At 56.2% G+C, this 115343-nt stretch carries 100 protein-coding genes and 1 other annotated feature (2 of these 101 only partly in view); of the genes, 45 read left to right on the forward strand and 55 right to left on the reverse strand.

What is annotated here, in order from left to right:
- Positions 1-660, reverse strand: partial view of a 4-hydroxythreonine-4-phosphate dehydrogenase PdxA gene (gene pdxA, locus BHU62_RS01400; protein ID WP_073528789.1) — the 5' portion only. It extends 342 nt beyond the left edge of the window; the window shows 660 of its 1002 coding nt (coding positions 1-660); the start codon lies at positions 658-660; its stop codon lies off the left edge, out of view.
- Positions 657-1772: a four-carbon acid sugar kinase family protein gene (locus BHU62_RS01405; RefSeq protein ID WP_073528790.1), complete on the reverse strand. Its 1116-nt coding sequence runs from the start codon at positions 1770-1772 to the stop codon at positions 657-659. The genes pdxA and BHU62_RS01405 overlap by 4 nt, the downstream gene beginning before the upstream one ends.
- A gap of 112 nt (positions 1773-1884) precedes the next feature.
- Between BHU62_RS01405 and BHU62_RS01410 the strand changes: the two genes are divergently transcribed.
- The gene (locus BHU62_RS01410; protein WP_201788360.1) at positions 1885-2790 is read left to right on the forward strand and encodes a LysR family transcriptional regulator; all 906 of its coding nucleotides are present in this window, start codon (positions 1885-1887) and stop codon (positions 2788-2790) included.
- A 55-nt stretch (positions 2791-2845) separates the two neighbouring features.
- On the opposite strand, the gene eco is transcribed toward BHU62_RS01410, so the two are convergent.
- Both eco and BHU62_RS01420 read right to left on the reverse strand, forming a co-directional pair.
- A complete protein-coding gene (gene eco, locus BHU62_RS01415) occupies positions 2846-3358 on the reverse strand; it encodes a serine protease inhibitor ecotin (protein WP_073528792.1) in 513 nt (170 codons plus the stop codon).
- A gap of 141 nt (positions 3359-3499) precedes the next feature.
- Positions 3500-4345, reverse strand: coding sequence for a 5'-methylthioadenosine/S-adenosylhomocysteine nucleosidase (locus tag BHU62_RS01420; protein ID WP_073528793.1), 846 nt, complete (start codon positions 4343-4345; stop codon positions 3500-3502).
- 147 nt (positions 4346-4492) lie between these two features.
- Here BHU62_RS01420 and BHU62_RS01425 point away from each other — a divergent pair, with 147 nt between their 5' ends.
- Together BHU62_RS01425 and ybjG are read left to right on the forward strand one after the other, a co-directional pair.
- Complete coding sequence (locus BHU62_RS01425) at positions 4493-5227, forward strand: phosphatase PAP2 family protein (RefSeq protein WP_073528794.1); 735 nt, start codon at positions 4493-4495, stop codon at positions 5225-5227.
- A gap of 5 nt (positions 5228-5232) precedes the next feature.
- On the forward strand, positions 5233-5838 hold the full coding sequence (ybjG, locus tag BHU62_RS01430) for an undecaprenyl-diphosphate phosphatase (RefSeq protein ID WP_073528795.1): 606 nt from the start codon (positions 5233-5235) through the stop codon (positions 5836-5838).
- A 36-nt stretch (positions 5839-5874) separates the two neighbouring features.
- On the opposite strand, the gene BHU62_RS01435 is transcribed toward ybjG, so the two are convergent.
- Positions 5875-6720 (reverse strand): hypothetical protein, encoded by an 846-nt coding sequence (locus BHU62_RS01435; protein ID WP_073528796.1) that lies wholly within the window; start codon positions 6718-6720, stop codon positions 5875-5877.
- Between the two features lie 216 nt (positions 6721-6936).
- Here BHU62_RS01435 and deoC point away from each other — a divergent pair, with 216 nt between their 5' ends.
- The 4 genes from deoC (at position 6937) to BHU62_RS01455 (ending at position 12277) form a co-directional block, all read left to right on the forward strand.
- A complete protein-coding gene (gene deoC, locus BHU62_RS01440; protein WP_073528797.1) occupies positions 6937-7617 on the forward strand; it encodes a deoxyribose-phosphate aldolase in 681 nt (226 codons plus the stop codon).
- Positions 7618-7770: 153 nt separating this feature from the next.
- Positions 7771-8535 carry a DNA-binding transcriptional repressor DeoR gene (gene deoR, locus BHU62_RS01445; protein ID WP_073528798.1) on the forward strand — a complete coding sequence of 255 codons (765 nt, stop codon included), beginning with the start codon at positions 7771-7773 and terminating at the stop codon, positions 8533-8535.
- 983 nt (positions 8536-9518) lie between these two features.
- Positions 9519-10817 carry an HAAAP family serine/threonine permease gene (locus BHU62_RS01450; RefSeq protein WP_073528799.1) on the forward strand — a complete coding sequence of 433 codons (1299 nt, stop codon included), beginning with the start codon at positions 9519-9521 and terminating at the stop codon, positions 10815-10817.
- Between the two features lie 92 nt (positions 10818-10909).
- The gene (locus tag BHU62_RS01455; protein WP_073528800.1) at positions 10910-12277 is read left to right on the forward strand and encodes an L-serine ammonia-lyase; all 1368 of its coding nucleotides are present in this window, start codon (positions 10910-10912) and stop codon (positions 12275-12277) included.
- A 217-nt stretch (positions 12278-12494) separates the two neighbouring features.
- On the opposite strand, the gene BHU62_RS01460 is transcribed toward BHU62_RS01455, so the two are convergent.
- Positions 12495-13700 carry a serine hydrolase gene (locus BHU62_RS01460; RefSeq protein ID WP_073528801.1) on the reverse strand — a complete coding sequence of 402 codons (1206 nt, stop codon included), beginning with the start codon at positions 13698-13700 and terminating at the stop codon, positions 12495-12497.
- A gap of 465 nt (positions 13701-14165) precedes the next feature.
- Between BHU62_RS01460 and BHU62_RS01465 the strand changes: the two genes are divergently transcribed.
- Positions 14166-15533 (forward strand): pyridoxal-phosphate dependent enzyme, encoded by a 1368-nt coding sequence (locus tag BHU62_RS01465; protein ID WP_073528802.1) that lies wholly within the window; start codon positions 14166-14168, stop codon positions 15531-15533.
- A gap of 12 nt (positions 15534-15545) precedes the next feature.
- Positions 15546-16691 carry a trans-sulfuration enzyme family protein gene (locus BHU62_RS01470; protein ID WP_073528803.1) on the forward strand — a complete coding sequence of 382 codons (1146 nt, stop codon included), beginning with the start codon at positions 15546-15548 and terminating at the stop codon, positions 16689-16691.
- Positions 16692-16751: 60 nt separating this feature from the next.
- On the opposite strand, the gene BHU62_RS01475 is transcribed toward BHU62_RS01470, so the two are convergent.
- Positions 16752-17774, reverse strand: coding sequence for an isopenicillin N synthase family dioxygenase (locus tag BHU62_RS01475; protein ID WP_073528804.1), 1023 nt, complete (start codon positions 17772-17774; stop codon positions 16752-16754).
- Positions 17719-17955: a hypothetical protein gene (locus BHU62_RS25345; RefSeq protein ID WP_139282240.1), complete on the reverse strand. Its 237-nt coding sequence runs from the start codon at positions 17953-17955 to the stop codon at positions 17719-17721. Before BHU62_RS25345 ends, BHU62_RS01475 begins: the two co-directional genes overlap by 56 nt.
- 107 nt (positions 17956-18062) lie before the next feature.
- Between BHU62_RS25345 and BHU62_RS01480 the strand changes: the two genes are divergently transcribed.
- Positions 18063-18719 carry an HAD family hydrolase gene (locus tag BHU62_RS01480; RefSeq protein WP_073528805.1) on the forward strand — a complete coding sequence of 219 codons (657 nt, stop codon included), beginning with the start codon at positions 18063-18065 and terminating at the stop codon, positions 18717-18719.
- Positions 18720-18808: 89 nt separating this feature from the next.
- Complete coding sequence (locus BHU62_RS01485) at positions 18809-19429, forward strand: glutathione S-transferase family protein (RefSeq protein WP_073528806.1); 621 nt, start codon at positions 18809-18811, stop codon at positions 19427-19429.
- Positions 19430-19442: 13 nt separating this feature from the next.
- Here BHU62_RS01485 and BHU62_RS01490 read toward each other — a convergent pair whose 3' ends face one another.
- Positions 19443-20543 carry a PQQ-dependent sugar dehydrogenase gene (locus BHU62_RS01490; protein ID WP_073528807.1) on the reverse strand — a complete coding sequence of 367 codons (1101 nt, stop codon included), beginning with the start codon at positions 20541-20543 and terminating at the stop codon, positions 19443-19445.
- 131 nt (positions 20544-20674) lie between these two features.
- Between BHU62_RS01490 and BHU62_RS01495 the strand changes: the two genes are divergently transcribed.
- Both BHU62_RS01495 and corA read left to right on the forward strand, forming a co-directional pair.
- The gene (locus tag BHU62_RS01495) at positions 20675-21094 is read left to right on the forward strand and encodes a GNAT family N-acetyltransferase (RefSeq protein WP_073528808.1); all 420 of its coding nucleotides are present in this window, start codon (positions 20675-20677) and stop codon (positions 21092-21094) included.
- Between the two features lie 11 nt (positions 21095-21105).
- Positions 21106-22089: a magnesium/cobalt transporter CorA gene (gene corA, locus BHU62_RS01500; RefSeq protein WP_073528809.1), complete on the forward strand. Its 984-nt coding sequence runs from the start codon at positions 21106-21108 to the stop codon at positions 22087-22089.
- 75 nt (positions 22090-22164) lie between these two features.
- Here corA and BHU62_RS01505 read toward each other — a convergent pair whose 3' ends face one another.
- From BHU62_RS01505 to speB, 4 genes are all read right to left on the reverse strand, one after another.
- Positions 22165-22977, reverse strand: a complete 813-nt coding sequence (locus BHU62_RS01505; protein ID WP_073528810.1) for a nitrilase-related carbon-nitrogen hydrolase — start codon at positions 22975-22977, stop codon at positions 22165-22167.
- Positions 22974-24401, reverse strand: a complete 1428-nt coding sequence (locus tag BHU62_RS01510) for a purine-cytosine permease family protein (RefSeq protein WP_073528811.1) — start codon at positions 24399-24401, stop codon at positions 22974-22976. The genes BHU62_RS01505 and BHU62_RS01510 overlap by 4 nt, the downstream gene beginning before the upstream one ends.
- 34 nt (positions 24402-24435) lie before the next feature.
- Positions 24436-25821, reverse strand: a complete 1386-nt coding sequence (locus BHU62_RS01515) for a sodium:solute symporter (protein ID WP_073528812.1) — start codon at positions 25819-25821, stop codon at positions 24436-24438.
- Positions 25822-25898: 77 nt separating this feature from the next.
- Positions 25899-26831: an agmatinase gene (speB, locus tag BHU62_RS01520; protein WP_073528813.1), complete on the reverse strand. Its 933-nt coding sequence runs from the start codon at positions 26829-26831 to the stop codon at positions 25899-25901.
- Positions 26832-27080: 249 nt separating this feature from the next.
- On the opposite strand from speB, the gene BHU62_RS01525 reads away from it, so the two are divergent.
- Complete coding sequence (locus BHU62_RS01525) at positions 27081-27974, forward strand: LysR family transcriptional regulator (protein WP_073528814.1); 894 nt, start codon at positions 27081-27083, stop codon at positions 27972-27974.
- A 2-nt stretch (positions 27975-27976) separates the two neighbouring features.
- Here the strand turns inward: BHU62_RS01525 and BHU62_RS01530 are convergent, their stop codons facing one another.
- Positions 27977-29167 carry an MFS transporter gene (locus BHU62_RS01530; protein ID WP_073528815.1) on the reverse strand — a complete coding sequence of 397 codons (1191 nt, stop codon included), beginning with the start codon at positions 29165-29167 and terminating at the stop codon, positions 27977-27979.
- A 137-nt stretch (positions 29168-29304) separates the two neighbouring features.
- Between BHU62_RS01530 and BHU62_RS01535 the strand changes: the two genes are divergently transcribed.
- Positions 29305-30189 carry a LysR family transcriptional regulator gene (locus BHU62_RS01535; RefSeq protein WP_073528816.1) on the forward strand — a complete coding sequence of 295 codons (885 nt, stop codon included), beginning with the start codon at positions 29305-29307 and terminating at the stop codon, positions 30187-30189.
- A gap of 15 nt (positions 30190-30204) precedes the next feature.
- Here the strand turns inward: BHU62_RS01535 and BHU62_RS01540 are convergent, their stop codons facing one another.
- The gene (locus BHU62_RS01540) at positions 30205-31029 is read right to left on the reverse strand and encodes an SDR family oxidoreductase (RefSeq protein WP_073528817.1); all 825 of its coding nucleotides are present in this window, start codon (positions 31027-31029) and stop codon (positions 30205-30207) included.
- A 230-nt stretch (positions 31030-31259) separates the two neighbouring features.
- Here BHU62_RS01540 and hisL point away from each other — a divergent pair, with 230 nt between their 5' ends.
- From hisL to hisIE, 9 genes are all read left to right on the forward strand, one after another.
- Complete coding sequence (gene hisL / locus BHU62_RS24770) at positions 31260-31307, forward strand: his operon leader peptide (RefSeq protein ID WP_100396937.1); 48 nt, start codon at positions 31260-31262, stop codon at positions 31305-31307.
- Positions 31283-31409 (forward strand) — a sequence feature (His leader region). (Overlaps the previous gene by 25 nt.)
- 71 nt (positions 31410-31480) lie before the next feature.
- Positions 31481-32380, forward strand: a complete 900-nt coding sequence (gene hisG / locus BHU62_RS01545; RefSeq protein WP_004938793.1) for an ATP phosphoribosyltransferase — start codon at positions 31481-31483, stop codon at positions 32378-32380.
- A 4-nt stretch (positions 32381-32384) separates the two neighbouring features.
- Positions 32385-33692: a histidinol dehydrogenase gene (hisD, locus tag BHU62_RS01550; protein ID WP_073528818.1), complete on the forward strand. Its 1308-nt coding sequence runs from the start codon at positions 32385-32387 to the stop codon at positions 33690-33692.
- Entirely contained in the window at positions 33689-34777 is a 1089-nt protein-coding gene (gene hisC / locus BHU62_RS01555; protein ID WP_073528819.1) for a histidinol-phosphate transaminase, read from the forward strand. Before hisD ends, hisC begins: the two co-directional genes overlap by 4 nt.
- On the forward strand, positions 34774-35841 hold the full coding sequence (gene hisB, locus BHU62_RS01560; protein ID WP_073528820.1) for a bifunctional histidinol-phosphatase/imidazoleglycerol-phosphate dehydratase HisB: 1068 nt from the start codon (positions 34774-34776) through the stop codon (positions 35839-35841). Before hisC ends, hisB begins: the two co-directional genes overlap by 4 nt.
- Positions 35841-36431 (forward strand): imidazole glycerol phosphate synthase subunit HisH, encoded by a 591-nt coding sequence (gene hisH / locus BHU62_RS01565; RefSeq protein ID WP_073528821.1) that lies wholly within the window; start codon positions 35841-35843, stop codon positions 36429-36431. Before hisB ends, hisH begins: the two co-directional genes overlap by 1 nt.
- A gap of 5 nt (positions 36432-36436) precedes the next feature.
- Complete coding sequence (gene hisA / locus BHU62_RS01570; protein ID WP_073528822.1) at positions 36437-37174, forward strand: 1-(5-phosphoribosyl)-5-[(5-phosphoribosylamino)methylideneamino]imidazole-4-carboxamide isomerase; 738 nt, start codon at positions 36437-36439, stop codon at positions 37172-37174.
- Positions 37156-37932 (forward strand): imidazole glycerol phosphate synthase subunit HisF, encoded by a 777-nt coding sequence (hisF, locus tag BHU62_RS01575; protein ID WP_073528823.1) that lies wholly within the window; start codon positions 37156-37158, stop codon positions 37930-37932. Before hisA ends, hisF begins: the two co-directional genes overlap by 19 nt.
- Positions 37926-38546 carry a bifunctional phosphoribosyl-AMP cyclohydrolase/phosphoribosyl-ATP diphosphatase HisIE gene (gene hisIE / locus BHU62_RS01580; RefSeq protein ID WP_073528824.1) on the forward strand — a complete coding sequence of 207 codons (621 nt, stop codon included), beginning with the start codon at positions 37926-37928 and terminating at the stop codon, positions 38544-38546. The genes hisF and hisIE overlap by 7 nt, the downstream gene beginning before the upstream one ends.
- A 74-nt stretch (positions 38547-38620) precedes the next feature.
- Here hisIE and gndA read toward each other — a convergent pair whose 3' ends face one another.
- A complete protein-coding gene (gene gndA, locus BHU62_RS01585) occupies positions 38621-40027 on the reverse strand; it encodes an NADP-dependent phosphogluconate dehydrogenase (RefSeq protein ID WP_004938815.1) in 1407 nt (468 codons plus the stop codon).
- A 1030-nt stretch (positions 40028-41057) separates the two neighbouring features.
- Here gndA and BHU62_RS01590 point away from each other — a divergent pair.
- From BHU62_RS01590 to BHU62_RS01620, 7 genes are all read left to right on the forward strand, one after another.
- Positions 41058-41885: an ABC transporter permease gene (locus BHU62_RS01590; protein ID WP_073528825.1), complete on the forward strand. Its 828-nt coding sequence runs from the start codon at positions 41058-41060 to the stop codon at positions 41883-41885.
- On the forward strand, positions 41875-43209 hold the full coding sequence (locus BHU62_RS01595; protein WP_073528826.1) for an ABC transporter ATP-binding protein: 1335 nt from the start codon (positions 41875-41877) through the stop codon (positions 43207-43209). Before BHU62_RS01590 ends, BHU62_RS01595 begins: the two co-directional genes overlap by 11 nt.
- Positions 43202-45961: a glycosyltransferase gene (locus tag BHU62_RS01600; RefSeq protein WP_073528827.1), complete on the forward strand. Its 2760-nt coding sequence runs from the start codon at positions 43202-43204 to the stop codon at positions 45959-45961. The genes BHU62_RS01595 and BHU62_RS01600 overlap by 8 nt, the downstream gene beginning before the upstream one ends.
- Positions 45951-47003, forward strand: a complete 1053-nt coding sequence (locus BHU62_RS01605; RefSeq protein WP_073528828.1) for a glycosyltransferase family 4 protein — start codon at positions 45951-45953, stop codon at positions 47001-47003. Before BHU62_RS01600 ends, BHU62_RS01605 begins: the two co-directional genes overlap by 11 nt.
- Positions 47004-47072: 69 nt before the next feature.
- Positions 47073-48185 (forward strand): non-hydrolyzing UDP-N-acetylglucosamine 2-epimerase, encoded by a 1113-nt coding sequence (gene wecB, locus BHU62_RS01610; RefSeq protein ID WP_073528829.1) that lies wholly within the window; start codon positions 47073-47075, stop codon positions 48183-48185.
- The gene (locus BHU62_RS01615; protein WP_073528830.1) at positions 48182-49267 is read left to right on the forward strand and encodes a glycosyltransferase; all 1086 of its coding nucleotides are present in this window, start codon (positions 48182-48184) and stop codon (positions 49265-49267) included. The genes wecB and BHU62_RS01615 overlap by 4 nt, the downstream gene beginning before the upstream one ends.
- Positions 49248-50072, forward strand: coding sequence for a glycosyltransferase (locus tag BHU62_RS01620; protein WP_073528831.1), 825 nt, complete (start codon positions 49248-49250; stop codon positions 50070-50072). The genes BHU62_RS01615 and BHU62_RS01620 overlap by 20 nt, the downstream gene beginning before the upstream one ends.
- 87 nt (positions 50073-50159) lie before the next feature.
- On the opposite strand, the gene rfbD is transcribed toward BHU62_RS01620, so the two are convergent.
- From rfbD to BHU62_RS01655, 7 genes are all read right to left on the reverse strand, one after another.
- Positions 50160-51041: a dTDP-4-dehydrorhamnose reductase gene (rfbD, locus tag BHU62_RS01625; protein WP_073528832.1), complete on the reverse strand. Its 882-nt coding sequence runs from the start codon at positions 51039-51041 to the stop codon at positions 50160-50162.
- Entirely contained in the window at positions 51041-51574 is a 534-nt protein-coding gene (rfbC, locus tag BHU62_RS01630; protein ID WP_073528833.1) for a dTDP-4-dehydrorhamnose 3,5-epimerase, read from the reverse strand. Before rfbC ends, rfbD begins: the two co-directional genes overlap by 1 nt.
- Before the next feature lie 686 nt (positions 51575-52260).
- Positions 52261-53274 (reverse strand): UDP-glucose 4-epimerase GalE, encoded by a 1014-nt coding sequence (gene galE, locus BHU62_RS01635; protein ID WP_073528834.1) that lies wholly within the window; start codon positions 53272-53274, stop codon positions 52261-52263.
- A 406-nt stretch (positions 53275-53680) separates the two neighbouring features.
- The gene (locus BHU62_RS01640; protein WP_073528835.1) at positions 53681-55057 is read right to left on the reverse strand and encodes a TolC family outer membrane protein; all 1377 of its coding nucleotides are present in this window, start codon (positions 55055-55057) and stop codon (positions 53681-53683) included.
- Positions 55058-55059: 2 nt separating this feature from the next.
- Complete coding sequence (locus BHU62_RS01645) at positions 55060-56391, reverse strand: HlyD family type I secretion periplasmic adaptor subunit (RefSeq protein ID WP_073528836.1); 1332 nt, start codon at positions 56389-56391, stop codon at positions 55060-55062.
- Between the two features lie 54 nt (positions 56392-56445).
- Positions 56446-58212, reverse strand: a complete 1767-nt coding sequence (locus BHU62_RS01650) for a type I secretion system permease/ATPase (RefSeq protein ID WP_073528837.1) — start codon at positions 58210-58212, stop codon at positions 56446-56448.
- Between the two features lie 375 nt (positions 58213-58587).
- Complete coding sequence (locus tag BHU62_RS01655) at positions 58588-61227, reverse strand: beta strand repeat-containing protein (protein ID WP_073528897.1); 2640 nt, start codon at positions 61225-61227, stop codon at positions 58588-58590.
- 365 nt (positions 61228-61592) lie between these two features.
- On the opposite strand from BHU62_RS01655, the gene BHU62_RS01660 reads away from it, so the two are divergent.
- Positions 61593-62651 (forward strand): glycosyltransferase family 4 protein, encoded by a 1059-nt coding sequence (locus tag BHU62_RS01660; RefSeq protein ID WP_073528838.1) that lies wholly within the window; start codon positions 61593-61595, stop codon positions 62649-62651.
- Between the two features lie 112 nt (positions 62652-62763).
- Here BHU62_RS01660 and BHU62_RS24775 read toward each other — a convergent pair whose 3' ends face one another.
- From BHU62_RS24775 to galU, 17 genes are all read right to left on the reverse strand, one after another.
- On the reverse strand, positions 62764-64266 hold the full coding sequence (locus tag BHU62_RS24775; RefSeq protein WP_139282241.1) for a hypothetical protein: 1503 nt from the start codon (positions 64264-64266) through the stop codon (positions 62764-62766).
- The gene (locus BHU62_RS01670) at positions 64266-65426 is read right to left on the reverse strand and encodes an O-antigen ligase family protein (RefSeq protein ID WP_201788361.1); all 1161 of its coding nucleotides are present in this window, start codon (positions 65424-65426) and stop codon (positions 64266-64268) included. Before BHU62_RS01670 ends, BHU62_RS24775 begins: the two co-directional genes overlap by 1 nt.
- 141 nt (positions 65427-65567) lie before the next feature.
- The gene (locus BHU62_RS01675) at positions 65568-66569 is read right to left on the reverse strand and encodes an acyltransferase family protein (protein WP_171971278.1); all 1002 of its coding nucleotides are present in this window, start codon (positions 66567-66569) and stop codon (positions 65568-65570) included.
- A 103-nt stretch (positions 66570-66672) separates the two neighbouring features.
- Positions 66673-67827, reverse strand: a complete 1155-nt coding sequence (locus BHU62_RS01680) for a glycosyltransferase family 4 protein (protein WP_073528842.1) — start codon at positions 67825-67827, stop codon at positions 66673-66675.
- A 95-nt stretch (positions 67828-67922) separates the two neighbouring features.
- The gene (cpsG, locus tag BHU62_RS01685) at positions 67923-69302 is read right to left on the reverse strand and encodes a phosphomannomutase CpsG (protein ID WP_073528843.1); all 1380 of its coding nucleotides are present in this window, start codon (positions 69300-69302) and stop codon (positions 67923-67925) included.
- A gap of 13 nt (positions 69303-69315) precedes the next feature.
- The gene (locus BHU62_RS01690; protein ID WP_073528844.1) at positions 69316-70734 is read right to left on the reverse strand and encodes a mannose-1-phosphate guanylyltransferase/mannose-6-phosphate isomerase; all 1419 of its coding nucleotides are present in this window, start codon (positions 70732-70734) and stop codon (positions 69316-69318) included.
- A gap of 138 nt (positions 70735-70872) precedes the next feature.
- A complete protein-coding gene (locus BHU62_RS01695) occupies positions 70873-71850 on the reverse strand; it encodes a polysaccharide pyruvyl transferase family protein (RefSeq protein ID WP_073528845.1) in 978 nt (325 codons plus the stop codon).
- Between the two features lie 34 nt (positions 71851-71884).
- The gene (locus BHU62_RS25350) at positions 71885-72130 is read right to left on the reverse strand and encodes a hypothetical protein (protein WP_236720559.1); all 246 of its coding nucleotides are present in this window, start codon (positions 72128-72130) and stop codon (positions 71885-71887) included.
- A 10-nt stretch (positions 72131-72140) separates the two neighbouring features.
- On the reverse strand, positions 72141-73403 hold the full coding sequence (locus BHU62_RS01700) for a hypothetical protein (RefSeq protein ID WP_236720560.1): 1263 nt from the start codon (positions 73401-73403) through the stop codon (positions 72141-72143).
- 22 nt (positions 73404-73425) lie between these two features.
- Complete coding sequence (locus BHU62_RS01705) at positions 73426-74412, reverse strand: glycosyltransferase family 4 protein (protein ID WP_073528846.1); 987 nt, start codon at positions 74410-74412, stop codon at positions 73426-73428.
- 10 nt (positions 74413-74422) lie between these two features.
- Entirely contained in the window at positions 74423-75511 is a 1089-nt protein-coding gene (locus BHU62_RS01710) for a glycosyltransferase (RefSeq protein ID WP_073528847.1), read from the reverse strand.
- A gap of 147 nt (positions 75512-75658) precedes the next feature.
- Positions 75659-77092: an undecaprenyl-phosphate galactose phosphotransferase WbaP gene (gene wbaP, locus BHU62_RS01715; protein WP_073528848.1), complete on the reverse strand. Its 1434-nt coding sequence runs from the start codon at positions 77090-77092 to the stop codon at positions 75659-75661.
- Between the two features lie 307 nt (positions 77093-77399).
- On the reverse strand, positions 77400-79577 hold the full coding sequence (gene wzc, locus BHU62_RS01720) for a tyrosine-protein kinase Wzc (protein WP_073528849.1): 2178 nt from the start codon (positions 79575-79577) through the stop codon (positions 77400-77402).
- Positions 79578-79593: 16 nt separating this feature from the next.
- The gene (locus tag BHU62_RS01725) at positions 79594-80028 is read right to left on the reverse strand and encodes a protein tyrosine phosphatase (RefSeq protein ID WP_073528850.1); all 435 of its coding nucleotides are present in this window, start codon (positions 80026-80028) and stop codon (positions 79594-79596) included.
- A gap of 16 nt (positions 80029-80044) precedes the next feature.
- Positions 80045-81181 (reverse strand): polysaccharide export protein, encoded by a 1137-nt coding sequence (locus tag BHU62_RS01730; protein WP_073528851.1) that lies wholly within the window; start codon positions 81179-81181, stop codon positions 80045-80047.
- Positions 81182-81470: 289 nt separating this feature from the next.
- On the reverse strand, positions 81471-82361 hold the full coding sequence (locus tag BHU62_RS01735) for a UTP--glucose-1-phosphate uridylyltransferase (RefSeq protein WP_073528852.1): 891 nt from the start codon (positions 82359-82361) through the stop codon (positions 81471-81473).
- 45 nt (positions 82362-82406) lie between these two features.
- Positions 82407-83303, reverse strand: coding sequence for a UTP--glucose-1-phosphate uridylyltransferase GalU (gene galU, locus BHU62_RS01740; protein ID WP_073528853.1), 897 nt, complete (start codon positions 83301-83303; stop codon positions 82407-82409).
- A gap of 611 nt (positions 83304-83914) precedes the next feature.
- On the opposite strand from galU, the gene BHU62_RS01745 reads away from it, so the two are divergent.
- The gene (locus tag BHU62_RS01745; RefSeq protein WP_073528854.1) at positions 83915-85498 is read left to right on the forward strand and encodes a TerC family protein; all 1584 of its coding nucleotides are present in this window, start codon (positions 83915-83917) and stop codon (positions 85496-85498) included.
- A 30-nt stretch (positions 85499-85528) separates the two neighbouring features.
- On the opposite strand, the gene dcuC is transcribed toward BHU62_RS01745, so the two are convergent.
- The 4 genes from dcuC to udk form a co-directional block, all read right to left on the reverse strand.
- The gene (gene dcuC, locus BHU62_RS01750; RefSeq protein ID WP_073528855.1) at positions 85529-86881 is read right to left on the reverse strand and encodes an anaerobic C4-dicarboxylate transporter DcuC; all 1353 of its coding nucleotides are present in this window, start codon (positions 86879-86881) and stop codon (positions 85529-85531) included.
- 174 nt (positions 86882-87055) lie between these two features.
- Positions 87056-88888, reverse strand: a complete 1833-nt coding sequence (gene asmA, locus BHU62_RS01755) for an outer membrane assembly protein AsmA (protein WP_073528856.1) — start codon at positions 88886-88888, stop codon at positions 87056-87058.
- A 44-nt stretch (positions 88889-88932) separates the two neighbouring features.
- Positions 88933-89514 (reverse strand): dCTP deaminase, encoded by a 582-nt coding sequence (gene dcd, locus BHU62_RS01760; RefSeq protein ID WP_004938917.1) that lies wholly within the window; start codon positions 89512-89514, stop codon positions 88933-88935.
- 125 nt (positions 89515-89639) lie between these two features.
- Complete coding sequence (udk, locus tag BHU62_RS01765) at positions 89640-90281, reverse strand: uridine kinase (protein ID WP_073528857.1); 642 nt, start codon at positions 90279-90281, stop codon at positions 89640-89642.
- A 232-nt stretch (positions 90282-90513) separates the two neighbouring features.
- Here udk and BHU62_RS01770 point away from each other — a divergent pair, with 232 nt between their 5' ends.
- Positions 90514-91143: a phosphatase PAP2 family protein gene (locus BHU62_RS01770; RefSeq protein WP_073528858.1), complete on the forward strand. Its 630-nt coding sequence runs from the start codon at positions 90514-90516 to the stop codon at positions 91141-91143.
- Between the two features lie 370 nt (positions 91144-91513).
- On the opposite strand, the gene apbC is transcribed toward BHU62_RS01770, so the two are convergent.
- The gene (gene apbC / locus BHU62_RS01775) at positions 91514-92626 is read right to left on the reverse strand and encodes an iron-sulfur cluster carrier protein ApbC (RefSeq protein ID WP_073528859.1); all 1113 of its coding nucleotides are present in this window, start codon (positions 92624-92626) and stop codon (positions 91514-91516) included.
- A gap of 159 nt (positions 92627-92785) precedes the next feature.
- On the opposite strand from apbC, the gene metG reads away from it, so the two are divergent.
- The 8 genes from metG to sanA all read left to right on the forward strand — a co-directional run bounded on the left by metG (position 92786) and on the right by sanA (position 102538).
- The gene (gene metG / locus BHU62_RS01780) at positions 92786-94813 is read left to right on the forward strand and encodes a methionine--tRNA ligase (RefSeq protein ID WP_073528860.1); all 2028 of its coding nucleotides are present in this window, start codon (positions 92786-92788) and stop codon (positions 94811-94813) included.
- A 222-nt stretch (positions 94814-95035) separates the two neighbouring features.
- Positions 95036-96103, forward strand: a complete 1068-nt coding sequence (locus BHU62_RS01785) for a sugar ABC transporter substrate-binding protein (protein WP_073528861.1) — start codon at positions 95036-95038, stop codon at positions 96101-96103.
- 131 nt (positions 96104-96234) lie between these two features.
- Positions 96235-97446, forward strand: a complete 1212-nt coding sequence (locus BHU62_RS01790; protein ID WP_073528862.1) for an MFS transporter — start codon at positions 96235-96237, stop codon at positions 97444-97446.
- A gap of 138 nt (positions 97447-97584) precedes the next feature.
- A complete protein-coding gene (locus tag BHU62_RS01795) occupies positions 97585-97992 on the forward strand; it encodes a CidA/LrgA family protein (RefSeq protein WP_073528863.1) in 408 nt (135 codons plus the stop codon).
- A complete protein-coding gene (locus tag BHU62_RS01800) occupies positions 97989-98684 on the forward strand; it encodes a CidB/LrgB family autolysis modulator (protein WP_073528864.1) in 696 nt (231 codons plus the stop codon). Before BHU62_RS01795 ends, BHU62_RS01800 begins: the two co-directional genes overlap by 4 nt.
- Positions 98685-98821: 137 nt before the next feature.
- Positions 98822-99706 carry a cytidine deaminase gene (cdd, locus tag BHU62_RS01805; RefSeq protein WP_073528865.1) on the forward strand — a complete coding sequence of 295 codons (885 nt, stop codon included), beginning with the start codon at positions 98822-98824 and terminating at the stop codon, positions 99704-99706.
- Between the two features lie 221 nt (positions 99707-99927).
- Positions 99928-101625: an NAD-dependent malic enzyme gene (locus BHU62_RS01810; protein ID WP_073528866.1), complete on the forward strand. Its 1698-nt coding sequence runs from the start codon at positions 99928-99930 to the stop codon at positions 101623-101625.
- Between the two features lie 169 nt (positions 101626-101794).
- Complete coding sequence (gene sanA / locus BHU62_RS01815; protein ID WP_073528867.1) at positions 101795-102538, forward strand: outer membrane permeability protein SanA; 744 nt, start codon at positions 101795-101797, stop codon at positions 102536-102538.
- A gap of 513 nt (positions 102539-103051) precedes the next feature.
- Here the strand turns inward: sanA and mglC are convergent.
- From mglC to BHU62_RS01850, 7 genes are all read right to left on the reverse strand, one after another.
- Positions 103052-104062: a galactose/methyl galactoside ABC transporter permease MglC gene (gene mglC / locus BHU62_RS01820; RefSeq protein WP_073528868.1), complete on the reverse strand. Its 1011-nt coding sequence runs from the start codon at positions 104060-104062 to the stop codon at positions 103052-103054.
- Positions 104063-104073: 11 nt separating this feature from the next.
- Positions 104074-105582 (reverse strand): galactose/methyl galactoside ABC transporter ATP-binding protein MglA, encoded by a 1509-nt coding sequence (gene mglA, locus BHU62_RS01825; RefSeq protein ID WP_073528869.1) that lies wholly within the window; start codon positions 105580-105582, stop codon positions 104074-104076.
- Between the two features lie 99 nt (positions 105583-105681).
- A complete protein-coding gene (gene mglB, locus BHU62_RS01830; RefSeq protein ID WP_073528870.1) occupies positions 105682-106674 on the reverse strand; it encodes a galactose/glucose ABC transporter substrate-binding protein MglB in 993 nt (330 codons plus the stop codon).
- A 264-nt stretch (positions 106675-106938) separates the two neighbouring features.
- Positions 106939-107976, reverse strand: a complete 1038-nt coding sequence (gene galS, locus BHU62_RS01835) for an HTH-type transcriptional regulator GalS (protein ID WP_073528871.1) — start codon at positions 107974-107976, stop codon at positions 106939-106941.
- Positions 107977-108102: 126 nt separating this feature from the next.
- Entirely contained in the window at positions 108103-109275 is a 1173-nt protein-coding gene (gene yeiB / locus BHU62_RS01840; RefSeq protein ID WP_073528872.1) for a DUF418 domain-containing protein YeiB, read from the reverse strand.
- A 79-nt stretch (positions 109276-109354) separates the two neighbouring features.
- Positions 109355-110020: a GTP cyclohydrolase I FolE gene (gene folE, locus BHU62_RS01845; RefSeq protein WP_004938969.1), complete on the reverse strand. Its 666-nt coding sequence runs from the start codon at positions 110018-110020 to the stop codon at positions 109355-109357.
- Positions 110021-110264: 244 nt separating this feature from the next.
- Complete coding sequence (locus BHU62_RS01850) at positions 110265-111422, reverse strand: YbfB/YjiJ family MFS transporter (protein ID WP_073528873.1); 1158 nt, start codon at positions 111420-111422, stop codon at positions 110265-110267.
- A gap of 105 nt (positions 111423-111527) precedes the next feature.
- On the opposite strand from BHU62_RS01850, the gene ptrR reads away from it, so the two are divergent.
- The 3 genes from ptrR to fghA are packed head-to-tail and all read left to right on the forward strand — an operon-like array spanning position 111528 to position 114459.
- Entirely contained in the window at positions 111528-112448 is a 921-nt protein-coding gene (gene ptrR / locus BHU62_RS01855; protein ID WP_073528874.1) for a putrescine utilization regulator PtrR, read from the forward strand.
- 29 nt (positions 112449-112477) lie between these two features.
- Positions 112478-113602 (forward strand): S-(hydroxymethyl)glutathione dehydrogenase/class III alcohol dehydrogenase, encoded by a 1125-nt coding sequence (locus BHU62_RS01860; RefSeq protein ID WP_073528875.1) that lies wholly within the window; start codon positions 112478-112480, stop codon positions 113600-113602.
- Between the two features lie 14 nt (positions 113603-113616).
- Complete coding sequence (fghA, locus tag BHU62_RS01865; protein WP_048322602.1) at positions 113617-114459, forward strand: S-formylglutathione hydrolase; 843 nt, start codon at positions 113617-113619, stop codon at positions 114457-114459.
- 39 nt (positions 114460-114498) lie between these two features.
- Here fghA and BHU62_RS01870 read toward each other — a convergent pair whose 3' ends face one another.
- From BHU62_RS01870 to gsiD, 3 genes are all read right to left on the reverse strand, one after another.
- Positions 114499-114807 carry a CcdB family protein gene (locus tag BHU62_RS01870; protein WP_073528876.1) on the reverse strand — a complete coding sequence of 103 codons (309 nt, stop codon included), beginning with the start codon at positions 114805-114807 and terminating at the stop codon, positions 114499-114501.
- A 2-nt stretch (positions 114808-114809) separates the two neighbouring features.
- Positions 114810-115052, reverse strand: a complete 243-nt coding sequence (locus BHU62_RS01875; protein ID WP_078061989.1) for a type II toxin-antitoxin system CcdA family antitoxin — start codon at positions 115050-115052, stop codon at positions 114810-114812.
- Positions 115053-115133: 81 nt separating this feature from the next.
- On the reverse strand, positions 115134-115343 hold the 3' portion of the coding sequence (gene gsiD / locus BHU62_RS01880) for a glutathione ABC transporter permease GsiD (RefSeq protein ID WP_171971279.1). 699 nt of this gene lie beyond the right edge of the window; only the last 210 of its 909 coding nucleotides appear in the window; its start codon lies beyond the right edge, outside the window; its stop codon occupies positions 115134-115136.

Below are 115343 nucleotides of genomic sequence, written 5' to 3' on the forward strand. Positions count from 1 at the left end.
GTTCTCGCCGGCGTGCGGGTTCAACCCGGCCACCGCGATGCGTGGTTTCGCTATTCCCAGCGCCCGGCAGGCCGTTTGTGCCAGGTGAAACGCACGCAGTTCGTTTTCCACGGTCGCCGCGCCGATGGCGTCCCGCAGCGAAACGTGAATGGAAACCAGGATCACCCGCAGCTCGTCATTGGCCAGCATCATGGCGAAGTCCTGGGTGCCTGAGCGCGCCGCCAGGATCTCGGTGTGCCCCGGATAATCGATCCCCGCCAGGCGCATCGCTTCCTTGTTCAGCGGTGCGGTGACGATACCGGCGATACGCCCCGCCAACGCCAGATCGATGGCGGCCACCACCCAGGCGTAAGACGCCGCCCCCGCGCGCTTATCGAGCCTGCCGAGGGGCAAGTCCGCAGGCAGCGCAACGCCGGCGGAATAGACGGCGGTTTCACCCCGTGCCCAGGCTTCATCCCATCCCGTCAGCGAGGCGGGCAGTTCGCGGATGGGCAGCGTCAGCCCAAGACTGGCCGCCGCGCGCGCCAGGGCGCCGGCATCGCCAATCACCACATAAGGCGTGTTCAACCGCTCTTTGGCTGCCAGTTTGGCGATGATTTCCGGCCCGATACCGGCGGGATCGCCCATGGTTATCGCCAGCGGCAAGGTGGAAAGGGTCATTGATCGTCTCCTTCTCGGTCAGCGCGCAACCGGGTTACGCAGTTCAACAATGTAGCCGCCTGGCCGAAACCACCCGCCTTGGTGGCGAACGGCAGGCTGCGCGCGGGCAAGTTCAACAAGCCGAAAGGCACGCCGGGTTCCACCTCGCCGAACAGCGTCAGTGAACCGGCCGCCATCGCGTCGACGATGCGCCGCGCGGTATCCCCGCCGGTCACCACCAGCCCGTCGAAGACCGCCATACAGCGGCTGACGACCGCACCCAACGTAGCGGCATGATCCGGCACGCCCGCTCGCGCCCGGGGCGACATCAGGCAAACCACATCGGCGTGCGTAAACGCCGCCCGCACCGCGTGCGCCACCGTCTCGGGATCGGCCGCTTCAGGCAGCGTGATAAGCGCAGCACCCGCCTGTCGCAGGCTTGCCAGTTGGGCGTCATTCGCCGGATGCAGGCTGCCGATTGCCACCAGCACCTTGCGGGCTTTCAGCGGCGGCCGTGGCGGCGGTGCGTTATCACCGAGGGACAACGCACGCGACAGCGCCGCCGCCATACCCGGCGACCCGACCCACACCACCGGTTCGGCAATGCCGATCCGACCAACGATCCCATCCAACTCGCCGTTGTCTACAGCGTCGAACACCTGAAAACGCGTCGGTTCCAGCCCTGCCATACGTTCCATGACATAGCCGGTGACGATCGGGGTCTTCGGATCCTGTGCAAAGGCGGTCTGCTCCAACGCCACACCATCGACGTATTGGCGCCCTTCTACCGTGGTGCGGCCGGCGTCCGGGAAGGCCGGCGCGACGATGGCGAGTCGGCGCCCGCTGCCCGCCAGCGCCCCGCGCGTTTCCGGCCCCAGGTTGCCGCGCAGCGTGGAATCCACCGTTTTGTATATGAGGCGCGCCGGCTTCACGCAGGCGGCGGCATGACGAAAACGCTGCTCCGCCTGTTCCGGCGAAACGAAACGAGAATCTAAATCGAAGGCGACGATCTCACTGTCATGCAGCGCGGCGTCGGGCAGGCGCAGCATGACGCTGGCGGTCAGTCCGCGCGCGGCGAACGGGGCCGCACCGTCGAGCGCGCTGGTAAGATCATCGGCGAGAATGGCAATCATCGCAGTTACCCGTAAGTGGAAAGAGATGCACACTTTGGCGGATTTGACTGGCAATAAAAAACGATTTGCGTAGTATCGATGATTGACAAAAACTCAATCAAAGGGGGATGCAGTGCGTCAAAGAAGGTTGCCTAATCTGGCGGTATTGCGGGCTTTCGAAGCCACGGTGCGATACGGCAGCGTGTCGAAAGCCGCCAAATCCCTCAACGTCACCGACGGCGCCGTCAGCCGGGCGGTGCGCGAATTCGAGCAGAACCTGGGGTTCGCGTTGTTTCAGCGCACCAGTCGCATGGTGCACCCAACGCCGCAGGCGCAAGAGCTGGCGAGCGAGATCGGCCGAGGATTGGACAACCTGCAATCGGCGCTCGACCGCGCCTGTCGGCATCATCAGAATCGCCCGCTGGTGATCTCCTGCGAGCCGACCTTTCTAATCCGCTGGCTGATCCCGCGCCTGGCCGGCTTGCAGCAGGCGGTGGGGAAAGAGCGCGATCTGCAGCTGGTATCCGCCGGCGGCGCCGTCGCCTTCTCGCGGGAAGGCATCGACCTGGCGATTCGCCGCAACGATTTCCCGATCGCCGACGACGTCGTCGCCCGTCCGTTCCTCAAAGAACGCGTCGGCCCGGTATGCCGCCGGGAGCATGCCGCGGCGGGGCGTGAACTGCGCGGCACCCTGCTCCATACCGAGACGCGCCCGCACGCTTGGCGCGACTGGTGCGCCCATAGCGGCATGGCGATCCGGCCGGACAACGAGCTGCGTTTCGAACATTTCTATCTCAGCCTGCAGGCGGCGGTCGCCGGCGCCGGTATCGGCATCGGCCCGTTGGCGCTGGTGGCGGATGATATCGTCAACGGCGCGCTGGTGGCGCCTTACGGCTTTGCGCAGGACGGGACGGATTACGTGCTGATGACCCAGGCCGACGGCCAGGAGGATGCGATATTCTCAACGGTATTGGATTGGCTGATCGCCATGGGGGAAGAAACCGAACGGGCGGTATTGGCAGGCGAGGCGAAGGCGTAACGGGGAGAGGTCTCCGCCTGCCACACAGGGCAAGCGGAGTGGCATCAAGCAGTGATTACTTCTGCTCAGCCTGGCTTACGGTGTCTTCGGCTTTCCAGATGCGGTACTTCACTTCCGCGTCTTTCGGCGCATACACCACGATCGGCAGGCGGCTGTTGTAGCGCTGCATCGCGGCGTCGCCCAGGTTGGCGGCGATGAATTTCTTGGTCTTGGTGTTGTCCGGGCAAGCCATCATGGTCGAGGCCGGTTCAGACAGCTTCTCCAGCACCAGGTAGTCGTAACCCCACCCGGACAGGGTTTTGCTCTCCAGCGTACCGCCGATCATATGGCGATTGCAGTCCACTTCCAGCGTTTTGCCGATCAGCAGCTCCACCTTGTAGTTCTCTTCGTGCTCTTGCTTCGGCAGGTAGATCACCTGGCGGTTCATGCCTTTCTCGGCTTTCGGGTAAGGCGCAACCTTTTCCAGCGGCTGTTTGCTGATATCCGCGTCGTCGCCAGAGGTAGCCGCCATGGCGCTGGCGGAAACGGCCATCAGCAGGCCGGAAAATACAACGGATGCCTTGTTCATGTTATATCCTTACGCTTTGTCAAATAATCCGCCTATAAACTAATACACTACTGCCAAGCTCGCCACAGGTTTAATCTTCTTTACAATAGGAAATAGTCAGTGACAATCACCTGATATTGTCGATTACTCAGGAGCAATGGCTCAGTGCGCCTGCATATTGGCGATATAGGCCTTCACCACCTGATAGACGTAATCCTGGCACGCCAGCCCGGTTTGCGGATCGTATTTGCCCTGATTAGTGATGTTGTTGGACAACACGCGAATGCCGACGAACGGCACCTTGAACTCGGCGGCGATCTGCGCGGCGGAGGCGGTTTCCATCTCTTCGACCGAAGTCCGGTAGCTGTCGTGGAAATGGCGAATGCGGTCCAGTTCGCTGTTCCACACGTCGGCCGAGCCGATCACCCCTTCCACGACCTTGCCCTGTCGGTAATCGTTCTTAACGCTTTGCGCAATCGCCAGCAGCTTGGGGTCGGCGGGAAACTGGCGCAGGCTGTGCGCCTTGTTGTCCTCGCCGGCGCTGCCCTTGGAAGCCAACAGATCCATCGGCTGCCACTGCCGCGAGTCGCTACCTTCCCCCAACGCCTTGGCCGGCGTTTTGAACGCCCCAAGATTGACCGAATATTTTCCGAGCACGATGTCATACACCTTGAGCGCCGGATCGTGGCCGCCGGCGGTGCCTTGGTTGATGATCGCCACCGGGTGGAACTGCGTGGCGGCGATCGCCGTGGCCGCCGCCGCGTTGGACATGCCCTTCAACGTCTCCGACACTACCACCGGATAGCCGTCTACGGTGCCGTGCCAAAAGCGCCAACCGCCGATCTGCTCCTCGCGCGGGTTCTCCAGCCGCTGGGCGAAGCGCTCCGCTTCCACCGGCATCGCGCCCTGTACCACGATCGGCCCGGCGGCCACAGGCTGACCAAAGCTCAGCGGAGAAAATGCCGCGCCGGCGGCGGCCAACAGTAAAACAAGCGCCTTATTCTTCATCACCACACCATCATCCCGATAAAAAGCAAACGATTACCTTAGCCGAAGGCGCTAGCGGCGGATAGGTTTTTCTTACCGGCGGACTAAGGTTTTCTTAAGACAGAATTATTACAGTGGCATCATTCAATCCTGTCACCGAGCCTGCGCGTGAATCCAGAATCGTCATTAAATCAATCCTCAACGGCACCGCAAATTAAGACAACCTCCCTTTACTCCCTGCCGACATCCTTTTACCGTTGGCAGGCTTTTGGTCTGCTGATCAGCGGGTTGCTGTTCTTATGGCTCTCCCGCAACGAACAGTTGGACTGGGCGATCAGCAACTATTGGTACGATGCCGCCAGCGGGCATTTCCCGTGGCAAAACAATGTCTGGCTGGACCTGATCAACCACCGCCTGCTGAAGCAAGTGGTGATCGTTGGCGCGGTGCTGGCGCTGTTTTGGGGCATCTATCGCCGCAGCGCGCGCCTGATCGTCACCATGCTGTTGATCGGCATCGGCCCGTTGGTGGTGGGTATTCTCAAGGCCACCAGCGCGCACTCCTGCCCGTGGGATCTGATCGAGTACGGCGGCAAGGCGATGTCCTTCCCGCTGTTCGGCGCGGTACCGGCATTGCCGGGCCCCGGCCGCTGTTTCCCCGGCGGTCACGCCTCAAGCGGTTTCGCGGTTATGGCGTTGTTCTTCCTGTTTTATCCGCAGCGCCCGCGCCTGGCCTGGTGGTGCTGGTGCGGCGGCATTGCGCTCGGCATGTTGATGGGCTTTGGTCAGATCATGCGCGGCGCACATTTTCTTACCCATAACCTGTGGGCAGGTTGGTGGGTTTGGTTGAGCCAGTTGGCTATTTATTGGACGGTTAGCGGCTATTGGCGCCGCAAGACGAGGTAACGGTTATGGAACAGTTGAACCATTTTCTTTTCGCCTGGATCAATGCGACCCCGGCGTCCCCCGAGTGGATGATCGATGTCGCCACCTTTTTGGCGCGCGATCTGATCATCATCGTGCCGCTGTTGATCGTCGGCCTGTGGCTGTGGGGGCCACAAAGCCAGCTGGTTTCACAGCGCCAGGTGGTGGCGAAAACCACTATCGCACTGCTGTTCGCCATGCTCGCCGCCGCCGCCATCGGCGCGCTGCTGCCGCATGAGCGCCCGTTCGTCGCCGGCGTCGGCTATACCTTCCTGCCACACGCGCCGGACAGCTCGTTCCCCAGCGATCACGGCACCGCTATCTTCACCTTCGCGCTGGCGTTCCTGTTCTGGCACCGGGTCTGGTCCGGCGTGCTGCTGATGATCGTCGCCGTCGGCATCGCCTGGTCACGCGTCTACCTCGGCGTGCACTGGCCGCTGGATATGGTCGGCGGCTTCCTGCTCGGCATGGTCGGCTGCCTGTTCGCCCAGCTGGTGTGGAATCTGTTTGGCGATGTCATCGCCGACAAGCTGTCGCGCCTGTATCGTTTCCTGTTCGCCTTCGCCATTCGCCGCGGCTGGGTAAAAGAGTAACCGAGCAATATGACAGGGGCGTTACCGCCCCTGTTTTCACACCACGCCGGTGGTCACGCAAAATTCCCGCGTTTTTCCCGCCCCCAGCATGACTCCCGCTTCGTCCTCTTGCGCATTCGGGCGACAGTTCGCCGGTTGAACGAAGGACAACGAGCGCCGGCTGCCCTGCACGGCGATGCGCCGATGGCCATAGTTGAATTGCCCGGTAGCGAACCGGGTTACGTATCGCCGCCCCTGAGAGGCCAACATAAAGAACTCGGCCTGATCCACATAACGCGACAGATCGTCTGAACACAGCAGTTCCTGCCCGAGCGTGTCGCCCAGCAGAGCCGGCGTCGGCAGGTTCTGGCGGAACACCGCCTCAGGAATGCGACCGTAGTTGAGGCCGCACACGTAGCGCAGCGGCTGCGGCTCCTCGGCAAGATTGGTGATCTTCATCTCAATGATGAATTGTGCGCTCTGCGCCGCCAAACGCAGCGCCGGGCTGATACGCCAACGTCCGCCGCGCCGGCCCAGCCGCTCACCTTCGCCGCACAGCGCCAGTTCGTCACCCGCCAACTGCAGCCATACGCGCCGCATCTGCAACGGCGCGCCATCCTGATTCGGCCAGGCGGGATAGAACGCGGTGTCGTCATCGTGCTTTTTTCGGGAACGCCGCGCGCTGCGACGCCCCGATTTCAGGGAGTGGCCATCGAACTCGGCATCCCAGATCGCCAGGCCGCGATGCGGCAATACCGCCAGTGCGCCGCGGCGGTTCGCCAGCGTCAGCATCGGCCCCCGCTCTGTACAACAATGCGCGCTCACCGCGAAGTCCGCATTGCGGAAGAGTTCCTGTCGATGCACCCCGAAAGTTTCAGGAGCCAGATCGATGTTGATCTTCATCTTTTTCCCCTCAACGTTTCGCCCGCCTACGCCGCGAGCACACCCCAAAATGTTATTTAAATAACAAAACCCACCTTTAAGTTATACGGACAACCGCCTGATAACCATGATCACACCGACATTTTTTAAACATCGCTAGGTTTATTGGCAGCTGAATGTTATTATTTTCACATTCATCACATGCCCGTTTTATTTAAACCTCACTAAGGAATCGCGATGACTACCGAAAACATCGATTACGCCAGCTATGTCGACCACACCCTGCTGGCGATGGACGCCACCGAACTGCAGATCGCCAAACTGTGTGAAGAAGCGCAGCAGCACAACTTCTATGCGGTGTGCGTCAACTCGGGTTACGTACCGTTGGCGGCCCAGCTGCTGCAGGAAAGCGCCGTGAAAGTCTGCTCGGTGATCGGCTTCCCGCTGGGTGCCGGCCTGACCGTCGCCAAAGCGTTTGAAGCCAAAGCGGCGATCGCCGCCGGCGCGCAAGAGATCGATATGGTGATCAACGTCGGCTGGCTGAAAAGCGGCCTGCTGGACGAAGTGAAAGCCGACATCGCCGCCGTGCGCGAGGTTTGCGCGGCGATCCCGTTGAAGGTAATATTGGAAACCTGCCTGCTCAGCGATGCGCAGATCGTTCAGGTTTGTGAAATGTGTCGCGAACTCGATGTGGCCTTCGTTAAAACCTCCACCGGCTTCAGCACCGGCGGCGCTCGGGAAGAGCACGTCAAACTGATGCGCGAGACCGTGGGCAGCGAAATGGGCGTGAAGGCCTCCGGCGCCGTGCGCGATCGCGCTACCGCCGAGAAGATGATCAAAGCAGGCGCCACGCGTATCGGCACCAGCTCCGGCGTCGCCATTGTTTCCGGCGCGCAGGCGGCAGCAGGCAGCTACTGATAGTCGGCGCGCTCTGAAGAGCGCAGCCAACACAATCCGATGCGGGACAATACGGGCGGCCGATGCGGCCCGATATTGCCCCGCATTGTTGTGTTCAACGCCGGAACTGGCGGCACGCCCTTTTACCTCTAACACCTGTGGGAAGACGGACCTATGGAAACGCGGCGCGAAGAACGTATCAACCGGTTAGTTCAGGCGTTAAAACGCGCTGACAAGATCCACCTGAAAGAAGCCGCCATGCTGCTGGGGGTCTCGGAGATGACCATTCGCCGCGATCTGAGCGCCGAGCCGGCGGCGGTGGTGCTGCTCGGCGGCTACGTGGTGACCGATCCGCGCAGCAACGGCGTGACCAACTACTTCGTGTCCGATCAAAAAGCCAAACAGGTGACGGAGAAACGTCGCATCGGCATGCTGGCGGCACCGTTGATCAATGAAAACGACACGGTATTTTTCGACTGCGGCACCACCACGCCGGCGATCATCGACGCCATTGCCGACGAACTGGCCTTCACCGCCGTGTGCCATTCGCTCAACACCTTCCTGGCGCTGCAGGACAAGCCACACTGTAAGGTGATCCTGTGCGGCGGTGAATTCAAGCCGAACAACTACATCTTTTCCGGCGTTGGCGGCCGCAACGAACTCGATCACATCTGCCCGAACATCGCCTTTATCTCTGCAGCCGGCCTCAGCCTGCAGCACGGCGCCACCTGCTTCAACTTCGACGAGCTGGAGATGAAACATCGCGCCCTCGCGATGGCGCAACAAAAGATCCTGGTCGCGGATCACAGCAAGTTCGGTAAAACCAAGCCGGCCTGCATCGGCCCGCTGACGCAGTTTGATCGCGTCATTACCGATCGCCAGCCGGACACCGACTTCATGGCGTTCTTCAACGACAACGCCATCGCCATCCGCTTTTAATACGCCTTCAACGCCGCCGGTTTCGGCGGCGTGCCGCTGAAATTCCCTCTTTCCCCTGCGCAATATTGAACAAATGATGCGCAATCGATTCGCGTTTTTCGCTTATCCACACGCAACATCAGGTTAATGAAATGCAACAGCTCACCTGCGTGATTATTTTCTCGCAGGCTAAACCGACGATCGGCTGGGTGAATTAACGACTATTTATGGCTTTTATATGATAAATGGCGCAAGAAGCCTGGTTGATTAAATAAACGGCGGTTTAAGCAATTGCGGTAAATATCGACAATAACTGTTAGTTATCTGTTATTTATATGATGAATGGTTACGCATTTTTATCTGCTAAACACTTAATTAATTTCCCTTCGTTATTAGCGGTGTTTTTCATAGAAAATTCATTAAAAACAAATACATAGACACTATTTGACTTAAAAATACAATGTGATCCACGTCACTAAAACTGCTTAATCCGGGTTTTTCGCTAGATCCAAAACCACGCATAAAATATATTGCTCGGCTTGTTGCTGAGCACCGCGCTTTATTCGGCCAATTATTATACAAACCGCATAATCGCAGAAATTTTTATGAGAGCGTTCTCAGCACAAAATCTTACACAAATGTGCAACAAATGCGCGAAAAATCGATAAAAAAGCGGATAACTGCACATATTGCGCATTTGAGAGCAGGATCACGGTTGTTTCTACTGTAAATCGTTATCTTGCCGCCAACAAAAATCGACAGGCAAAGACCTGTCGGCAGCAGTAACGACTTTTATCATCGTGTGACGATGAAAGGTCTTTAGTGAATTACCCGGCGCTGTGCCTGCGGTAATGAACACAATAAACAACCAGGGGGACGCCAAAACATCCCCGCAAGCAACACCTGATTCTTACCGCAAGCGTTGCCTGATCGCGGCGTTTGACGGTTTAACCTTAAGTTTTGCCTTTTAATTTTAAATTAACGTGTTCACTTCGGAGATATTTATGGACACTACACAGACCGGCACAATTGCCTCTGCGGCCTCGGGCTCCAGCAGTACCTGGCGTAAAACGGATACCATGTGGATGTTGGGCCTGTACGGCACCGCCATCGGCGCAGGCGTCCTGTTCTTGCCCATCAACGCCGGCATCGGCGGTTTGATTCCTTTGATCATCATGGCCATCATCGCTTTCCCGATGACCTTCTTCGCCCACCGCGGCCTGTGCCGCTTCGTCCTGTCCGGCAAAAATCCCGGTGAAGACATCACCGCCGTGGTAGAAGAACACTTCGGCATCACCGCCGGTAAACTGATTACCCTGTTGTACTTCTTCGCCATCTACCCGATTCTGCTGGTTTACAGCGTGGCGATCACCAACACCGTCGACAGCTTCATCACCCACCAGCTGGGCATGACGGCTCCACCGCGCGCCATCCTGTCGCTGATCCTGATCGTCGGCCTGATGACCATCGTGCGCTTCGGTGAGCAAGCCATCGTCAAAACCATGAGCATCCTGGTGTTCCCGTTCGTTGCGGTGCTGATGCTGCTGGCGGTGTATCTGATCCCTAACTGGACCGGCGCCATCTTCGAAAACGTCTCGCTGTCCGGCAGCGGCGCCGGTATGGGCCACGGTCTGATCATGACCCTGTGGCTGGCGATCCCGGTGATGGTGTTCTCCTTCAACCACTCGCCTATCATCTCCGCCTTCGCCGTGGCCAAACGCGAAGAATACGGCGCTGACGCCGAGAAGAAATGCTCGCGCATTCTGGCTTATGCACACATCATGATGGTGCTGACCGTGATGTTCTTCGTGTTCAGCTGCGTGCTGAGCCTGACGCCGGAAAACCTGGCGGAAGCGAAAGCGCAGAACATCTCGATTCTGTCTTACCTGGCTAACCACTTTAACAACCCGATGATCGCGTACATCGCGCCGGTTATCGCCTTCGTCGCCATCACCAAATCGTTCCTGGGCCACTACCTGGGTGCCCGTGAAGGCTTCAACGGCCTGGTCGCCAAGTCAATGAAGAGCCGCGGCAAAACCGTCAGCACCGCTAAGCTGAACCGCATCACCGCTATCTTCATGCTGGTCACCACCTGGATCGTCGCTACGCTGAACCCAAGCATCCTGGGCATGATCGAAACCCTGGGCGGCCCGGTCATCGCGATGCTGCTGTTCCTGATGCCGATGTATGCCATCCGTAAAGTGCCTGCCATGCGCAAGTACAGCGGCCACATCAGCAACGTGTTCGTGGTTGTGATGGGTCTGATTGCCATCTCTGCTATCGTGTTCAGCCTGCTCGGCTAATCACGCCCGGCCGGCGCCGCTGCGCGCCGGCCTTCCCGCACTCCCCCATTTCCCGTATTAACCGCCTGAAACCTGAAGAAGGAGGCGAGACCATGGTCAGCGTTTTCGATATTTTCAAAATTGGCATTGGCCCATCCAGCTCCCACACCGTCGGCCCGATGAAAGCCGGCAAACAGTTCGTCGACGATCTGATCGCCCACCAGCAGTTGCAGGACGCCACGCGCGTGGTGGTGGACGTATACGGTTCGCTGTCGTTGACCGGTAAAGGCCACCACACCGATATCGCCATCATCATGGGCCTGGCCGGCAACCTGCCGCACGACGTGGACATCGACAGCATTCCGGGCTTTATCCGCGACGTTGAGCAACGCGGCCGACTGCCGCTGGCCAACGGCCACCACGAGGTGGATTTCCCGCAGCACGGCGGCATGAATTTCCACGGCGACAACCTGCCGCTGCACGAAAACGGCATGCGCATCCGCGCCTTCGCCGGTGAACGCCTGCTGCACAGCAAAACCTATTACTCAATCGGCGGCGGATTTATCGTCGACGAAGAACACTTCGGCCAATCCGCCGAGGGCGCAACGCCGGTGCCCTACCCGTTCAAATCGGCACAGGATCTGCAGCAGCATTGCAAGGACACCGGGCTGTCGTTGTCCGGCCTGGTGATGCAGAACGAGCTGGCGCTGCGCAGCAAGGCGGACATCGACGCGCACTTCGCCGATGTCTGGCAAGTGATGAGCGCCGGTATCGAGCGCGGCATCAACACCGAAGGTCTGCTGCCCGGCCCGATGAAAGTGCCGCGCCGCGCCGCCGCGCTGCGCCGCATTCTGGTGACCGGAGACAAGAACAACACCGACCCGATGAACGTAGTCGATTGGATCAACATGTTCGCACTGGCGGTGAATGAAGAAAACGCCGCCGGCGGCCGCGTAGTGACCGCACCGACCAACGGCGCTTGCGGCATCATTCCGGCGGTGTTGGCCTACTACGACAAGTTCATCCGTCCGGTGAACGCCAACTCGTATACCCGCTACTTCCTGGCATCCGGCGTGATTGGCGCACTGTACAAGATGAACGCTTCGATCTCCGGCGCCGAAGTGGGTTGCCAGGGGGAAGTGGGCGTGGCCTGTTCGATGGCGGCAGCCGGGTTGACCGAGCTGCTGGGCGGCAGCCCGGCGCAGGTGTGCATCGCGGCGGAGATCGCCATGGAGCACCATCTGGGGCTGACCTGCGATCCGCTCGCCGGCCAGGTTCAGGTGCCTTGCATCGAGCGCAACGCCATTTCCGCCGTCAAGGCGGTCAACGCCGCGCGCATGGCGATGCGCCGCACCAGCGAACCGCGGGTTTGTCTGGATAAGGTGATAGAAACCATGTACGAAACCGGCAAGGACATGAACGCCAAATACCGCGAGACCTCACAGGGCGGGCTGGCTATCAAGGTCGTGGCCTGCAACTGATAAACCAAGGGCGCCGAATGGCGCCCTTGAATTGCTGACCGAGGAGAAAAAAACGTGGTTTTTCCTCCTCGGTGGTCATCAGCCGAAAATCAATAAATTGATTTTCCTTATTTTTTAAACATTGCCTTCGGTAAGGCCAGCAACAGCATCAGGTTTATCATTCACTACAAGGGCGCCGAATGGCGCCCTTGTCATTTCACGAGGCTGAATGCCGCATTCAACCGAAGATGCCGCCGAACCACTGGCTCAGCTTCATCATCACCATATCCCAGATGCGGCTGAAGAAGTTGCCCTCTTTCACCTCTTGCATCACCACCAGCGGGTGCTGTTCGATGGTTTTGCCGTCCAGTTGGAAATCGATGGTGCCGACCACCTGATTTTTAGCCAGCGGCGCCTCCAGTGTCGGTTGGTTCAGCTTGTAGCTGGCCTTCAGGTTTTTCATCTGCCCTTTCGGAATGGTGACAGAAGCGTCTTTCGCCACGCCGAGCGGCACTTCGCTGACGTCGCCGAACCACACTTTCTGGGTGACGAACGGTTTATCGGCCTTGATCGGCGTCGCGGTTTCATAGAAGCGGAAGCCCCAGGTCAACAGCTTTTCGCTTTCGCTAAAGCGCACGCGATCGCTCGGTGCGCCCAGCACCACCGAGATCAGGCGCATCGGGCCGTCGCTGGCGGACGCCACCAGGTTGTGGCCGGCGCCGCTGGTGTAACCGGTTTTGATGCCGTCGACGTTCAGGTTGCTGCTCCACAGCAGACGGTTGCGGTTAATCTGGCGGATCTTGTTGAAGGTGAATTCTTTCTCTTTATGCAGCGCGTATTCGTCCGGCACGTCGCGGATCAGCGCCTGGCTCAGCAGCGCCATGTCGCGCGCGGTGCTGTACTGCCCTTCTGCGTCCAGGCCGTGCACCGTCAGGAAGTGGGTGTTCTGCAGGCCCAGGGATTTGGCGTAGTTGTTCATCAGGCCGACGAACGAATCCTGGCTGCCTGCCACATAGTCCGCCAGTGCGATGCTGGCGTCGTTGCCCGACTGGATCACGATGCCCTTATTCAGTTCCAGCACCGGCACCTGATCGCCCGGCTTGATGAACATCAGCGAAGAACCGCGCAGCGCCGGGTTACCGGGCGCCCAGGCGTCTTTGCCGACGGTGACCATGTCTTCAGGCTTGATCTTGCCGGCCTTGATCGCCTGGCCAATGACATAGCTGGACATGATCTTGGTCAGGCTGGCGGGATCGAGACGGGTGTCGGAGTTGCCTTCGGTCAGCACCTTGCCGCTGTTGTAATCCATCAGAATGAAGGCCTTGGCGTCGATCTGCGGCGGCGCCGGCGGCTCAGCCGCGTGCACGGCCGGTGCGGCCAGCAACAGGATGCCTACGCTGAAGGTCAGTTTTTTCAGGGAAGTGGATAAGTTTTTTTTCATCATGACGTCGCCAGAGTGTCCATTCAAACCATTGAAATAGCGTTAACTTTCAAACATGTTCACGTTTTAAGCCAACCAGCGAGAGTGGCCCGGTGCGCGCGTGCCGGCCGCAACCCCCTGCGGCCCCGTAGCGGGTAACGCAACGCACCGAAAATGCCCTTGCTGTGAGTTTATGTGATTTATCTTATTTTTGCAGGGTTTAGCGTGAATTTTCAGCATTTTTACATAACTGTACGCAGGCCCCCGCTTATCGCGCAAAAAAGCGCCGCAATGCGCGCTTTTTTACCCACCCACGGCTATACGGCCAAGCATCTGCACCGCTAAACATCTGCGCATCCATACGTCCAAAATGGATTAATATATTCCATAATGGCATATAGAACCGTTATTTGTTCTTTTTAAAGCGCTTATCCTCAGCGCTATCATCCACATAACGACTTTTATACCGAATAATCCTGGAGATGAGTCATGGCGATCCCCCATTCCGTCATCGAGATGATTGGCAACACCCCGATGCTGGAACTGACCCAGTTCGATACCGGCCCGTGCCGGCTGTTCGTTAAACTGGAGAACCAAAACCCCGGCGGTTCGATCAAAGACCGCGTGGCGCTGTCGATGATCGAGCAGGCCGAGCGCGACGGCACGCTGCAGCCGGGCGGCACCATCATCGAAGCCACCGCCGGCAATACCGGCCTGGGATTGGCGCTGGTAGCGGCGCTGAAAGGCTATAAGCTGCTGCTGGTGGTGCCGGATAAGATGAGCCGCGAGAAGATCTTCCACCTGCGCGCGCTGGGCGTGGAAGTGCTGCTGACCCGTTCGGACGTCGGCAAGGGGCATCCGGATTACTATCAGGATTACGCCAAACGCCTGGCCGGGGAGATCCCCGGCGCTTTTTATATCGACCAGTTCAATAACCCGGCCAACCCGGCGGCCCATACCACCACCACCGCCCCCGAACTGTGGCAGCAGATGGAGCATGACGTGGACGCTATCGTGGTCGGCGTCGGCTCCGGCGGCACGCTGGGTGGGCTGAGCCGTTATTTCGCCGACGTTTCGCCGCAGACGGAATTCGTGCTGGCCGATCCTGCCGGTTCAATACTGGCGGACTATCTCGACAACGGCCACATCGGCGAAGCGGGCAGCTGGCTGGTAGAAGGCATCGGCGAAGACTTCGTCCCGCCGCTCAGCGACTTTGATCAGGTTCGCCACGCTTACCGCATCAGCGACGCAGAAGCCTTCACCACCGCGCGCGATCTGCTGCGCAAGGAAGGCGTGCTGGCGGGATCGTCCACCGGCACCCTGCTGGCCGCCGCATTGCGTTACTGCCGCGCACAGACCGAACCCAAGCGGGTGGTGACCTTCGTCTGCGACAGCGGCAACAAATACCTGTCTAAAATGTATAACGACCACTGGATGCTGGAGCAGGGTCTGCTGAGCAAGCCACAGCACGGCGATCTGCGCGATCTGATCGCCTACCGCCACGACGAAGGCGCCGCCGTCTCCGCCGCGCCGGACGACACGCTGGCGATCGTGCACGCCCGCATGCGGCTGTACGACATCTCGCAGCTGCCGGTGTTGGAAGGCGATCGGGTGGTCGGTTTGATCGACGAGTGGGATCTGCTGAACGCCGTGCAGGCCGACGCCACCCACTTCAGCCTGCCGGCCAGCAGCGCCATGACCACGCGGGTCAACACGCTGCAAAAAGAAGCCGGCTACGAAGAATTACAGGCCACCTTCAACCATGGCCACGTCGCGGTAGTGCTCGACGGCGAGCGTTTCCTCGGCCTGATTACCCGCACAGACGTGCTTAACGCCTGGCGCCAAAAATTACGTTAATAAGGACCCATTATGGCCAAGTTTGATACGTTGACCGTTCACGCCGGTTACACCCCGGACGCCACCGGCGCAGTGATGCCGGCGATTTACGCCACCTCCACCTATGCCCAGCCGGCGCCGGGCGAGCATACCGGCTACGAATACTCCCGCAGCGCCAACCCGACGCGCACCGCGCTGGAAAGCGCCATCGCCGAACTGGAGGGCGGCAGCCGCGGCTACGCCTTCGCCTCCGGTCTGGCGGCCTGCTCCACGGTGCTGGAGCTGCTCGATAAGGACAGCCACCTGGTGGCGGTGGACGACCTGTACGGCGGCACCTATCGCCTGCTGGAAAAGGTGCGCAGCCGTACCGCCGGCCTGCGCGTCACCTACGTGTCGCCGGCGGATCTCGCCGGGCTGGAACAGGCGATCGAGCCGGACACCAAAATGATCTGGGTGGAAACCCCGACCAACCCGTTGCTGAAGCTGGCGGATCTGGGCGCCATCGCCGCGATCGCCAAAAAGCATCAGCTTATCAGCGTGGCGGACAATACCTTCGCTTCGCCGTATCTGCAGCGTCCGCTGGATCTGGGCTTTGACGTGGTAGTGCACTCCGCCACCAAATACCTCAACGGCCACTCCGACGTGGTAGCCGGCGTCGCGGCGGTGGGGGATAACCCGGCGCTGGCGGAACAGCTCGGTTTCCTGCAAAACGCGGTCGGCGGCATTCTCGATCCGTTCAGCAGCTTCCTGACGCTGCGCGGCATCCGCACCCTGGCCCTGCGCATGCAGCGCCACAGCGACAGCGCGCTGCGCATCGCCCAGTGGCTGGAGAGCCAACCGCAGGTAGAAAACGTCTACTATCCCGGCCTGCCGAGCCATCCGCAGCACGCGCTGGCGGCGCGCCAGATGACGCGCTTCGGCGGCATGATCTCGGTGCGGCTGAAAGGCGACGACGCCTATGCGCGCCGGGTCATCAAGCGCTCACGCCTGTTCACCCTGGCGGAAAGCCTGGGCGGCGTAGAAAGCCTGATCAGCCAACCGTTCAGCATGACGCACGCCTCCATTCCGCTGGAACAGCGCCTGGCAACCGGCATCACGCCGCAGTTGGTGCGCCTGTCGGTGGGGATTGAAGATGTGGAAGATCTGATCGCCGATCTGCAACAGGCGCTGGCGGAATAATCGGCCGCATAAATGCACTATCGGCCCGGCCATTGCGCCGGGCTTTTTTACGCCCGCCAGTCAAACGCCGATGACGTCCTGATAAAAACGGTGCGCCACATCGGGATGGGAACGGATGCGGCCTTTCAGGTAGTTGTCACCCACGTCGCGCAGCAGCGGGTTGAGCGGATCGCTGGCCAGGCCGCGCGCCTGCGCCGCCAGCGGCGGCGGCAGTCGATACAGCGGCACCACCGCGTCCAATCGCGCGCCGAGGAAGAAAGCGATCGACAGTCTGTCGCGCCCCGCCGGCGGCGTTTCTACCCGGTGCACCGTAGCGCGCAGATAGCCGTCGGTCGCCAGCTCCAGCAGCTCGCCGATGTTCACCACGAAGGTGTCTTCGCGCGGCTGGGCGTCGATCCACCGCCCTTCGCTCACCTCCACCTGCAACCCTTTTTGCGCGTCCTGCAGCAGGAAGCTGAGAAAGCCGGAGTCCTTGTGCGCACCGACGCCCTGCTCACTGGCGGTGGCGTCCCGCCCCGGGTAGCGGATCAGTTTGATGTGCTCGTTGGGTTTGTCGCCGTACAAGCGATCAAAAGCCTGCTCCGGCAGCGACAGCGTCAGCGCGAAAGCGCGCAGCAGCCGCAGCGACATGGCGGTCATCGCCTGCTGCCACTGCAGCAGCAGCGGCTTCAGCGTCGGCAGCGCCGCCGGCCACTGGTTTGGCCCCTGCAGGCGCGCCCAGCGCGGGGTGTCGTCAGACAGCGTCAGCGCCGGGCGTTCGGCGCCGATATCGAACTGCTCGCGCCAGTCCGCTTGGCCGCGCGTGAGTTCCGCCGCCGCCCGGTTGTAACCGCGAAAATGCGGCGAGTGCACCATCTGCACCGCCAGCTTGTCGGCCTCCGGCAGCGCGAAAAATTGCCGCGCGCACTGCTGCAGCCGCGCATTCAACGCGCCGTCCACACCGTGCCCACGCAGATAGAAAAAGCCGACATCGCGGGCCGCCGCGCGCAAATCGTCGAGAAAGGCGCGCCGCTGGCGCGCATCGCCGTCAAGCTGCGAAAGATCCAGCAGCGGCAGCGTCTTCAACGTCGTCAGGTGCGTCATCATGCGGTTCCTCTTCTTCTCCAATCACGATCGGGCTGCCGTACAGGCGAATAATCAACATTGTCACTCCCCAGCGAGTGGCTGCGTGTGCCCCATAGTTATCACCGCGCCCGCCGGGGCGGCCAATATTGTTGCGTTCTAAGTTATGCAAACGTTCAACAAACTGTCGCAAAACCGTCATCAATGTTTCTTATGCTCTGCGCAATTTCGCCGACGCCGCTGGCTGGCGACGTGCGCTATCCGCTATCCTGTAAACGACCTCATACCCTGCCTGCCGGAGAAATACTGATGGATTTAGCCTTATTCGACCTGGATGAAACCCTGATTGACGATGACAGCGCCAGCCTGTGGATCCGCTGGCTGGTCGGCCAGGGATTCGCGCCGGCGGAGCTGGAACTGCAGGAGCAGCAGCTGATGCAGCTCTATTATCAGGGCAAGCTGTCGATGGAAGACTACATGCAGGCCACGCTGGCACCGCTGACCGGCCTGAGCGTGCAAACCGTGGCCGGCTGGGTGCAGCGCTACATTCGCCGCGACATCTTGCCGCGCGTCTATCCTGCCGCCCGTGAACGCCTGCAGTGGCACCGCGAACGCGGTGACTGCATCCTGGTGATCTCCGCCACCGGCGAGCACCTGGTGGCGCCGATCGCCGAACAGCTCGGTGCCGACGATGCGCTGGCGATCGGCGTGGAGATCAGCGACGGCCGCTTCACCGGCAACACTTACGGCACCATGACCTACCAACAGGGTAAGGTGATCCGCCTGCAACACTGGCTGGCGCAGCACCCGCACCTGAAATTCGAACACAGCCACGGTTACAGCGACTCCCTCAACGACAAGGCGATGCTGCAGTTCGTCGACAGCGCCACGGTGATTAATCCCGACAGCGAACTGAGCACGCTGGCGGCGGAGCACGGCTGGGAAGTGTGCCGCTGGGAGCGCTGAGCGGCAGGCAAAAAGTGCCCTGCGGTGTGACAAAAAGCGCGTTGTGGCGTAGGTATAGAGGGTCCTTAATCCACTAACGGAGTTACGCAATGCTGACCATTTGGGGCCGTGAGAATTCGAACAACGTCAGGAAGGTGCTGTGGTGCGCCGCCGAACTGGGGCTGAGCTACACCCACATCAACGCCGGCGGCGCGTTCGGCAAGGTAAACGAAGAGAGCTACCGCGCGCTGAATCCGAACGGCCTGGTGCCGCTGCTGCAGGACGATGACTTCGTGCTGTGGGAGTCCAACACTATCGTGCGCTACCTGGCGGCGAAATTCGGCGACGCGACGTTCTATCCGCCAGATCTGCAGGCGCGCGCCGCCGCCGAGAAATGGATGGACTGGACCACCTCAACCATCGTCCCGGCCTTCACCATCGTCTTTTGGGGCCTGGTGCGCACCGCGCCGGAGTTGCGCGATATGGCGAAAATCGAAGCGGCGATCGCCACGCTGGAAAAACACTTTGACGTCATCGAACAGACGCTGGCGCACCAACCTTACCTCTCCGGTGAGGCGTGCGGTTTCGGTGATATCCCGCTCGGCAGTTTCGCCTACGCTTGGTTCGAAATGCCGATCGCCCGCCGCTCGCGGCCGAACATGGAGCGCTGGTATCAGCAGCTGCGCGCTCGCCCGGCCTATCAGCGCGGCGTAATGAGCGCCCTCACCTGACCCGTACGGGGCGTTACGACGCCCCGACTTTCAGCAGCTTGCCGTCCCGCTCGTCCGTCAGCAGATACAGGTAGCCATCCGGGCCGCTGCGCACCTCGCGAATGCGCTCGCCGCGATCGCCCAGCAGCCGCTCTTCCGCCACCACCTTGTCACCTTCCAATGTCAGGCGAATCAGCTCCTTTTGCGCCAGCGCGCCGATGAACAGCGAGTGCCGCCAGGCGGGGAAGCGCTGCCCGTCATAGAACGCCATGCCGCTGAGGCCGGGCGAGACCCGCCAATAGTGCAGCGGCTGTTCGGTGCCGGGCACCCGTTCCCCTTTGGCCTCCGGGATCGGCTGGCCGGAATAGTTGATGCCATAGGTGGCCAGCGGCCAACCGTAGTTTTTACCCGGCAGCGGGATGTTGAGCTCATCGCCGCCGCGCGGGCCGTGCTCGTGTTCCCAGATCGCGCCGCTCCACGGGTTCAGCGCCAACCCTTGCGGATTGCGGTGGCCGTAGGACCAGACTTCCGGCCGTTTACCGGCCTGGCCAACCCAGGGGTTGTCCGGCGGCACTGCGCCTTCGGCGTTCAGCCGCACCAGCTTGCCCTGCAGCTTGTCGGTCTCCTGCGCCGTCGGCCGCTGGTTGTTTTCGCCCAGCGCGATAAACAGATAACCCTGCCGATCGAACGCCAGCTTGCCGCCGAAGTGATTGCCGACCGACAGCTTGGGCAGTTGGCGGAAGATCACCTTAAAGTTTTCCAGCCGCCCGCCGTCGTCACTCAGACGGCCGTAGCCGACCGCGGTACCGGCTTTGCCGCCCTCGCCCGGCTCGGCGAAGCTCAGGTACACCCGGCGGCTGGTGGCGAAGTCGGGCGCCGGCAGCACCTCCAGCAGGCCACCCTGCCCCTCGGCGTAAACCGGCGGCACGCCGGCGATCGGCGGCGACAGGCCTTTGTCCTGCTGCCATAGCCGCAGCCGGCCGGGCCGTTCGGTGATAAGCAAGCCTTGTTCCGCCGGCAAAAAGGCCAGCGACCACGGGTGTTCCAGGCCGTCCTGCAGTTGGCTGACCGTCGGCGCGGCCTGCAACAGGCCGCTGCACAGCAACAAACCGGCCAGTAGCGTCAATCGGGGCATGGCGTCCTCCTGAGGATGAAATGACCCGTTTAGTGTAGCCCACGCATTCGGAACGGTCGTTTACATTACATTTCAACAGGTTGCCTTTTGGCCGCAGTATGCTTAAGTTAACGCATAACCCAGGAGGAAAAATGGACATTACCGTTACCGACGCGATTGACGAACCCACCCTCGATGCGATCAGGCAAGGCCTGCGCGCTTATAACCTGCCGCATATCGACGCCCGTCACCGCCGGCCGCTCAGCGTCTATGCGCGCGACGAGGCCGGCACGGTGATCGGCGGGCTGACCGCCGAAACCTGGGGCAACTGGCTGAGCGTCGAGTGGCTGTGGGTGGCGGATTCCCAACGCGGCAGCGGCCTCGGCGGCCGGCTGATGCGCGCCGCCGAACACGAGGCGCAGGCGCGCGGCTGCCGCTACGCTCGCCTGGATACCTTCAGCTTCCAGGCGCGGCCGTTCTACGAAAAGCTCGGCTATCAGCTGCAAATGACGCTGAAAGATTATCCGGTGGAGCATGAGTGCTATTTTCTCACCAAAACTCTGACTGATTAATGGATGGACGGATGGACAGCAAAAGCATGGTGGTGAACTGTGTGGCGTACAAGGCCGGTCAACGGCTGGGCGAAGTGACCATCGACGACATCAGCGAGGTGGTCAAACAGCCGGACACCTTCGTCTGGCTGGGGCTCCGGCAGCCGGAGCCGGCGTTTATGCGCAAGGTGCAGGAGGAGTTCGGCCTGCACGATCTGGCGATAGAAGACGCGCTGTGTGCGCACCAGCGGCCGAAGCTGGAGACCTACGGCGACTCGCTGTTCATCGTGGTGAAAACCGCGCAGTGGGGCGAGCACGACGAAATCGAATACGGCGAGACCCATTTCTTCGTCGGCAAAAATTTCCTGGTGACGGTGCGCCACGGCGCTTCGCCCAGCTATGCGCCGATCCGCGCCAAGGCGGAAGAGAACCACAAGCAGATGTGCCGCGGGCCGGGATTTGCCCTCTATTCGGTATTGGACTTCGTGGTGGACAACTACCGTAGCGTGGTGGCGCGATTCGAGAGCACCATCGAGAACCTCGAGGCCAACATGTTCCAATCGGAGTTCGATCAGGCGGCGATTGAAAACGTCTATACCCTGCGCCGCCACCTGCTGGCGCTGCGCAACGCGGCGCTGCCGATGGATGAAATCTGCAATCAGCTGATCCGCCTGCACGAAGAGGTGATCCCGAAAGAGCTGCGCGCCTATGTGCGCGACGTGCAGGATCACGCGCATCAGGTGGTCAGCAACATCGACGACATGCGCGAAATGCTGACCAACGCCATGCACGTCAACCTGGCGCTGGTGACGGTCAAGCAGAACGAAGTGGTGAAACGGCTGGCGGGCTGGGGGGCGATTTTAGCCATCCCGACGGTGGTCTTCAGCCTGTACGGCATGAACTTCGCCGACATGCCGGAACTGAAGTTCCCGTGGGCCTACCACGCCACGCTGGGGGTAACCGCCGTCGGCTGCATTCTCCTGTATCAGAAGCTGAAGAAATCGGGCTGGCTGTAAGCGCCGAAACGCCGGCTGTTCCCGCCGTCAAAAAACCTCTGCGGGGCAGCCGGGTCCATCGACCGCCCCGCCGCTTCAATACAGCATCGGCCGCCGATCGCGATGCACGTGATTGTGGCGGCCGATGTGCTTGTCATCGGCCGCGCCGATATCCATCGATGCCAGCACCATGCCTTCGCCAGCCAAACTCTGCGTCAACGGATAACCGTCGGCGTCGACAATCACCGATCCGCCGATCCACGCAACGCCGCGCTCCGTTTCGCAACGATCGCACACCGCGATGAACAGCCGATTGACGGCGGCGTTGGCCTGCGCCTTCACCATCTCCGCCGGCCGTTCGCCCTGCGGGCGCGGCGCCAGCGGCCAGTTGACCGGCGCGCACAGCAACTGAGCGCCGGCCAGCGCCGGTAGCCGTACCCACTCCGGGAATTCGAGATCGTAACAGATCATCACCGCCAACCGGCCGAAGCGGGTTTCGACGACCGGCGGCGGCCGATCGCCGGCGGTAAAAATGGTGCTCTCTTCGTGCCACAGGTGCACTTTGCGATAAATCGCCCTCATCCCCTGTGCATCGATCAATGCCGCGCTGTTGGCCACCTCACCATCGGGCAGCCGCTCGCAGAAACCGGCGACGATCGCCACATCCCACTCGCGCGCCAGGGCTCCCCACAGGCTGAGGCTCGGCCCGTCTTCGGCCTCAGCCAACGCCCGCGCCTCCGCCTTATCGCGCAACACGTAGCCGCTGTTCACCAGCTCCGGCAACACGATGACGTTGGCACCGCACTGCGCCGCCCGGCGGATCGCCTGGGCGGACAGCGCCCGATTATGCTCTGCTTCCCCGACCCGCAGCGCTAACTGGCAGCATGCGACGCTGACTTTTTCCTTCACTCCTGTTCTCCTTCCAATAAACGATCGCAGCGCAACGCCACCTGCCGTTCGGCCTCAAGATCGAGCTTCCGGCACATCACGACATAAACGCTCCCGGCCACCATCAGGCCGATCAGAAAAGCGATATCCGCGCCTCCCAGTAAAACAGCAAAGGGGCCGTTGTAAAAGCCCAACGTCATGAACGGCACCATCGCCAGCAGGCCGATCGCGTAGGCCGTCAGGCCAGGGCGCCCCCAGCGGCCGTAGATCCCCGCCGGGTTGAAGATTTCACCGATCGCGTAATGCCCGCCGCGCACCACGTAAAAGTCCATCAGATTCACCGCCGTCCAGGGCACCAGGAAATACAGCATCAGCAGCACGAAGGTATTGAAGCTGGCGAGATAGCTTGCCGGGATAGCCAGCGCAACCGCGAACACCGTCAGGGCGACGACGCCAATGCCGATCATGCGTAATCTCAACGTCGGCGTCACTTTGCGAAACGCGTCAATCGCGCTGAGGCTGGTCAGCATTGCGCCATAACAGTTGACCGCCATGATGCCGACCAGCGAGGGCACGGCGATCAGCACAGCCAGCGTGCCAAACCTCGGATAGACGGCATTACCCACCGCCTGTACGCTGCCGATCGCATCGGGGGCCGGTAGCGCTGAAGCCAGAAACGCGCCCAGCGACATCAGCCAAAGCGCCGATCCGGCCGCCCCCAGATAAGTCCAAACGATCACTTTGGCAGACGGCGTTTCATGCGGCAAATAGCGCGAGTAATCGGAAACATACACCGCGTAACTGATCTGGTAGCCGGCAGCCGCCGACAGCTGAATCAAAAAGGCCGCCCACGAGAAATGCCCGACGCCGACGACGGCGTCCATGCGCAGCGATAGAACGGCGCCGATCGTCAACACGCCGAACACCGCCATCATCACATAGGTCAGCCAGCGCTGCACCGCATGCAGCATATCGTGGCCGACGATCGCCAACAGCACGGCCACCGCGATCAGCAGCGCATACCAGGGAAGACGGTGGCCCGGCAACACCGTGTTGATCGCATCGGTCGCGAGAATGACGTTGAACACGTTGAAGCCGATGTAAACAAATACCACGGCGGCAAAGGGAACGATGGCGCCACGCAGGCCGAATTGGGCCCGCGACTGGATCATTTGCGGCAGCCCCATGCGCGGCCCCTGGTTGGCATGACACGCCATGAAGAACGTGCCGAACCCCACACCGACGGCAATCGCCAACATCGAATAAAGCGCACCCAGCCCCAGCGCCGGGCCGGTGAAACCCACCACCATCGTCGTCAAAACGAAATTACCGGTGAACCAAAACGGCGCCTGATGCCAAACCTTGCCATGCCGCTCGTGGCGGGGCACATAGTCTATCGAGCGCACTTCAATTTTTGGGCGTGACGCCACATTTCGATTGTTCATGTTCCACCTCGTCGCGGTCATTAGCCTCGTCGTTTCAACGCTCGGTTTGGGGCTGCAGCTGCGGCGCCGGGCGGCTCAACAGGCTACCCAACACGAAGGCAATGCCGCCGCCCAGCAGGCCGCCGTAGATCGGGCTGTTGGCGTCGATGCCGTGCCAGGCCATCAACCCCACCACGCACAGGCTGCCGGTCAGCATGCTGGCAATGGCGCCGGCGCTGGTGGCACGCGGCCAGAAGATCGCGCCCACCAGCGGGATCAACATGCCCCCCACCAGCAGGTTATAGGCCAGCGTCAGCGCCGCCAGCACGTCGCGTACCACAAATGCCAGCCCCAGCATGGCCACGCCCATGAGAAGCGTGGTGACGCGCCCGGCGGCCAATCCGCCGGACGGTTTGCGCCGGATGGCCGGCAATACGTCCTCCAGCGCGATGGTGGAAGAGGCCAGCAGGCAGGCGCTGGCGGTGGACATCAGCGCCGCCAACGCCGCGGCGGCCACCAACCCGCTGACGCCGACCGGCAACACCGCCTGCGCGATGGCGGCAAAGGCGCCGTCGGTGTTGCTGAGCGACGGCAGCACGATCTTGCCGGCCATGCCGATCAGCGCGCCGGTTACGCCGTACAGCACGCAATAGACACCCGCCCCCAACCCGGCGAAGCGCGCCACGTTGGCGCTGCGGGCGGTGAACACCCGCTGCCAGATGTCCTGGCCGATCAGAATGCCGAAGAAGTAGATCAGGAAGAACACCAGGATGGTATCCAGCCCGATCGACGACAACTGGTAGTATCCGGCAGGCAACAAGCGGGTGAATGCTTCCCAGCCGCCGGCCTTGACGATGCTCATCGGCATCAGCACCAGCATCATGCCGACGGTCATGATGATGAACTGAATGATGTCGGTCAGCGTCAGCGACCACATGCCCCCCAGCGTCGAATACAGCACCACCAGCCCGCCGCCGAGCAGGATAGACGCGCTGAACGACAGGCCGAACATCACCTGCATCACGCTGCCGATGGCGATGATCGAGGTCACCGCCACCATCAGGTCATACGCCAGCATGATCGCGCCGCTGGTCACCCGCGCGGCCGGGTGATAGCGCCGCGACAGCACCTGGCTGACGGTATACAGCTTCAGCTTGAGCAGCGGCTTGGCCAGCACCAGGCTCAGCACCACGATGCCCAGCCCGAGCGCGCCGCACAGCCAGACGCCGGAAATGCCGTAGGTGTAGCCGAGCTTGACGCTGCCGATGGTCGACGCGCCGCCGAGCACCACCGCCGACAGCGTGCCCAGATACAGCCCCGGCCCCAGATTGCGCCCGGCGACCAGGTACGCCTCTTTGGAATTGGCGCGGCGAATGCCCATCCACCCCACCGCGCCTATCACCAGAAAGTAAATCACCACGACCAGCAGATCGAGATTCATGGGTACCTCCACTCCGTTGTTATTGTTATCAGGGGGCCCGACGCAACCGCTCCGCCGGTAGGGTCAGTGCGCCGGCCTCAGCGGGCCGGCAGCACGCACAACATTTCAAACAGCAGGTTGGCGGCCAGCAGCGCCGTGTTGCCGGAACGATCGTAAGGCGGCGACACTTCCACCACGTCGCCGCCGACCAGGTTCAGCCCACGGCAGCCGCGCACGATCTCCAGCCCCTGCCAGACCGACAGCCCACCGACCTCCGGCGTGCCGGTACCCGGTGCGAAGGCCGGATCCAACCCGTCGATATCGAAGCTGAGGTAAACCGGCGCATCGCCTATCTGTTCGCGGATCTCCGCCATCAGCGGCGTCAGCGACCGGTGCCAGCAGGCCTCGGCCGGCACCACGCGAAAGCCCTGGCGGCGTGACCAGTCGAAGTCGTCCGCCGCATAACCGCTGCCGCGCAGGCCGATCTGCACCACCTTTTCCGGCGCCAGCAGCCCCTCCTCAAACGCCCGGCGGAAAGTGGTGCCATGCGCCAGCTGTTCGCCGAACATCTCCTCGTTGGTATCGGAATGCGCATCGACGTGGATCAGCCCGACCGGACCATGCCGACGGGCGACGGCGCGCAGTACCGGCAGCGTCAGCGTGTGGTCGCCGCCGAGCGTCAACGGCATGCAGCCGTGCGCCAGGATCTCGTGGTAAGCCGCTTCGATACGCTGCACGCTGTCCGCCAGGCTGTAAGGGTTGATGGCGACATCCCCCAGATCGGCCACCTGCAGCCGTTCGAACGGGGCGGAGCCGGTGCCCATGTTGTAGGGGCGGATCATCACCGACTCCTGGCGGATCTGGCGCGGGCCATAGCGGGTGCCGCTGCGGTTGGAAGTACCGATATCCAGCGGAATGCCGATAAACGCGGCGTCCAGACCGTGCGCCTGCTCGGCGGCGGGCAGGCGCATCATGGTGGGGATGCCGGCAAAGCGCGGCATATCGTTGCCGCTTTGGGGTTGGTTCAGCATGGTGTGTCCTTGTCTTGGCCTACGATAAAATGAAACATTTAAGCAACATTCGCAGACTACCCCGTTGGCCGCCCCGGCTACCATTCCCGCTTTTGCATGTAAACATCGGAAAATGCGATGCAAGTAACTCATTGAAGTATTGATTTTTATTTCAAACTCATGCCATAAGGAAGGCCATATATTCAGCGCCGCTCCTATCTCTTCGATGTTAAAAATGGGTTAACCGGCCAACGTTCTGCGGAGAGGAAGATGCTCACCAACCTCAGTGATATCGATCTGAAACTGCTGCGGGTGTTCGTCGCGGTGGCGGAAGCCCAGGGCGTCAGCGCCGCGCAGGAAGCGCTGCTGATGAACCAGTCCACCATCAGCACCCACCTGGCCTCGCTGGAAACCCGGCTGGGTTTTCGCCTGTGCCAACGCGGCCGCTCCGGCTTCCGGCTGACGCCCAAGGGCGAACGCATGCTGATCGCTTGCCGTTCGTTGTTCAACGCCGCCCGCGACTTCACTCGGGTCAGCCAGTCGCTGAACGGCCTGCTGACCGGCGATCTGCAGATCGGCCTGGTGGATAATCTGGTTTCGCTGCCGGGCAATCCGTTCAGTCAGGCCATCAAACACTTCCAACGCCGACATCAGGACGTGCAATTGCAGTGCCGTATCTGTTCGCCAAACGAGATTGAACAAGGGCTGCTGAACCGGCAGCTCGATCTGGGCATCGGTTACTTCGGCCAACGGTTGGAGGCGTTGCATTATCAGCCGTGGCTGGAAGAGACGCAGGCGATCTATTGCAGTGCGGATCACCCGCTGTTCACGGTGGGGAACCCCGACCGCGAGCAAATTGAAAACGCCCGCTGGGTCAAGCGCGGCTACCTGCTGGCGCATGAACTGTGCCCGATCGCGCCGCCTCACCTGGCCGCAGTGGCTCACCATATGGAGAGCGTCGCCCATCTGGTGCTGAGCGGCGCCTGCCTCGGCTATCTCCCCACCCACTACGCGGCACGCTGGGTGGAACAGGGGCTACTGCGGCAGCTGGGTGGCGCGGCGCTCTCTTATCGCGCCACGCTCAGCCTGGTCAGCCGCCCCGTCCAACCCGACGAGGCGTTGAATGCGCTGCTGGAAGATTTGGCGCGCGCCGCACGCCAATAACCTCATCGCGGAAAGGCCAGCGCCCGGTTCATGGCAAGCAGCGTCCCGGCTAAAGACAGAATGAGGATCCCAATGACGGCCCAGGCGAAAGAGGCGGCGCCCCCTGTGTCGAGCAATACGCCGCCGGCCACGCCACCGGCCGCCACGGCGGTATTCCAGCCCGTCGTATACATGGATTGCGCGACGTCGGCCGCGCTGCCGGAAAGTCGCGACAACGCCGTCTGCGTGATGGTGGCGAAACCGCCGAAAGCCACGCCCCAAAACGCGACGGAGGGATAGACAATCGGGGCTATCCCTCTCCCACTCCCCAGCAGCGCGGCGGCAAAGACGAAGACGACAATGCTCGTCACTGCCAGCACGCGCAATTTCCGATCGACCAAGGTTCCGGCAACCCCTAAGCCGACAATCGCCCCCAGCCCGAAGGTAAACAAAACGACATCGACGTGCCCGGACAAGCCCGACGGCTTGAGGAAAGGTTCGATGTAGATATACAGGATGTTGTGGGCGACAACGAAGGTGAACACCACGAACAGCACGGCGCGGATCCCGTGTTTCAAGAACACGTCGACCAAAGATTGACGATGCGCCTTAGTTTGGCCGGGGAAATCCGGCACGACGGCGATGATCCAGACGATGAGAGCCAGCGCCAGGAACGTCATCAACCCAAAGGCACCTTGCCAGCCGATGGCTCGGCCAAGCTGTGCGCCGAGCGGTACGCCGAGCACCAGCGCCAGGGTAGCGCCGGCGCCGGAGATCGCGATGGCACGGCCACCGAGGTGAGGCGGCGACATACGCACCGCGTAACCGGCCAGCAGAGACCAGACAATACCGCCGAAAACGCCGGCGAAAAAACGTGTCACCAATGAGATGTGGTAATCATTCGACAACGCAGTCACGAGATTGACGACCGCAAAACCGAGGATCGCGCTCAAGAGCAAGGGGCGGCGTCGCATGCCCTGGGTCAATGCGGTCAACGGAATGGCGGCGATCAACGCGCCCACCGCATAGGCGGTGATGAACTGCCCCGCCAGACTTTCAGACACGTTCAAATCGTCCGCGATCGAAGAAAGCACGCCTGCCGGCATGATTTCGGTCAACAGCGTGATGAAAGCGGCCATTGCCAAGGCCAACAGCCCCCCCATTGGCAACCGCGCAATGCTCCCGGCAGGTGCGGATATCGTCGTTTGATTCATCAGTCACTCCCCAATCCCAAAATATTGCCGCCCATTGCGGCTTACCGGGCATAATGCTGCCCGCTCGCGGATAAAAGAAAAATGGGCTACAGTGCACAATACTCATGACAAAAATGTCATCAATAGGATGGAAGCCTATGGAAAGCCTGGGTTCTCTCGACGTTTTCGTCCGGGTCAGTGAAGCCCGCAGTTTCACGGTGGCCGGGCAACAACTGGGCATCTCCGCGTCGGCGGTCAGCAAAACCATCGCCCGGCTGGAGGAGCGGCTCAGCGTGCGCCTGTTTCACCGCTCCACCCGCACGGTCAACCTGACGCCGGAAGGGGCCCTGTTCCTGGAAAGGTGTCGACGCATTTTGGGTGAAGTGAAAGAGGCCGAAGCCGAGCTCTTGCAGACGCGGGGAACGCCTCAGGGCAAGTTGCGCATCAGTCTTCCGTCGCTTGGCACCCTTTTCATGCCCAAACTGGGGGACTTCAAGCGTCTCTACCCCGATATCGAGCTCGATATTGACTATTCGGATCGGTTGGTTGACGTGATTGAGGAAGGCTTCGATGCCGTTATCCGCAGCGGAACCCCGAGCGACTCGCGGCTGGTAGCACGCAGGCTGGGCGCCTGCCGCAAGGTTTTCGTTGGCGCGCCGGGCTATTTCAGCAAAGCGGGTATGCCGCGCAAGCCAGAGGATCTGGCAAGTCATGCCCGTTTGCACTATCGCTTTCCCAGCACCGGCAAACTGGATGTCTGGCCGCTGGGAGACAAGGCGGAGATGATCCCCGAACGGCCGGCCAGCATGGTGACGAATACCCTTGATCCGCAGGTGTGTTTCGCGGAACAAGGGTTAGGCATCGCTTACTTGCCGGAAATCGCCGTGCGCAGGCAGCTGGAACAGGGCAGCCTGGTGACGGTTCTGGATGAGTACAACCGTGAGAACATGGTTTTTCACGTCCTTTGGCCGTCGGGCCGCCACCTGTCAGTCAAAATCAGGCTGTTCGTCGACTTTGTGACGAGCCGTCTTTTCCCGCTGTGAGCGGCGCATGCAGACTTAACTGACCGGCATGCGCGCCGGATCGGGATACTGGTACTCGAAGCCCAGCTCGTTGCAGATGCGGTTGCCGTCCACCAGCCGCTCATCCTGCTCCGCTTCGTCGGCGAACTGCGGCGGCTCCAGGTGCAGCTGCTCGGCCAGCGCCGGATAAAACTCGCGTTTGGCCGGGTGGTGCGGCGCGCACAGGTTATAGACGTGGCCGCCTTTCGGCAGCTTCAGCAGCAGTTGGATGGCGGCGATCACATCATCCTGATGCACCAGATTCACCCCCTGCGAGCCGCCCTTCACGTCGAGTTTACCCGCCAGGAAACGGCCGGGATGGCGATCGGCGCCCACCAGCCCCGCCAACCGCAGAATGTCCACCGAGGTATTCGGCAATTCATGCAGCCAGCGCTCCAGCTCGGCCAACACCCGGCCCGACGGCGAGACTGGCCGCAGCGGCGACTCTTCGCGCAGCGTGCCGGCAGTTTCGCCGTACACCGAGGTGGAACTGGTAAAGATCACCCGCGGCACGCCGAAGGCCATCGCGCTGTCCACCAGCATGCGCACCGCATTGAAATAGTTTTCACTGCCCTCGACGGTGCGGCGGGCGGGCAACGTCACCACCAGCGCATCCACTCGCAGCAGCGATTCCAGATCGTCGGGATCGCAGATCAGCTCCGGCGTCAGCTCCAACCGATAGCATTCGATGCCGCTCATGCGTGCGGCCTCGACGCCGTCCGGCGTGGTTTTGCTGCCGAGCACGTCGTAACCTCGGCCCATCAGCGACAACGCCAACGGCATGCCCAACCAACCCAGACCAATAATGGCTACCTTTTTCATCCTCTTCCTCTCCTGAAGATCGCAGCGCCCTGCCTGTAAGGCTACGCCACTCCACACAGCGATACAATCCGCCCCGCTTAAGGTTAGGTAAAGTCGTCTGTAGCTAATAACTCAACCCGTTTCAATAAATTAAATTTATGACGATAAAAAAGGGTTGCGCGGCGGACAGCGGATAGTTTAGCTTAATCGGCATACGGTTTTTACCGGCTTTTGATTAGAGAAAAAACACCATGACACGCGTTCAGTTCAACCACCATCATCACCATCACCCTGACTAGTCTTTCAGGCGATGTGTGCTGGAAGACGGTTTGTTAATCTTCCAGTGGCGCGCAGAACGCAAGAGAGAGCCCTCGGAAGATTTCTTCCGAGGGTTTTTTTTTGGCTCCGGACAGACAGAAAAGAATAGTTTTTACAATAAATTCATAAAATTACAGATTAAACAGAGGTTACCATGCTGGACAAGACACGTTTACGGATCGCAATGCAGAAATCGGGCCGTCTGAGCGATGAATCCCAGGAACTGCTGGCGCGCTGCGGCATCAAGATCAACCTGCAACAACAGCGTCTGATCGCCTTCGCGGAGAACATGCCCATCGATATCCTGCGCGTGCGCGACGACGATATTCCGGGCCTGGTGATGGACGGCGTGGTCGATTTGGGCATCATCGGCGAGAATGTGCTGGAGGAAGAGCTGCTCAGCCGCCGCGCCCAGGGCGAAGATCCGCGTTACTTCACCCTGCGCCGCCTCGATTTCGGCGGTTGCCGCCTGTCGCTGGCCACCCCGCTCGACGCCGAATACACCGGCCCGCAAAGCCTGCAGGACGCCCGCATCGCCACCTCTTACCCGCACTTGCTGAAGCAATACCTCGACAAGCAGGGCGTGCGCTTCAAGTCTTGCCTACTGAACGGCTCGGTGGAAGTGGCGCCGCGCGCCGGCCTGGCCGACGCCATCTGCGATCTGGTCTCCACCGGCGCTACGCTGGAGGCCAACGGCCTGCGCGAAGTGGAAGTGATCTACCGTTCCAAGGCCTGCCTGATCCAGCGCGACGGCGAGATGCCGGAAGCCAAACAGCAGCTGATCGACCGCCTGATGACCCGCATTCAGGGCGTGATCCAGGCGCGTGAATCCAAATACATCATGCTGCACGCGCCGAGCGAGAAGCTGGACGAAATCGTCGCGCTGCTGCCGGGCGCCGAACGTCCGACCATTCTGCCACTGGCAGGTGCGCAGAACCGTGTGGCGATGCACATGGTCAGCAGCGAAACCCTGTTCTGGGAAACCATGGAAAAACTGAAAGCGCTCGGCGCCAGCTCGATTCTGGTGCTGCCGATTGAAAAGATGATGGAGTAACGCCATGTCGACCTTCAACACGCCGATCGATTGGGCAACGTGCAGCGCCGAACGCCAGACCGAGCTGCTGATGCGCCCGGCAATGGCCGCCTCCGACAGCATCACCCGCACGGTGAGCGAGATCCTCGACAACGTGAAGGCCAACGGCGATCGGGCGCTGCGCGACTACAGCGCCCGCTTCGACAAGGCGGAAGTCGCCGCGCTGCGCGTCAGCACCGAGCAGATCGCCGCCGCCTGCGCGCGGCTGGGCGATGACATCAAACAGGCGATGGCAGTAGCCGTCGCCAACGTGGAAACCTTCCACAACGCACAACGGCTGCCGCCGGTGGACGTCGAAACGCAACCGGGCGTGCGCTGCCAGCAGGTGACCCGCCCGATCGAGTCGGTCGGCCTGTATATTCCCGGCGGTTCGGCGCCGCTGTTCTCCACCGTGCTGATGCTGGCGACGCCGGCGCGCATCGCCGGCTGCCGCCGGGTAGTGCTGTGCTCGCCGCCACCGATCGCCGATGAGATCCTGTATGCAGCGCAGCTGTGCGGCGTGCAGGAAGTGTTTCAGGTCGGCGGCGCGCAGGCGATCGCCGCCCTGGCGTTCGGCACCGAGAGCGTGCCGCGCGTGGCGAAAATCTTCGGGCCGGGCAACGCCTTCGTGACCGAAGCCAAGCGGCAGGTCAGCCAGCGCCTCGACGGCGCGGCCATCGACATGCCGGCCGGCCCTTCGGAAGTGCTGGTGATCGCCGACGCCGGCGCCACCCCGGCGTTCGTGGCTTCCGATTTGCTGTCGCAGGCCGAACACGGCCCGGATTCGCAGGTGATCCTGCTGACGCCGGACGCGGCGATGGCACAGGCGGTGGCCGAAGCGGTGGAAAACCAGCTGGCCGAGCTGCCGCGCGCCGACACCGCCCGCCAGGCGCTGGCCGGCAGCCGCCTGATCGTGGCGCGCGATCTGCCAGAGTGCGTGGCGATCAGCAACCGTTACGGCCCGGAGCACCTGATTATTCAGACCCGCAATGCGCGCGAGCTGGTGGACGGCATCACCAGCGCTGGCTCGGTGTTCCTCGGCGACTGGTCGCCGGAGTCCGCCGGCGATTACGCCTCCGGCACCAACCACGTGCTGCCGACCTATGGCTACACCGCCACCTGCTCCAGCCTGGGGCTGGCCGATTTCCAAAAACGCATGACGGTGCAAGAGCTGACGCCGCAGGGCTTCAGCAACCTGGCCGCCACCATCGAGACGCTGGCTGCCGCCGAGCAGCTGATCGCCCACAAGAACGCCGTGACCCTGCGCGTCGCCGCCTTGAAGGAGCAAGCATGAGCATCGAAAAACTGGCGCGCGTCAACATTCGCGAGCTGACCCCCTATCAATCGGCTCGCCGCCTCGGCGGTAAGGGCGACGTGTGGCTGAACGCCAACGAATACCCGATCGCGCCGGAATTCCAGCTGACCGCGCAAACCTTCAACCGCTATCCGGAATGCCAGCCGGCGTCGGTGATCGAACGCTACGCCGCCTACGCCGGGGTAAAGAAAGAGCAGGTGCTGGTCAGCCGCGGCGCCGATGAAGGCATCGAACTGCTGATCCGCGCCTTCTGCGAGCCGGGTAAAGACGCCATTCTGTTCTGCCCGCCAACCTACGGCATGTACGCCGTCAGCGCCGAAACCTTCGGCGTGGAACGCCGCACCGTGGCCGCCAAAGAAGACTGGCAGCTGGACCTGCCGGCTATCGCAGACAGCCTGGACAACGTGAAACTGATCTACGTCTGCAGCCCGAACAACCCAACCGGCAACCTGATCGACCCGGACGATCTGCGCAGCTTGCTGGAACTGGCCAAGGACAAGGCAATCGTCGCGGTGGACGAAGCCTATATCGAGTTTTGCCCGCAGGCCACGGTGGCCGGCTGGCTGAGCGACTATCCGCACCTGGCGATCCTGCGCACGCTGTCGAAGGCCTTTGCGCTGGCCGGGCTGCGCTGCGGTTTTACGCTCGCCAACGAAGATCTGATCGCCCTACTGCTGAAGGTGATCGCACCTTATCCGCTCTCGACGCCGGTGGCGGATATCGCCGCGCAGGCGCTGAGCGCCGACGGCATCCGCGTCATGCGCCGGCGCGTTGCCGAGATCGCCGCCACCCGCAGCTGGCTGCAGCAACAGCTGGAAAAATGCGCCTGCGTTGAGCACGTTTTCGCCAGCGACAGCAATTACCTGCTGGCACGTTTCACCGCTTCAAGTAATGTATTTAAAAGCTTGTGGGATCAGGGCATTATCTTACGAGACCAAAACAAACAGCCCGGGCTGTCCGGTTGCCTGCGCATCACCATAGGCACCCGTGACGAATGCCAACGCGTGGTGGACGCACTATCCCCCCTGCCCGGCGCCAACCAGACTCGCCAGGAGCCAATGTGAGCCAAAAAATCCTCTTTATCGATCGTGACGGCACGCTGATTGCCGAGCCACCGGAAGATTTCCAGGTCGACCGCCTGGACAAGCTGGCGCTTGAGCCGGATGTGATCCCTTCCCTGCTGGCACTGCAACAGGCGGGCTATCAGCTGGTAATGATCACCAATCAGGATGGGCTCGGCACCGCCAGTTTCCCGCAGGAGACCTTCGATCCGCCGCACAACCTGATGATGCAGATCCTCAGCTCGCAAGGCATTCAGTTCGCCGATGTGTTGATCTGCCCGCACCTGCCGGCGGACAACTGCGACTGCCGCAAACCGAAAACCGCGTTGGTGAAGGACTACCTCGAACCCGACGCGCTGGATAACACCCACAGCTACGTGATCGGCGATCGGCAGACCGATGTGCAGTTGGCGGAAAACATGGGTATTCAGGGGCTGCGTTACCAGCGCGGCGTGCTGGGCTGGAAAGAGATCGTGCGCCAGCTGACCCAGCGCGACCGTCACGCGCGGGTTAACCGCGTGACCAAAGAGACGCAGATCGACGTCAACGTCTGGCTGGATCGCGAAGGCGGCAGCAAGATCAAAACCGGCGTCGGCTTCTTCGACCACATGCTGGATCAGATCGCCACCCACGGCGGCTTCCGCATGGAGATCGACGTCAAAGGCGACCTGTACATCGACGATCACCACACGGTGGAGGACACCGGCCTGGCGCTGGGCGAGGCGCTGAATAAAGCGCTGGGCGACAAGCGCGGCATCGCCCGCTTCGGCTTCGTACTGCCGATGGACGAGTGTCTGGCCCGCTGCGCGCTGGACATCTCCGGCCGCCCGCACCTGGAGTACAAGGCCGAGTTCAACTATCAGCGCGTCGGCGATCTCAGCACCGAAATGGTCGAGCACTTCTTCCGCTCGCTCTCCTACACTATGGGCTGCACGCTGCACCTGAAGACCAAGGGCAAAAACGACCACCACCGGGTCGAGAGCCTGTTCAAAGTGTTTGGCCGCACGCTGCGCCAGGCGATCCGCGTCGAGGGCAATACTCTGCCGAGCTCGAAAGGAGTGCTGTGATGAACGTGGTGATTTTGGATACCGGCTGCGCCAACCTGGCCTCCGTCACCTATGCGGTGCGGCGCCTGGGTTACCAGCCGGAGGTAAGCCGCGATCCGGAGATCGTGCTGCGCGCCGACAAGCTGTTCCTGCCGGGCGTCGGCACCGCGCAGGCGGCGATGGCTCAGCTGCGGGAGCGCGATCTGATCGAGCTGATCAAGGCCTGCACTCAGCCGGTGCTGGGCATCTGTCTCGGCATGCAGCTGTTGGCGACCGGCAGCGAAGAGAACGGCGGCGTGAAGACGCTGGGCATCATTGATACGCCGGTCAAGCAGATGACCGATTTCGGCCTGCCGTTGCCGCACATGGGCTGGAACCAGGTGTCGGCGCAGGCGGGCCACCATCTGTTCCGCGGCATCGATGACGGCGCCTACTTCTATTTCGTTCACAGCTATGCGATGCCGATATGCCCCAGCACCATCGCCCAGGCGAACTACGGCGAGCCCTTCACCGCCGCCGTGCAAAAAGACAACTTCTTCGGCGTGCAGTTTCACCCAGAACGTTCTGGAGCGGCCGGCGCGCAACTGTTGAAAAACTTTCTGGAGATGTAGGCAGCATGATTATTCCGGCTTTGGATTTGATCGACGGCAACGTGGTGCGTTTGCATCAGGGCGATTACGGCCAACAGCGCGACTACGGCAACGATCCGCTGCCGCGCCTGCAGGACTATCAACAACAGGGCGCGCAGGTGCTGCACCTGGTCGATCTGACCGGCGCCAAGGATCCGGCCGCACGCCAGATCCCGCTGCTGCGCAAACTGTTGGCGGGGGTTAACGTGCCGGTGCAGGTCGGCGGCGGCATCCGCAACGAACACGACGTCAGCGCCCTGTTGGAAGCCGGCGCCACGCGCGTGGTGATCGGCTCTACTGCGGTGAAACAGCCGCAGTTGGTGCAGAGCTGGTTCGAACGCTACGGCGCCGATGCCCTGGTACTGGCGCTGGACGTGCGCATCGACGCGCAGGGCGTGAAACGCGTGGCCATCAGCGGCTGGCAGGAAGACTCCGACGCCACACTTGAACAGGTGGTCGAACAGTTCCTGCCCTACGGCCTGAAGCACGTGTTGTGCACCGACATTTCGCGCGACGGCACGCTGGCCGGCTCCAACGTGGCGCTGTATCAGGAGATCAGCCGCCGCTATCCACAGGTGGCCTTCCAGGCCTCGGGCGGCATCGGCAATCTGGATGACATCGCCCAGCTGCGCGGCAGCGGCGTTGCCGGCGTGATCGTAGGGCGCGCCCTGCTGGAAGGTAAATTTAGCGTTGAGGAGGCGATCGCATGCTGGCAAAACGGATAATCCCGTGCCTGGATGTTAAAGACGGGCAAGTGGTGAAAGGCGTGCAGTTCCGCAACCACGAAATCATCGGCGACATCGTGCCGCTGGCGCAGCGCTATGCGCAAGAAGGCGCGGACGAGCTGGTGTTTTACGATATCACCGCCTCGAGCGACGGCCGAGTGGTGGACAAAAGCTGGGTGTCACGCGTGGCGGAGGTGATCGATATTCCGTTCTGCGTCGCCGGCGGCATCAAAAGCCCCGAGGACGCCAGCCAGATCCTGTCTTTTGGCGCCGACAAGATCTCCATCAACTCGCCGGCGCTGGCCGACCCTGAGCTGATCAGCCGCCTGGCGGATCGCTTCGGCGTACAGTGCATCGTGGTGGGCATCGATACCTGGTTCGACAGCGATACCGGCAAGTATCACGTCAACCAATATACCGGCGACGAGAGCCGCACCCGCGTTACTCAGTGGGAAACCCTCGATTGGGTGCAGGAAGTGCAGCGCCGCGGCGCCGGTGAGATCGTGCTGAACATGATGAACCAGGACGGCGTGCGCAACGGTTACGATCTGCAGCAGCTGCGCCTGGTGCGCGAGATCTGCAAGGTACCGCTGATCGCCTCCGGCGGCGCGGGCACGATGGAGCATTTCCTGGAAGCGTTCCGCGATGCGGACGTCGACGGCGCGCTGGCGGCGTCGGTGTTCCACAAACAAATCATCAATATCGGCGAACTGAAAAGGTTCCTGGTTGAACAAGGCGTGGAGATTCGCGTGTGCTGACAGAACAACAGAGAAACCAGCTGGACTGGGAAAAAACCGACGGCCTGATGCCGGCCATCGTGCAACACGCCGTTTCCGGCGAAGTGCTGATGCTAGGTTACATGACGCCGGAAGCGCTGGCGACCACAGAACAAAGCGGCAACGTCACCTTCTTCTCGCGCACCAAGCAACGCCTGTGGACCAAGGGCGAAAGCTCCGGCCACTTCCTCAAGGTGGTCAGCATCACGCCGGACTGCGATAACGACACGCTGCTGCTGCTGGCCAACCCAATCGGGCCAACCTGCCACCTGGGCAACAGCAGCTGCTTCCACCCGGCCGCCAGCGACTGGACGTTCCTCTATCAGTTGGAGCAGCTGTTGGCGGAGCGCAAACATGCCAGCCCGGACAGCTCGTACACCGCCAGCCTGTACGCCAGCGGCACCAAACGCATCGCGCAGAAGGTCGGGGAGGAAGGCGTGGAAACCGCGCTGGCCGCTACGGTCAACGATCGCGAAGAGCTGACTAACGAAGCCTCGGATCTGATCTATCACCTGCTGGTACTGCTGCAGGATCAGGATCTGGATCTGAGCGCGGTGATCGGTCGGCTGCGCGAGCGGCATCAGAAAAAAGCGTGAAGCTAACTCGCGCGCAATAAAAAAGCCGCCGGGCGTGAACCTCGGCGGCTTTTTTTATCGCTCAACGGGCGGGCTTATTCCATCCATTCGGTATGGAACACGCCTTCCTTGTCGATGCGTTTGTAGGTGTGCGCGCCGAAGTAGTCGCGCTGCGCCTGGATCAGGTTAGCCGGCAGCACTGCGGAGCGGTAGCTGTCGTAGTAGGCGATCGCGGCGGAGAAGGTCGGTGTAGGGATACCGTTCTGCACGGCATAGGCCACCACGTCACGCAGCGCCTGCTGGTACTCGTCGGCGATTTGCTTGAAGTATGGCGCCAGCAGCAGGTTGGCGATATCGGCGTCCGCCGCATAAGCGTCGGTGATCTTCTGCAGGAACTGGGCGCGGATGATGCAGCCGGCGCGGAAGATCTTGGCGATTTCACCGTAGTGCAGATCCCAGTTGTTTTCTTTAGACGCGGCTTTCAGCTGAGAGAAGCCCTGCGCGTAAGACACGATCTTGCCCAGATACAGCGCGCGACGCACTTTCTCGATGAACTCGGCTTTGTCGCCGGTGAACGGTGCCACTTTCGGGCCGGTCAGCACTTTAGACGCGGCAACGCGCTGGTCTTTCAGCGAGGACAGGTAGCGTGCGAACACCGACTCGGTGATCAGCGACAGCGGCTCGCCCAGATCCAAAGAGCTCTGGCTGGTCCACTTGCCGGTGCCTTTGTTGGCGGCTTCGTCCAGGATCACATCGACCAGGTATTTACCCTCTTCGTCTTTCTTGGTGAAGATGTCCTTGGTGATGTCGATCAGGTAGCTGTTCAGTTCGCCCTTGTTCCACTCGGCGAAGGTTTCGGCCAGCTGTTCGTTGCTCAGGTTCAGCGCCTGCTTCAGCAGAGAGTAGGCTTCGGCAATCAGCTGCATGTCGCCGTATTCGATGCCGTTGTGCACCATTTTCACATAGTGGCCGGCACCGTCTGCGCCGATGTAGGTCACGCAAGGCTCGCCTTCCGCAACCGCAGCGATTTTCTCAAGGATTGGTGCCACCAGCTCGTAAGCTTCTTTCTGGCCGCCAGGCATGATGGAAGGCCCTTTCAGCGCGCCCTCTTCACCGCCGGAAACGCCGGTGCCGATGAAGTTGAAGCCCTGGTCGGACAGCTCGCGGTTACGACGGATGGTGTCCTGATAGTAGGTGTTGCCGCCGTCGATCAGGATATCGCCCTTGTCCAGATGCGGAGTCAGCGAGGCAATGGTTTTATCCGTCGCTTCGCCCGCTTTCACCATCAGCAGGATGCGGCGCGGTTTTTCCAGCGATTCAACAAACTCTTCAACGGTGTAATACGGCGCCAGGTTTTTGCCCGGGTTCTCAGCGATCACTTCGTCAGTTTTGTCGCCAGAACGGTTGAAAATGGAAACGGTGTAACCACGGCTCTCGATGTTCAGCGCGAGGTTGCGGCCCATTACCGCCATGCCGACAACGCCGATTTGTTGCTTGGACATTTAGGAACTCCTGTCTGAGATAATTACTATATTGTAATCAAATGGTTATACAACATAGTAGGGATGCATTGCTTTATTGTACATGATTATTCCTAAGCATGTACCTATCGCAGCCATAACAATCTTTACAAAATCACGCGCAGTTGACGGTTCTGTATACGCCCTGAGCTCGCTGCTACATTACCGGTAACATTACAGAAAAGAAAAGGTTCGGATGTGCGGTTTGCCGCACTCGCCATCAACGGCTAAAAATGCAACAAAGCATGTTTGCCACGATAGGCGGAATGTCGCTGGCAAGAACATTCCACACCCTCAAAACAGGTCATCCCGTTACGTAGCATGCTTGCATTTCAGCCTGTTCCCCTACAATTCCTAGCAATTGCACATATCTCATTTGAATATGTCATCAATGGTTACTAGGAACAAACTGAAACCCTGAAAATCCAGAGGCATTACAAGTGATTTGGTGGTAGCATAATAAAGGTTTTCTAGCCTATTTTTGCTGAAAATAGTTTCAACATCTAAATGAAAACGGATAACAACGATCCCTCTATTGGTTCTCGCTTACCAAGGGCGGTAGCGTGCTTTTTTAGGCCACAATCCCTTGCGCAGAGCAGTGTTTAGCCTAAAAATTAGGCGACCGATACGCAGGAAATTCAGTGTTCGCTTCCGTTTCATCGAGAAATGCGATGCCTTTTTGCTGAAGTGATTGCATCGAAAATAAAAGAAAACCTTATGTATCATTGGGTGTTCCGCGACACCACAGTAAGACAGAAACACGTTTGACAATAACCGGTAGGAATGCCGTGCAAACTGCGCAGGGATAAAACAGATTCAGTTTACGATATGAAAATCTCCGAGAGAAAGTTTGACGTATTTTCCTTGGAAAGCCATCTGGGATAGATTTTTAGCGCTATAGCTATTTTCACATTCTCCCTTCATATCGATAACGCATCAGTTCCACGTGATTATATTGCGAAGAAAGTTAAACCATGACGTCAAAAAAGTTAATCAATAGCCTAGGTGTTAAATGAATATTTTCTCTATTCTTGTTAAGACTTTTTATCGGTGTCTTCATACACTTGCCACCAATAAGAATCTTGTTATTTCACTTTCAAAACGGGAAATTGGCAGTAAATACAAAGGGTCCTTTATTGGGCTGCTTTGGTCGTTTATCAACCCAGTATTGATGATGGTGATTTATACCTTCGTTTTCAGCGTAGTATTTAAAATACGCTGGAGCGCCGGGGTCGATTCCAAAGGAGAATTCGCGTTAGCATTATTCATTGGTTTGATTTTCTTCGGGCTTTTTTCTGAATGTATTAACCGAGCGCCCTATTTGATCGTCAGTAACGTTAACTACGTCAAGAAGGTTGTATTCCCGGTTGAAACGCTCCCCATTGTTTCACTCTGCACCGCCTTATTCCAAATGGTGATTAACTTCGTCGTTTGGTTGCTTTTCTATGTCGCAATCGTAGGGATCCCTACGTGGCACATTCTATGGCTACCCGTCATCATCGCACCGTTCCTCATGATGGTTCTGGGTGTATCCTGGTTCCTCTCTTCGCTTGGCGTTTATTTGAAAGATATCGCTCAGGTCATTGGTGTGCTCACCATGATTCTGATGTACCTTTCGCCGATCTTTTATCCGATTTCCATGTTGCCTGACGCGTATCACATCTTCATGCAACTCAGTCCATTGACTTATGTCATTGAGCAAGCGAGGGATTGCATGATGCTAGGCAAAAATATCGCCTGGGGCAACTGGGGGATTTACACCCTCACATCTTTTGTCATCATGCTGTTAGGTTATGGTTGGTTCATGTTCACGCGTAAAGGGTTTGCAGATGTCATCTGAATTCGCAATTTCAGTCAAAAATATTTCGAAACGCTTTGAAATGTATGCAAACCCAAAGCATCGTTTGTATCAAATGCTTTCTCTCGGCCGCCGTACGTTTTTCAAAGAGTTCTGGGCGCTAAACGGCGTTTCTTTTGACGTTAAGCGCGGTGAAACGCTCGGCATCTTAGGCCGTAACGGCGAAGGCAAGAGCACCCTGCTGCAAATTATTGCCGGCACGTTGACGGCCACGTCGGGCAGCGTTGAGGTCAATGGCAAACTGGCTGCGCTGCTGGAACTCGGCGCCGGTTTCAATCCTGAATTTACCGGCCGTGAAAATGTTTATCTGAGTGGCATCATTCTCGGTATGACGCACAGTGAGATGGAGCAGAAATTCCCTGAGATCGAAGCCTTTGCCGACATCGGCGAACATATCGACCAGCCGGTCAAAACTTACTCCAGCGGGATGTATGTGCGTTTGGCCTTCGCCGTTCAGGCCTGCATAAAGCCTGAAGTGCTAATCGTAGACGAAGCCTTGTCGGTCGGTGATGAGAAATTCCAACGTAAATGTTTCGATTATATTGAATCGCTGCGCGCGCAGGGATGTTCGATCATTCTGGTGACGCATTCCACCTCAACCGTGGAGAAGTTTTGCCAGCGAGCCATTTTGTTGCGAAAAGGTCGGGTAGAAGCCATCGGCAGCGCCAAGGAAATCATTGATCAATACCATGCCCTGCTTTACTCGGATGAAAAGACTTACCTGCGCTATCTGAACAACGTTGCTAAACACGCCAATAAATCCGCCGACGCGGCCGTGAAAGCAAACCAGGACGGCATCGCCGCCAATGGGGACCTAATCGCGGAGCAAGCCGAGACGCAAGCACAAAACGAATTGACCAGCGGTGCGCTCATTGAGAGTTGGATCATCAAAGATGTCCACGATCAGCCTTGCGATCTATTCCGCGTACGTGAAAAGGCCATCATCAGCTTTGATATCAGCGTATTTGGGCCGATAGAAGAGCTGCAAGCCGGCCTCGTCATTAAGACCGTTGAAGGCATAACGGTATTTGGCACCAGCACCTTATACCATAAGAAAAATATCCATAATGCCAAAGGCGGGGATGTTCTCAGGGCGACGTTTGAGCTTGACCTGGCGCTGTGTGAGGGCAGCTATTTTGTCTCACTAGCTATCGCCAACGCCATCAGCCACGCCGACATGGCCTACCTTGATAAAAAAACCGACGTGATCGTCCTAAAGGTCATCGAACCTCGCACGACAATGTCAGGTATTGCCGCCTTACCTGTTTCTTTATCACTCGAAAAGTGGTCAGGAGAGCATGAATAAATCAATACTTATCATCACCCAGTATTACTCAATCGGTGGGTTGGAAACCTACATCAGCACCCAAGTAAAGGATCTGGTTGCCCACGGCTACCAAGTTCATCTCATGTACGCCGTTGTCGCAGACCCGTCACTGCTGCCTGACGGGCTGAGCTCATGCCATGAAAATATTCATCTAAGCAACGGCTCTATCGAGCAACTCGTTCAGGGCGTAGACCTGATACGGCAGGTTATCAAAGAAAAGGGCATCGATGTCGTTCATGTCCATCCTTTTGACTGTATTTTCCCTGCCGTTATCGCCGCAGACTGCGAAAAAATACCGGCGCTATTAACGTTGCACGGCCCTTTGTCGCTGCAGCATTTTACCCGGAACATTTACAACCAGGCGTTAGCCATTTATTTCCTCAAAACACTGCACACCATATTCTGTGTTTCGCAGGAAACGGCGGATCAATTGGCGGAGATCATAGACCACCCATCGGTCATGATCGTCCCTAACCTGATAGACACCGCACAGACGCATCTCGCTGTCACAGATGATACCGTTGAGAAAAGATGGCTTATCGCCAGCAGGCTGGATGAGGATAAATCCGCAGGGATTATGAAGTTCATTGACTTCGCCAGCCGCTGCCAAATGATTCATGGTATTGATATTTACGGCACCGGTAGTGATGAAGACACTATCAAGAGCTACGTTAGCGATAATAACTTCAACGAGTGGGTTGGTTTCAAAGGCGTTGTCAGTAACATCCCCCCCGTCATGCCGCATTACGCAGGGTTCGCCGGCATGGGGCGCGGAGTGCTTGAAGCGGGCATTAGCCGGCTTCCGGTGTGCCTGGTTGGCTACGACGGCATTAAGGGCATTCTGAACGATGAAACCTTTAAATACGCCGCTTACTGCAATTTCTCGGGCAGAAATCTGGCCAATGTCGAAGAAGATGTACTGCAGGAACAATTTGCCGCCGCCCGTCCCCTGCCCTCCGACTTGCTCAGTGGATACCAAAGCGCTGGCCGCTGGAGCCAGATCATCGAGAGCATCGAGTTCCCGAACAAAGAACAATACGACAATAGTGACTCGTTGCAACTCTACCAGCAGCTATGTGAAGCCCCGCCATCACAAGAAAACGAAAGTTTTTTGATTGCGGATGCCTTTACTGTCGCTATATTTAAAACGCTAGCAAACCAGCTGATTGCCAACAGTATCAAACTCAACGCTCATGATGATAGCGCGAAAGAGACCGTCAAAATGGAAGATAAAGTGAGTCAGGTTCCCCAGGACAGCCCGAACAACACAGCGAGTTCAGGAAACGATGTCATCGCAAAATTAACTGCGTTGGAAGAACAGAATCTCTCTTTGCAGAATGACGTTAAATCGTTAGTGCAGCTCCTGACGTCGGTAGCGGAGAAGCAAGAAAACTATTTCAGAGCGTTGCCTCAAGCAGCCGCACCAAGCACAGGGAAGAAGCTGCGATATTTGGTTCAGGTCGCCGTTCAATCGCTGATCCGATCGGACAAACGCTATGAACTGGCTAAAACCATTTATTGGAGACTGCCCGAGTCGCTGAGGGTAAAACTGCAAACCCAGCGGCACCGTTATGTTCAAAAACACTTCGAGCACGCTTGCAACAGCGCGATGGCGGATACCTCAACGCCTGAAGACCTACCTGCCTGGGTCGAATCAGTGAACCAATCAGAGAAAGTCGTCTTCATTCCATGCAGCTTCGAATTCGATGAGTTGGTGAACCAGCGGCCAATCAATGCGGCGAAATATTTCTCTGAGAAAGGTTATCAGGTTATCTTTGTCGCCTGGCAATGGACGCCGCAGGAAACACTGTCGAAAGGTTGTTCACAAGTGTGGAACAATGTCTATCAGGTACCACTGTATGATTTTGTGAAATATACCCGTAAATGTAACCTGCATGACAAAAACGCGTTCTTTGTCATCACGATGCCGGCGAAAGTCTTCCTCACTCCGCTCTATGAGTTTAGAGCGCAAGGCTGCAACATCATCTATGACATTATGGATGAATGGGAATGTTTCAATAAGGTTGGACAGGCACCTTGGTACCAGAAAGATATTGAAGAAACCATCATTCTGCAAAGCGATTACGTCTGTGGCGTTGCGCCATCGCTGCGTGACAAGTTTGCTTCTCTCCGCAGTGATATTGAAGTGGTCGGTAACGGCTATTCCGAAAAAGTCTTGGGCGACACACGTAATATAGCGAAAGACTCCGGTAATAAAGTGGGCTACTTCGGCCACCTAACGGACTCGTGGTTCGACTGGGATATCGTATTTAAATTAGCTGAAAAATTCCCGCAGTATTGCTTCGAGATCATCGGTTACGGTGAGCCGGAGTGGGTGGTCGAGAAAGCTAAAGGCATTGCTAACATCACGCTGGTTGGTAAAGTGATGCCAAAAGACCTTCACCAATACGTCAAAGAATGGTCGATCGGCCTCATTCCATTCAAAAGCGGCGATCTGGCTCAAGCGGTAGATCCGATCAAAATTTATGAATATCTCTACTTTGGCTTGCCAACGTTGGTGACTGGCATTGAGCATATTAAACGCTATCCGATGACCTATTTCTCTGACGGCAGCGATGTCGTCGAACTGTTTGAGAAAACAATCAAAAGCGAGCGCCACTCTGCTGAGCTGGAAGCCTTCTTGCAAGAAACCACTTGGGCGGCCCGGTTTGAAGTGATGGAGTTGAATACCCTGAATAAAAAGGGGATTAGGGAATTATATGCTTCGTAAAATAGCATTCATCTATCCTTGGGCGACGCATGGCGGTGTTGAAAAGGTCATGCTCACCCGCGCCCGCCTGTTAAACGATGCAAGCACTTATCAGGTTGACCTTCTTTTTACTCATGACTCCGGTGCGGCGAAAGCGATCACCACCGCGCTCTCGGATTGTAAAAATGTAAACGTCAAAATCATCAACTTCGATTATTTATTGACGCAAGATTACAGCCTCATTTTTTGCATTGATTTCCCTGCGGCGCTGACATTTTGCCATACGCACAAATTAAAGTACGTTGCGGAATGCCATACGGCCTATAAAGAAAACAGGGCTTACTTGAATAAGATTCCAGACAGTTGTTCGGCAATACTGTGTCCATCCACGTTCTTTATGAAGCAGCTTGAGCCTGAATTGCACAAAGACGCCTGTCCACTGTTGTTACTGCGCAATTTTGTTCCCTGGGATCATGTCACCCTCGAGCCACATACGATCCCGTCTCTGCCAAAATGGTCGAGAAGGCCCGTTCTCTTCTTGGGACGGATGGATAAGCTAAAGAACCTGACCGAATTGCTGGACGCTTTCGTTATGTTAAAAGAGCGTTATGCGGAAAAATACATGCTCGTTCTGTGCGGCCCGCAGTCTTCTGAAATCAACCTCAGCGCCGAGCTGGAGAGCAGGAATCTGGTAGGCGACACCGTATCTTTACCGCCAGTGCCATTCTTGAATGTGGACAAACTGCTGTTGGCAATCTCTCATGCCAACGGGATTTTTGTGTCGCCATCAACCGGAGAATCATTTGGCTTATCTGCTTCAGAAGCGATTTGTGCAGACGTTCCCGTTATTTTGTCCAATATCGAAGCACATAACTATTTGGTTGCCACGCGTGAAAACGAGTTTACTTACTCTTTGCATGATGCTCGCCAATTGTCAGAAAAAATAGCGTCTATTGCCGACAATTATGCACAGTCCAAAGCGTCACTTTCCGCTCTAAAAGAAAAATTTTCCGCCCATGCTTTTATGAACGACTGGGATGAATTGCTCCGCAGAACCGAATAGCCATTCGATTTCTACCTCCCCATACTGATTTTTACCGCCAGTATGGGGATATCAATTATTGAGACAGCCATGTTAAAGAAAATTATGTGCGTTGTGGGCACTCGGCCGGAAGCGATAAAAATGGCGCCGGTGATCAAGGCGCTTCAGGCATCTGGCGAATTCGCTGTTTGCGTATTGGCGACGGCCCAGCACAGAGACCTTTTGGATCAGGCTTTCCAACTTTTTGAAATTGAAGCCGATTATGACCTTAATGTCATGACGCCTGGGCAAACATTGCCGGAGTTAACCGCGCGTCTGATGACCAGCATCGATCGCACTCTCGAGGAAGCTGCGCCGGATTTGGTTATCGCGCAAGGTGATACGACAACCGTCTTCGTGACGTCCCTGGCCTGTTTCTACAAGAAAGTGCCTTTCGCTCATCTTGAAGCGGGGCTACGCACGCACGACCTGTATTCACCTTTCCCTGAAGAAGCAAACCGCATTCTTGCCGGGCATTTAGCACGTTTGCACTTTGCTCCGACTGAAGTATCTAAAGGCAATCTATTGCGAGAAGGCATTCCGACGGAGCATATTCACGTTACAGGAAACACCGTGATTGATGCCTTACTGGCGACCGCACAAAAGGCGTTCAATATCGGCGTCGACATTCCCAAAGACGCCCGGATGCTTCTTATCACTTCTCATCGCAGAGAGAACTTCGGCCAACCTATTGTCAATATCTGCAACGCAGTTCTTGAACTGATTGAAAAATATAGCGATATCTATATTCTTTTCCCCGTTCACCCCAACCCGAACGTGCGCGAAGTCACGGACCGCCTGTTGAAAGGCCACGAAAGAATCAAACTGGTCAGCCCATTTGACTATGGCCCCTTCGTTGCAGCCATGAAAAATGCCTACCTGATTCTTTCCGACTCTGGCGGCGTGCAGGAAGAGGCGCCAGCCCTGGGAAAACCCGTATTGGTCTTACGCCGCGATACCGAACGACCAGAAGCCGCTTCGGAAGGCGTGGTGAAATTAATCGGTACGGAACAAGCGGATATCGTGAGAGAGGCGTCTTTGCTGCTTGATAGCCCTCAGGCCTATCATAAGATGGCGAAAGGCAGTTCTCCTTATGGCGATGGTAAGTCCAGTCAACGTATTGTCCATATCGTCCGCAATTTCTTTACTGAACAATGCCAATGAAAATCGTATATCTTTCAGCGGTTCCATGGTTGAGCATCAGCCAGCGCCCTCATTTTTTCGCCAAATATGCGCTGACACATGCCACCAAGGAACTCTTGTGGATCGAGCCCTACCCCAGCCGTTTTCCCGGCCTTTCTGATCTGACCCCCGGCCGCCATGCGCCTGAACCCGCCGGATTGGATTTGATCGAAGGCCTGCAACTGACTCGTCTGGGTTTTGTTGCGCCCGTAGAGCCGATACCTTCTCTGTTTAAGCTGCTAAATCAGAGCAAAATCAAGAAAATAATTGACGATATAACCCAGTTTATATCGGAAGATACCATCTTGGTTATCGGTAAGCCCTGCCTACTGGCCACAATGCTTATCAAGCAATTTAAATGGCGACAGGTGTGGTATGACGCCATGGACGACTTCCCCTCTTTTTACTCCGGCGTATCTAAGAGAAACACCGCCAATCTTGAAAAAGAAATAGCTCAGCTCGTCGACCGAATATTTTGCTCCAGCCACGAGTTGATCAAGAAATTTTCATCTATAGCGCCTGATAAAACCATGCTGGTATTGAATGCCTGCTCGGATGATATGCAAAAACCTCATCTTCCAGCGCCATCGAATGAAAAAATCAAGTTTGGTTATATTGGCACAATCGCAAGCTGGTTTGATTGGAATTGGGTGATCGAGCTGGCAACTAAAAACCCGGAAGCGATCATAAACCTGGTCGGGCCAAGAAAAACCAGGATCCCAGAGAACTTACCCAAAAATATCATTCTGGAACCCCCTATTCCACACCCCCGGGTTATGGAAAAGATATCCACGTTTGACTATGTAATTATTCCGTTTTTACAGAATGACATTACTAAGTATGTCGACCCAGTTAAGTTCTACGAATACAGATTGGCAGGAAAAACCATTCTGTCTACGCCATTTGGCGAAATGCTATGGCATCATAAGGATGAAACCTGCTGTCCTGACGAAATGGTAGAAATAACCATACCTGACAATACGCTAGTTTTTCCTTCACCTAAAAAATCAAACGACATCCCAAGATGGAGTGGACGATTCTCTCATGTCTTTACCGGCTATTGAAGATGAAAAATTTCTTACAATCTCATTGGTAATATTCAAACCAAACCTTGTAGATTTAAGAAAGACCCTTGCCGCACTTGTTGAGACAAACGTTTTTAAAGCACACGACTGTTATTTGTTTGTAGTTGACAACTCACCAACCACTGAACCAGCAGTCACTTCGCTAATTAAAGAGTTCCTTGACGTTATTCCCGGAAGTTACACATCGCGACCAGACAACCCTGGTTTTGGAGTATCACATAATTTAAGCCTAGCTATAAAATCAAAGTACACCCTTATATTAAACCCAGATTTAGAAATGGATAAGAGTGCATTAGAAAATGCATTTTCTTTTATGGATGCACATCCTGAATGCGGTTTAATTACGCCTTATGCAACTTGGGGAAACGGCGAAACACAATATTTGTGTAAGCGATACCCTTCTGTATTTGTATATTTATTACGTTTCTTTGCATCGGTTAAGGGGAAGCGATTTTTCAAAAGCTATCTCCGAAGCTATGAAATGGCTGATACGCTGACGCCACACGATGTTTATTTCGACCCACCGATTGTGAGTGGTTGCTTTATGTTTTTCCGTCACTCTGTGCTGAAAGAATTATCCGGATTCAATCCTAAATTCTTTCTCTATTTCGAAGATTTCGATCTCAGCATCCGTACGGGGAAAATCACCAGAATCGCCTATGTCCCTGATGTCAAAGTGGTGCACTATGGTGGCCATGCCGCACGTAAAGGCTGGGCTCATATCAAACTATTTTCACGCTCAATGATTACTTTCTTTAATATTCACGGCTGGAAAATTTGGTAAGCCCCTAGCAAATAAACTTAATATCGATCGCTGCTGGGTGAACATGAGATTAATTAAAGATACCATGCTCACCCTCGCGCGATATTATCACTCTCCCCGTGCGTATCCCGCCTCCCGCAACCGATAAATCACGTATTCCAGAGCAAGCTGCCAATGTGAAGCCGGAATACCGATCTCATTAATTTTATTGCAATTCAAGGTCGAATACTTAGGCCGTTTAGCTAAGGTCATATATTGTTCTGATGTTATTTTATTGACCTTTGGCATGCGAGAAATCGCCCCCAATTTCACGGCTACTTTAAATATGTGCTCGGCAAACTCACTCCAACAGACCTCTTCATTCCCGCAGAAGTGGTAAACCCCCCCCTGAGCATCGCAAAGCAGCATTTTTATCATCGCATCCGCGATATCCCCTGCGTATGTCGGGCAACCGCGTTGATCGGCTACGATGCCAAGAGATTCACGTTGCTTAGCCAGCCTGAGCATGGTTTTAACGAAATTTTCGCCATACTCACTGAAGACCCAAGAAGTGCGAATGATTATCGCATCCTGCATTTCTGCGACAATCGCCACTTCGCCGTCACGCTTCGTTTTCCCGTAAATACACAACGGGTTGGTTCCATCCAACTCATTGTAGGGGAGCTTGCCCAGACCATCGAAAACATAATCTGTCGAGATATGGAGCAACCGGCATCCCATTGTCTTTGCCACCTGAGCCAAATTGGCCGGGCCGACAACGTTGGCTAACAATGCTGCATCGCAGTCCTGTTCCGCTTTATCGACGGCGGTATAGGCTGCAGCATTTATGATCGCCGTCGGTTGAAACTCCCGAGCAGCGGCCTTGACCTGCTCCAGGTTGGTAATGTCCAACATGTTGCGATCGGTCGCTAGAATGATCCACTCGGCTGGTGCCCGATCGATAAAACAGCGCCCGACCTGCCCTTTGGCTCCGGTCAAAAGAACTCTCATCAAATCAGTTCCCTGAGAAACTTGCCCTGCTTGTCCTTTTCCGACAAGACAGGGTGGTGAACGGGCCATGTCACGCCGACATCAGGATCATTCCACATCAAGCATCTTTCATGTTCGGGCGAATAGTAATCCGTGCACTTATATTCAAAATCCGCGACCTCAGAGAGTACGACAAAACCATGAGCCAAACCTGGTGGGATCCAAAGCTGGGTTTTGTTCTCTTCCGATAGCACAATGCCTTCCCACTTGCCAAATGTGGGTGAGTCTGGACGAATATCTACTGCAACATCATAGACTTCGCCTCGCACCACGCGAACCAGCTTGCCCTGCGGCTTGATATCTTGATAATGCAGTCCGCGCAAAACCCCACGAGAAGAGCGCGAATAGTTGTCTTGAACGAAGTCCAAATCAATATCCAGCATGTCTTGAAAGCGACGCTTCTCGAACGTTTCCATAAAAAAACCGCGAGTATCACTAAATACCGTTGGTTGGATGACTTTGACTCCATCGATTTTAGTATCGATAACCTGCATTCTGCGTACCTCATAAGACGCGAGAATCTATGCTCAGAAAATTCTCGCAAAATACAGTCACTTAAAACATCTTAGCTTTTTTGTCGTGATGATGAACAACGTAAACAAAGCCTAATCCTCCTCGTAGCCACCTGTTAGCAACACAAAAACAGAGGCAAACAAGAGAGCCAAGAAGCATCATTTTGCGGTAAGCGATTGATAAAATCCGTGACCAACCACAGCGTCTTTCCCTCAACGGTTTGATACTCACCACCATTAGCGCAAATCTTCAGCGCACCTTACTGATGCAAAGCAAGAAAAATGGTGGAATTTATAGCTTCACAAGCTTGATAGGCTAACATAACCGCTGCTCTTGTCTCTCTCAACAAACCTTCAACAAGGCATTTCCAGGAGGGAACATCTCATATTCACACACCAAACACCGTGACCAGCAATACCCTGCGGTTACATACCATAACGGCATATCATCCCAACAAAGTAACTTCTATGGCACCAGTATAATCCGATAGCGCGAATTTTTCATAAGGAAGTGCTGATTATTATCAGATAAAGGCCATCGATAAAACGAGGTAAAGGCCGCTTCCTGATAGGCCGTCTTTTTAATTTGCCCCGATAACATTATGGTTATCGGGGCCCGTCTCAGAACGCCGGCAATGATGTCTGATAGCTCACATCATCAACAACGCTTAACGGTAACCCTGAGGGTTTTTCTTCTGCCAATTCCAGGTGTCACGCATCATGTCGTCCAGACCCCGCCGTACTTTCCAGCCTAGCTCGCGCTCAGCCAAGCTGGCATCCGCCCAAAACGCCGGCAGATCGCCATCACGGCGCGGCAATATTTGATAAGGGATCGTGACGTTCGAGGCTTTCTCAAACGCCTGGACCATAGCCAACACCGAGTGCCCTACGCCCGCACCCAGGTTATAAGCCTTGAAACCGTTGATCTTCGCCAGATGATCCATCGCCTTCAAGTGACCTTCGGCCAGGTCCATGACATGGATGTAATCGCGCTCTCCCGTCCCATCTTTGGTCGGATAATCCCCGCCAAAAATACCCAGCTTCTCCAATTTGCCGATCGCCACCTGAGAGATGTACGGCAGCAGGTTGTTGGGGATTCCGTTGGGATCTTCGCCAATCAGGCCGGACTCGTGAGCCCCCACAGGATTGAAATAACGCAAAGCGATAATCGAAAACTGCGGCTCAGCCTTGGCGAAATCCTGCAGGATCTGCTCCACCATCAGCTTAGACGTTCCATAAGGGCTGGTTGTGCCGCCGATCGGCGTGGTCTCGACATACGGCACCGGCGAGTTGGCGCCATAAACGGTGGCGGACGAACTGAAGATGAACGCATGCACGCCGGCACGACGCATAGCATCCAGCAACACCAGTGTACCGGTGACGTTATTCTGGTAGTACTCCAGCGGTTTACGCGTAGATTCCCCTACCGCCTTCAGACCGGCGAAGTGGATCACTGAGGTAATCGTATGCGCCTCAAAAATACGATGCAGGCATTGCGCATCCTGAACGTCACCCTGATAGAACACGGCGGCTTTGCCTGCCAATTTTTCCACACGGTGTAAAGACTCCGCGGATGCGTTCGACAGATTGTCTAACACCACCACGTCTTCGCCACGTTCCAACAGAGATAAAACGGTGTGAGATCCGATGTAACCGGCGCCTCCGGTAACTAAAATTGCCATTTCCACCCCTTCCGCTTCGATTGCATCGAAGCATAGTTGCTCGTTCTAAAAGAAGGCCATTTGTTTAATGGGACGTTTAAGCAGGCCATCCATTGGTTTCAAAATGCATAATACAGCTCAATGGTTCACGCATGAAGAGAAAACGACAAGCGCGCTTCCTTGACCGATTGAGTTAAATGCAACCTCCCAGGACGCAACATCGCCGCGTACGATGTGATACTCGGGTGGTACAACCCGTTCCATACGGAGTTCGGTTGCCCTCTCCGGGCCGCATCCTCAGGTAAAGTGGGAATATTGAGCAGCCAACTAAAAACAGAGGGGCGTTGCGTAATGGAAGCACGTATAGAATTGAAAAAGAGCAGCTAAACGCTGCTCTTTCAGATTAATGCCCATAGTGAAAAGGCCACTAACGGCTACGGGTAAAATACTGCGCCACGCGCAGCACATCTTTTTCGTCCAACGTGCCGGAATCGCTCAACAAGGTAATCCAGGATTTGATGTAAGTGTACTTGGCGGAGGCCAGATCGCGCTGGGCGCTGTAGAGCTGCTGTTCGGCGTTGAGCACGTCGACGTTGACGCGCTGCCCCGCCAACACGCTCTGCCGGGTCGCCGTCACCTGCGTCGTCGCCGACGTCACCGCCAGTTCGTAGGCCGCCAGTTTGGCGCGGCTGCTGATGCACAGATTGAACTGCTTGCGCAGATCGTTCAGCGTCGTGCCGACTTGCGTGTCCATTTCCGCCATCGCTTGGCCATAGCGCGCCGCCGCCTGCCGGGTTGATGCCGCAACGCCACCGCCGGAGTAAATCGGCAGGCTCACCTGCACCCCGATGCTGTCGGTGCGGTATTTCTGGTTAACCGTGTTGTCGCTGCTGGAATCATTTTCCGAATGCGAAGCATAGAGCTGCACGTTCGGCATAAAGCCGGCGCGGTTTCTCTCCACCTCGTATTTCGCCGCATCGACGCCGTGACGCGACGCGGCCAGCAGTGGGTTATTCTCCAGGGCGATCTTTTGCCATTCGTCGAATTTGGACGGGATCAGCGGCGCTACCTGGAACTTGCCCGGCCGCAGGACCTGCAGCTCATCCAGTTGGTTCAACGGCACACCGATGATCACCTCAAGCTCGCGCTGCGCGGCGTCCAGCGCGTCACGCGCCTCGATGACCTGCGCTTCAGCCAGGCTGTAACGCGCCTGCGTTTCCGAAACGTCGGTCAAGGTGCCTTCGCCCGCACTCATCAGGCGATCGTTCAACGCCAGTTGCTCTTTATAGGCCGTCTTTTGCGCCTCGGCCAAAGCGATTTGATCTTTGGAATAGGCCACTTCGACATAGGCACTGATCACCCTCACCGCCAGATCGAGCAGTTTGCCGCGGTAGCGTTCATCCGACATCATCGTCTGCGCCACGCCGCCTTTATAACGCGCGTAAGCCTCGTAATCGAACAGCGGCTGCGTCAACGTGACCGAGCTGGAGTAGCTACGGTACTGTTGGCGCCGCGTCACCTCCGAAATATTGCCAAAGAAGTCGCTTTGCGGGTACTTCTGCGTTTGCCAGTTGCGCGGCGAATTCTGGTAGTTCAGCGATACCTTCGGCAGCAGCCCCGCTCTGCCGATATTTTCGTTCTCGTCTCCCGCTTCTTTCTCTTTTATAGCCGCCCGGAAGGTCGGGTCCTTTTCTAATGCCAGCGAATATGCGTCTAAAATCCCTATCGAATAAACCGGCGCAGACATCGCAAACAAAAGGGTGCCGATAACCAGACCGGCAGCCTGTCGTTTTGATTGAATCAAAATTATTCCTCGGTTAATGAAGTATGAGCGCGATCCAAAATAGGTTTAAACAGATAGCTCAGCAGCGAGCGTGACCCCGTTTTCACGAACACTTCCACCGGCATCCCCGGCTTGATGTCCTCGCCGTTGAGCATCTTCATGCCCTCCGGCGAGACCGTGACCTGCATCTGGTAGTAGGGTTCACCATTGGTTTTATCGACCAGACGGTCGGCGGAAACCAAAGTGACCGTTCCCGGAATTTTCGGGGTTTTGTTTTGGTTGAAGGCGGTAAACATCAGATCCACCGGCAACCCGTTGTACACCTTGTCGATCAGGTCGACTTTCAGGCGAGAATCCACCACCAGCGTCGCCTGGCTGGGCACAACGTCCATCAGGTGGTCACCCGCTCCCACGACGCCCCCCTGAGTGAAGATATTCAATCCGACCACGGTGCCGTCCACCGGTGAGGTGATGGCGGTGTTGCCCAGATCAAAATCGGCCATTTGCAGCTTGTTGCGAAACTCGCTGGCGTCCATTTGGGTTTGCGCCAGCTGCGTTCTGACCTCGCGCTGATAGTCGGCGAAGCGCTGATCGATACGCTGCTGAGATTCCTGCAGCTGCTTTTGCAATTGGCCAATTCGCCCAATGGTTTCATCGATGCTGCTGTTCACCTCGGCGAACTGGCGTTGAATTTCCAGATAACGGTTGCGCGGCAAGTACCCGTCCGCCGCCAACTGTTTCATGCTGTTCATCTGCTCACGCAGGCTGGAGAGTTGGATCTGCTTGTTGGCGCGCGAATCCTGCAACCCTTTCAACTGAAAACGGATCCCGTCCATCGACTGCTTATAACCGTCGATTTCACTGTGCAGCCCTTGGCGGCGAGAAGCGAACAGCTGCGTTTGCAACGCAATGATCTCCGCGACGCGCGGCTGAGCTTTGACCTCGGCGAAGAGGGGAGAAAAAGTGACGTTGTTCAGACCATCACGTTCGGCGAGCAAACGCCCTTCGGTGGCCAACGTGGTGTAGTACTGATCGCGCAGCGAATCGACCTGCGCCTGTGCCTGCACCTGGCTCAGTTGCACCAGGACTTCGCCGGCCTTCACCTTATCGCCGTCTTTAACCGCGATATTTTTGATGATGCCGCTGGCCGGAGCCTGCACCGTTTTGCGGTTGCCGGAAACCATCACCGATCCCGGTGACGCCACCCCTTTGTCCAGGGGAGCAAAAGCCGCCCAGGCCAGGAATCCGAACACCCCCACCCCCAGCGCCAACCATCCCATGCGGGTATAACGGCGCTCATCCAGCGGGATCTGTTCTGAGTACGAGTCATGCGGCTCGCCAATATGCGTAGACATACCAACTCCTTTGACTGCCGGCGACGCAAAAGCGCCGCCAGGCAAGTTCACGGCTTAATTAATTTGAGTTTTAGGGATATCGCCTTCGTCCGGCTCGGAGTTCACCGCACGCACCGCCTGCGCAGGCGCAGGCGCCTTTTGCGCATTCGCCAACGCCTGCAGCACCTGCTGCGTTGGGCCAAACGCATTGACGTTCCCGTTAACCAACAGCAGCAGTTTGCTGGTCATCGACAGCAGATTGGTGCGGTGGGTAATCAGGATCACCGTCTTATTGCGCTGCTTAAGAAACGTAATGGCCTGGTTCAGCGCCCGCTCACCGGCATCGTCCAGATTGGAGTTGGGTTCGTCCAGCACGATGAGCGACGGATCGCCATACAGCGCGCGGGCCAGACCGATGCGCTGTTTCTGCCCCCCGGAAAGCCCGGCGCCACCGCTGCCGATCACCGAATCGTAACCATTGGGGAAGCGCAGAATCAGCTCATGCACGCCGGCCAGCTTGGCGGCCTCTATCACCTTCTCCGAGTCCAGCTCGTTGAAGCGCGCGATGTTCTCTGCAATGCTGCCGGCGAACAGTTCAATATCCTGCGGCAGATAACCGATGTAAGGCCCCAGTTCGTCCTTGTTCCACTGGTAGATGTCGGCGTTGTCCAGCCGCACGATGCCTTCGCTGACTGGCCAGATGCCAACCAGCAGGCGCGCCAGGGTCGATTTGCCGGAAGCGCTTGGCCCAATAATCCCCAACACGTCTCCCGGCTGAATGGCGAAACTGACATTGTGCAACACCGCGCTCCCCTTCGCGCCGGGCGGCGTGGCGGTCACCCCTTCAACGGAAACCACCCCTTCCGGGCGCGGCAGCGACATACCGGTACCACGCGGAGGATGCTGCTCCAGCAACCGCACCAAGCGCTGATAAGCCAGCTTGGCGGAGCTCCAGCTTTTCCAAACGTTGATTACCTGCTCGATTGGCGCCAGCGTGCGCCCCATCAAGATGGAGCCGGCGATCATCATGCCCGGCGTGATGTGCCCATCGATCGCCAACCAGCCCCCCAGGCCCAAAACCAGCGACTGCAGCGACAGACGCACAAACTTGGTGATCGACGTGACCCGCGATGCCCGCTCGCTGGCAATGCGCTGGCTGTTCAGGAATCGCTGATGCAGACCGAACCAACGCCCTTTCAGATTAGGCAACATGCCCAGCGCTTCGATCACTTCGGCATTACGCAGATTGGTGCTGGCCAAACTGCCCGACATGATCGACAGCCGGCTGGCGTCCGCCAGTGGCTTCTTCGACACCACTTCGTTGATCACCGCCAGAGCGATCAACAACAAAGACCCCACCAACGCGAACAACCCCAGCCAGGGGTTGAACAGGAAAATCACCAGCAGATAGATCGGGAACCAGGGTGCATCGAAGAAGGCGAACAGCGCACTGCCGGTCAAAAACTGACGCACGTTGGTCAGATCGCTCAGCATCTGGCCGGCGTCAGAGGAGCCGTTCTTTAAGTTCGCCTCGTAAGCCGCGGTGTAAATGCGCGTATTGAGGCGCATATCCAACTGACTGCCGATACGTATCACCACCATGCTGCGCACGTATTCCAGCAAGGCCATCATGCCGAACAACCCTAGCATGATCAGCGTCAACATTAACAACGTGATTTCGTTACGCGAAGGAAGCACCCGGTCGTAAACCTGGAGCATATAAATTGAAGGAACCAGCATTAACAGATTAATAAACGCGGTGAATATACCAACGGTCCAGAAGACTTTACTCCGTGTCCGTATAACATCCGCAATTTCGTTGCGCGGTATAAATTGATTCACTTTCTGCCCTTACATCATGTGTACTGTCAGTCCAATCCGCATTGACCCCTTCCCTAAAGAAATTCCTAAAAGGACTTTTCTCCGTGAAGGCTCACCCCAAAAAATGCCCGAGACTGCAGATACTTCGGTTAACTATAGGTAGAGAAAGTGAAAACCGGCAAGGTGACTCATAAAAAAAAGCCGAACAAAAGGTCTTAAAAAGCATGATAAAACAGAGTGATACGAAGAGATTAAAACGGAGGGTAGTGATAACGAAATGGAATAACTTAGAGAGGATGATGCCGCTCACAAATTTAAATAATGCGGGGGAATCCCCCCGCATTATTTACCATAAAATAGTTTCACCGGAAACTATTGATTATTGCAGCTTTACCCTTAGGCGTAGTGCAGACTATCCACCAATTGCTGGTGGTTCTGGCCAGTCAGGTAAATTACGGTATCGTTGGCGTCCAGCGTGTGGTTATTGTTGTTATCAATAATCACATAAGAATCCGCGTTATTGCCGGAACCGCTGAACACGACCGAGGCCACCCCCACCTTCGCCGTCAGCGAGTTTGGATTGCTCAGACCCAAGATACCGCCCAGCAGGCCGACAACGCCAGTGGTCAGACCGCCAACCAACGAGCCCAACAGCGCATCCAGCGTATCCGCAGGACGGGTGCCGTAGTCCGCCACCGCAGTACCGGTATTGGACAGGGTCAACCCGGAAGCGGCATCGACGATCTTGTCTTTCGCCGTGCTGAAGTCGGTGATGGTAACCCCCGCCTGCGAAGTACTGGATTTCAGATCGTAGGTGTTAGCCCCGGCGCCGCCGGCCAACGTGGTGTTGCCCAGCACGTTGAAGCTGTCGGCCGTCGACGACCCTTCTACCGTCAGTTGGTAACCGTTCAGACCCAGCGCACTCAGCACCGGAGCCAGCAGCGCAGTGGTAACAGCACTCAACGGCAAGGCATTCAACAACTGAACGATAATACCGTCGCCGGTACCCGCATGGCTTGAATCCAGGTTCAAACCGCCGGTACTGGTCGAAGCGTTAACATCGCGTACGTTGCTGAAACCGCTGCCCAGCGTCAGGTTCAACGCATGATCGCCTGTCACGTTGACGGTCTGAACCTGCGCGTTGGATCCTGCCAGCGACAGGATGTTGTTAAACGAACCGGTACCGCCGGAAGCCACGTTAACCGTGGTCAACGCGGTGCCCGCCAGGCCGCTGCTGCTGCTGTTCAGCGTGATGGCACCGGCATTCACGTTGGCAGAACTCACCGCATCGAAGTTGATGTTGAAGTGATCGGTGGCGTTCTGGACGAAGGTGAAGTTCAGCGTACTGGCGGAGGTCGCATCCCCTTTCACTTCCAGCTGTGCGGCGTTGCCGCCGGCAGCGTTGATGACGTTGACGTTAGCCAGGCCGGAGATCACAAACCCTTGCGCCCCCAGGTTGGTCGCCGCGGCCCCCTGAGTGACCGCACCGCCCGCGGTGCCTTCCACCGTGGCCGTGCCGTTGGTCAGGCCAAAGTCAAAGGTGTTGGTTGGCGTGGTCACGCTGCTGGTGGTTGGTGCACCAATCAGCGGCGTCGTCACCAATGTACCGACAGACTTGCCGATATAACCGGTCAGGTCGATCTGCTCGAAGTTCGAGAAGTTGTTGGCATTGCTGGTGATGGTGCTGGTGCGGATCCCCAGGGCGTTCTGGTTAGTCAGCACCGTCTTGGTGATAAAGTTAGCGGAGATGGAGTCCGTGCCGGTACCGCCATCGGCCTTGATGGTGTTGGCGACAATGTTCGCGCCGCCAGGCGCCGCGTTCCCCGCCCAGTGCAGACTGTCATTACCCGCACCGAGGTTAAACTGCGCCGTGCCAACGGCAATATTTGCCGCCGACGTGACAACCACATTATCCGAGCCCGAACTGGCGTTCAGAATAACGTTGCCGTTGTTGACCGTTACAGCAACGCCTGGGTTGACGCCGTTGTCAGACAGGTTGACCGTCGCCGCGCTGCCGCCGTTGATGGTCAGGTTTGCCAGATGATCGGCAAACTTCAAGTTCACCACGCTGGCGACGTTGGCGTTCAGTTGCACGTCAGTCAGCACCGCCGTCTCTGCGTTGCTGATCTGATGAGAAATGCCCGAGTTGATGGAGCCGGTTGCGTTGCCGCCGGCGGCGGTGGCCGTCAGCGCCGCGGCTGTTTTGTAGACCAGGCTGGTGCCAATGTTGTATTCAAAAGCATGCTGATTGGTCACGGTCGCGGTGTCAGTCGCCACGGAGCTACGCAAATCGTTGATAATAGCCTGAGTGATAACGGACTTGTCCGTTCCCAGCGCACGGTAGGTCGCCAAAACACCGGCGCTCGGATCGACGCCATAAACGCCTTTATAGACATATTGGATAAAAGCGTCACCGTTTAATTTCGTCCCCTTTTGCTGGAATTCAGAGGAATAGATGAGGCTCTTAACTAACGACTGGAATGTGTTTCCTGGTTGAAGCACATAATTTGTCCAATACCCGAGGCCGTTTGAGTCTGCAGCCCGGTAGGCCGCAGCAAGGTACACCGAGGCGACTTGTTCTTGTGCGCTGAGCGCCACGCTCCACTGGTTCCAAGCGGCGGAACCGTAGTTGTTAAAGAGCATGGCATCCAGATGGCCTTCCAGCGTAGACTGCGAAGAAAGTGTCGCGCCGTCAAAACCTTTGTAGTTGAGCAAACCGTCGATAGCGTTAAAAATGGCATCGTTGAGAGAGGTGGTATTCAGTATGGTTTGCAGCGCCGCATCCGCCGGTGAAGACCCGTAAGCTTGCGTATAAATTGCTTTTAAAATTTCCAACGGGGTTTTCGATGCGTATAAAGCCTGTCCTGCCGCAGATGTTATTAACCCGCCAATATAATCCTGAGCCGTTATTTGTCCGGTACGGATTTGCCCCGCAGCGCTATCGAATGATGTCGGACCAGTATAGGTATTTTGGCCGAGAACCGCATAAAGTATAGCAGCCACTTCTTTTTGGTAAAACAGTACTTGAGAAGCCATAATCATATCCTCAAAAATTCAAAATTGAAAACTCAATCCTAAACGTACTCCAAAGAGACATTAACCACATAAATAGCAGGGATCACCCAGATGCGATCACAAATCACGTAGCCAATGTCGAGGATAAGAACAGTTCAAAAGGTTAAGATTGTCAACGTCACAAAAGTTAATGTCATACACTTGCAATAACACAGAACAAAACACCACAATTATTTGTTTTTAAATCAATAACTATCAAAATAATCATTAGTGAAGCGCCGGACGCCACTGCCGATGCTCTCGCCATATCACTTGACTAACATACTCAGATGACGCACGATTGTTGCCATGATCGGCATCTCTTAAAACGATAATAGCCAAATACGATGATATATATTAATGCTCGTTTTTTGACGCAGGAAATAACTGGAGTTCAAAGATTTGCAGAAATGATTTCATTGGAACTATGTAAGAAATACGATGATATTATTTTTGTCTGTCCGAAAGGTGTATTAAGGAACGATGTCGCGCAAAAACTGCGTGTAAAACAGATAGGTTTATCGCATGGGCATCTATGGGAACAAGTAGAGCTTCCCGCCTATTTGATAAGAAAAGGCTCTCCACTGCTTATAAACTTGGGAAGCACAGGCCCTATCGCCTATAAAAATAAAGTCATCACTCATCACGATATCACCTACCTAAGATACCCTGAAAGCTATTCCAGGGATTTTCTTTTATTTTACAAGCTCTTGGTGCCGATGATGATTAAAACATCCAAGCATCTTCTCACCGTGAGCGAATTCTCCAAGAGAGAAATAACCAACGCCTATCAATACCCACAAGATAAAACGTCTGTGATCTATAATGCCGTGGAGGACAAGTTCCAGTCCAAACAGCAGGAGACGCCCAACGCTTACTTCCTTGCTGTTGCATCAAGAAACTTTCACAAGAATCATCGCGGAATGATTGACGCATTCCTGGCATTAAAAAGTAAGTCTTCGAGCAATCGGAATATCAAGTTGAAAATTATTGGTGACTCGTTCAAGGCATTATCTTATAAGAACCACAATGCCATCGAGGAAATGGAAGATATAGAATTTTTAGGGCGGGTAGATGATGATGAGTTAATCAGGCTTTATCAAAACGCTTACGCTTTCATATTCCCATCATTTTATGAGGGCTTTGGTATTCCGCCACTGGAGGCGCAGGCATGCGGCTGCCCCGTACTGGCCTCGAATCAGGCGTCTATCCCCGAGATCTTGGGAGAGAGCGCCCTGTATTTCAACCCATTCAGTGGGAATGAAATGATTCACGCAATGGAGGATATTCTGCGAGAGAATGAACTGCGGTTGCAGTTGATTAGGAAGGGGCATGAGAACATTAAGCGATTCTCATGGGAGCTATCGGCGGAAAAACTGATTCAGATAGTAAGAGGTATTGGTTAATACAATAAAAACAATAATAAAAAAGAAATTTATAGTATAAACAGCACATATTGAACATTCAGAAAAAACGCATATTGCTGTCAAACCGGACAGACATCGCTAAATAATGCGTTTATTTCATCGAATATTGCAACCGGCTTGCCACAAAAGAAATATCCACGATCCACTGGCGCCCATCGCTGCTAGGCCTGGTTATGCTTAACATCGATTTGTTGAACGATATGATGGAATCATGCGCCAGTTTCGACTTCATCGGCGAAAGAGCCGTGTCAGATATCATACCATTGCCATCCCGATCAACAGCAGCAAAGACCAGTTTCCGCTCAATCCCCGCCGGCGACATGATAGAAACGTCTATAAAGGCGCTTTCTCCAGAGTTAAACTTGATAACATCAACGCTATCCGTTTGTTCAAATGTGCCGGAGAGAGAGGCCGGATTTCTAATGTAGTTAACCGAACCATCAGAGTTAGCCTGGAATCGGCTGCAAAACACGGTCTTGGTTGTAGCCAGATTTTCACTCAGGCAAACGACACTCCCTACAATGTACAGCACCCCACCAGAAACCAAATCGATAGTGTTTTTCGGATGCTTTTCAACCGTTATAATTCCATAAAAATTAGAACGCGGTAGTCCGTCGTGTTGAATAATCGGTGAGGAAGATAGCCCCCTGAAAACGTGAATTGACATCGGTGCATTATACACCAGGCAGTTTTTGCCGATTAAAACATGCGGTGAGTTATCATCCTTGGTCTGCTGTTGAAAGATGCACTCACTCAACCCCGTGCCATGAAAAGACTCATTGCCTTTGTCTCTTTCATAAGAAATTCCCGTGCTGCACGACGCAGAAAAAGTACATTTATCCAGAACGTTAAACTCACTGAATCCTTTACTGCTTTCGTTTATCATCCTAATGCCAATATGGCAGTTTGAGAATATACAGCGTTCAATAGAGAGGCCACACTGGTCAGCAACAATAAGAACGCCATTATTATCCCCATCACCGGAGAAATGAATCCCGGAGATATTGGATGAACAGAGAATACCGGATCCGCCCTTAATTTTCATGAAGCTATTGCTTGAAAACTTCAGGATTGTTCCTTTGTCAGCCCGACGTCCGCCACAACCGATAAGGTTTGGGCAGGAGAATGAAGCTTTTTTCTCAACAATACCTGAATGATAATAGACACCAGAACCATATGATATATCAATACCTTCTTGATCGGCGTAATTGATAAGATTTATATGATCGGCAGTATTATCATATTTCCCATCGGGAACCATGCCGGCAAACGAAGCGTCAATGGCGCCCGTTCTATCCATAACCCGTGACCACACGCCGTTCGCAGAAGGGTATGTGGTTATCATGTTAATTTTGATGTCGTTGCCTACCGAATGAACAAGCAAACCACCGCCAATGCGTCCTCCTTCATGATAAGACAATAGGCAAGCGATGGCACCGTTTTCTGCGGTGCCTGACTTTAGGCTGGCGACACTGTCGTATGAAGTAGCACCGCCCGGCCTGGCGACGTTATCCTCACTCCTCCCTGAAGCGGAAATCGGTAATGCAACCGCAGCAGGTAACGCAATGCTCAGCAACTTTCTACGAGATACCATTAACTCCCCTCTTCACGATGACGATTGGCATAAGAAATCTGCCCCATGACCATACCTATCAACATCCAGTAATATGGCCGCATGAAATTAGATTCGATAAATAATGCCAACATAGCAACTATCAATGAACAAACGATGATTGGCGCACTAGACTTATCACGATTAGCTTCTGCAAGCAGTTTAAAATGCCATACTAACCACACAGCCAATGCCATCCACCCACATGTTGCCGCGATCTCAAAATAGATATTGATAGGCTCATTACCCAATGGAGATATATATTCTGGCATTCCAGAGAATTTAGGCAAATACGTCGTTAGAGTATATTCTTGGAAGGTCCCTATGCCAACCCCAAAGAATGTATTAAAAGCAGTATCAAATGTTAACTGTGCGCGAGGCCACCTGTTCCCTGTTCGGTCCATCGCAGCATCAAATAAATTAGCGGAATTAGAAAGGTTCTGGAAAGTCACTGATATTAAGTCGTTATTACTTTCCGAATACCACGACATTCCAAGCCAAGCTACAGAGCACATTGCAACCATGACAATGATTTTTTTAAACTTACCTTTCCCATACAGAGAGAGCACTATCGCTGCAATAAGGAAAACGAAAAGCATATTGGCACTTTTGGTTGTATACAGCGCAACAAGCAAAAAGGCAACATCCATAGGAGATGTATATTTTTGTTGTGTGGCCCCCGCCCTGCCGCTCTTAAGATAAGCGCTAAAGACCAGAACAATATATGGCGTCAGAGAGAGCGCAAAATAAGATGGCTCATAATATAAGACCTGTGCTCGCCATTGAATACCGGTGAAGTAGAGAATTGCACCAATAATTATCTGTATTCTATAGGCATCTCTGACACCAAGAATGGCTTGTGATTCATCCGCAGCAACAAGGTTTTTATAAACAATCGAAACGGAAAGATAATTAAACATTATCCATAGCACATAACCCAGTGACTTACCCTGGAGCGGAGAATATAGAACCGAGGGCAAGCAAGCGACGGCAAATAGAATGACGTATATAAGCCATTTATCTATCGACCTTTTTTTATATATAGTATAAACACCATAACAGAGCAAAGGAATAAGCGTCAGCCTTAGACCTGAGAACTGAATTACATCAACGCTAACAAGTAACGTTGCAATAATCGCCATCAATCTTACTTTTCTTATCTTCATTTAAGATAAACCAATCAATCATTAGTCATTAAATTATACATAAACTTTACCATAGAACACTAAAATAGAGCAATAAACAAGTTAAAATAAAGTTTTAATTCAGTCTTATCTTTTACTTTATGTGTAATTAACGCTCGCCTTACCTAAAATGTGTCTTTTTACGAGTGCTTTTACCTTTTTATTCACCGGCTCTTCTAATATCTTAAATATAAATAATGAGAGCAGGGTTGAAAAAGCGAATGATAAAATAACCGCATACACATGTTCTTCAGTAATAAACCGCTTAACCAACACCGCGCAAGGCTGATGAAACAGGTAAAGGGAAAACGATATTTTACCGAAAAATTCCAGTAAAGAAGAGCGGAGTGAGAATTTTTTAAAGAGTAAAAACATTGCTATTGCTATTAAGTCTGAGCTAATAAATCTGTATGGATTCTCGTGATATCCCCAATCTTTGCTGTAAGACAAAAATGACGATGCAATGATAGTGAAAATGACAAAAATAGAGCCGTATAAGCACCGCTGCTTACTATCTTTCTCAGTGACAAAAATTGATGAGATCAGGATGACACTAATACCTATTGGTACCGCAGAAGGTGCCTTGACGTTCATATAATAGCGGATAACACCAAAAACTAAGGAAATGAAAACAAATGATAAAAAAGCCGCCTTTAGCTTATTCCTCGTTACACCTGAAAAAGCTAAGCACGCGGCGATTACGAAATAGAAAACCCACTCAATTTGTAGCGTCCAATAAACCCCATTAATATCCCTCACGCCGAAGAAACGCTGGAGCATTGTAAAATTACCGAGTAACTCATACCACGTAGCCGAATATACCAGAAATGACAAAAGCACAGACACGATATATGCAGGATATAATCTTCCTATACGTAGCATTAAGAAAGACGTGACTGTCTCGTCTTTCTTCTTAATTGTTGTCGCTGTAACAATGTATCCACTGATAATGAAAAAAACAATGACGCCAAAATTCCCGAAAGAAAAGTATAGCGCCCTAGGATCAAGATAGTGTTCAATCACAACAGAAAGGCACGCTATGCCACGTAGAGCTTCTAGCCAGCGCATATGGTTAGGTTGATAAGCGACATTACTATTCATGGCTGCACCGTCTGCATACATAGAGAAGAAAATTTATGATGAATATATATCGAGCGATATTCAGCACGAATATAAATAAGCTAAAAAAATACAGTCAAGAACTTCAATAAATTATCTTTTTACTCTCTTCAAAGAGGTTCCACTTCTCTTGCACATAGTCCCTCATCTCGCGCTGGAATCTTTCCTGCGAGAAACGCAGCGCATTGGCTCGGCAGTCGGCAGGCAGGATGCTGCCTTCCAGGTTGTCAAACTGCTTCACCGCGTTGATGACATCCGCCACGTTCTGTTGACCAAACAGGATCCCCGTCGCAGCTTGAACACCATGCGGCCGGACCGTTTCTAACGCTCCCCCCTTGCCAAAAGCGATGACCGGCGTTCCACAAGCCTGTGCCTCAACCGGCGTAATGCCGAAATCTTCCTCCGCGGCGAACACGAAGGCTTTGGCATTCCGCATATGTTCTTGCATCACGCTGTTAGGTTGATAACCGAGGATCTCAATGTTTTTGGTCGCCTTTGACTTGATCTTCGTCATCTCGGAACCGTCGCCAACCACCACCAGTTTTTTATCCGGCATCTGGCTGAAGGCCTCAACAATCAAATCGATTCGCTTGTAAGGCACCATGCGTGATGCGGTAAAGTAATAATCTTCTTTATTTTCATTCAAGGTGAAGCGCTCGACGTCGACCGGTGGATAAATCACATCGGCATCCCGCCCGTAGACTTTCTTTATGCGTCGTGCAATAAATTGCGAGTTGGCGATAAAGTGATCGACACCGTTCGCCGTGCGGCAATCCCACATTCTTATTTTATGCAGTAACCAACGAGCCAGGTTGCCCTTAAGCCCCTTATCCATCCCTGCCTCACGCAAATATTGGTGCTGCAAATCCCAGGCATAGCGGATCGGTGAGTGAACATAGCTGATATGCAACTGATCCGGCCCGGTCAGAACCCCTTTGGCCACCGCATGGCTGCTGGATAAAATGACGTCGTGTTTTGAAACGTCCAGCTGCTCAATGGCCAACGGCATTAACGGCAGATAGGTCTGGTATTTTTTTCTGGCCTTCGGAAGACGCTGAATGAACGAGGTCGTTGCTTTTTTATTTTTGAACAGCTGCCGATTCTCGTCAGATAAGAAATCAACCACTGAATACAAGTCAGCATCTGGGAAAATGTCAATAAACTCAGCAATTACCTTTTCAGCCCCCGCATACGTCACTAACCAATCGGCGACCAATCCAACGCTTAAATCCCGAGACATGTCTACACCTTATTATCAGAATTTTATTTCACATGAAGCTATTAATAAAAAAATATAAAGATGGGCAATATCATCCTATTGCCCATCCAAGAAAATCACTCGCTACGCAGCAGCTGCAGTATCTCTTCTGTCTTTTCCTGCATTAGCTCAACGTTGGCGCGTGACTCCACATTCAACCGCACCACCGGCTCCGTATTCGAGCTTCTCAGGTTGAAGCGCCAGTTGTCATACTCAACGCTAATACCGTCTGTGTGATCGACGGCATCGGCTTCCATTTCGTATTTACCCAAAACCCGACCGATCGCTTCTTTAGGATTGCTTAAAGAACTGTTGATCTCGCCCGATGCCGGATAGGCGGCCACCCGGTCGTTCACCAGCTCGCCCAAACTTCTGCCTTTAATGCAAAGCAGTTCGGCCACCAACAGCCACGGGATCATGCCGCTATCGCAATAATAGAAATCGCGGAAATAGTGATGGGCGCTCATTTCCCCGCCGTACACGGCATCTTCCTTGCGCATACGTTCTTTAATGAACGCATGGCCGGTTTTCGACATCACGGGAATGCCGTTGGCCTTTTCAACGATATCGATGGTATTCCAGCTCAAACGAGGATCGTGAATAATGCGCGAACCCGGGCTTTTCTCAAGAAATGCCTCGGCCAGCAAGCCGACGATGTAGTACCCCTCGATAAAGTTACCGCGCTCATCGAACAGGAAACAACGGTCAAAATCGCCGTCAAAGGCGATCCCCATGTCTGCCCCGTGCTTAAGCACCGCATCGGTGGTGTCTTGCCGGCATTCCGGCAGCAGAGGGTTAGGAATGCCATTCGGGAAATTGCCGTCCGGCGCGTGGTGAACCTTGATGAACTCGACCGGCAGCCCGGCGTTTTTGAAACGTGCCTCGATCGCATCAATGACATGCCCGGCAGCGCCATTGCCGGAGTTGATCACCAGCTTCAGCGGACGGGTGAAGTTATCCAGCGTCACAAAGCTCAGTAACTTCTGCACGTACGCATCGAGTATTGAAAGCTGCTGATAGCCGCCGCGCGCAGCGTCATTCACCGCAGGGAAGCTATTGTTCTCCGCCAGCCGCTGTATATCGCGCAGACCGGTATCACCGCTGATCGGTTTGGACTCCTCACGCACCAGCTTCATGCCGTTATAGTCCATCGGATTATGGCTGGCGGTCACTTCAATCCCGCCATCCACTTTCAGGTGCGACGTCGCGAAATAGATTTCCTCGGTACCCGAAAGGCCGATATCAATCACATCCGTGCCGGAGTCTTGCAGGCCACGCGCCAGGGCCAATTTGAGCGACTCGCTGGTGAGGCGCACATCGCCGCCGAGCACCATGGTCTTGGGACGCAGATATTCTCCGTATGCGCGCCCGATGCGGTAGGCGATATCTTCATTCAATTCGCTTCCCAGCTTCCCGCGAATATCATAGGCTTTAAAACACGTTAATGCTTCTGACATGATCTCTTCCTGTTCAGCAACTGCCGTAATGATCTTTGATACGAATAATGTCATCTTCACCCAGGTACGAACCTGATTGAATCTCAAGCACTTCCAGCGGGATCTTCCCTGGATTCTCCAACATGTGGGACGCGCCGGCAGGGATAAACGTGGACTGATTTTCCGTCAGCAAATAGCTCTTCTCATTGAGCGTCACCTGTGCCGTGCCCGATAACACCACCCAGTGTTCAGCGCGGTGATGGTGCATCTGCAAAGAGAACTTGCCGCCGGGTTTCACCGTCACCCGATTGACATGATAGCGAGGCGTATTGACGACCTTATCGTTGCGCCCCCACGGGCGATATGACTCGCGATGCAGACGATACTCGCGCCGGTCGCTTTTCTTCAGATGTTCAACGACTTTTTTCACGTCTTGCACCTGCGATTTATCAATCACCAGCACCGCGTCTTTGGTGCTGACTATCACCAGATTTTCTACGCCGATGGCCGCAACCAGTATCTCATCGGTGTTGATGTAGCAATTGGCGGCATTGTGGGTAAAGATGTCGCCGTTCAGCGAGTTGCCGTCGGTGTCTTTCTCGTTCACTTCCCACAATGCGGACCAGGAGCCCACGTCATTCCAGCCGGCATCCAGCGGAACAACCACCGCGGAGGAGGTTTTCTCCATCACGGCATAGTCTACCGATTCATCCGGACAAGCCGTGAACGCCGCGGTATCGACACGAATGAAGTCCTGCAATGCATCCGGCTGCAAGGTTGCCATTGCCTGCCGGCACGCGTCCAAAATATCCGGGCGGAAAGCCTCCAACTCTTCCAGATAGCGCTTCGCTCGGAACAGGAACATCCCGCTATTCCAATAATATTCACCGCTGGTCAGATACGCTTGCGCAGTGTGCAGGTCCGGTTTCTCCACGAAACGCCGAACGGCGAATGCCGGGGTTGCATTTTCCTGCGGCGCTCCGCGCTGAATGTAGCCGTAGCCGGTTTCCGGGCCGGTCGCCACAATACCGAAAGTCACGAGTTTTCCCTGCTCGGCAAATTGGATAGCGGAATCGACCGCCCGATGAAACGCATCGACGTTCTCGATAACGTGATCGGCGGCAAGCACCAACAGCAGAGGATCTTCACCTTTGGCGACCGCGCTTAACGCTGCCAAGGCGATAGCCGGCGCCGTATTGCGGCCGACGGGTTCGAGAATGATGTTATTGGCCAATTGGTCAATCTGCCGCAGCTGTTCGGCGACCAGAAAACGGTGCTGCTCGTTGCAGATGACCAAAGGCGCGCTAACATTCAAACCTTCCAGACGGGATACCGTCTCCTGCAGCATCGACTGTTCGCCGTGCAGGCGTAAAAATTGCTTGGGATAAAGCTCGCGAGACATTGGCCATAAACGACTGCCCGTGCCACCGGCCATGATTACAGGAAGAATCATTGTTATCCTCAATTATTAAGTTAAGTGCTCATGCTTCGCGGTTGCATGCACAAGCCCAGAGAAGAACGAAAAGAAGCGGAAACCGCTTAAAATTAATGCGCTCTTATCTTTTGACAGCCAAGATAAGCGCGCACCGAATCAGGCAAAGGAGCGGCACTTTTCAATAAGCTGTGCTGCGTACTCATGGTGCAGGGTTTTATTTGATATTTCGCTGTGCAAACCAATCTTCTCGCCTTTGAACTCAAAGTTGGTGGTTGAATTTGCGTTGCTATCTACATCGATGCGGTTGAAGAAATCGAACAGGCCGTCGAAACGGCAATTGTCGATTTTGTTTTTAAAGCCGCCGTTAACAAAGATCACCGGGGTACCCATCGCCAGACAAGGCAACGCGGTATGGATCCGCGAGGTCACGACCAGCTTGGCATTCGCCAAACGGCGCAGGAAGTCATCGGCCAACTTGAAGCCTTCTTCGGCGGAGATGTACGGTATGATTTGCGTTTCAAATTTGGCGTTTTTAAGCAAGTCCGCCTCGAAGTGTTTTTTCAACACTTTATTGCGATGAGCAAACTCAAAAGCGCGACCATTCAGCAGGCGTTTCCCAAATCTTAACGGTTGACGCATCAGTTCCGGCAGTGTCATGGAATCGTACATAACGTCAATAAAGTAAACGTCATCGGTGACATTATCGCGTTTATAGGTTTGCCCCAGAGTCAGCGTCATGCAACCGGAGTAATATGCATCGATGCCTTTCGAAATCAGCAGGTCGCGCGTATAGAAGTCACGACATCCAACCGGCTGGAATTTTTTGAAATGCGCGATGGATTCGGGGGTAAAGATTTTATCAACGATCGTGGAGTTGATATGAATTGAGACATACAGCGGATTGATGCTCTCGGCAGGTGGAAAGTTCTCCGGCAAGTCCATGTACCAGGCATTCATGATCATCTTGACCGGATCGCCCTGGTAGGCGTTCATATGATCGCGGGGGATAAAGGCATCGACAGAGGGCAGAAATTGCTTCGCTGCCGTACTTTGTACGTAGTCCCCTAAATTAATCCAGTTTCTCTTAACGTAAATGTCACTCTCATAGGTTAAGACACTATACTTAGAACTCATTATTCCCACCTTAAAAAAGATACCTATAAATAATTTAAAATCGATTCTTAATCAATTGTATAATTTGCTTTCTCTCTTCTGTTTTCAACACAACAAAAGAGAAAGCAAGCATAACCAAGAGTAAATTAATGGCAGTTAACAGAACCAACCCCACAAATCCGCCAGGCAGATAATTGCTCATATACTGCATAGCAAAAACGGCAACGCATGCAACAAAACCAAGCTTTGGCAGGTCGATGAAAATAAACTGATTGGCACTTACCCCTGCAATTCTATTCACATAGATAACTCTAAAAAATCAATAGAGAGAATGCGCACAGGATCCTGGCGGATACCGCTACATAAACAGAAGCCCCGAGGGTAAACAGTATAAACGTCAACAGCAGCGAAAGCATCATGATCGCCGACACGATGAACTGGTAGTTTCTCAACTTTCCAACAGCATATATAGCGGTAACATAGGGGCCAGATAGCGAATCAATCAGAATATATATGGCGACTATTTTTATCAGCCCCGTCAGATAAGGCGGTGCCTGGCCAAGCCAGAGGCTGACGATGTAGTCCGCATCAATGAACACCGGGATTGCCGAGATCATCACCACAAACCCCGTGAGTTTGCATGACAGTGAGATCAGCGAGGTGACATGATCGCTGTTGCCGATGGAATGCTGCTTGATTATTTGCGGGTTGATAGCGGTCTGTAAGGTGCCAATGATGCGATTGAAAGCGACCAGAATTTGCTCTGCCAGCCAAATGGATCCATTGGCAATAACGCCGACAAAATAATATGTCAGCAGGGCGATCCCCTGGGACAACCCCACCACGCTTAAAGAGCCAATCATCGACCAACTTGAAAAAGAGAAGATCTCTTTAATCAAGCCGATATTTTCTTTAACGCGTATATTTATCCTGCATATGCTGAGTTTCTTCGTGCATATCAATACGTAAACGGCAAATACCAATACATAACCAACGAGCAGGAACAAGGCATAGCTGATTATTTTATTCTGGAAATAAAACAGGGTAAACAGGAATACCATTAACCAGCGCTGAAATGCGTCAAAGATGCCGATCTTGGCAAAGAGATCCATCTTTTCGCTGGCGATCAACGAGGCCATAAACGGCGTTTGCATAATCTGGAAAAGCAACGAAACGATCGAGACTTGGTAGACCCAGAAGATATCGTCCAAACGCTCAGCGGGTACTTTAAGCTTATGCAGTAAAAACCACAGCCCGACTGTTTCAGCTAAAATTAAGACCAGTCCACAAATAATGAGATGCACAATAATGCTGACATTAAAGACGCTGTTGGTCCATTTATGGTCGTTCTTGCCAAGGCCGACAGATAAAAAACGTTGAGTAGCCAGTGCAGAAACGTTTTGTATAAATGAAAATAAAACGATTATACTGCCAACAACGCTATATAAGCCAAAATCATAAACCCCTAGCGTATTCAAAACCATTCTTGATGTATAGAATGTCACGAACATGATGAGTAACATTCGGCCATACAACATGAAGGTATTTTTTGCCATTACCTTTTTATCGACCACACAAGCTCTCTCATATAATCATTTATAGGATCTTATTCAACTGCTCATCGACCTGTTTCGCCGTCATATTCCATGAGTACTTCTTAGCCCGTTGCAGGCCAGCCTGCCTCATTTGCGCACGCAGCCCTTCATCGTGGTTGACCTTGGCCATAACGCCGGCGATCTCACCGATATTCTCCGGATCAACCAGCTGCGCTGCATCACCCGCCACTTCCCCCAGAGAAGTTGTGTGTGAGGTTATCACCGGTACACCGCTCGCCATAGCCTCAACAACGGGCAGCCCAAACCCTTCATAGAACGAAACGAAGATCAGCGCACGTGCCCCGCGATAGAGTTTTGGTAGGGCCTCGCTTTCGATATAGCCGGTGAAAGCCACCCGGTCGCTGAGCCCCAACTCAACGATCTTACGTTCGATCTCCTCGGTGGCTTTCCCGGTAAACAGCAATTTGACATGTTCCGGCAAATTCGCCTGCTTAAAGGCCGCCAGGGTGCCAAACTCATTCTTATGCGCCTTGCGATTGCTGACGCAAAGAAAATAGTCAAAAGGGAAATTCAAGGTATCACCCACCGGGGTGAAGTCTTCCGATACGCCATTACCCACGTTGATGACCTTGTTGGCGTCAACGCCGGACCACTCGACGATTCTTTTCTTGGAAAACTCGGAAACGGTGAAGATAAGTTGGGCTTTCTTACAGCCGTTTAATATGACGAATCGATAAAAAATTCTTTTGAAAAAGCTGGAGTTTTCCGACCTGTCAATATGATTAAGGTCATGTATGGTAAAGACATAGGGTTCACGCGAGAACAGCGGGGGGATATAGCCAGGGAAAAATATTACGCGCCCTTTCTTTGAAAACAACTTCAGGGTTGTTTTAACACAATCTAACGGACTATATGGTTCGCCCTGAAATCCGGCATCAGAATAATTATTGATAGCATTTATTTGTTCTGAAAATGTCCCTATCCCTCCTGAACCGCTCCACCGATTATCAATAAGAATCTTCTTCATTTTAGTCTCGTTATACAATTTCATTTGAGTTATTAATGGTTTTAGCACCAAGTCCATTTTTTTTAGCGATGAATAGCGCTATCTTTTCTCTTAACTTATCAACGTCTGATTCGCTATCACCAACAAAATACAAACTGTCTTTCCCTAGATAATCCAACATGCCATCTCTGGCTGGCGCTATGACCGGTACATTCCTTTTCAGCGCTTCCAGCATGATCAGCGGCACGCCTTCATAGCTTGACGGAATCGCAATTAAGTCTGCATCGTATGCGAAATCCCAGACATTATCTTTCCAGCCTAAGAACTCAACGTTTATATTATTTCCTAGCTGACGGGCTGTGTGCTTCATTTCATCGAGATCGGGACCATCGCCTATCACTGTCAGATCGACACGGTTATTGATATCACGCAGCGCCTCAAGCAAAACATCCTGCCCCTTCTGGCGGAAGAACACCCTACCCGCCATCAGTATTTTTATTTTTTCTGGATTTGAGAGAAACTCATAACCAACGCCTCGGATGTCTTTTGGTGCCGGCTTAGCAACAAAATTCCTCAACACTCTCACATTTGCCGATTTATTTTTTTCTTTCAAATCATGACGAAATTGGTTGCAGATAGTTACGTAGTTATCACAGCTTCTATACGCAAATTTCGCCAGGAAATCCTTCGCCTTTGCCAGGCGACTCCCCATCTTCTCAAAACTGTGCGCATACGGGATGTAACTAACGACTCTGTTGCCCAACCCCAGTAAACGGCCGCCGTTTAAAAAACCGGCGCCAAGCTCAATATCACCCTGAATAATTACCATATAATCATGGGTTTGGCTTAGCTTCTTGAGCAGAAGACTCGACTTTATGACATGAAGAGGATTAAAGAAAGAATGAATGATCTCCATTCTTTTATGCAGCACATGATGCAATTCGTAATTAATACCGGCTGAATCTAATAAAGCAATAAGCTTGCCGTTGTCACTCGGCAGATAACACGAAATGGAAAATCCCTTTTTAACAAACTTTTTTATATGAGCAACGCTCATCAGCTCATGGCCACCTAAAATAGAGGCGGTAAAAATTATGGCAATGTTTTTATTTTTCAACATACATCCTCATTGAATTACACTATAGAGATAAACTCAAAGAGTTATATTCTTAAGCATTAACACAAGCGGCATGACAACATCAACTTCAGCAGCCGTAGGAAAGCAGAACGTTATTGTTCTGCCCCTGCGATAGCGTATCGCTTGTGATCAATACGCCCCATCTCTTTTCAAAACAACGTTGATGGTTTTAAAGAGAATGGCAATATCATTCCACAGCGACCAGTTCTTGACATACCATGCGTCAAAGTAAACGCGCGTGTCGTAGTCGACATCGTTCCTACCGCTCACCTGCCACAGCCCTGTCATGCCCGGCTTCGCCATCAGATAATAGTCGACATCGCCAGCGTAGCGCTCCAGCTCTTTCTCGATCACCGGACGCGGGCCGACGAGGCTCATCTCTCCCCGCAGTACGTTGAAAAGCTGCGGTAACTCATCCAGGCTCGTTTTGCGGATGAACTGACCAACGCGGGTAATACGCGGGTCATTTTTCAATTTAAAGTCTTTGTCCCATTCTTTGCGGGCTTCGGGATCATTTTGCAACAGGTTCTGCAATACCTCTTGCGAATTGGTCACCATAGAACGGAATTTCAGGCATTTAAATTTATGGCCATCGCGCCCAATGCGTTCGTGACCATAGATAGCATTCCCGCCGTCTCTCCCCACCAGATAACTCAACATGATCAGCACTGGAGATAGCAGGACAATGATGCTGGCCGATCCCACGATGTCGAATGCACGCTTCAAAAAGCGCGATGTTCGCTTCGCCAGATTGTTACTGACCCGAAGGATCATAACCTCATGGCTGAAAATAAATGACATATCGGTTCCATACAGCGGAACCCCACGCAACGTAGGTATCACTGAAACCGAACGGCAGTGGTGCTTGGCCAACTTTTTGAGCCATTCATCACGCAGTACGTTCTGTTCAAACTCTAATGCAACAATGAATTGCGTGGTTTCAGGGTCACATTGGCTCCAGAGCTCCGCTTCATCCGCAATGACCGGCTTGCCAAACAGGGTTTTCTCACCCGACTTACCGCTGGAAAAGAACGAGCAAATCGCAAAGCCCAGGACCTCTTCACTTTGTAATGCCGCATACGCATCACAGGCATTCTTGCCCGAACCGATAATGATCGTATGTTTTTTCCACAGATTTAACTTATTGAGGATCCGCTTGGTCATTGCCCGCGCGAGCGGTACCAATAACAATGCAACTCCCCAAGTGAGTATCCAGACATAACGGGAGAACTGCCACTTAGAAAAGGCAACCAATGCCAAATCCAATACGGCGAAAATGAGCAACGTCCGAAATATTTCTTTCAGTTCAAACCAGAACGGCTTGCGATAAGTATAGTGACGCAACCGAACCCAGAACCAGCCAACGCAGACTAAAGACAGCATAACATGCGTCAAGAAACGTGCTGACATTTCTGATTCCGGGATAAATTCGTTAATATCCCAACCAAAGAAACCAATAAGATAAATCGCTATACTCAACGATAATGTAAAGAATATGAAATCAGAAAAAGCGAGAGATAACTTTATTAAATTAGTTTTTTTTGAGTAGGCAAGCGCACTCATATTTTTTTCCTTTATTAGTAGAATCTTACCTCAGTACACCACACAAACATTCTACGTACAGGTATTTTTCACTACATCAAGAACAGTTATATTGTTCTATAAGTAACACTTAATAACCAAAGCCTACTTACGCCACAAAACACTAAGTCCATTTATTTTTGACAATCAAGAAGAGAAAATTCGACCATATTAAATACAATCGAGAACAATAGGAATCAGCGTGGTTTTAATATTATATTAACCACATCAGCGTTAAAGCAGGTAAAAACCAAAGAGGCTGATAACAGCCCCTTTGGCATGGCTTCATTTAGCTTTTGGATTTATAGCTGTACTCGTAATAATCATAACCGTAGTTATAGTAATTCGAGGCTTTCTTCATCACGGCGTTCAAAATAACGCCTTTAATATCAATACCGTTTTGCTCGAAGCGTCTGATACTGACCTCAACCTCTTTAGGGCTGTTCAGCTCAAAACGGGCAACCATCAGCGACGTACCGGCGTGTTTACCAATAATTGCAGCATCGGTAACGGCCAGAATCGGCGGGGTATCGACCAACACCAGGTCATAATTTTCCGACGCCCACGCCAGAATCTCTGAGAAACGGCTGTGCATCAGCAATTCTGACGGGTTAGGTGGGATCTGGCCGCGCGGTATGAAATCGAAACCGCCGTGCACCGTGCTTCTCACCGCAGAAGCAGCGGCGATCCGGCCGGAAAGAATATCTGACAGGCCATCTTTAGCCTCCAGGCCCAGCACTTCATGCATATACCCTTTACGCATGTCACTGTCGATGAATAACACGCGCTGACCCGTCTGCGCCACAACGGCTGCCAGGTTGGCACTGATAAAGGTTTTACCGATGCCGGGACTGGCCCCCGAGATCATTAACACGTTGTTTTTAGCTTCCATCATGGCAAAGTGAAGGCTGGTTCGCAGACTGCGAATCGCCTCGATAGCCAGATCTGCCGGGTTACCAACGGCAAGCAGAGAGTTGGAATCGCTATTCAGCTTCCGTCCTTTATTTTTCAGGACGAACTCCTGGTCCTTCTTCTGCTGCCACTCAGAAAGCGGCACGCTCGCATACACATTGATACCCAGCTCTTCCAGCTGCTCCGGGTTTTCAATGCCGCGATGCAGGAACGAACGCAACAAGACATAACCGACGGACAGCAACCCACCCAGCACGATGCTGAAGAGAATAACAATGATGCTCTTCGGCTCTACCGGTTTTGATTGCGTGATGGCCCGATCGATAATCCGCACGTTCCCCACGGTGCTGGCCTTGGAAATACCCAGCTCCTGCTCTTTATTCAACAACTGCATGTAGACTTCTTGACCCGATTGCACGTCGCGGCTTAAACGCACAATCTCTTGCTGCGTTTTTGGCATCGCGCTAACGCGTTTGTTGAGTCGGTCGCGATCGTTTTCCAGCGTTTTACGTTTCTCGAGCAAAGCACGATACGAAGGATGCTGTTTGGTGTAGAGCTTGGAAATCTCCGCTTCTTTGAACGTCAGCTCATTCAGCTGAGAGTCGACGGCGACAATCGAATCCAAAACAGATTTCGCTTCAAGGGATAAATCGACCGAGTCTTTCTGCTGTCGATATTGATTGAGTTTATTCTCTGCAGAATCGAGTGAATTGCGGATCTTAGGCAGCTGATCCTTCAGGAAGTCCAAGCTTTTCGCATCTTCTTCCGACTTTCTCACAATGTTCTGTTCAAGATAGTTTCTTGAAATGGAGTCCAGAATCTCTCTGATCAGAACCGGGTTCTCGCCGGTCAGCCCCAGCCCCAACACGCCGGTGTTCTTGCCTTTATCGGCAACTTCAAACTTATCCAGCAGGTTGTTCGTTGCCCGCATTTCGCTGATCTTGGAAACTTTAAACTTCGTGCCCTGCGGTGCTTCAATATCGCTCACCAAGATGGTCACGCCGTTGTTCTCGAGCAAGCGTCCAACGCTGCCCTTGGCGATCTCTTCGTCGTCACGCATGAGAGAGAAGTTTTTGCCATCGTTAACGACTAACGTCACCGAAGGATCTTCAGCCCAGGCTTCTGGCAGGTCGAACTTGGAAACCGCTATTTTCCCCGGTTCCTGTTTAGTCAGGCGTGCGAACCCTTTGCCGAATAGAGGAAAATATTCCTGCTCAACGATCGTCCGTAGATTAAGATCTTCTACGGTCTTATTTAAGATCATTCGGGACTTCAATAATTCTATTTCCGGCCCCGAATCAGGTTGCCCGTTAGGCAAAATCTGGTTGATGTTATTAAGCAGCGCATTCCCTACGTTTTGCTCAACCTGCACCATAGCGTCGGCACGATAAATCGGCGTAGCGAACAAGCAATACAGAATACCTAGGGTTAGGGATAATGTCGTTACCCCAATGATCAGCCAGCGGTTATCGATCAATTCGCCTAACAGGCGACCCAGATCGATCTCATCTGACTTTTCACTTCCTGAATTATTTACTCTATTTTTCTCTGACATTGATAGTCCTGACTGATTATCGGCTTAAGGCTTGCGTCCATTTATGGGCGGATTCTTCAAGAAGGCGATAGACAAACTCAAACGCTTCACGGCTTTGGCGGTAGGGATCGGCAATTTCCCGTTTCCCCATCCAATGCCCAAAGAGCATGGTCTTACCTCTAACCTCCGGCGCCAGTCTGCATACGGCATCGATGTGATCTTTTTCCATTACCAGGATCAGATCATACTCACGACACATAGAGGCAGTTAGCTGTTTTCCTTGGTGCCCGTCGAGCGACAGGCCGTGTTGGTTCGCAACTTCTGTCGCTCTGCCATCTGCCGGTTTCCCCACTAAAGCGCCCAGCCCAGCCGAACTGATCTTTTTATTCGGTAAATCTCTTTTCAATAAACGCTCCCCGGTCGGGGAGCGGCATATATTTCCTACGCATACCACCAAAATAGAATCGAACATGCTTCACACCACCCTACTACGGCCAATTTCGCACGCGCAGCGCACCTTCGGTCAAGTTGTTGAATCCGTTGATCGTCGGCACCAATTGGCTGATGACGCGGTTCCAGCGAACAAGCGGCGCAGTGGTTACATAGACAATATCATATGGCTGGAGTTGGAATTCGGTGCCCATGACCATAGCGGCCGCATCAGACGCGTTCAGCTGATAGATATCGGCCAGCTTGTTGTTCCCCTTGCCGTGCAAAGGACGAATAACAAATACGCCGGTCGCATCGGAATAAGATTGATCCATGCCGTCTGCATTGCCCAACGCCTCGGTCAGGGTCATGCCGCTGCGATCCATCTTCAGCGTAGTCTGCTTCTTGACCTCGCCCATGACGAAGACTTTCAAATCGTCATTGCGCGGAACGTAAAGAATGTCGCCGGGATAAAGTAAACGGTTCTGGGTCAGATCGCCGCGCTGCATCAAAGCTTGCAGAGAGATGCGTTGCTCTCTGCCATTATGCGTCAACACCACGTTGCGCCAATCGGCATTCTCCGCCAGGCCGCCTGCGGCATTGATCGCGTCCATCACGGTCAACGGCACGTTAGTGATCGCTTGTTTACCGGACGTCGCGACTTCGCCCGTCACGTAGACTTTCTGCGAACGGAACGCCGCGATGCTCACATCCACTTGTGGACTCTCGATGTACTGCGCCAAGCGGTTGGTGATCTCTTCGCGAACCTGAACCATCGTCTTGCCCGCAACTTTCACTTTGCCGATGTAGGGGTAGAAGATGGTGCCGTCAGAATTGACCCAGTTGCCCGTGTCGCTGGCGCTGCGATATTGACCGGCCGGCGTGGTCAGCTCGGGGTGATCCCATACCGTGACCATCAATACGTCGCCAATGCCGATACGGTATTCGTAAGTCTGAAGCTCGCGCTCCAGCAACGAGTTCGGCTGCGCCACGACCGGCTTCGCCCGCATCTTCTCGACCAGGCTTGGCGTCATCGGGTAAATATTCACCAGCTTGTTAAGGTCAAAGTCACTGTCCTGCTGCTTGACCACGTCTTTCCCACTGGTTGGCAGGTGAGAGCCGGGCACGATAGTACAACCGCTAATCACACTGACAGATACCAGGAGCGGTATCAGTTTCCATTGTTTTTTTGCCATCGAGTATCATCACTTTCAAAGTAAAAATGTATGCAATGCCAAGCCCCAGGCCAACCGTGGCGCTACCGCGGCACTCAGCAAAATAAGTCGTCAATCTTTACCCAACAACCCGGAGAAAACCACCGTCATTGAGCAAGCGTTGAGTTCAGGTATGTTAGGCTAAAAATGTTTCAGAGCATTATTGCATAATTCTCAACGAAAAGAGCAATGTTAGTCTGACTGCCCTTCTTTCAGGCACTGCTAAAGGCCGGTCAAGCGACTCGCTCACCGGCCCCATATTGATAGGCAACTACAAAAGCTGTTCCATCCATTCGCGGAACGCTTTCCCCTGCGTCGGGTGGCGCAGGCCATAAGTCACAAACGCCTGCAAATAGCCCAACTTCTCACCGCAGTTAAACGACTCGCCAACCAGCTCCGTGGCCTCGACCCGCTGATGTTTCAACAACTCGGCGATCGCATCCGTCAGTTGAATGCGCCCCCAGGCGCCCGGCTTGGTTTTCTCGAGCAGAGGCCAGATCTCGGCGGACAACACATAGCGCCCTACGGCGGTATGGTTGGATTTCAGTTGCACATCGCGGCTCGGCTTCTCGATGATCGAGGTGATGTGCGAGCTTTCGCCAGGGCGCAGCGCATTGTTTTCACACTCCACCACCGAGTAATCGTGCAACACATGTTCAGGGGCGGTCTGCACCAGCACCTGGCTCAAACCCGTTTGTTCAAAGCGCGCGATGAGATGCGGCAGGTTATCTCTTTTCAGATCGGCCTTGGCGTCATCGAGCAACACGTCCGGCAACAGCACCACAAAAGGCGCGTCTCCAACCAGCGGTTTGGCGCAAAGCACCGCGTGGCCCAGGCCTTTCGGTTGCCCCTGGCGAATATGCATAAGCGTCACGCCTTTCGGCGTAATCGACTGCACCTCATCCAGCAACTGGCGTTTGACCCGCGCCTCGAGCATGGCCTCCAGCTCGAACGACGTGTCAAAATGGTTTTCGATCGCATTTTTGGAAGAATGCGTCACCAGAATGATCTCTTTGATTCCCGCGGCGACGCATTCATTGACAATGTATTGAATCAATGGCTTATCGACGATCGGCAACATTTCTTTCGGAATAGCCTTGGTCGCCGGCAGCATACGCATGCCCAAACCGGCAACAGGAATGACCGCTTTCAACTTCGTCATGATAGTCCTCATTCAATCTTGTGAGCGTTTTCAGCCGCCAACGCTTTATTTGCCCAGGGTCTGTTTCAACCATTGGCTGAAACCGGCACCCTCGGCGGCGTGACGCAAGCCATACTGCACGAACGCTTTCATATAGCCCAATTTATCGCCGCAGTCATGTGATTTTCCGCTCATGTGAAACGCTTCAACCCGTTCTTCATCCATCAGCATGGCGATAGCGTCGGTCAACTGAATCTCATCGCCGGCGCCCGGCGGTGTTTTTTCCAGCAACGGCCAGATATTGGCAGAAAGCACATAGCGCCCAACCACCGCCAGATTCGAGGGGGCCGCCTCGCGCGCCGGTTTTTCCACGATGGCGGTCATCGGCGTGCTTTCGCCCGCGCCGATCGCCTTCCCGCCGCAATCCACGACGCCGTATTTGGACACGTCCTGCTCCGGTACCGGCTCCACCATAATCTGACTGTAGCCCGTATCGTTGAAACGCTGGATCATTTTAGCCAGATTTTCCGTATGCAAATCCGCCGTCGAATCATCCAACAACACATCCGGCAACAGCACCACGAACGGTGAATCTCCCACCATCGGTTTCGCGCACAGCACGGCGTGTCCGAGCCCTTTCGCCTGCCCCTGCCGCACCTGCATCACCGTCACATCGGGCGGGCAAATGCTTTGCACTTCAGCCAGCAATTGACGCTTAACGCGCGCTTCGAGCACCGCCTCCAATTCAAACGAGGTGTCAAAATGGTTTTCGATCGCGTTTTTTGAAGAATGGGTAACCAACACGATATCTTTGATACCCGCCGCGACGCATTCGCTGACGATATATTGAATTAAAGGTTTATCGACTACCGGCAGCATTTCTTTAGGAATGGCTTTGGTTGCCGGCAACATGCGGGTTCCCAAACCAGCGACGGGGACTACAGCTTTAAGTCTTCTTTGCATTTTTCTTTCCACAAATAACTCACTGATTATGTGGCTGAATCAAACCATTGGGCGCTTGGCTGTCAGACATGCTACCGCCCTTGGCTTGCAGCTACCAAAGTACTGTTAATGCTGTATTAATTTCAGTCACGCTTTCTTGCAAGGCAGCTATTGCATCGCCAGAACATATGATGTTCCGATCACAAAACCATGCAAAAACCTGTGTTTTTATAACCAAACAATGTTAGTTGTTACCATTTATATGACCAAGATTCTTATACTATTGACTTAGTGATACAAGTCTTAGATACCCGTGATTTGCTGTTTTCAGAATAAGACTACTCATATTGTGGAGGTCACTAAATAGTAGCATGGGATATGGATTTTAACGCTTTGATTAATCGGCTTTTTATAAGTCGTTTCTTTTCTGAACGACTGTTAACCGCATTGAAAGGCGAATGACACGTCCGCCGGCTTAGTTCAGAAAAGTGACTATACCGTTTCTGTAATATTCACCCACCCAAACGCCACGCATTTCGCCCACGCTTGCTGTTTAAGTTGAATTTTGCCGCCTCAACGCCCATCATTCCCGTGCGGCATAAGCCGTAGAACTTACAGGTGAAATTGGGCGTATGGAATGGATCGCTGATCCAACAATTTGGGCCGGCCTGGCCACATTGGTCGTGCTGGAAATCGTTCTGGGTATAGACAACCTTGTCTTCATCGCCATTCTGGCGGACAAACTACCAAAACAACAAAGAGATAAGGCTCGCGTCGTCGGGTTGATGCTGGCGCTGGTGATGCGTCTGGCGCTGCTCGCCTCCATCTCGTGGCTGGCGACGCTGACCAAACCGATGTTCGTCGTCGCGGAGCATCCCTTCAGCGGTCGCGATCTGATCATGCTGATCGGCGGGATATTCCTGCTGTTCAAAGCCACCATGGAGCTGAACGAACGGCTGGAAGGCAAGGATGAAGAGCAACACGGCGCACGCAAAGGCGCGCGTTTCTGGCCGGTGGTGGCGCAGATCGTGGTGCTGGACGCCGTCTTCTCGCTCGACTCGGTGATCACCGCGGTCGGCATGGTCGATCACCTGGCGGTGATGATGATTGCGGTCTGTATCGCCATCGGCCTGATGCTGCTGGCCAGCAAACCACTGACGCGTTTCGTCAACGCTCACCCGACCATCGTCATCCTGTGTCTGAGCTTCCTGCTGATGATCGGCTTTAGCCTGGTGGCCGAGGGCTTCGGTTATCACATTCCGAAAGGCTACCTCTACGCAGCAATCGGCTTCTCGGTGATGATAGAAGCGCTGAACCAACTGGCGCAGTTCAATCGCCGTCGCTTCCTGTCGAAGGTGCGGCCACTGCGCGAACGCACCGCCGAGGCGGTGTTGCGCATGCTGAGCGGCAAACATGAAGAAGCGGAGGTCGACAGCCATTCCGCCAGCCTATTGGCCGACAGCGACAGTGAAAACGGCGAGATCTTCAATCAGCAAGAGCGGCGCATGATCGAACGCGTGCTGGGCATGGCGCAGCGCACAGTCAGCAGCATCATGACTTCTCGTCACGACGTCGAATACCTTGAGCTGAACGATCCGCAGGAAAAGCTGACGCAATTGCTGGAGCGCAATCAGCACACGCGCATCGTGGTGGTGGAAAGCAGCGCCAGCGACGAACCGCTGGGCGTGATCCACACTATCGACGTCCTCAAGCAGCAGTTGGCGCAGGCGCCGCTGGATCTGCGCGCGCTGGTGCGCCAGCCGCTGATCTTCCCGGAGCAGTTAACGCTGCTCAGCGCGCTGGAGCAATTCCGCCAGGCGCAAACGCACTTTGCGTTTGTGGTTGACGAATTCGGCTCTGTCGAAGGCGTGGTTACCCTGACGGACGTGATGGAAACCATCGCCGGCAACCTGCCGGAAGCCGGTGAAGAGGTGGATGCGCGCCACGATATTCAGCAAAACGAAGACGGCAGTTGGATCGCCAACGGTTATATGCCGCTGGAAGATCTGGTGTTGTACCTGCCGATGCCGCTGGAAGACAAACGCGAATACCACACGCTGGCGGGCCTGCTGATGGAACACAGTCAACGCGTGCCGCAAGAAGGCGAGCAAATCAAGATCGGTGACTATCTGTTCGAACCGCTGGAGGTCAACAGCCACCGCATCCTGAAAGTGAAGATCACCCCGCCTCCCCCTCCGGAGGACTACGAGGTGTGATAACGAGGCCGGGCATCGCCCGGCCTTTCTTTATTGGGGAACCAGCAACTCCGTCGCGATGATCACCACCACCAAACCGACGATCACCGGTACAGACGTGCGTTTCACCACTTCGAACGGCGAGATTTTCGCCATGCCGGACACCGCCACCACCACGCCGGAGACCGGTGACAGCGTGCGGCCCAGGTTAGACGCCTGCAGCATCGGGATCACCAGATAGGCCGGATTCACGCCCATCTGCGCCGCCAGTTTCGGGATCAGTTCAACAAACGCATAGAACGGCGCATTGCCCGAACCGGTGGTCATGGCCGCCAACATGGTGATGACCACCAACACCAGCATCATGATCAAACCGCCGGTGCCGAACGACTGCGCCAGCCCGATCAGCCCGCTGATAAAGCCGACGGTGCTCAGCCCTTGCGCGAAGACGCCGGCAGCCACCAATAGCATCACTACGCCGGCGAAGGCGTCCGCCATGCCGCGATATGCCACTTCCAGGCCGCTGAACACCTGTTTGGCGCTGAAGCTGCGCACAAACTCGATCAACGCCGCCAACAGTATGCACCCTACCAACACGGTAATAATGTGCAGCTCCGGCCCCCACTTGCCGTCGAAGATCAGCACGCCGAGGATCGGCGTAAACGGCAATATCGCGTAGAACCCCGGTGCGTGGGTTTGGATTTCGCTGACGTCCATGATGTGATGCTGTTCATTGTTCTTTCTGTCGAGATAGCGCTGCCAGAAAAAGTGCGCCACGGCCATGCAGACAATAGCGGCAATCGAGATCGGCAGCGTGGTTTTGAACGCGAAGTCCACCAGCGGCATCTCCGCCGCCTTGGCCGCCAGCACCACGTCGCCAGAGGTCGGCGCCAGGATAATCGCCGCCGGCGAGGCGCAGATAGCCGCCGCCGCACCGCGGCTAATGCCGACGTTCACCATCAACGGGAACAGCGTCGCCATCAGCAATACGCCGAGGCCGGTGGCGGAAGAGACCGCCAAAGACATCAGGCAGGCGACAAAATACGCCGCCACCATCAGCAGATAAGGCGAGTTGATCATCTGCAGCGGACGCGAAGCCAACTTGACCACCACATCGTTGGCGCCGATGTGCGTCATGTAGGCGGCAAAGCCGCACAGCATCATGATCATCATGCCAAGATCGCCGCCGCGGCTCATCAGCAGGATCTTGACGTACTCGATAATGTCGGTCGCGCGCCAGCCGGTAGACGCGGCGCCGGACGGCAACAGCGTTTTTCCCATCAGGGCGCTGATGCCGAGCAGCAGCAACCCGCCCACCATCAGCACACCGGTGGCGGAGTACCCCTTGATGATGTAACGGCCCACGCCCGCCGCCACTGCGGCGCCAATAATAAGCTCTATCATGTTTCCTCAACTCGTCATGTTTTCGCGCCCAGGCGCATCGCAATCGCGGAATAAGCCCTTACTTTGCACAAACTGAGCGTGGGTCTTCATGACCTTCATCAAGGTAACGGAGAGAAATTATTGCGGGAAACGTCAATGTTGACGCGGGCCGCACCGCGGCCCGCGACGGGAGGGTTACAGCTTGTCGAGCAGCTTCTTCAGATCCTGGCCTTCACGTGAGTCCTTGTTCTTTTCGGCCCACTTGTTCAACGCATCCTTGGCCCGATCCTGCAGCGTTTTGCGCAGCACCTGATCGACCTGCAGCTGATAGTTCAGCTGTTGCCACGGCCCATAGACCCGCAGCGGGATCGGCGTTTGCTGCAGCTGTTCGATCAACTCGCCGCGCCCTTGCCAGCCGCCGGTGACGCGCACGTTGAGCGCCATGTCGCACTGTTTGCCCGGCATATCGATGCTGCCGGCGCCGGTCAGCGCCAGCAGAGGCGAATCCGCCGTCAGGTCGCTGAGTTTGACCGTGCCCTGATTCAGGCTGGCCTGCGCCGAGACGTTTTTGACTTCGGTATAGCGCTGATAGCTGTCTTGCCCGCGCACGCTGTTATCGTTGCGCGCCACCGCCTGCTGGATCAGCTGCTGAATGTTCAGGCCGTGCAGCTGGGCATCCTGCATTGCCAGCTGCGCCGTGCCGCGCCAGCGGCGTTCAAAGGATTGCGTGGTGAGACGATCGCCGGTCAAATCCCCTTTCATGCTGAATTTACCGGTCATCATCTGCGGCATGTCGAATGCCTTGAGCACGCTGCCCAGCTCGACCTGATTCAGCGCCGGCTGCACGCGGATCATCGGTTTATCGCCGCGCGCGTCCAGCGAACCCGGCAACGAGAAATCACCGCCGGCCAGTTGCCCCGCCAGTTTATGCAGCGTCAACAGGCCGCGCTGGTTGTCGGCCGCGACCGACAGTTGGGTGATGTTCATGCCGCGGTATGTCAGCTGTGCCGCCTGCAGATTCAACTGCGCATTGAAGTCGCGCAACGCCGCCAGGTTCTGCTGCCGATCGTCGACCTGGCTGGCGATCACCGGCGCAGAGGTTACGGCAGGCTGCTCGGCGGTATTGCTGCTGGATTGCCAACCGGAAAGCGCATCGAGATCGAGGTTAGCCGAATTCAGGTTCAGCACATAGCCGGGCACCGCCCCCAAACTGGCGCTGATATCGCCGGTCAATTGGCTGCTGTTGGCGCTGAAACTCAGGTGGCTGACGGCAATCTGCGGCGGCGTCTGCTGGTAGACTACCTGCGCATTGCCTTCCCCCTGGATGCCACCGTTCAGAATATCCGCGCCAGCCAGTTGATAATTGAACTGGGTGACTTTGGCGCCGATCTGGCGCGGGAACTGCTGCAGATCGACATCGGCCGCCATGCTGAAGGACAGATCGCGCTGATCGCGGTTGACCCGGCTGGAAAGCGTCAACTGCGCCTGCAGTTTTTCCGTTTGCTGTAAGGTGAGATTGATGTCCCGGACGTTGATTTGCTCGTTGTCGGCGCGCTGCCAGATCAGCAGGCTGTCCACGACCCGCAAGTTCTCGATGTCGAACTTCCAGGGCGCGTCCGCCGCTTCAGCGCCGTTGCCGGCCGGCGCGATCGGGGCGTCCGCCTGCGAGTGCTCTTCGCTGTCCGGCGTGAGGCTAATGACGGCGTTTTTCAGCATCACCTGCTTTACAAACAGCTGATGCGACAACAGCGGCAGCAGCTTGACGTCAAGGCGCATGTTTTCCGCGCTCACTACCGGCGTCTTGGCGCCCGGCGCGGTCAGCGTCATGCGCCCGGCCAGGATGCTGAGCTGCGGCCAGATATGCCAACGCAGATCGCCATCGAGCGTCAGTTGGTAACCGCTCTTCTGCTCGACCTTTTTGACCATATAGCCGCGAAAATCATTCGGATTCACCAGCAGCACCAGCGCGGACATCCCCGCTACCACCACCACCAGTAAAATCGCCAATGTCGTCAGTAATCTTCTCATGCCACCCTCTTGTCAGCGCCACACCGACGGTGCATCCCGCGCCGTTAGTCCTTGTCGATTCGACTGGCTACTGCGCCCTGCTGATCGCGATATTTTGCGTCCTGTCGGCTGTTGTACGGCCGGGCCGCCGGGCCGGACAAAGGTTCAAAACTCAAAGCGCCGATCAGCATCCCCGGCCGCAGCGCCAGCGGCAGCTTGCCGGAGTTGTAAAACTCCAGCACGATGCGCCCGTGCCAGCCCGGATCGATGCGGTGCGCGGTCACGTGCACCATCAGGCCCAGACGCGCCAGCGAGGAGCGGCCGTCGAGCCACCCCACCAGGTCATTCGGCAGCGTCACGGATTCGAACGTCACCGCCAGCGCCAGTTCACCCGGATGGAGGAAGAACGCTTCGCCTTCCGGCAGGACAATCTCGTCGCTCATCACGCGATCCAACGCAGCGCTGACCTCATCCTTCGGGCCGCTGAGATCGATAAAGGGTGCGGTATGGCCGCGGAACACGCGGAACTGATTGCCCAAACGGACATCCACTGTGGCCCCGTTAATGCGCTCAAGCGGCGGTCGCGGTGAAATCACCAGTTTCTCGCTATCCAGCCAGGCTTCTATATCGCGGTCGCACAGTCTCATGTCTTTCTTCTCCATCAAAACGCGTAACTAAACAAAAATTGCCACACAACGGGCGAAAGGTCTACGCCGGGGTGTAAATAGTTGGCCGCCGGCCGGAAATGCACATTTCCGGCCATTAAGCGGCATTATTCAAAGAATTGGCTGATTTTGGCTTTCAGAATATCGATCGCAATGCGGTTTTTGCCCCCGCGCGGGACGATGATATCGGCGTATTGTTTGGAAGGTTCGATAAACTGCAGGAACATCGGGCGCACGGTCTTCTGATATTGCGCCATCACCGAATCCATCGAGCGGCCGCGCTCGTTCACGTCGCGCTTCATGCGGCGCATCAGGCAGATGTCCAGCGGCGTATCGACAAAGATCGAGAAGTTCATCTCCTGACGCAGACGAATATCCGTCAGTAGCAAGATCCCTTCCAGAATGATCACTTTTTTAGGTTTGAGATGGACGGTTTCTTTTTTGCGCGTGTGTTCGGTGTAGCTGTACAGTGGCAGTTCGATCGCCTTGCCGGCCTTCAGCATCTGCAAATGCTGGAACAGCAGGTTATGATCCATGGCGTTCGGGTGGTCATAATTGGTTTTGACCCGTTCTTCCATGGTCAGGTGAGTCTGGTCTTTATAGTAACTGTCTTCTGGAATAACGCCGATGTGCTCATCACCGACCTGCTCGCGAAGTTCGCGGTACAACGTGCTGGCTATGAGGCTTTTTCCGGAGGCAGATGCGCCAGCTATACCAATAATGACGCACTGATGCGGATTGTCAGACATAAAATTAAAGACCTGATTTCGTAATGTGAAGGGGGGAACTAAAACGCGACAATTATAGGGAGTCGGCGGGGTTTGCGCCACTGGATATTGCGCGGCGGCGGTGCGAATTCGGGTTATTGCGCCGTATCGGCGGCAGCGGCATTTTAAGAATCTCACTCTAGGGCAATGTGCCGTAACAGGTTACACTCCGGCGCTGACTTATGCTCCCCGCAGCCTTTCATCGGAGATTGATGTGCTGGATTGGTATTTTTTGACTTTTTTCGGCGACAGCATGCTCTTGCTGCCCTGTGCGCTGATTCTGTTTTTGCTGCTGATCGTTTCACCCGCCACACGAGCGGCAGGCTGGCAGTGGGCGCTGATCTTCGGTTTTACCGGCGGTGTGGTTTGCCTGTCCAAACTGGCCTTTATGGGCTGGGGCATCGGCAGCGAATACTATGATTTTACCGGATTCAGCGGCCACTCAACCCTCGCCGCCAGCATCTGGCCGCCGCTGCTCTGGGCGTTGACCGGCCGATTCTCGCTCCCGGTGCGCAGCATCGCGATGCTGACAGGCTGGATATTGCCCTTTACCATCGGCATTTCGCGGCTGGAGATCCGCGTGCACTCGCCATCCGAGGTGATCAGTGGCTTGATACTCGGCTACCTGGCCAGCGCGCTGTTCTTGTGGTTGCAACGGGCAAAAGATCGCCCGCGCCTTTCCTGGCCGCATTTAGCCATCGCGCTGGCTTTGCCGCTGGCGCTGATGGGGCAACGCCATCCCGCCCCAACCCAGGGGTTACTGGAGCATATCGCCAAGACGCTGGCGCAAATCGAACGCCCCTATACCCGAGCGGATTTGCACCACCCTACCCGCATCCAATAAAAAACTCGGCGCATTGGCCTAATGCCGGTCAGTTAAGCCCGACTGGCATTTTTTTATCCGGTCTCTGTACGTTCCGTGCAGAAGGCATTGCCGTCAATCCCCCCGCATTTCTCTGCGGCTGCAATGAACGGCAATGGGAAGGGCCGAAGGCGCGGCCCAGGGATGGACCGAGTAACGTTGGCAAAGCCAACCGTCTGATAGGGCAAAGGCGCGGGTTGCAAGGGACCGCGCCTACGGTCCCTTGCTCGGTCGAGGCTTATGGGCCTCATGGCGCATCTCACTTTTATCGGCCGAAAACTTTACCAACTCCTTCAGAAAATGCTAACTGACCTGCATTGAGCGCATTGGACGGGTTCTCTCATACCTCAAATCACAGCGCGCGGAATGAAATCTCCGTCGGGATCGCCTCACCCTGCCAATACATCTGCGCGGCCACGCGGCCGGCCAGCTGGCGGTACATCTCGGCAAACTCGCTGTCCGGGCGGCTGATCACCGTCGGCGCACCGCGATCCAGGTCTTCGCGCAGCGAGATATGCAGCGGCATCTGCCCCAGCAGACGGCTGTTGTATTTCTGCACCAGCTTCTCGGCGCCGCCGGTGCCGAAGATCGGCTCATGGTGGCCGCAGTTGCTGCAGATGTGCACGCTCATGTTCTCCACGATGCCCAGCACCGGCACATGCACTTTCTCGAACATCACGATGCCCTTGGCGGCATCCAGCAAGGCGATGTCCTGCGGCGTGGTGACCACCAGCGCACCGGTCACCGGAATGTTCTGCGACAGCGTCAGCTGAATGTCGCCGGTGCCCGGCGGCATGTCCAGCACCAGATAATCCAGATCCGGCCACAGCGTATCCTGCAGCAGTTGCATCAGCGCCTTGCTGGCCATCGGACCGCGCCATACCATGGCGTTGTCATCGGTCACCAGATAGCCGATGGAGTTGGTCGCCAGGCCGTGTGCCATGATTGGCGCCATGTGCTGACCGTCCGGCGAAGTCGGCCGCTCATGTTCGGTGCCCAGCATGTTGGGGATCGACGGGCCGTAAATGTCGGCATCCAGAATGCCGACCTTGGCGCCTTCGGCGGCCAGCGCCAGCGCCAGGTTGACGGCGGTGCTGGATTTCCCCACCCCGCCCTTGCCGGAACTGACAGCGATGATGTTGCGCACGCCTTTGATACCGGCCTGAGCGTTGGCACGCTTCAGCGTCGTGATGTCGTGTTTCAGCTTCCAGTCGATGGCCGTGGCACCGGTCACGCGCAGCAGCTCGGGGCCGACGCTCGCCTGCAGCGCGTCAAAGCCGCTCTGCCAGGCAAACGGCATGATCAGTTCGATATGCAGCACATCGTCCAGCAACGCGCAGTGATGAATGGCCTTCAGTGCGGTCAGGTTGTTTTTCAACGTCGGGTGTTCAAAGGCGGCCAGTACACCGGTCACCAGGGCGCGCAGAACTTCGGGGTTGGTCTGCTCAGGGGATTTCGCGTTCATCCCGGCTCCTTGATTTTGAATGAGTAGCTTCCGGCTAAGCATATCAGAACTGCCCGGCGGCTGGCGCGTATAACCTGTAAGAAACCGCCCTAGCAGCGAAGGGCGCGATCGGTTAACATCGAAGCCCCTTTTATTCATTACAGAAAGCAAGTTCTCACTATGGCTCAAGTCGCGAAAAAATTATTGGTGACGTGCGCGCTACCGTACGCAAATGGTTCCATCCATCTCGGCCACATGCTCGAGCACATCCAGGCGGATATCTGGGTGCGTTACCAACGAATGCGCGGCCACGAAGTGCATTTCATCTGCGCGGACGACGCGCACGGCACGCCGATCATGCTGAAAGCGCAGCAACTGGGCGTGAAACCGGAAGAAATGATCGCGGAGATGAGCCAGGAGCACCAACAGGATTTCGCCGGCTTTGGCATCAGCTATGACAACTACCATTCGACCCATAGCGATGAAAACCGCGAACTGTCCACCCTGATTTACAGCCGCCTGAAAGAAAACGGTTTTATCAAGAACCGCACCATTTCTCAGCTGTACGATCCGGAGAAAGGCATGTTCCTGCCGGACCGTTTCGTGAAGGGCACCTGCCCGAAATGCAAATCGCCGGACCAGTACGGCGACAACTGCGAAGTGTGCGGCGCCACCTACAGCCCGACGGAATTGATCGATCCGAAGTCCGTGGTTTCCGGCGCGACGCCGGTGATGCGCGACTCCGAGCACTTCTTCTTCGACCTGCCGGCCTTCAGCGAAATGCTGCAGGCGTGGACGCGTTCCGGCGCGCTGCAAGAGCAGGTGGCGAACAAGATGCAAGAGTGGTTCGAGTCCGGCCTGCAGCAGTGGGACATCTCCCGCGATGCGCCTTACTTCGGCTTCGAGATCCCGGATGCGCCGGGCAAATACTTCTACGTTTGGCTGGATGCGCCGATCGGTTACATGGGCTCCTTCAAAAACCTGTGCGACAAGCGCGGCGATCTGGACTTCGACGAGTTCTGGCGCAAAGACTCCGCCACCGAGCTGTATCACTTTATCGGCAAGGACATCGTCTACTTCCACAGCCTGTTCTGGCCGGCGATGATGGAAGGCAGCAACTTCCGCAAACCGACCAACCTGTTCGTGCACGGTTACGTGACGGTGAACGGCGCCAAGATGTCCAAGTCGCGCGGCACGTTCATCAAGGCCGGTACCTACCTGCAGCATCTGGACGCCGACTGCCTGCGCTATTACTACGCCGCCAAGCTCTCTTCACGCATTGATGACATCGATCTCAATCTGGAAGACTTCGTGCAGCGCGTAAACGCCGACATCGTCAACAAGGTGGTGAACCTGGCTTCGCGCAACGCCGGCTTTATCAACAAGCGCTTCGGCGGCAAGCTGGCCGACAGCCTGGCCGATCCGGTGCTGTACCAGACCTTCGTCGACGCGGCGCAGAGCATTGCCGAGGCCTACGCCGGCCGTGAGTTCAGCCGCGCGATCCGCGAAATCATGGCGCTGGCCGATCTGGCCAACCGTTACGTGGACGAGCAGGCACCGTGGGTGGTGGCGAAGGAAGAAGGCCGCGACGCCGATCTGCAGGCCATCTGCTCGATGGGCATCAACCTGTTCCGCGTGCTGATGACTTACCTGAAGCCGGTGCTGCCTTCGCTGACCGAACGTGCCGAAGCGTTCCTCAACGCCGAGCTGAGCTGGGATGCTATCCCGCAGCCGCTGCTGGGCCATCAGGTCAACGCTTTCAAAGCGCTGTTCAACCGCATCGATCTGGACAAGGTCAATGATATGGTCAGCGCCTCGAAGGAAGACATGGCCGCCGCCAAACCGGTGACCGGTCCATTGGCCGACGATCCGATCCAGGAAACCATCACCTTCGACGACTTCGCCAAGGTGGATATGCGTATCGCCCTGATCAAGAGCGCCGACTTTGTCGAAGGCTCCGACAAGCTGCTGAAGCTGCAGCTGGATCTGGGCGGCGAATCGCGCCAGATCTTCTCCGGCATCCGTTCCGCTTACCCGGATCCGAAAGCGCTGGAAGGCCGCCTGACCATCATGGTCGCCAACCTGGCGCCGCGCAAAATGCGCTTCGGCATTTCGGAAGGCATGGTGATGGCGGCGGGCCCAGGCGGGAAAGAAATCTTCCTGCTGAGCCCGGACAGCGGCGCGCAGCCTGGCATGCAGGTCAAATAACCGCGCTAACGCGCAGTATCAGGGGTCGAGCTTGCTCGGCCCTTTTTTATTTCCGCATCTGCAACGTTATAAGCATTAAGAAAAAATCATAACGGCCCTGATTCCCTCGCCCGCCACATCTGGCTATGATGCTCCAACACAACAAATAGACGTCCAGACAGAAAGACTGCTATAACAGACCTTCACCGGGATCGTTTCCCCCTGTTTTTGGAGCCCATAATAATGAATAACCTCAAGACTTCGTTGCTCGCCCTCAGCCTGCTGGCCGCCCTGCCGCTGCAGGCGGCGGAAAACGCCGCCGTGCCGGCCGCCATCGCCCAACATCAGGGGCCGGTGCGCATCGCGGTGATCCGTAATCTCGGTTCCGACGACAACACCACGCAATTTTTGGCGGGCGCCATTCAGGAAGGGCGCCAGTTAGGCTTCAAGGTGGATACCTTCCTTAGCAATGGCGACGACGCGCGTTTCCAGGACTTCGTCAATCAGGCCATCAGCCAGAAGTATGACGGCATTATCCTCTCGCAGGGGCGAGCGCCCTATTCCACCGACCTGGTCAAACGCATTGCGGCGGCCGGCATCGCCGTCGCGGCTTTCGATACCGACATCAGCGGCAGCGTTCCCGGCGTCACCGTTTCGCAGCAGGATGACGCTTCGCTGGCCAATGCCTCCTTCGGCCAACTGGTGAAGGATTTCAACGGCCAGGCCAATGTCATCAAACTCTGGGTGGCCGGCTTCCCGCCGATGGAGCGCCGCCAGGCCGCTTATCAGCAGCTGCTGAAACAGCATCCGGGCATTCATGAGCTGGAGTCGATCGGCGCGGTTTCGTCCGACGTGCAGGGCGATACCGCCAATAAGGTGGGCGCAGTGCTGGCAAAATACCCGAAAGGCAAGATCGACGCCATTTGGGGCACCTGGGACGCCTTTACCCAGGGCGCTTACAAAGCGTTGAAAGAGAACGGCCGCACCGAAATCAAACTGTACAGCATCGATATCTCCAACCAGGATTTGCAGTTGATGCGCGAAGCCGGCAGCCCGTGGCAGGTCAGCGTAGCGGTGGATCCGAAGCTTATCGGCGCGGTCAACCTGCGCCTAGTGGCCAACAAGATCGCCGGGGAAACCACGCCGGACAGTTACCAGTTCAAAGCGGCGGTCATTCCGCAGGCGCTGTTGCTGGCGCAACCCGGGCCGGTCAACGTCACCGGGCTGGCGAAGATCATCCCCGGCTGGGGCAGCAGCGACGATTTCGTCCAGCCGTGGTTCGCCACGCTGCAGGCCGAACACGGTAAATAATGCTGTATTTCACGAGGCTGCCGACGCAGCCTCTTTTTTTCAGCTAATTATCGGCTCCCCCCTTCCGTCTCCGCCAAAATACGCTATGTTATCTGCATCGCCCAATAACTGTATGCATAAACAGGTTTCGAATGAAGGGATTCCCCTCGCTGATCAACATACTCCTGGCCAGTTCGCTGGTGCTGACCATCGGCCGCGGCGTCACGCTGCCGTTTATCACCATCTATCTCACCGAGCATTTCCAGCTGTTGCCGAAGAGCGTGGGCGTTATTCTGGGTATCAGCCTCACTATCGGCATCATCGCCAGCCTGTACGGCGGCTATCTGGCGGACAAGTTCAGCAAGAATCGGCTGATCATGCTGTCGATTCTCTTGTTTGCACTCAGCTTCTTCGCCCTTCCCTGGATCCCGCGCCCCGGCGGCGTGATCGCGGTGTTGGCGATCCTGCACACCTGTTATTCGGTGCTGAGCATCACCATTAAAGCTTGCTTCGCCGACTGGCTGCCGGTCGAGCAACGCATCAAGGCGTTTTCGATCAACTACACGCTGGTGAACGTCGGCTGGGCGATCGGTTCTGCGCTCGGCGTCCTGGTGGCCGGGCTTAGCCCGCTGCTGCCGTTTTATCTGTCGGGCGGGTTGGCCCTGGCGACGGTGGCAGTGCTGAGCCTGCGCTTGCGCGGTCAGGCGCAGCGGCCAACGCCCGCCGCCGCACCGGCCGCGCTGCCCAACTTTCGCCAGACGCTGACCATTCTGCGCAACGACCGGCGCCTGATCTATTTCACCCTTGGCAGCACCATGGGCGCGGTGGTGTTCGGTCAGTTCACCGGCTATCTGTCGCAGTACCTGATCACCGTCTCCAACGCGGAATTCGCCTACAAAATCGTCGGTCTGGTGATGATCGTCAACGCCAGCATCGTCATCGCTCTGCAGTACCTGCTCAGCCGCGGCATGCGGCAGGAAAACATGCTGCGCTGGCTGGCGCTGGGCACGCTGTTTTTCAGCATCGGGCTGCTTGGCTTTATGGTGGCCGGCCAGGCGGTCTGGCTGTGGCTGGCGGCGATGGCGGTGTTTACCCTGGGTGAGATCATCGTTATCCCGGTGGAATACATGTTCATTGACTTTATCGCGCCGCCGCACCTGAAAGGCAGCTACTATGGCGTGCAAAACCTCAGCGCGCTGGGTGGCGCTATCAACCCGGTGCTGTGCGGGGTGCTGCTCAGCTACGCCGCGCCGCCGTTGATGTTCGTGATGCTGATCGCCGCCGCGCTGCTCAGTCTGCTGTTTTTCTTCCTCGGCCACCGGCTGGCGGAACGTTCTGCGGCAACGGCTGAAGAAGCGAGCTGATCCGGCGCGCCCCACGGGATCCAGGCTGTCAACCCGCCGATCGGGCATGGCACCCATAGCGAGAATTCATGGTGCGATCTGTGGCATGGCTCACAGTTTAATTGTATGATGAATTCATCGATTAAACGGGAAACGACGATGGCCAACGTGCTTACACAGTGCTGGAAATACCTGAGGGCTCTGCTCCTCATCTACCTTTGTTTGTTCGTCGGCAATGCGCTGTCGGCGTTACTGCCGTTCGCCATTCCCGGCAGCATCATCGGCATGCTGCTGCTGTTCGCCCTGCTCTCTACCCAGATTCTGCCGGCCAAATGGGTTAAACCCGGCTGCCATTTGCTGATCCGCTACATGGTGCTGCTGTTCGTGCCGATCGGCGTCGGGGTGATGAAATACTACGACCAGATCGTCGCGCACCTGGGCCCGCTGGTCATCTCCTGCCTGATCAGCACGCTGATGGTGCTGGTGGTGGTCGGCTATACCTCACACTATTTTCACCGCGAGCGCCGCATCGCCGGTAAGCCCGACGACACGGAGGGCAACCAATGATCCATGAAATCTGGTGGTCGCTGCCGCTGACGCTGGCGGTCTATTTCGCCGCGCGCTGGCTGGCGCGCAAGCTGAACATGCCGCTGTTGAACCCGCTGTTGGTTTCCATGGCGGTGATCATCCCGCTGCTGCTGCTCACCGGCATGCCCTATGAGCGCTACTTCCAGGGCAGCAGAATCCTCAACGATCTGCTGCAGCCGGCGGTGGTGGCGCTGGCCTTCCCGCTGTATGAACAGCTGCACCAGATCCGCGCGCGCTGGAAGTCGATCATCGCGGTGTGTTTCATCGGCAGCCTGACCGCCATGATCAGCGGCGGTGCCATCGCCCTGTGGCTAGGGGCCACGCCGGAAATCGCCGCCTCTATCCTGCCGAAATCGGTCACCACGCCGATCGCGATGGCCGTCGCGGACTCGCTCGGCGGCATTCCGGCGATCAGCGCAGTCTGCGTCATTTTCGTCGGCATTCTCGGCGCCGTGTTCGGCCATACGCTGTTCAACCTGCTGAAAATCACCACCCACTCGGCGCGCGGCCTGGCGATGGGCACCGCATCCCATGCGCTGGGCACCGCACGCTGCGCGGAGATGGACTACCAGGAAGGCGCGTTCGGTTCGCTGGCGCTGGTGATCTGCGGCATCATCACCTCGCTGCTGGCGCCGTTCCTGTTCCCGGTGCTGCTGCACCTGTTCGGTTGAGCACGGTGAAACTTGCGATACATCTCGCATTTATGTGTTTCATTGCATTGATTTCATCAATTAAGAGACATTAATCACACTTTAATATCTCTGGCCTGCCTAGAATGTTATCCCGTTAACCTGTAGAGAGACTTTCTATGCATCCGCGTTTTCACACCGCGTTCAGCGCACTGCCCGCGACACTGCAATCCGCCCTCCAGCCCTATCTGGACGCGCCCGACTTTCCGGCGATGTTCACGGCCGAGCAAGCGGCGGCGATCCGCTCAGGCTGCGGGCTGGACGATGACGCGCTGGCATTCGCGCTGCTGCCGTTGGCGGCGGCCTGCTCGTTAACCCCGATATCGCACTTCCACGTCGGTGCCATTGCGCGCGGGCAGAGCGGCAATCTCTATTTCGGCGCCAACATGGAATTCAGCGGCGCGCCGCTGCAGCAAACCGTGCATGCGGAACAGTGCGCGGTCACCCACGCTTGGCTGCGCGGCGAAGCGGCGCTGGCCTCGGTCACCGTCAACTACACGCCATGCGGCCACTGCCGTCAGTTTATGAATGAGCTGAACAGTGGCGGCGAGCTGCAGATCCGCTTGCCGGGCCGCGCCCCGGCCACGCTGGCAGACTATCTGCCGGACGCCTTCGGCCCGAAAGATCTGGATATCGCCTCGCTGCTGATGGACAAGGTCGATCACGGCCACCGGCTGGCGCTGGACGATGCGCTGACGCAGGCGGCGCTGGCGGCGGCCAACCAGAGCCACGCGCCTTACAGCAACGCCCACAGCGGCGTGGCGCTGGAAACGGAAAACGGTAACCTCTACGCCGGTCGCTATGCGGAAAACGCTGCCTTCAACCCGAGCCTGCCGCCGCTGCAGGCCGCGCTGATCCTGCTGAACATCTCCGGCGGCGACTGCCTGAACATCCGCCGCGCCGTGCTGGTCGAACCGCAGGACGCGATCCTCAGCCAGTGGGACGCCACGCACGCCACCCTGGCGGCACTGGGCTGCCGGAACGTCAGCCGCGCCACCTTCTGAATGCGCTACGGCGGAGCCGCTCGGTTCCGCCACTAACAGCCCCGCCCGCCAAATACAATGCCCCGATACCGCCAGAGACACTTTCTTTAGTTAAAAAATCATTTGATTGTCGATAATTACGCCAACCTGGTTCATCATCTGGCAACAAATGCTGTACATATTCTCCTTATCTTTTAGGATCGTCGGCAATAAAGTTATCTGATACGTGAAGAGTAAAACTGATGGAACTAGAATACGAAAGCAAACGCCCGCTCTACATCCCTTACGCCGGCCCGATTCTGCTGGAATTTCCGCTGCTGAACAAAGGCAGCGCTTTCACCGAGGAAGAACGTAGCCACTTCAACCTGCACGGCCTGCTGCCGGAAGCGGTGGAAACCATCGAAGAACAGGTGGAACGCGCCTACCGTCAGTATCAGGATTTCAAGAACGATAACGATAAGCACATCTACCTGCGCAACATCCAGGACACCAACGAAACCCTGTTCTACCGCCTGCTGGACTCGCACCTGAGCGAGATGATGCCGATCATCTACACCCCGACCGTCGGCGAGGCCTGCGAGCACTTCTCCGATATTTATCGCCGCGCGCGCGGGCTGTTCATCTCCTACCCGAACCGCGATCGCATCGATGACATGCTGCAAAACGCCACCAAGCAAAACGTCAAGGTGATCGTGGTCACCGACGGCGAGCGCATCCTCGGCCTGGGCGACCAGGGCATCGGCGGCATGGGCATCCCGATCGGCAAGCTGTCGCTGTACACCGCCTGCGGCGGCATCAGCCCGGCCTATACCCTGCCGGTGGTGCTGGACGTCGGCACCAACAACCCACAGCGCCTCAACGATCCGCTGTACATGGGCTGGCGCCATCCGCGCATCTCCGGCGAGGAGTACCATGCCTTCGTCGAAGAGTTTATTCAGGCGGTCAAACGCCGCTGGCCGAACGTGCTGTTGCAGTTCGAAGACTTCGCGCAGAATAACGCCACCCCGCTGCTGAACCGCTACCGCGACGAAATCTGCTGCTTCAACGATGACATCCAGGGCACCGCCGCGGTCACCCTCGGCAGCCTGATCGCCGCCAGCCGCGCCGCCGGCAGTCAGCTGCGCGATCAGACCGTCACCTTCCTCGGCGCCGGCTCCGCCGGTTGCGGCATCGCCGAGCAGATCATCGCGCAGATGAAGTCTGAAGGGCTGAGCGAAGACGAAGCGCGCGCCCGCGTATTCATGGTTGACCGTTTCGGCCTGCTGACCGACAAACTGCCGAACCTGCTCGATTTCCAGAGCAAGCTGGTGCAGAAGAGCGACAACCTGGCCGGCTGGGAAACCGCCAGCGACGCCATCTCGCTGCTGGACGTGGTGCGCAACGCCAAGCCGACCATTCTGATCGGCGTTTCCGGCCAGCCGGGGCTGTTTACCGAAGAGCTGATCCGCGAGATGCACAAGCACTGCGAACGCCCGATCGTCATGCCGCTGTCCAACCCGACCTCGCGCGTGGAAGCCCGTCCGGAAGACATCATCAACTGGACCGACGGCGCCGCCCTGGTGGCGACCGGCAGCCCGTTCGCGCCGGTGAACTACAAGGATCGGCTGTACCCGATCGCCCAGTGCAACAACTCCTACATCTTCCCGGGGATCGGCCTGGGCGTGCTGGCCTCCGGCGCCACCCGCGTCACCGATTCCATGCTGATGGCCGCCAGCCGCGCGCTGGCGGACTGTTCGCCGCTGGCCACCGACGGCCACGGTGCGCTGTTGCCGAATATCGACGATATTCAGGGCGTGTCGAAGTGCATCGCCATGGAAGTGGGTAAAGCGGCGCAGCTGCAGGGCGTGGCGATCGTCACCTCCGAAGACGCGCTGTCGAAAGCCATCGAGCACAACTTCTGGCGGCCGCAATACCGCAGCTATAAGCGCACCTCGTTCTGATCGGCGCGCTGAAATGACCCAGCCCGGCTCCGCCGGGCTTTTTTGTGCGGCAAAACCGCTGAAAAATGCGGCGGCGCGCGTGCTTCAGGCGGTTCGCGTCTTGCGTCGGTCGGTCAGGTAAAGTAGCCTTGATCCATCTTTTTCAACCCGGCGCGCGTAAGGCAACAACATGTGGAAACGCCTGATCATCAGCCTGTTCATCATCATTGCGGTGTTGATGGGTTCGGCTATTGCGCTCGACCGCTGGATCAGTTGGAAAACCGCGCCTTACGTCTACGACGAACTGCAGGAATTGCCGCACCGCCAGGTCGGCGTGGTGCTCGGCACCGCCAAGTATTACCGCACCGGGGTGATCAACCAGTACTACCGTTACCGCATTCAAGGGGCGATCAACGCCTATAACAGCGGCAAGGTGAAATACCTGCTGCTGAGCGGCGACAACGCCCAGCAAAGCTATAACGAACCAATGACCATGCGCCGCGATCTGATCGCCGCCGGCGTGGCGCCGAGCGATATCGTGCTGGACTACGCCGGCTTCCGCACCCTGGACTCCATCGTGCGCACCCGCAAAGTGTTCGACACCAACGACTTCATCATCATCACCCAGCGCTTCCACTGCGAGCGCGCGCTGTTCATCGCCCTGCACATGGGCATTCAGGCGCAGTGCTACGCGGTGCCGTCGCCGAAAGATATGATGACAGTGCGCGCCCGCGAGATCTTCGCCCGCCTGGGCGCGCTGACCGATCTGTACATCCTCAAGCGCGAGCCGCGCTTCCTCGGCCCGCTGATCCCGATCTCCGCCATGCACACCGTGCCGGAAGACGCCCAGGGCTATCCCGCCGTCTCGCCGGAGCAGTTGGTGGAGCTGGAACACAGGCTGAAAGAAGAGAAGCAGAAAGCCAAACAACCCTGATGCGGCAAACGCCCAACAAGAAAGGCCGGCTACGACAGGCGTCCCTGCCTGTCTCGCCTGCGTTCGACGTCTTCAAGGGCACCCAACACCCTGCTCATCCCACTCTTTTCACTGTCTTTCATAACGAATAGCCCGGTGGCGGCCGATTCTGGTGTTGCCCCTGGCGCGCATCACTGGCTGCCGAGCAAGACGGCGCTGTCAGGGGCAACCGGCCAGGGAGGGCCGGTTGAGGCGAGACTAACAGGGACGTTTGTCGCAGCCGACCCGCCCAACAGCGCAGGCGCGGCGAGGGCACCCGCATCGCGGGCAGACAGTGTTAAGCGAAGGCGCGGGTGTCGGGGCCGCGCCTTCGGCCCCGACAATTGCCGTTCACTACGGCATCAGAGAAATGCGGGATATTGACGGCAATTCCTCTTGCACGCGCGTACAGAGACGGGATAAAAAAATGCCAGTCAGGTTTAACTGACTGGCATTAGGCAATATGCCGGCCTTGCTGTCTGCGATGCGGTAAATCTACTTCTTCTTGGCGTATTTCAGCGAGTCCAGCGCCACGGCGAAGATGATGATGCTGCCCTTGATGATGTACTGCCAGTACGGGTTAATGCCGATATAGGTCAGGCCGTAGTTGATGACGGTGAAGATGATCACCCCGGTCACCACCCCCCACACCGTACCCACCCCGCCGGCGAAGGAGACGCCCCCCACCACGCAGGCGGCGATGGCGTCCAGCTCATACATGAAGCCGAGGTTGTTGGTGGCGCTGCCGATGCGCCCCGCTTCCAGCAGGCCGCCGAAGGCGTAGAACACGCCGGACAGCGCATAGATCATGATCAGGTTCAGCGGCACGTTGACGCCGGACACCTTGGCCGCTTCCGGGTTGCCGCCGATGGCGAAAATGTTCTTGCCGAAGCGGGTCTTGGTCCACAGGATCCAGACGAATATGATGGCGATCAGCGCATAGAAAGTAATGTACGACAGCTTAAAGTCGCCGAAGCGCAAGAAGCCCTGGGCAAAGGCGGAGAACTTCGGATCGAAGCCCGCGACCGGTGAAGCGCCGACCGAATCGTAATACAGCGAGTTGATGCCGTAGACGATGATCATGGTGCCCAAGGTGGTGATGAACGGCGTCACGTTGAGATAGGCGATAATCAGGCCGTTAACCAGGCCGATCACCGCGCCGACTGCGCACACCAGCAGGATCACCAATGGAATCGACCAGGTTTCCATGTGCGGGAACACCTTGTTGACGTTATCCATCGACTGCAGCAGCGTAGCGGCCACCACCGCCGCCAGGCCCACCTGGCGCCCGGCGGACAGGTCGGTGCCCTGGGTCACGATCAGCCCCGCCACGCCCAGTGCGATGATGATGCGCACCGAAGACTGCGTCAGGATGTTGCTCAGGTTCATCAGGCTGAGGAAAGTGGGATCCTGAATGATGATGATGGCCAACAGTACCAACAACACCACATAAATGCCGCCTTCCTTGAAATAGGTAAATAAGGTTTTTTTATTTAGCGCGTTCATAATTCCAATCCTTAAAGGTGCAGGGAGGCGAGACGTAAAATTTCATTTTGCGAGGTCTGCTTGGTGTTAACGATGCCCGCAACCTGACCATTGCTCATCACCAAAATGCGATCGGTGATCCCCAAAAGCTCCGGCATTTCGGACGAGACGATAATGATCCCCTTGCCCTTCTTCGCCAGTTCAGTCATCAACTGGTAAATCTCGAACTTGGCGCCCACGTCGATGCCGCGCGTCGGTTCATCCAGCATCAGGATCTCCGGCTGCGTCAACAGCCAGCGGCCGATGATCACCTTCTGCTGGTTGCCGCCGGACAGCGAACCGATATGGGTGTGATGCCCAGGCGTTTTCACCCGCATGGCGTCGATCACCCACTGGGTGTCGCTCTTCATCCGCGCGTTATCCAGCAGGCCGAGCTTGTTTTTATAATTGCGGATATTGGAGATCAGCGAGTTGAAGCCCACGTCGAGATAGGCGTAAATCCCGGTGGATCGGCGCTCTTCGGTCACCAACGCAAAACCGTGGTTGATCGCTTCATTGGCGCTGTGGTTGTCGATCGCCTTGCCGTGCAGCTTGATGGTGCCCGCCACCTTCTCGCGAATGCCGAACAGCGTCTCGACGATATCGGTGCGCTTGGCCCCCACCAGCCCGGCGATGCCGAGGATCTCGCCTTGGTGCAGATCGAAGGAAACGTCGCGGATCGAAGGCTGACGCAGCGACGTCAGGTTCTTCACCTCAAGGATCACCTCACCCGGCGTGTTTTGCCTGTCGGGGAAGCGCTGGCTGAGCGAGCGGCCGACCATCATGGCGATGATCTTGTCCATATCCAGCCCTTCCAGCGGCTGGGTGGCGATCCACTGGCCGTCGCGCAGCACCGTGATCTCGTCGCACAGCTGGAAGATCTCTTCCATCTTGTGCGAAATATAAACGATGCCGCAGCCGCGCTCTTTCAGCTTACGGATGATGGTGAACAGGTGATTGACCTCTTTCTCCGTCAGCGACGAGGTCGGTTCATCCATGATGACGATCTTGGCGTCGTAGGAGAACGCCTTGGCGATCTCGATCATCTGCATCTGCGACACCGACAGGTTGCCCACCTTTTCGCGTGGGTTGATGTCGATATCCAGCTCGTTGAAGATCGCCTGGGTGTCTTTGAACATCTTGTCCTGATCGACGAACAGGCCTTTGGTCGGGTAGCGCCCCAGCCACATGTTGTCCATCACGGTACGTTGCAGCACCAGGTTCAACTCCTGGTGCACCATGGAAACGCCGTGTTCCAGCGCTTCTTTCGAACTCTTGAAATCGACTTCCCGGCCTTGAAAAACAATGCTGCCGCTGTCTTTTTTATAAATGCCGAACAGACATTTCAACAAGGTCGATTTCCCCGCGCCGTTCTCCCCCATCAGGGCGTGAATCGAGTGCGGACGGACGCGTAAATTGACATTGTCCAAGGCTTTGACGCCGGGAAACGACTTACAGATATCCGTCATTTCCAGCAAAAATTCGCGTGAGCTATCGGCCATAAATACACCTGGCTTAACGATCGTGCAGTCGTAAACATCCCCGCCTGCGGTATTCCTGGTGTTGGCGCCGCAGGCGGGGTCTTAGCGGGATCTCAATTCTTATTTAATGAACTGAGACAGATTGTCTTTATCTACGCCGACGTAAGGAATACGCACGACTTTATTTTCGATTTTATATTGGGTGCCTTCGGTGGCCGGTTTGCCTGCCGCCAGGTTCTTCGCCAGCTCGAAGGTGGCTTTCGCCTGGTTGTCGGCGTCGTTCAACACCGTGCCCGCCATCGCGCCGGATTTCACCAGCGCCAACGCTTCAGGCAACGCATCGACGCCAAACACCGGGATACTGGTCTTGTTGTGCGCTTTCAGCGCTTCCACCGCGCCCATCGCCATGGCGTCGTTGTTGGCGATCACCACTTCAATCTTGTTGGCGTTCGGGCCGGAGAGCCAGGCGTCCATCTTGTCTTTCGCCTGCGCGGTATCCCACATCGCGGTATCCATCTGCAGCTGCTGGGTCTTGATGCCCTGGTCGTTCAGCGTTTTCACCACGTAGGTAGTGCGTGCTTCGGCATCCGGGTGGCCCGGCTCGCCCTTCAGCAGCACGTACTGGACCTGACCGTCTTTGTTCAGATCCCAGGCTGGGTTGGCTTTCCAGTGTTTGGCGATCAGCTCGCCCTGGATCACGCCGGATTCTTTGGAGTCGGTGCCGACGTAATACGCCTTGTCGTAGCTGTCCAGCGCCTTACGGGAAGGTTCTTTGTTGTAGAACACCACCGGGATATCGTTTGCGCGAGCCTTATCGATAACCACCGGCGCCGCGGCCGGGTCGACCAGGTTGATCGCCAGCGCTTTCACGCCCTTGGCCAGCAGCACGTCGATCTGATCGTTCTGCTTGGACTGGTCGTTCTGCGAGTCATTCATCAGCAGGGTGACGTCCGGTGAAGCCTTGGCGTCCTTCTCGATCGCCTTGCGCACCACCGACATGAAGTTGTCGTCGTATTTGTAAATCGTGACGCCAATACGGGTATCAGCATGGGCTGCGGCGCCAAACATCATGGCTGCGGCCATGGCGGCCAGGGTGAAAACCTTTTTATTCATTGTCAGTCTCCGGTTCTGTGTAGGGTATTACTCGTCTTTGAGCCAATGGTCACCGGCAGTGCGCACACCCCAGGCCAGGCGATTTCCACTAAAAACCTGTCGTCCGTGGATCTTGTTATTTCCGAGAAATGCAGTGTCAGCGCGAGGTAAAGGTTGCAGCGGCAAGGGCCTTTGCGCCGGAAAACGCCTAGAGCATAGACGGCGCGATGTTAATATTCTGTGAATTTTCTCACAGATTGAAAACGGTTACACAAGATTAAATTGTCAGAGAGTGACCGTCGCCTCACTTTGCCAGGGGGCGACAGAATGGCGGCGCACCAGCGTCGGCATGAACAAATGACCGGCCTGGGGCTCCGCCAGGCCCGCTGCGCCCTGCAATGCCAGCTCGGTTGCCAGCGTGGCCATCGAGACGATCGGGTAGCGCACCGTGGTGAGTTTGGGGCTGGTGTAACGCGCGATGGGAATGTCGTCGAAGCCGATCAGCGAGAAATGCTGCGGCACCGTGATACCGTTTTCTTTCAGCACCGCCATGGCGCCGGCGGCCATAGCGTCGTTGTAAGCGAACACCGCGCTCAACTGCAGATTGCGCCCCAATAGCTCCACCATCGCCGCCTCGCCGCCCTGCAGATCCGGCGAACCGTAGGCGCGCCAGTTGTCGGGCGTCGCCAACCCGGCGGCGGCCATCGCCTGCGCATAGCCTTGCTGGCGCAGCGGCCCGTCTTCGATCGGGTGATTGGAGCCCAGATAGCCGATGCGCCGATGGCCCTGCGACAGCAAAAGACGCATCGCCATTTCCGCGCCGCAGACGTTATCCAGCCCGACGCAGCGCGGCTCATAGCCGGGGATAATCCGGTTGATCAGCACCATGCCCGGCACCTGCTCCAGAAAGCCGATCAGCTCGGCGTCGCTCAGGGCTTTGGCATGGACAATCAGGGCATTACAGCGCTGGCGGATCAGCACTTCGATCGCGTGGCGCTCTTTGTCCGCCTGGTGATAGCTGTTGCCGATCAGCAGATATTTGTGATGTTTCTGCGCCACCGTGTCTACCGCTTTCACCAGTGCGCCGAAGAACGGGTCGGACACATCCATCACCACCACGCCCAGAGTATCGCTGCTTTGGGTCGCCAGCGCCTGCGCATTGGCGTTGGGCCGATAGCCCAGCTCCGCCACTGCCTGCAACACCTGCTCGCGCGTCTCCTTGCTGGTCAGCGCGCTGTGGTTCAGCACGCGGGAGACGGTCGCCACGGAGACGCCGGCGCGTTTCGCCACGTCGCGAATGGTGATGGGATGAACTGGAGGCATGCGGGATCCTGAAATCGGGGTAGTGGCCGGTGGCGCTATCCTACCCCGATTGGCCCGCTGCTCTGCGTGAATTACGTCACAGGAAAGAAAACGTTTACATACATTTTTTTAACCTGCCGGCGGGAGTCACTTCAGCACCTTGGCTTCCCCTTCGCCGGCGGCCATCTGCGTCAGCTTGCGCCACAGCCATTCCATCGGCCCCTGCTCGAAATAACGCAGCCACAGCGCGGAGAATGCCAGATTGGCCAGCCAGACCAGCGGCACGAACGCCAACAGCTGCAGCCGGTCGAACTGCTCATAGAGGCCGAAGCGATAAAACAGCGTGGTGCAGATCAGCGTTTGCAGCAGGTAGTTGCTCAGCGCCATGCGCCCCACCAGGGTCAGCCAGTGGGCAATGCGCATACGCGACAGCGCAGGCCAGAAACCGTAACACAGCGCCAGGTAGCCCATCGCCTGCAGCGGCGCGCCCAGCTCGCGCGGTACCTGCAGCAGGAAGCCGCTCCAGCGATAGTCCCAGTGCACCTGCCATTGCAGCGCCACCGCCGGCAATTGGATCAGCATCGACAGCGGCAGCAGCCACGCGGCCTGCCGCAGGTAATAGCCGGAGGAATAACTGCCGCGCAGCCAGCCACTGCGCATCAGCCCGGCGCCGAACAGCATCAGCCCCGCCAGCTCCCAACCATATTGCGCGCCGATGGCCAGCAGGCTGGAAGAGAGCAGATCGGCGCGGCTGCGCCAGGCTTCGAAACCGCCCTGCAGCTTCCAGAATTTCTCATACTGCAATTCCGCCACGCCCGGCTGCCAGAAGCTGCCCGGTTCTCCATGTGAGACAAAACCCAACAGCAGCAGCACCGCCACGCCGATCAGGTACAGCACTACACCGGTTTTCAGCAGCTGGAAGGTTTCTTTGGCTTCGCGGATCATACGCCAGCACACCAGGCCGATCAGCCCGTAGGCCAGCAGGATATCGCCGTCCCACAGGAAGATGGCGTGCGCAAGGCCGAACAGCACCAGCCACGACAGCCGCGCGCGGATCCAGCTTTTGCCGCGCCGCAGCAGCATTTGCAGCCCGGCGCCGAACAGCAGCGCGAACATCGCCAAAAACTTGGCCTGGGCGAAGAGATCGAGCAACGCCCAGGTCCAGGCGTCGCGCGATGACGGCATGCCCAGATAGGCCGGGTTAAGGTAGGCGGCCTTCGGCAAACCGAAGGCGCTGATGTTCAGCAATAAAATGCCGAGGATGGCGATGCCGCGCACGCAGTCCAGCGTGGCGATACGCGGCAGAGGATGACTGTTCATTTTTTATCGCTGTCTTCCGCTCATGAAAAAGGCGCCCGCAGGCGCCTGTTGTCGTATTGCGGGCCGCCCCGCAACGCCATCACCCCTGGTGATGACGCACCGCGCGCAGGAACTCCTGGCGGGTATTCTGGCTGGACTTGAACAGGCCGCCCAACGAGGTGGTGGTGGTCGCGCTGGTCGCGTCGCGGATGCCGCGCGCCTTGACACAATAATGGACCGCATCGATCGATACCGCCACGTTATTGGTGCCGAGCAGGGTCTGCAGCGCGACCAGGATCTGCTGGGTCAGGCGCTCTTGCACCTGCGGCCGCTGAGAGAAGAACTGCACGATGCGGTTGATCTTCGACAGGCCGATCACCGAGTCTTTCGGGATATAGGCCACGGTGGCCTTGCCGTCGATGGTCACGAAATGGTGTTCGCAGGTGCTGGTCAGCGTGATGTCGCGTACCGTCACCATTTCATCCACCTTCATCTTGTTTTCGATGACGGTGATTTTCGGGAAGTTGGCGTAGTCCAGGCCGGAGAAGATCTCGTCGACATACATTTTGGCGATGCGATGCGGCGTTTCCGCCAGGCTGTCGTCGGACAGATCGAGATTCAACAGCTGCATGATTTCGGTCATGTGCTCTTTGATGCGGCGCTTGCGCGTTTCGCGATCCAGCACTTCACCGCGCAGCGGCGTCTCCAGACCACGCTCTTCCAGCGCCGCATGCACCAGCGCGGCTTCTTTACTTAATGATGTCATGTACTTGTTCTCCTGCGGACGGAATCCGCCGGCGGCCAGGAATGGCGTGCGGCCGGCGAATTGCTTGCTCTCGTGACGGCAGAGTTTTCGTGATGGATAACGTGAACCCGGTCAAGATTTTGCCCCCACTGTAGATGAGAGCGCGGCGATTATCCAGCGATTGTGCTTCATCCGCAGGTGAAATATTCGCATTTAGCACAATCAGGCCGGCTGCGGGATCCCGCGCTTTTTGTATGGATTTTAATCACCTCATCGCCGTTTTTTGCGCCAGCCGCCGCGCCGGGGTATTCACCACCAGCATTCCGGCCGCCAACAATGCCGCCACCGCCACGTACAGCGCCGGCTCCAGCCGATGGGTCATGGCAGTCGACAACGCCGACAGCATCGGCCCGACCAATTGGCCGATCGCATAGCCGGTGGTCAGCAGCCCGGCCATGTAGCGCGCATGGCGCGGCGCCAGTTCACGGCCGTGCTGAAGGGCGAGCTGCACCACGCAGAGGAAACCGCCGCCGGTCAGCAACGCACCCAACGCCAAGCCGGCCACGCCCGGTACCACTTCGGCGCTCAGCACACCCAGCGCCTGTATCCACAGCGTGATCGCCAGCCGGGACTGGGTAGTCAACCGATGGCGGGTCAGAATGCCAATGACAATCCCCAGCACCGCCGCGCCACCGAACACCGGCCAGACGAACTGCGCGAACAGGCTGCCGGGAAAACGTGCCGCCGCCATCTGCGACAGGAAGGTCGCCGGCAGGATGTAGCCGAAGCCGGCCAGACTGTAGCTCCACACCAGGCGCTTGAGCGCCGGCGTCAGCAGCAGCGGCTCGGTGGCTACGTTCGGGCGATGCAGTTCGCCAACGCGCGGCAGATAGGCGCTAATCGCCCCTACCAGCGCCAGGGCCAACACACCATACACCAGCCAGGCCTGCGCCGCCGTCAGCCCCAGCGTGCTGATGCCCACCGCCAGCATACCGCTGAGGAAGATACCGGCGCCCGGCCCGGCGAACACCGCCGCGCTCAGCGCCGGCCGGCCATAATGTGCCAACCGCTCGTTGGTCCAGGCCGCCACCAGCACCATCGCCCAGCCGCTGGCCCAGCCGATGACGAAGCGCAACGCACCGTGCGTCCACGCATTCTGCCCCAGCGCCGACAGCAACGTCAGCGCCACCGCGCCCCACACGCCAAGCCACAGGCGCCGTTCGACGTGGCGCGTGCCGCGCATCGCATCGTAAGCGCCGCACAGATAACCCAAATAGTTGATCGCCGCCACCAGCCCGGCGCCGGTCAGGCTGAACTGGTGTTCCGCGATCATCAGCGGCACCTGGGGGGTGAAAGCGAAACGGCCGATGCCCATCGCGACGATCAGCGCGGCAAAACCGCTCAAGGCAATGCGTAAAGCCATACCGGTATCCAAAAAGTTAAAAGAAAGTTGCCAGTATCATGCCGCAGCATTAAACTCACAAAAACTGAATAATAGTTACCAAGTTACTCACGAAACGAGAATATTATGGATCTGACCCAGCTTCGCATGTTCTGCTGCGTGGCGGAAACCGGCTCGGTCGCCCGCGCCGCCGAGCAGCTGCACCGCGTGCCGTCGAATCTGACCACCCGGCTGCGCCAGCTCGAGCAGGAGCTGGGCGCCGATCTGTTTATCCGTGAAAAGCAGCGCCTGCGCCTGTCGCCGATGGGCCATAACTTTCTGTGCTACGCCAACCGCATCCTGGCGCTGAGCGATGAGGCAATGAGCATCACCCACGCCGGCGAACCGGCGGGCAGCTTCGCCCTCGGCTCGATGGAGAGCACCGCCGCCACCCGCCTGCCCTCGCTGCTGGCGGCTTACCACCAGCGCTTCTCTCAGGTTTCGCTGTCGCTGACCACCGGCACCTCCGGTGAAATCGCCGATCGGGTGCGCGCCGGCACGCTGGCGGCGGCGCTGGTCGACGGCCCGGTGCCCTATGACGAGCTGAACGGCTGCATCGCCTATCCTGAACATATGGTGGTGATCTCCTGTCTCGATCACGCGCCGATCCACAGCGCCAAAGACGCGAATGGCGAAACGCTGTTCGCCTTTCGCGCCAGCTGCTCCTACCGCCTGCGGCTGGAGGCCTGGTTCAGGCACGAAGGCGCGCGGCCGGGGCAGATCATGGAGATCCAGTCCTATCATGCCATGCTGGCCTGCGTGGCCAGCGGCGCCGGGCTGGCGATGATCCCGCACTCGGTGCTCAGCCTGCTGCCGGGCCATGAGCGGGTGCGGGTTCACCCCCTGCCGCCGGAAGTGGCCGACACCGCCACCTGGCTGCTGTGGCGCCGTGACGCGTTCGGGCCGAACGTGCGCGCGCTGAAAGAATTGATTATTGAACAGACGGAAACCGCCGCTGTTGATGAAAGCACCCCCGACGGCTTATCAGACGTTGTCGATATCGCCTGATTTAAAAAGAAACCACTGAGGAGACTATGATGGAGATGATCAAAACCCGCGCCGCCGTTGCCTGGGGCCCGAACCAGCCGCTGAAGATTGAAGAAGTCGAGCTGATGCCACCGCAAAAAGGCGAAGTGCTGGTGCGGATCGTCGCCACCGGCGTTTGCCACACCGACGCCTACACCCTGTCCGGCAAAGATCCGGAAGGCGTGTTCCCGGCGATCCTCGGCCACGAGGGCGGCGGCGTGGTAGAAGCGGTCGGTGAAGGCGTCACCAGTGTGGCCGTCGGCGACCACGTGATCCCGCTCTACACCCCGGAGTGCGGCGAGTGCAAATTCTGTAAATCCGGCAAGACCAACCTGTGCGAGGCGATCCGCGCCACCCAGGGCAAAGGGCTGATGCCGGACGGCACCACCCGCTTCTTCAAGGACGGCCAGCCGATCTTCCACTACATGGGCACGTCCACCTTCTCCGAATACACCGTGGTGCCGGAAATCTCACTGGCGAAAATCAACAAGGAAGCGCCGCTGGAAGAAGTGTGCCTACTGGGCTGCGGCGTCACCACCGGCATGGGCGCGGTGATGAACACCGCCAAGGTGCAGCCGGGCGATACCGTGGCGATCTTCGGCCTGGGCGGCATCGGCCTGTCGGCGATCATCGGCGCGCAAATGGCCGGCGCGGGCCGCATCATCGGCATCGACATCAACACCAGCAAGTTCGATCTGGCGCGCAAACTGGGCGCTACCGATCTGATCAACCCGAAAGACTATGACAAGCCGATTCAAGAGGTGATCGTCGAGCTGACCGACGGCGGCGTCGATTTCTCCTTCGAGTGCATCGGCAACGTTAACGTGATGCGTTCCGCGCTGGAGTGCTGCCACAAGGGCTGGGGCGAATCAGTGATCATCGGTGTCGCGGGCGCCGGCGAAGAGATCTCGACCCGTCCGTTCCAGCTGGTCACCGGCCGCGTCTGGCGCGGTTCGGCATTCGGCGGCGTCAAAGGCCGTTCGCAGCTGCCGGGCATCGTCGAGCGCTATCTGGACGGCGAATTCGCGCTGAACGACTTTATCACCCACACCATGGGGCTGGAGCAGATCAACGAAGCGTTCGATTTGATGCACGAAGGCAAATCGATCCGTTCCGTCATCCACTTCGACAAATAAGCCAGGAGGCAGAGATGACGTTGTCATTGGAACTTCTCGAAGAGCACCGCATGTTCGGCGGCTGGCAACAGCGCTATCGTCACGCGGCGCAGAGCCTGAATTGCAACATGACATTCAGCATCTACCTGCCGCCGCCGCGCGATGACAACCCGCCGCCGGTGTTGTACTGGCTGTCGGGGCTGACCTGCAACGACGAGAACTTCACGTTGAAAGCCGGCGCGCAGCGCATCGCCGCCGAGCTGGGCCTGGTGCTGGTAATGCCGGACACCAGCCCGCGCGGCGACGAAGTGCCGAACGACGAAGGCTACGATCTGGGCCAGGGTGCCGGTTTCTACCTGAACGCCACCCAAGCGCCGTGGGATCGCCATTTCCGCATGTACGACTACATCAGCGCAGAACTGCCGGCGCTGATCGCACAGCACTTCAGCGTCAGCGATCGTCAGTCTATCTTCGGCCACTCGATGGGCGGCCACGGCGCGCTGATGATGGCGTTTCGCAACCCGCAGCGCTTCCGCTCGGTGTCGGCGTTCGCGCCGATCGTCAACCCGTGCCAGGTGCCGTGGGGCCGCAAGGCGTTCACCGCCTATCTGGGCAGCGACGAAAGCCAGTGGCTGCAGTACGACAGCTGCCATCTGCTGGCCAGCGGCGCGGAGAAAATGCCGGTGCTGATCGACCAGGGCGACGACGACCAGTTCCTGGCCGACCAGCTACAGCCGGCGCGGTTGGCCGAGCTGGCGCGCCAGCGCGACTGGCCGCTGACGCTGCGCATTCAGCCGGGGTACGATCACAGCTACTTCACCATCGCCACCTTCGTGGAAGATCACCTGCGCTTCCACGCCGAGCACCTGTTCCGCTGATAAAAAAATCCGGGCGGTTATTAAAGCGCCCGGATTTCTTTAAAAACCATCAATCAGAAAATCGATGGCAGCTTTAATTTGATTCCTGTGCTCATTGGCATTACCAACGGCCTTGCCGATCTGTGAAATACGTACAGCAGCCATCTCATGCGTCATAACAAGAAACTTTTCGCCGTTTACCTCAATCTCCGGGCATAAACGTGCAGAAATTTTAACCCTGACGTTATCCAAAGCATAAAGAGGGATCATTAACCGGGTCGAGAGGGCATCAATAAGATCGCTTTGAACGTCCAGTAAGTAGGGATAGGCTGATGCCGGATACGTATTGTCATATACGGTAAACTGCATATTCAAAATGTCCGATATTCATCAGACAACAAACCATTTTCTTCAGTGATACGATTAAGTTCTTCTAACGCCGCGCGATTTTGCTCGCGCCACTGTTGAATCTCAATGTCCCTGACACGAACGCTCAATGCGTCTGTCAATACGGATGACACATTGACGCCCAGGGATTTTGCGCGCTGGAAAAGATCGCGATCGATGGTTACGTTGACTGTCTTTTTCGTCACATTGTTATTTGCCATATCCATTCCTCATCCCTGTAATATACACGGGTCAAATTTTCACCAATTATACTCGTAAAACAGGGGTATGCCAATTCAGCGATGCCATCACCCCTTCAGTTTCGGATCCAGCGCGTCGCGCAGCCCGTCGCCCAACAGGTTGAAGGCCAGCACGGTAATAAATATCGCCAGGCTGGGGAAGATCGCCACGTGCGGCGCGATCACCATATCGGCGCGCGCCTCGTTGAGCATCGCCCCCCACTCCGGCATCGGCGGCTGGGCGCCCAGGCCCAGAAACGACAGGCTGGCGGCGGTGAT

Origin of the sequence: Serratia marcescens, assembly GCF_001902635.1 — a bacterium.
In the GTDB taxonomy this organism is placed as follows: domain Bacteria; phylum Pseudomonadota; class Gammaproteobacteria; order Enterobacterales; family Enterobacteriaceae; genus Serratia; species Serratia marcescens_F.

Excerpts from the sequence above, each read along its gene's own strand:
- BHU62_RS01405 (WP_073528790.1), bottom strand. The coding sequence starts at position 1,772 with ATGATTGCCATTCTCGCCGATGATCTTACCAGCGCGCTCGACGGTGCG.
- eco (WP_073528792.1), bottom strand. The coding sequence starts at position 3,358 with ATGAACAAGGCATCCGTTGTATTTTCCGGCCTGCTGATGGCCGTTTCC.
- BHU62_RS01420 (WP_073528793.1), bottom strand. The coding sequence starts at position 4,345 with ATGAAGAATAAGGCGCTTGTTTTACTGTTGGCCGCCGCCGGCGCGGCA.
- ybjG (WP_073528795.1), top strand. The coding sequence starts at position 5,233 with ATGGAACAGTTGAACCATTTTCTTTTCGCCTGGATCAATGCGACCCCG.
- BHU62_RS01435 (WP_073528796.1), bottom strand. The coding sequence starts at position 6,720 with ATGAAGATCAACATCGATCTGGCTCCTGAAACTTTCGGGGTGCATCGA.
- deoC (WP_073528797.1), top strand. The coding sequence starts at position 6,937 with ATGACTACCGAAAACATCGATTACGCCAGCTATGTCGACCACACCCTG.
- deoR (WP_073528798.1), top strand. The coding sequence starts at position 7,771 with ATGGAAACGCGGCGCGAAGAACGTATCAACCGGTTAGTTCAGGCGTTA.
- BHU62_RS01450 (WP_073528799.1), top strand. The coding sequence starts at position 9,519 with ATGGACACTACACAGACCGGCACAATTGCCTCTGCGGCCTCGGGCTCC.
- BHU62_RS01455 (WP_073528800.1), top strand. The coding sequence starts at position 10,910 with ATGGTCAGCGTTTTCGATATTTTCAAAATTGGCATTGGCCCATCCAGC.
- BHU62_RS01460 (WP_073528801.1), bottom strand. The coding sequence starts at position 13,700 with ATGATGAAAAAAAACTTATCCACTTCCCTGAAAAAACTGACCTTCAGC.
- BHU62_RS01465 (WP_073528802.1), top strand. The coding sequence starts at position 14,166 with ATGGCGATCCCCCATTCCGTCATCGAGATGATTGGCAACACCCCGATG.
- BHU62_RS01470 (WP_073528803.1), top strand. The coding sequence starts at position 15,546 with ATGGCCAAGTTTGATACGTTGACCGTTCACGCCGGTTACACCCCGGAC.
- BHU62_RS01475 (WP_073528804.1), bottom strand. The coding sequence starts at position 17,774 with ATGACGCACCTGACGACGTTGAAGACGCTGCCGCTGCTGGATCTTTCG.
- BHU62_RS25345 (WP_139282240.1), bottom strand. The coding sequence starts at position 17,955 with ATGACGGTTTTGCGACAGTTTGTTGAACGTTTGCATAACTTAGAACGC.
- BHU62_RS01480 (WP_073528805.1), top strand. The coding sequence starts at position 18,063 with ATGGATTTAGCCTTATTCGACCTGGATGAAACCCTGATTGACGATGAC.
- BHU62_RS01485 (WP_073528806.1), top strand. The coding sequence starts at position 18,809 with ATGCTGACCATTTGGGGCCGTGAGAATTCGAACAACGTCAGGAAGGTG.
- BHU62_RS01490 (WP_073528807.1), bottom strand. The coding sequence starts at position 20,543 with ATGCCCCGATTGACGCTACTGGCCGGTTTGTTGCTGTGCAGCGGCCTG.
- BHU62_RS01495 (WP_073528808.1), top strand. The coding sequence starts at position 20,675 with ATGGACATTACCGTTACCGACGCGATTGACGAACCCACCCTCGATGCG.
- corA (WP_073528809.1), top strand. The coding sequence starts at position 21,106 with ATGGACAGCAAAAGCATGGTGGTGAACTGTGTGGCGTACAAGGCCGGT.
- BHU62_RS01510 (WP_073528811.1), bottom strand. The coding sequence starts at position 24,401 with ATGAACAATCGAAATGTGGCGTCACGCCCAAAAATTGAAGTGCGCTCG.
- BHU62_RS01515 (WP_073528812.1), bottom strand. The coding sequence starts at position 25,821 with ATGAATCTCGATCTGCTGGTCGTGGTGATTTACTTTCTGGTGATAGGC.
- speB (WP_073528813.1), bottom strand. The coding sequence starts at position 26,831 with ATGCTGAACCAACCCCAAAGCGGCAACGATATGCCGCGCTTTGCCGGC.
- BHU62_RS01525 (WP_073528814.1), top strand. The coding sequence starts at position 27,081 with ATGCTCACCAACCTCAGTGATATCGATCTGAAACTGCTGCGGGTGTTC.
- BHU62_RS01530 (WP_073528815.1), bottom strand. The coding sequence starts at position 29,167 with ATGAATCAAACGACGATATCCGCACCTGCCGGGAGCATTGCGCGGTTG.
- BHU62_RS01535 (WP_073528816.1), top strand. The coding sequence starts at position 29,305 with ATGGAAAGCCTGGGTTCTCTCGACGTTTTCGTCCGGGTCAGTGAAGCC.
- BHU62_RS01540 (WP_073528817.1), bottom strand. The coding sequence starts at position 31,029 with ATGAAAAAGGTAGCCATTATTGGTCTGGGTTGGTTGGGCATGCCGTTG.
- hisG (WP_004938793.1), top strand. The coding sequence starts at position 31,481 with ATGCTGGACAAGACACGTTTACGGATCGCAATGCAGAAATCGGGCCGT.
- hisD (WP_073528818.1), top strand. The coding sequence starts at position 32,385 with ATGTCGACCTTCAACACGCCGATCGATTGGGCAACGTGCAGCGCCGAA.
- hisC (WP_073528819.1), top strand. The coding sequence starts at position 33,689 with ATGAGCATCGAAAAACTGGCGCGCGTCAACATTCGCGAGCTGACCCCC.
- hisH (WP_073528821.1), top strand. The coding sequence starts at position 35,841 with ATGAACGTGGTGATTTTGGATACCGGCTGCGCCAACCTGGCCTCCGTC.
- hisA (WP_073528822.1), top strand. The coding sequence starts at position 36,437 with ATGATTATTCCGGCTTTGGATTTGATCGACGGCAACGTGGTGCGTTTG.
- hisF (WP_073528823.1), top strand. The coding sequence starts at position 37,156 with ATGCTGGCAAAACGGATAATCCCGTGCCTGGATGTTAAAGACGGGCAA.
- gndA (WP_004938815.1), bottom strand. The coding sequence starts at position 40,027 with ATGTCCAAGCAACAAATCGGCGTTGTCGGCATGGCGGTAATGGGCCGC.
- BHU62_RS01590 (WP_073528825.1), top strand. The coding sequence starts at position 41,058 with ATGAATATTTTCTCTATTCTTGTTAAGACTTTTTATCGGTGTCTTCAT.
- BHU62_RS01595 (WP_073528826.1), top strand. The coding sequence starts at position 41,875 with ATGTCATCTGAATTCGCAATTTCAGTCAAAAATATTTCGAAACGCTTT.
- BHU62_RS01600 (WP_073528827.1), top strand. The coding sequence starts at position 43,202 with ATGAATAAATCAATACTTATCATCACCCAGTATTACTCAATCGGTGGG.
- BHU62_RS01605 (WP_073528828.1), top strand. The coding sequence starts at position 45,951 with ATGCTTCGTAAAATAGCATTCATCTATCCTTGGGCGACGCATGGCGGT.
- wecB (WP_073528829.1), top strand. The coding sequence starts at position 47,073 with ATGTTAAAGAAAATTATGTGCGTTGTGGGCACTCGGCCGGAAGCGATA.
- BHU62_RS01615 (WP_073528830.1), top strand. The coding sequence starts at position 48,182 with ATGAAAATCGTATATCTTTCAGCGGTTCCATGGTTGAGCATCAGCCAG.
- BHU62_RS01620 (WP_073528831.1), top strand. The coding sequence starts at position 49,248 with ATGTCTTTACCGGCTATTGAAGATGAAAAATTTCTTACAATCTCATTG.
- rfbD (WP_073528832.1), bottom strand. The coding sequence starts at position 51,041 with ATGAGAGTTCTTTTGACCGGAGCCAAAGGGCAGGTCGGGCGCTGTTTT.
- rfbC (WP_073528833.1), bottom strand. The coding sequence starts at position 51,574 with ATGCAGGTTATCGATACTAAAATCGATGGAGTCAAAGTCATCCAACCA.
- galE (WP_073528834.1), bottom strand. The coding sequence starts at position 53,274 with ATGGCAATTTTAGTTACCGGAGGCGCCGGTTACATCGGATCTCACACC.
- BHU62_RS01645 (WP_073528836.1), bottom strand. The coding sequence starts at position 56,391 with ATGTCTACGCATATTGGCGAGCCGCATGACTCGTACTCAGAACAGATC.
- BHU62_RS01655 (WP_073528897.1), bottom strand. The coding sequence starts at position 61,227 with ATGGCTTCTCAAGTACTGTTTTACCAAAAAGAAGTGGCTGCTATACTT.
- BHU62_RS01660 (WP_073528838.1), top strand. The coding sequence starts at position 61,593 with ATGATATATATTAATGCTCGTTTTTTGACGCAGGAAATAACTGGAGTT.
- BHU62_RS24775 (WP_139282241.1), bottom strand. The coding sequence starts at position 64,266 with ATGGTATCTCGTAGAAAGTTGCTGAGCATTGCGTTACCTGCTGCGGTT.
- BHU62_RS01670 (WP_201788361.1), bottom strand. The coding sequence starts at position 65,426 with ATGGCGATTATTGCAACGTTACTTGTTAGCGTTGATGTAATTCAGTTC.
- BHU62_RS01675 (WP_171971278.1), bottom strand. The coding sequence starts at position 66,569 with ATGAATAGTAATGTCGCTTATCAACCTAACCATATGCGCTGGCTAGAA.
- BHU62_RS01680 (WP_073528842.1), bottom strand. The coding sequence starts at position 67,827 with ATGTCTCGGGATTTAAGCGTTGGATTGGTCGCCGATTGGTTAGTGACG.
- cpsG (WP_073528843.1), bottom strand. The coding sequence starts at position 69,302 with ATGTCAGAAGCATTAACGTGTTTTAAAGCCTATGATATTCGCGGGAAG.
- BHU62_RS01690 (WP_073528844.1), bottom strand. The coding sequence starts at position 70,734 with ATGATTCTTCCTGTAATCATGGCCGGTGGCACGGGCAGTCGTTTATGG.
- BHU62_RS01695 (WP_073528845.1), bottom strand. The coding sequence starts at position 71,850 with ATGAGTTCTAAGTATAGTGTCTTAACCTATGAGAGTGACATTTACGTT.
- BHU62_RS01705 (WP_073528846.1), bottom strand. The coding sequence starts at position 74,412 with ATGAAGAAGATTCTTATTGATAATCGGTGGAGCGGTTCAGGAGGGATA.
- BHU62_RS01710 (WP_073528847.1), bottom strand. The coding sequence starts at position 75,511 with ATGTTGAAAAATAAAAACATTGCCATAATTTTTACCGCCTCTATTTTA.
- wbaP (WP_073528848.1), bottom strand. The coding sequence starts at position 77,092 with ATGAGTGCGCTTGCCTACTCAAAAAAAACTAATTTAATAAAGTTATCT.
- wzc (WP_073528849.1), bottom strand. The coding sequence starts at position 79,577 with ATGTCAGAGAAAAATAGAGTAAATAATTCAGGAAGTGAAAAGTCAGAT.
- BHU62_RS01725 (WP_073528850.1), bottom strand. The coding sequence starts at position 80,028 with ATGTTCGATTCTATTTTGGTGGTATGCGTAGGAAATATATGCCGCTCC.
- BHU62_RS01730 (WP_073528851.1), bottom strand. The coding sequence starts at position 81,181 with ATGGCAAAAAAACAATGGAAACTGATACCGCTCCTGGTATCTGTCAGT.
- BHU62_RS01735 (WP_073528852.1), bottom strand. The coding sequence starts at position 82,361 with ATGACGAAGTTGAAAGCGGTCATTCCTGTTGCCGGTTTGGGCATGCGT.
- galU (WP_073528853.1), bottom strand. The coding sequence starts at position 83,303 with ATGCAAAGAAGACTTAAAGCTGTAGTCCCCGTCGCTGGTTTGGGAACC.
- BHU62_RS01745 (WP_073528854.1), top strand. The coding sequence starts at position 83,915 with ATGGAATGGATCGCTGATCCAACAATTTGGGCCGGCCTGGCCACATTG.
- dcuC (WP_073528855.1), bottom strand. The coding sequence starts at position 86,881 with ATGATAGAGCTTATTATTGGCGCCGCAGTGGCGGCGGGCGTGGGCCGT.
- asmA (WP_073528856.1), bottom strand. The coding sequence starts at position 88,888 with ATGAGAAGATTACTGACGACATTGGCGATTTTACTGGTGGTGGTGGTA.
- dcd (WP_004938917.1), bottom strand. The coding sequence starts at position 89,514 with ATGAGACTGTGCGACCGCGATATAGAAGCCTGGCTGGATAGCGAGAAA.
- udk (WP_073528857.1), bottom strand. The coding sequence starts at position 90,281 with ATGTCTGACAATCCGCATCAGTGCGTCATTATTGGTATAGCTGGCGCA.
- apbC (WP_073528859.1), bottom strand. The coding sequence starts at position 92,626 with ATGAACGCGAAATCCCCTGAGCAGACCAACCCCGAAGTTCTGCGCGCC.
- metG (WP_073528860.1), top strand. The coding sequence starts at position 92,786 with ATGGCTCAAGTCGCGAAAAAATTATTGGTGACGTGCGCGCTACCGTAC.
- BHU62_RS01785 (WP_073528861.1), top strand. The coding sequence starts at position 95,036 with ATGAATAACCTCAAGACTTCGTTGCTCGCCCTCAGCCTGCTGGCCGCC.
- BHU62_RS01790 (WP_073528862.1), top strand. The coding sequence starts at position 96,235 with ATGAAGGGATTCCCCTCGCTGATCAACATACTCCTGGCCAGTTCGCTG.
- BHU62_RS01795 (WP_073528863.1), top strand. The coding sequence starts at position 97,585 with ATGGCCAACGTGCTTACACAGTGCTGGAAATACCTGAGGGCTCTGCTC.
- BHU62_RS01800 (WP_073528864.1), top strand. The coding sequence starts at position 97,989 with ATGATCCATGAAATCTGGTGGTCGCTGCCGCTGACGCTGGCGGTCTAT.
- cdd (WP_073528865.1), top strand. The coding sequence starts at position 98,822 with ATGCATCCGCGTTTTCACACCGCGTTCAGCGCACTGCCCGCGACACTG.
- BHU62_RS01810 (WP_073528866.1), top strand. The coding sequence starts at position 99,928 with ATGGAACTAGAATACGAAAGCAAACGCCCGCTCTACATCCCTTACGCC.
- sanA (WP_073528867.1), top strand. The coding sequence starts at position 101,795 with ATGTGGAAACGCCTGATCATCAGCCTGTTCATCATCATTGCGGTGTTG.
- mglC (WP_073528868.1), bottom strand. The coding sequence starts at position 104,062 with ATGAACGCGCTAAATAAAAAAACCTTATTTACCTATTTCAAGGAAGGC.
- mglA (WP_073528869.1), bottom strand. The coding sequence starts at position 105,582 with ATGGCCGATAGCTCACGCGAATTTTTGCTGGAAATGACGGATATCTGT.
- mglB (WP_073528870.1), bottom strand. The coding sequence starts at position 106,674 with ATGAATAAAAAGGTTTTCACCCTGGCCGCCATGGCCGCAGCCATGATG.
- galS (WP_073528871.1), bottom strand. The coding sequence starts at position 107,976 with ATGCCTCCAGTTCATCCCATCACCATTCGCGACGTGGCGAAACGCGCC.
- yeiB (WP_073528872.1), bottom strand. The coding sequence starts at position 109,275 with ATGAACAGTCATCCTCTGCCGCGTATCGCCACGCTGGACTGCGTGCGC.
- folE (WP_004938969.1), bottom strand. The coding sequence starts at position 110,020 with ATGACATCATTAAGTAAAGAAGCCGCGCTGGTGCATGCGGCGCTGGAA.
- BHU62_RS01850 (WP_073528873.1), bottom strand. The coding sequence starts at position 111,422 with ATGGCTTTACGCATTGCCTTGAGCGGTTTTGCCGCGCTGATCGTCGCG.
- ptrR (WP_073528874.1), top strand. The coding sequence starts at position 111,528 with ATGGATCTGACCCAGCTTCGCATGTTCTGCTGCGTGGCGGAAACCGGC.
- BHU62_RS01860 (WP_073528875.1), top strand. The coding sequence starts at position 112,478 with ATGGAGATGATCAAAACCCGCGCCGCCGTTGCCTGGGGCCCGAACCAG.
- fghA (WP_048322602.1), top strand. The coding sequence starts at position 113,617 with ATGACGTTGTCATTGGAACTTCTCGAAGAGCACCGCATGTTCGGCGGC.
- BHU62_RS01870 (WP_073528876.1), bottom strand. The coding sequence starts at position 114,807 with ATGCAGTTTACCGTATATGACAATACGTATCCGGCATCAGCCTATCCC.
- BHU62_RS01875 (WP_078061989.1), bottom strand. The coding sequence starts at position 115,052 with ATGGATATGGCAAATAACAATGTGACGAAAAAGACAGTCAACGTAACC.